This is a genomic window from Nocardia sp. NBC_01329 (genome assembly GCF_035956715.1).
Taxonomy (GTDB): domain Bacteria; phylum Actinomycetota; class Actinomycetes; order Mycobacteriales; family Mycobacteriaceae; genus Nocardia.
This window is the reverse complement of the sequence record NZ_CP108381.1, coordinates 1,952,762-2,067,147: the sequence shown is the minus strand read 5'-3', so window position 1 is coordinate 2,067,147 and position 114,386 is coordinate 1,952,762. Positions and strand designations below refer to the sequence as shown.

111 protein-coding genes, 1 tRNA gene and 8 pseudogenes (1 of these 120 cut by a window edge) are annotated in these 114,386 nt (G+C 66.4%); 56 read left to right on the top strand and 64 right to left on the bottom strand.

Going from position 1 to position 114,386, the window contains the following annotated elements:
* Nucleotides 1-97 precede the first annotated feature (97 nt).
* Nucleotides 98-796 carry a class I SAM-dependent methyltransferase gene (locus tag OG405_RS09695; protein WP_327151280.1) on the bottom strand — a complete coding sequence of 233 codons (699 nt, stop codon included), beginning with the start codon at nt 794-796 and terminating at the stop codon, nt 98-100.
* A gap of 385 nt (nt 797-1,181) precedes the next feature.
* Between OG405_RS09695 and OG405_RS09690 the strand changes: the two genes are divergently transcribed.
* Nucleotides 1,182-2,432: an oxygenase MpaB family protein gene (locus tag OG405_RS09690; protein ID WP_327151279.1), complete on the top strand. Its 1,251-nt coding sequence runs from the start codon at nt 1,182-1,184 to the stop codon at nt 2,430-2,432.
* A gap of 55 nt (nt 2,433-2,487) precedes the next feature.
* Here OG405_RS09690 and OG405_RS09685 read toward each other — a convergent pair whose 3' ends face one another.
* Complete coding sequence (locus OG405_RS09685; RefSeq protein ID WP_327151278.1) at nt 2,488-3,060, bottom strand: peptide deformylase; 573 nt, start codon at nt 3,058-3,060, stop codon at nt 2,488-2,490.
* Between the two features lie 45 nt (nt 3,061-3,105).
* Between OG405_RS09685 and OG405_RS09680 the strand changes: the two genes are divergently transcribed.
* The gene (locus OG405_RS09680) at nt 3,106-3,648 is read left to right on the top strand and encodes a PadR family transcriptional regulator (RefSeq protein ID WP_327151277.1); all 543 of its coding nucleotides are present in this window, start codon (nt 3,106-3,108) and stop codon (nt 3,646-3,648) included.
* Nucleotides 3,649-3,702: 54 nt separating this feature from the next.
* Here the strand turns inward: OG405_RS09680 and OG405_RS09675 are convergent, their stop codons facing one another.
* From OG405_RS09675 to OG405_RS09665, 3 genes and pseudogenes are all read right to left on the bottom strand, one after another.
* Entirely contained in the window at nt 3,703-4,791 is a 1,089-nt protein-coding gene (locus tag OG405_RS09675; protein ID WP_327150874.1) for an IS630 family transposase, read from the bottom strand.
* 75 nt (nt 4,792-4,866) lie between these two features.
* Nucleotides 4,867-5,196 (bottom strand): annotated as a pseudogene (locus OG405_RS09670) (transposase); the annotation flags it as partial.
* 102 nt (nt 5,197-5,298) lie between these two features.
* Nucleotides 5,299-5,475, bottom strand: coding sequence for a hypothetical protein (locus OG405_RS09665; RefSeq protein WP_327151276.1), 177 nt, complete (start codon nt 5,473-5,475; stop codon nt 5,299-5,301).
* 103 nt (nt 5,476-5,578) lie between these two features.
* Here OG405_RS09665 and OG405_RS09660 point away from each other — a divergent pair, with 103 nt between their 5' ends.
* From OG405_RS09660 to OG405_RS09635, 5 genes and pseudogenes are all read left to right on the top strand, one after another.
* Nucleotides 5,579-5,986 carry a nuclear transport factor 2 family protein gene (locus tag OG405_RS09660; protein WP_327151275.1) on the top strand — a complete coding sequence of 136 codons (408 nt, stop codon included), beginning with the start codon at nt 5,579-5,581 and terminating at the stop codon, nt 5,984-5,986.
* A gap of 150 nt (nt 5,987-6,136) precedes the next feature.
* Nucleotides 6,137-7,308, top strand: a protein-coding gene (locus tag OG405_RS09655; RefSeq protein WP_327151274.1) for an IS3 family transposase whose coding sequence is annotated in 2 segments (ribosomal slippage) — nt 6,137-6,392 and nt 6,392-7,308 — 1,173 coding nt in all. Because the reading frame shifts where the segments join, the coding sequence is not laid out codon by codon here.
* A 361-nt stretch (nt 7,309-7,669) separates the two neighbouring features.
* Entirely contained in the window at nt 7,670-8,911 is a 1,242-nt protein-coding gene (locus tag OG405_RS09650; protein WP_327151273.1) for a cytochrome P450, read from the top strand.
* Nucleotides 8,912-9,357: 446 nt separating this feature from the next.
* Nucleotides 9,358-9,811, top strand: a pseudogene (locus OG405_RS09645) (IS1380 family transposase); the annotation flags it as partial.
* A gap of 95 nt (nt 9,812-9,906) precedes the next feature.
* Nucleotides 9,907-10,227: a hypothetical protein gene (locus tag OG405_RS09635; protein ID WP_327151271.1), complete on the top strand. Its 321-nt coding sequence runs from the start codon at nt 9,907-9,909 to the stop codon at nt 10,225-10,227.
* Nucleotides 10,228-10,403: 176 nt separating this feature from the next.
* Here OG405_RS09635 and OG405_RS09630 read toward each other — a convergent pair whose 3' ends face one another.
* From OG405_RS09630 to OG405_RS09590, 9 genes are all read right to left on the bottom strand, one after another.
* Complete coding sequence (locus OG405_RS09630; protein ID WP_327151270.1) at nt 10,404-11,921, bottom strand: ISL3 family transposase; 1,518 nt, start codon at nt 11,919-11,921, stop codon at nt 10,404-10,406.
* 233 nt (nt 11,922-12,154) lie between these two features.
* Nucleotides 12,155-12,820, bottom strand: coding sequence for an MspA family porin (locus tag OG405_RS09625; RefSeq protein ID WP_327149627.1), 666 nt, complete (start codon nt 12,818-12,820; stop codon nt 12,155-12,157).
* Between the two features lie 81 nt (nt 12,821-12,901).
* Nucleotides 12,902-13,576, bottom strand: a complete 675-nt coding sequence (locus OG405_RS09620; RefSeq protein ID WP_327149626.1) for an MspA family porin — start codon at nt 13,574-13,576, stop codon at nt 12,902-12,904.
* A 1,592-nt stretch (nt 13,577-15,168) separates the two neighbouring features.
* Nucleotides 15,169-15,834, bottom strand: a complete 666-nt coding sequence (locus OG405_RS09615; protein ID WP_327151269.1) for a flavodoxin family protein — start codon at nt 15,832-15,834, stop codon at nt 15,169-15,171.
* 74 nt (nt 15,835-15,908) lie between these two features.
* The gene (locus OG405_RS09610) at nt 15,909-16,922 is read right to left on the bottom strand and encodes a LacI family DNA-binding transcriptional regulator (protein ID WP_327151268.1); all 1,014 of its coding nucleotides are present in this window, start codon (nt 16,920-16,922) and stop codon (nt 15,909-15,911) included.
* A gap of 51 nt (nt 16,923-16,973) precedes the next feature.
* A complete protein-coding gene (locus OG405_RS09605; protein ID WP_327151267.1) occupies nt 16,974-18,503 on the bottom strand; it encodes a purine-cytosine permease family protein in 1,530 nt (509 codons plus the stop codon).
* 22 nt (nt 18,504-18,525) lie between these two features.
* Entirely contained in the window at nt 18,526-19,200 is a 675-nt protein-coding gene (locus OG405_RS09600; protein WP_327151266.1) for a gamma-glutamyl-gamma-aminobutyrate hydrolase family protein, read from the bottom strand.
* Nucleotides 19,197-20,558: a glutamine synthetase family protein gene (locus OG405_RS09595; RefSeq protein WP_327151265.1), complete on the bottom strand. Its 1,362-nt coding sequence runs from the start codon at nt 20,556-20,558 to the stop codon at nt 19,197-19,199. The genes OG405_RS09600 and OG405_RS09595 overlap by 4 nt, the downstream gene beginning before the upstream one ends.
* Nucleotides 20,559-20,590: 32 nt before the next feature.
* Complete coding sequence (locus OG405_RS09590) at nt 20,591-21,829, bottom strand: DUF1116 domain-containing protein (RefSeq protein WP_327151264.1); 1,239 nt, start codon at nt 21,827-21,829, stop codon at nt 20,591-20,593.
* A gap of 271 nt (nt 21,830-22,100) precedes the next feature.
* On the opposite strand from OG405_RS09590, the gene OG405_RS09585 reads away from it, so the two are divergent.
* A complete protein-coding gene (locus OG405_RS09585; protein ID WP_327151263.1) occupies nt 22,101-22,547 on the top strand; it encodes a hypothetical protein in 447 nt (148 codons plus the stop codon).
* A gap of 71 nt (nt 22,548-22,618) precedes the next feature.
* The gene (locus OG405_RS29150) at nt 22,619-23,185 is read left to right on the top strand and encodes a CGNR zinc finger domain-containing protein (RefSeq protein WP_442790741.1); all 567 of its coding nucleotides are present in this window, start codon (nt 22,619-22,621) and stop codon (nt 23,183-23,185) included.
* 87 nt (nt 23,186-23,272) lie between these two features.
* On the opposite strand, the pseudogene OG405_RS09580 reads toward OG405_RS29150, so the two are convergent.
* Together OG405_RS09580 and OG405_RS09575 are read right to left on the bottom strand one after the other, a co-directional pair.
* A pseudogene (locus OG405_RS09580) lies at nt 23,273-23,577 on the bottom strand (MFS transporter); the annotation flags it as partial.
* A 90-nt stretch (nt 23,578-23,667) separates the two neighbouring features.
* Entirely contained in the window at nt 23,668-24,063 is a 396-nt protein-coding gene (locus OG405_RS09575; RefSeq protein ID WP_327151262.1) for a VOC family protein, read from the bottom strand.
* Nucleotides 24,064-24,289: 226 nt separating this feature from the next.
* On the opposite strand from OG405_RS09575, the gene OG405_RS09570 reads away from it, so the two are divergent.
* Together OG405_RS09570 and OG405_RS09565 are read left to right on the top strand one after the other, a co-directional pair.
* Nucleotides 24,290-24,778: an arginase family protein gene (locus OG405_RS09570; RefSeq protein WP_327151261.1), complete on the top strand. Its 489-nt coding sequence runs from the start codon at nt 24,290-24,292 to the stop codon at nt 24,776-24,778.
* A gap of 71 nt (nt 24,779-24,849) precedes the next feature.
* Nucleotides 24,850-25,185, top strand: a complete 336-nt coding sequence (locus tag OG405_RS09565; RefSeq protein ID WP_327151260.1) for a GntR family transcriptional regulator — start codon at nt 24,850-24,852, stop codon at nt 25,183-25,185.
* A 65-nt stretch (nt 25,186-25,250) separates the two neighbouring features.
* Here OG405_RS09565 and OG405_RS09560 read toward each other — a convergent pair whose 3' ends face one another.
* From OG405_RS09560 to OG405_RS09530, 7 genes are all read right to left on the bottom strand, one after another.
* On the bottom strand, nt 25,251-25,496 hold the full coding sequence (locus OG405_RS09560; RefSeq protein WP_327151259.1) for a hypothetical protein: 246 nt from the start codon (nt 25,494-25,496) through the stop codon (nt 25,251-25,253).
* A gap of 121 nt (nt 25,497-25,617) precedes the next feature.
* Entirely contained in the window at nt 25,618-26,532 is a 915-nt protein-coding gene (locus tag OG405_RS09555) for an IS982 family transposase (RefSeq protein WP_327151258.1), read from the bottom strand.
* A gap of 95 nt (nt 26,533-26,627) precedes the next feature.
* On the bottom strand, nt 26,628-27,047 hold the full coding sequence (locus OG405_RS09550; protein ID WP_327151257.1) for a barstar family protein: 420 nt from the start codon (nt 27,045-27,047) through the stop codon (nt 26,628-26,630).
* A 79-nt stretch (nt 27,048-27,126) separates the two neighbouring features.
* A complete protein-coding gene (locus OG405_RS09545) occupies nt 27,127-28,458 on the bottom strand; it encodes a hypothetical protein (RefSeq protein ID WP_327151256.1) in 1,332 nt (443 codons plus the stop codon).
* Nucleotides 28,455-28,835 carry a hypothetical protein gene (locus tag OG405_RS09540; protein ID WP_327151255.1) on the bottom strand — a complete coding sequence of 127 codons (381 nt, stop codon included), beginning with the start codon at nt 28,833-28,835 and terminating at the stop codon, nt 28,455-28,457. Before OG405_RS09540 ends, OG405_RS09545 begins: the two co-directional genes overlap by 4 nt.
* A complete protein-coding gene (locus tag OG405_RS09535; protein WP_327151254.1) occupies nt 28,835-29,032 on the bottom strand; it encodes a hypothetical protein in 198 nt (65 codons plus the stop codon). The genes OG405_RS09540 and OG405_RS09535 overlap by 1 nt, the downstream gene beginning before the upstream one ends.
* Nucleotides 29,029-30,801: a hypothetical protein gene (locus OG405_RS09530; protein ID WP_327152288.1), complete on the bottom strand. Its 1,773-nt coding sequence runs from the start codon at nt 30,799-30,801 to the stop codon at nt 29,029-29,031. Before OG405_RS09530 ends, OG405_RS09535 begins: the two co-directional genes overlap by 4 nt.
* Before the next feature lie 643 nt (nt 30,802-31,444).
* Between OG405_RS09530 and OG405_RS09525 the strand changes: the two genes are divergently transcribed.
* The 3 genes and pseudogenes from OG405_RS09525 to OG405_RS09515 all read left to right on the top strand — a co-directional run bounded on the left by OG405_RS09525 (nt 31,445) and on the right by OG405_RS09515 (nt 33,302).
* A complete protein-coding gene (locus OG405_RS09525) occupies nt 31,445-31,870 on the top strand; it encodes a DoxX family protein (protein WP_327151253.1) in 426 nt (141 codons plus the stop codon).
* A 6-nt stretch (nt 31,871-31,876) separates the two neighbouring features.
* A pseudogene (locus OG405_RS09520) lies at nt 31,877-31,969 on the top strand (HAD family hydrolase); the annotation flags it as partial.
* 157 nt (nt 31,970-32,126) lie between these two features.
* Nucleotides 32,127-33,302 (top strand): pyridoxal phosphate-dependent aminotransferase, encoded by a 1,176-nt coding sequence (locus tag OG405_RS09515; RefSeq protein WP_327151252.1) that lies wholly within the window; start codon nt 32,127-32,129, stop codon nt 33,300-33,302.
* Between the two features lie 120 nt (nt 33,303-33,422).
* Here OG405_RS09515 and OG405_RS09510 read toward each other — a convergent pair whose 3' ends face one another.
* The 4 genes from OG405_RS09510 to OG405_RS09495 form a co-directional block, all read right to left on the bottom strand.
* Complete coding sequence (locus OG405_RS09510; protein WP_442790686.1) at nt 33,423-35,174, bottom strand: penicillin-binding transpeptidase domain-containing protein; 1,752 nt, start codon at nt 35,172-35,174, stop codon at nt 33,423-33,425.
* A gap of 285 nt (nt 35,175-35,459) precedes the next feature.
* Nucleotides 35,460-35,963, bottom strand: a complete 504-nt coding sequence (locus tag OG405_RS09505) for a CinA family protein (RefSeq protein ID WP_327151251.1) — start codon at nt 35,961-35,963, stop codon at nt 35,460-35,462.
* A gap of 16 nt (nt 35,964-35,979) precedes the next feature.
* Nucleotides 35,980-37,722: a DUF3556 domain-containing protein gene (locus OG405_RS09500; protein WP_327151250.1), complete on the bottom strand. Its 1,743-nt coding sequence runs from the start codon at nt 37,720-37,722 to the stop codon at nt 35,980-35,982.
* A gap of 188 nt (nt 37,723-37,910) precedes the next feature.
* Entirely contained in the window at nt 37,911-38,909 is a 999-nt protein-coding gene (locus OG405_RS09495) for a helix-turn-helix transcriptional regulator (protein ID WP_327151249.1), read from the bottom strand.
* A gap of 62 nt (nt 38,910-38,971) precedes the next feature.
* On the opposite strand from OG405_RS09495, the gene OG405_RS09490 reads away from it, so the two are divergent.
* Nucleotides 38,972-41,209 carry an ATP-binding cassette domain-containing protein gene (locus tag OG405_RS09490; RefSeq protein WP_327151248.1) on the top strand — a complete coding sequence of 746 codons (2,238 nt, stop codon included), beginning with the start codon at nt 38,972-38,974 and terminating at the stop codon, nt 41,207-41,209.
* A gap of 41 nt (nt 41,210-41,250) precedes the next feature.
* On the opposite strand, the gene OG405_RS09485 is transcribed toward OG405_RS09490, so the two are convergent.
* Together OG405_RS09485 and OG405_RS09480 are read right to left on the bottom strand one after the other, a co-directional pair.
* Nucleotides 41,251-42,039: an oxidoreductase gene (locus OG405_RS09485; RefSeq protein WP_327151247.1), complete on the bottom strand. Its 789-nt coding sequence runs from the start codon at nt 42,037-42,039 to the stop codon at nt 41,251-41,253.
* Between the two features lie 316 nt (nt 42,040-42,355).
* Nucleotides 42,356-42,928: a YceI family protein gene (locus OG405_RS09480; RefSeq protein WP_327151246.1), complete on the bottom strand. Its 573-nt coding sequence runs from the start codon at nt 42,926-42,928 to the stop codon at nt 42,356-42,358.
* An 89-nt stretch (nt 42,929-43,017) separates the two neighbouring features.
* On the opposite strand from OG405_RS09480, the gene OG405_RS09475 reads away from it, so the two are divergent.
* Entirely contained in the window at nt 43,018-43,479 is a 462-nt protein-coding gene (locus OG405_RS09475) for a MarR family winged helix-turn-helix transcriptional regulator (protein WP_327151245.1), read from the top strand.
* A gap of 119 nt (nt 43,480-43,598) precedes the next feature.
* Here OG405_RS09475 and OG405_RS09470 read toward each other — a convergent pair whose 3' ends face one another.
* The 7 genes from OG405_RS09470 to OG405_RS09440 form a co-directional block, all read right to left on the bottom strand.
* Nucleotides 43,599-44,177, bottom strand: coding sequence for a pyridoxamine 5'-phosphate oxidase family protein (locus OG405_RS09470; RefSeq protein ID WP_327151244.1), 579 nt, complete (start codon nt 44,175-44,177; stop codon nt 43,599-43,601).
* A gap of 8 nt (nt 44,178-44,185) precedes the next feature.
* Complete coding sequence (locus OG405_RS09465; RefSeq protein ID WP_327151243.1) at nt 44,186-45,229, bottom strand: FAD-dependent oxidoreductase; 1,044 nt, start codon at nt 45,227-45,229, stop codon at nt 44,186-44,188.
* Between the two features lie 28 nt (nt 45,230-45,257).
* Nucleotides 45,258-46,244 carry a glycine betaine ABC transporter substrate-binding protein gene (locus OG405_RS09460; protein WP_327151242.1) on the bottom strand — a complete coding sequence of 329 codons (987 nt, stop codon included), beginning with the start codon at nt 46,242-46,244 and terminating at the stop codon, nt 45,258-45,260.
* A complete protein-coding gene (locus tag OG405_RS09455; RefSeq protein ID WP_327151241.1) occupies nt 46,241-46,978 on the bottom strand; it encodes an ABC transporter permease in 738 nt (245 codons plus the stop codon). The genes OG405_RS09460 and OG405_RS09455 overlap by 4 nt, the downstream gene beginning before the upstream one ends.
* Nucleotides 46,975-48,261 (bottom strand): ATP-binding cassette domain-containing protein, encoded by a 1,287-nt coding sequence (locus OG405_RS09450; RefSeq protein WP_327151240.1) that lies wholly within the window; start codon nt 48,259-48,261, stop codon nt 46,975-46,977. The genes OG405_RS09455 and OG405_RS09450 overlap by 4 nt, the downstream gene beginning before the upstream one ends.
* Nucleotides 48,262-48,589: 328 nt before the next feature.
* Nucleotides 48,590-49,288: an ABC transporter permease gene (locus tag OG405_RS09445; protein WP_327151239.1), complete on the bottom strand. Its 699-nt coding sequence runs from the start codon at nt 49,286-49,288 to the stop codon at nt 48,590-48,592.
* Between the two features lie 348 nt (nt 49,289-49,636).
* On the bottom strand, nt 49,637-50,572 hold the full coding sequence (locus tag OG405_RS09440; protein ID WP_327151238.1) for a TauD/TfdA dioxygenase family protein: 936 nt from the start codon (nt 50,570-50,572) through the stop codon (nt 49,637-49,639).
* A 290-nt stretch (nt 50,573-50,862) separates the two neighbouring features.
* Between OG405_RS09440 and OG405_RS29145 the strand changes: the two genes are divergently transcribed.
* Nucleotides 50,863-51,153: an aldehyde dehydrogenase family protein gene (locus OG405_RS29145; protein ID WP_442790685.1), complete on the top strand. Its 291-nt coding sequence runs from the start codon at nt 50,863-50,865 to the stop codon at nt 51,151-51,153.
* Nucleotides 51,150-52,037, top strand: a complete 888-nt coding sequence (locus OG405_RS09430) for an SAM-dependent methyltransferase (protein ID WP_327151237.1) — start codon at nt 51,150-51,152, stop codon at nt 52,035-52,037. The genes OG405_RS29145 and OG405_RS09430 overlap by 4 nt, the downstream gene beginning before the upstream one ends.
* Before the next feature lie 113 nt (nt 52,038-52,150).
* Here the strand turns inward: OG405_RS09430 and OG405_RS09425 are convergent, their stop codons facing one another.
* The gene (locus OG405_RS09425; RefSeq protein WP_327151236.1) at nt 52,151-52,840 is read right to left on the bottom strand and encodes a lysophospholipid acyltransferase family protein; all 690 of its coding nucleotides are present in this window, start codon (nt 52,838-52,840) and stop codon (nt 52,151-52,153) included.
* Between the two features lie 37 nt (nt 52,841-52,877).
* Here OG405_RS09425 and OG405_RS09420 point away from each other — a divergent pair, with 37 nt between their 5' ends.
* A complete protein-coding gene (locus OG405_RS09420; RefSeq protein ID WP_327151235.1) occupies nt 52,878-53,423 on the top strand; it encodes a TetR/AcrR family transcriptional regulator in 546 nt (181 codons plus the stop codon).
* A 575-nt stretch (nt 53,424-53,998) separates the two neighbouring features.
* Nucleotides 53,999-55,069: pseudogene (locus OG405_RS09415) on the top strand (hypothetical protein); the annotation flags it as partial.
* A 45-nt stretch (nt 55,070-55,114) separates the two neighbouring features.
* Here the strand turns inward: OG405_RS09415 and OG405_RS09410 are convergent.
* The gene (locus tag OG405_RS09410; protein ID WP_327151233.1) at nt 55,115-55,732 is read right to left on the bottom strand and encodes a maleylpyruvate isomerase family mycothiol-dependent enzyme; all 618 of its coding nucleotides are present in this window, start codon (nt 55,730-55,732) and stop codon (nt 55,115-55,117) included.
* A 71-nt stretch (nt 55,733-55,803) separates the two neighbouring features.
* Between OG405_RS09410 and OG405_RS09405 the strand changes: the two genes are divergently transcribed.
* Entirely contained in the window at nt 55,804-56,730 is a 927-nt protein-coding gene (locus OG405_RS09405; RefSeq protein WP_327151232.1) for a helix-turn-helix domain-containing protein, read from the top strand.
* Nucleotides 56,731-56,951: 221 nt separating this feature from the next.
* Nucleotides 56,952-57,098, top strand: a complete 147-nt coding sequence (locus OG405_RS09400) for a hypothetical protein (RefSeq protein WP_327151231.1) — start codon at nt 56,952-56,954, stop codon at nt 57,096-57,098.
* A gap of 26 nt (nt 57,099-57,124) precedes the next feature.
* Here the strand turns inward: OG405_RS09400 and OG405_RS09395 are convergent, their stop codons facing one another.
* Nucleotides 57,125-58,615, bottom strand: coding sequence for a sugar transferase (locus OG405_RS09395; protein WP_327151230.1), 1,491 nt, complete (start codon nt 58,613-58,615; stop codon nt 57,125-57,127).
* A gap of 426 nt (nt 58,616-59,041) precedes the next feature.
* On the opposite strand from OG405_RS09395, the gene OG405_RS09390 reads away from it, so the two are divergent.
* Genes OG405_RS09390 through OG405_RS09375 form a run of 4 tightly spaced genes read left to right on the top strand, consistent with a single transcriptional unit; the run spans nt 59,042 to nt 62,746 of the window.
* Complete coding sequence (locus tag OG405_RS09390; protein WP_327151229.1) at nt 59,042-60,289, top strand: class I SAM-dependent methyltransferase; 1,248 nt, start codon at nt 59,042-59,044, stop codon at nt 60,287-60,289.
* Entirely contained in the window at nt 60,286-61,068 is a 783-nt protein-coding gene (locus tag OG405_RS09385) for a glucose-1-phosphate cytidylyltransferase (protein ID WP_327151228.1), read from the top strand. The genes OG405_RS09390 and OG405_RS09385 overlap by 4 nt, the downstream gene beginning before the upstream one ends.
* Nucleotides 61,065-61,715, top strand: coding sequence for a PIG-L deacetylase family protein (locus OG405_RS09380; RefSeq protein WP_327151227.1), 651 nt, complete (start codon nt 61,065-61,067; stop codon nt 61,713-61,715). The genes OG405_RS09385 and OG405_RS09380 overlap by 4 nt, the downstream gene beginning before the upstream one ends.
* A gap of 2 nt (nt 61,716-61,717) precedes the next feature.
* A complete protein-coding gene (locus tag OG405_RS09375) occupies nt 61,718-62,746 on the top strand; it encodes an NAD-dependent epimerase/dehydratase family protein (RefSeq protein ID WP_327151226.1) in 1,029 nt (342 codons plus the stop codon).
* Here the strand turns inward: OG405_RS09375 and rfbC are convergent.
* Nucleotides 62,730-63,293, bottom strand: a complete 564-nt coding sequence (gene rfbC / locus OG405_RS09370) for a dTDP-4-dehydrorhamnose 3,5-epimerase (protein ID WP_327151225.1) — start codon at nt 63,291-63,293, stop codon at nt 62,730-62,732. The genes OG405_RS09375 and rfbC overlap by 17 nt on opposite strands.
* Before the next feature lie 137 nt (nt 63,294-63,430).
* Between rfbC and OG405_RS09365 the strand changes: the two genes are divergently transcribed.
* The 13 genes from OG405_RS09365 (at nt 63,431) to OG405_RS09305 (ending at nt 78,098) form a co-directional block, all read left to right on the top strand.
* On the top strand, nt 63,431-64,459 hold the full coding sequence (locus OG405_RS09365; RefSeq protein WP_327152286.1) for a transferase: 1,029 nt from the start codon (nt 63,431-63,433) through the stop codon (nt 64,457-64,459).
* 179 nt (nt 64,460-64,638) lie between these two features.
* Nucleotides 64,639-65,475, top strand: coding sequence for a glycosyltransferase family 2 protein (locus OG405_RS09360; RefSeq protein ID WP_327151224.1), 837 nt, complete (start codon nt 64,639-64,641; stop codon nt 65,473-65,475).
* A gap of 29 nt (nt 65,476-65,504) precedes the next feature.
* Nucleotides 65,505-66,566, top strand: a complete 1,062-nt coding sequence (locus tag OG405_RS09355; RefSeq protein ID WP_327152285.1) for a glycosyltransferase family 4 protein — start codon at nt 65,505-65,507, stop codon at nt 66,564-66,566.
* Nucleotides 66,563-67,717, top strand: coding sequence for a glycosyltransferase family 4 protein (locus OG405_RS09350; RefSeq protein WP_327151223.1), 1,155 nt, complete (start codon nt 66,563-66,565; stop codon nt 67,715-67,717). Before OG405_RS09355 ends, OG405_RS09350 begins: the two co-directional genes overlap by 4 nt.
* Nucleotides 67,714-69,186, top strand: coding sequence for a lipopolysaccharide biosynthesis protein (locus OG405_RS09345; RefSeq protein WP_327151222.1), 1,473 nt, complete (start codon nt 67,714-67,716; stop codon nt 69,184-69,186). The genes OG405_RS09350 and OG405_RS09345 overlap by 4 nt, the downstream gene beginning before the upstream one ends.
* Nucleotides 69,183-70,187: a CgeB family protein gene (locus OG405_RS09340; protein ID WP_327151221.1), complete on the top strand. Its 1,005-nt coding sequence runs from the start codon at nt 69,183-69,185 to the stop codon at nt 70,185-70,187. Before OG405_RS09345 ends, OG405_RS09340 begins: the two co-directional genes overlap by 4 nt.
* A 24-nt stretch (nt 70,188-70,211) precedes the next feature.
* Nucleotides 70,212-71,633 carry a hypothetical protein gene (locus OG405_RS09335; protein WP_327151220.1) on the top strand — a complete coding sequence of 474 codons (1,422 nt, stop codon included), beginning with the start codon at nt 70,212-70,214 and terminating at the stop codon, nt 71,631-71,633.
* Complete coding sequence (locus OG405_RS09330; RefSeq protein ID WP_327151219.1) at nt 71,630-73,099, top strand: protein tyrosine kinase; 1,470 nt, start codon at nt 71,630-71,632, stop codon at nt 73,097-73,099. Before OG405_RS09335 ends, OG405_RS09330 begins: the two co-directional genes overlap by 4 nt.
* The gene (locus OG405_RS09325; protein WP_327151218.1) at nt 73,096-74,478 is read left to right on the top strand and encodes a glycosyl hydrolase family 28-related protein; all 1,383 of its coding nucleotides are present in this window, start codon (nt 73,096-73,098) and stop codon (nt 74,476-74,478) included. Before OG405_RS09330 ends, OG405_RS09325 begins: the two co-directional genes overlap by 4 nt.
* Before the next feature lies 1 nt (nt 74,479).
* The gene (locus OG405_RS09320) at nt 74,480-75,040 is read left to right on the top strand and encodes a YdcF family protein (RefSeq protein WP_442790684.1); all 561 of its coding nucleotides are present in this window, start codon (nt 74,480-74,482) and stop codon (nt 75,038-75,040) included.
* Nucleotides 75,041-75,060: 20 nt separating this feature from the next.
* A complete protein-coding gene (locus OG405_RS09315) occupies nt 75,061-76,389 on the top strand; it encodes a glutamate-1-semialdehyde 2,1-aminomutase (protein WP_327152283.1) in 1,329 nt (442 codons plus the stop codon).
* A gap of 92 nt (nt 76,390-76,481) precedes the next feature.
* Nucleotides 76,482-77,621, top strand: coding sequence for a glycosyltransferase (locus tag OG405_RS09310; RefSeq protein ID WP_327152282.1), 1,140 nt, complete (start codon nt 76,482-76,484; stop codon nt 77,619-77,621).
* A gap of 102 nt (nt 77,622-77,723) precedes the next feature.
* Nucleotides 77,724-78,098, top strand: a complete 375-nt coding sequence (locus OG405_RS09305; RefSeq protein ID WP_327151217.1) for a Tn3 family transposase — start codon at nt 77,724-77,726, stop codon at nt 78,096-78,098.
* Between the two features lie 183 nt (nt 78,099-78,281).
* Here OG405_RS09305 and OG405_RS09300 read toward each other — a convergent pair whose 3' ends face one another.
* On the bottom strand, nt 78,282-79,778 hold the full coding sequence (locus tag OG405_RS09300; RefSeq protein ID WP_327151216.1) for a S1 RNA-binding domain-containing protein: 1,497 nt from the start codon (nt 79,776-79,778) through the stop codon (nt 78,282-78,284).
* A gap of 1 nt (nt 79,779) precedes the next feature.
* Nucleotides 79,780-80,384, bottom strand: a pseudogene (locus OG405_RS09295) (recombinase family protein).
* Between the two features lie 750 nt (nt 80,385-81,134).
* Here OG405_RS09295 and OG405_RS09290 point away from each other — a divergent pair.
* From OG405_RS09290 to OG405_RS09270, 6 genes and pseudogenes are all read left to right on the top strand, one after another.
* Nucleotides 81,135-82,112, top strand: a complete 978-nt coding sequence (locus OG405_RS09290; protein ID WP_327151215.1) for an ornithine cyclodeaminase — start codon at nt 81,135-81,137, stop codon at nt 82,110-82,112.
* Complete coding sequence (locus OG405_RS09285) at nt 82,103-83,449, top strand: alanine racemase (protein WP_327151213.1); 1,347 nt, start codon at nt 82,103-82,105, stop codon at nt 83,447-83,449. Before OG405_RS09290 ends, OG405_RS09285 begins: the two co-directional genes overlap by 10 nt.
* Complete coding sequence (locus OG405_RS09280) at nt 83,425-84,516, top strand: PLP-dependent cysteine synthase family protein (RefSeq protein WP_327151212.1); 1,092 nt, start codon at nt 83,425-83,427, stop codon at nt 84,514-84,516. The genes OG405_RS09285 and OG405_RS09280 overlap by 25 nt, the downstream gene beginning before the upstream one ends.
* 3 nt (nt 84,517-84,519) lie before the next feature.
* A complete protein-coding gene (locus OG405_RS09275; protein ID WP_327151211.1) occupies nt 84,520-85,926 on the top strand; it encodes an MATE family efflux transporter in 1,407 nt (468 codons plus the stop codon).
* Nucleotides 85,927-86,068, top strand: a pseudogene (locus tag OG405_RS29140) (acyl-CoA dehydrogenase family protein); the annotation flags it as partial.
* 112 nt (nt 86,069-86,180) lie between these two features.
* Entirely contained in the window at nt 86,181-87,080 is a 900-nt protein-coding gene (locus tag OG405_RS09270) for an alpha/beta fold hydrolase (protein ID WP_327151210.1), read from the top strand.
* A gap of 94 nt (nt 87,081-87,174) precedes the next feature.
* Here OG405_RS09270 and OG405_RS09265 read toward each other — a convergent pair whose 3' ends face one another.
* Nucleotides 87,175-88,719, bottom strand: coding sequence for an amidase (locus tag OG405_RS09265; RefSeq protein ID WP_327151209.1), 1,545 nt, complete (start codon nt 88,717-88,719; stop codon nt 87,175-87,177).
* Nucleotides 88,720-88,829: 110 nt separating this feature from the next.
* A complete protein-coding gene (locus OG405_RS09260) occupies nt 88,830-88,952 on the bottom strand; it encodes a hypothetical protein (RefSeq protein ID WP_327151208.1) in 123 nt (40 codons plus the stop codon).
* Between the two features lie 212 nt (nt 88,953-89,164).
* Between OG405_RS09260 and OG405_RS09255 the strand changes: the two genes are divergently transcribed.
* The 3 genes and pseudogenes from OG405_RS09255 to OG405_RS29135 form a co-directional block, all read left to right on the top strand.
* Nucleotides 89,165-89,587, top strand: coding sequence for a hypothetical protein (locus OG405_RS09255; protein ID WP_327151207.1), 423 nt, complete (start codon nt 89,165-89,167; stop codon nt 89,585-89,587).
* Nucleotides 89,588-89,593: 6 nt separating this feature from the next.
* Nucleotides 89,594-91,888 carry a DUF4132 domain-containing protein gene (locus OG405_RS09250; RefSeq protein ID WP_327151206.1) on the top strand — a complete coding sequence of 765 codons (2,295 nt, stop codon included), beginning with the start codon at nt 89,594-89,596 and terminating at the stop codon, nt 91,886-91,888.
* Between the two features lie 447 nt (nt 91,889-92,335).
* Nucleotides 92,336-92,643: pseudogene (locus tag OG405_RS29135) on the top strand (IS30 family transposase); the annotation flags it as partial.
* Here OG405_RS29135 and OG405_RS09240 read toward each other — a convergent pair.
* The 3 genes from OG405_RS09240 to OG405_RS09230 form a co-directional block, all read right to left on the bottom strand.
* Entirely contained in the window at nt 92,615-92,941 is a 327-nt protein-coding gene (locus OG405_RS09240) for a DUF3024 domain-containing protein (protein ID WP_442790683.1), read from the bottom strand. The pseudogene OG405_RS29135 and the gene OG405_RS09240 sit on opposite strands and share 29 nt — an antisense overlap.
* Before the next feature lie 122 nt (nt 92,942-93,063).
* On the bottom strand, nt 93,064-93,231 hold the full coding sequence (locus OG405_RS09235) for a hypothetical protein (RefSeq protein WP_327151204.1): 168 nt from the start codon (nt 93,229-93,231) through the stop codon (nt 93,064-93,066).
* A 72-nt stretch (nt 93,232-93,303) separates the two neighbouring features.
* A complete protein-coding gene (locus tag OG405_RS09230; protein WP_327151203.1) occupies nt 93,304-94,371 on the bottom strand; it encodes an erythromycin esterase family protein in 1,068 nt (355 codons plus the stop codon).
* Between the two features lie 51 nt (nt 94,372-94,422).
* Between OG405_RS09230 and OG405_RS09225 the strand changes: the two genes are divergently transcribed.
* Nucleotides 94,423-94,623, top strand: coding sequence for a hypothetical protein (locus OG405_RS09225; RefSeq protein WP_327152634.1), 201 nt, complete (start codon nt 94,423-94,425; stop codon nt 94,621-94,623).
* 158 nt (nt 94,624-94,781) lie between these two features.
* Here OG405_RS09225 and OG405_RS09220 read toward each other — a convergent pair whose 3' ends face one another.
* Entirely contained in the window at nt 94,782-95,141 is a 360-nt protein-coding gene (locus tag OG405_RS09220) for an Rv2640c family ArsR-like transcriptional regulator (protein WP_327151202.1), read from the bottom strand.
* A gap of 95 nt (nt 95,142-95,236) precedes the next feature.
* On the opposite strand from OG405_RS09220, the gene OG405_RS09215 reads away from it, so the two are divergent.
* A complete protein-coding gene (locus OG405_RS09215; RefSeq protein WP_327151201.1) occupies nt 95,237-95,761 on the top strand; it encodes an ArsI/CadI family heavy metal resistance metalloenzyme in 525 nt (174 codons plus the stop codon).
* A 177-nt stretch (nt 95,762-95,938) separates the two neighbouring features.
* Here the strand turns inward: OG405_RS09215 and OG405_RS09210 are convergent, their stop codons facing one another.
* Genes OG405_RS09210 through OG405_RS09195 form a run of 4 tightly spaced genes read right to left on the bottom strand, consistent with a single transcriptional unit; the run spans nt 95,939 to nt 98,291 of the window.
* Nucleotides 95,939-96,367 (bottom strand): arsenate reductase ArsC, encoded by a 429-nt coding sequence (locus OG405_RS09210; RefSeq protein WP_327151200.1) that lies wholly within the window; start codon nt 96,365-96,367, stop codon nt 95,939-95,941.
* 30 nt (nt 96,368-96,397) lie between these two features.
* Nucleotides 96,398-96,763: an arsenate-mycothiol transferase ArsC gene (locus OG405_RS09205; RefSeq protein WP_327152280.1), complete on the bottom strand. Its 366-nt coding sequence runs from the start codon at nt 96,761-96,763 to the stop codon at nt 96,398-96,400.
* A gap of 53 nt (nt 96,764-96,816) precedes the next feature.
* A complete protein-coding gene (gene arsB / locus OG405_RS09200) occupies nt 96,817-97,917 on the bottom strand; it encodes an ACR3 family arsenite efflux transporter (protein WP_327151199.1) in 1,101 nt (366 codons plus the stop codon).
* Nucleotides 97,914-98,291, bottom strand: coding sequence for an ArsR/SmtB family transcription factor (locus OG405_RS09195; protein WP_327151198.1), 378 nt, complete (start codon nt 98,289-98,291; stop codon nt 97,914-97,916). The genes arsB and OG405_RS09195 overlap by 4 nt, the downstream gene beginning before the upstream one ends.
* 201 nt (nt 98,292-98,492) lie before the next feature.
* On the opposite strand from OG405_RS09195, the gene OG405_RS29130 reads away from it, so the two are divergent.
* A complete protein-coding gene (locus tag OG405_RS29130; RefSeq protein ID WP_442790682.1) occupies nt 98,493-98,705 on the top strand; it encodes a hypothetical protein in 213 nt (70 codons plus the stop codon).
* Here the strand turns inward: OG405_RS29130 and OG405_RS09185 are convergent.
* From OG405_RS09185 to OG405_RS09165, 5 genes are all read right to left on the bottom strand, one after another.
* The gene (locus OG405_RS09185; protein ID WP_327151196.1) at nt 98,657-99,112 is read right to left on the bottom strand and encodes a nuclear transport factor 2 family protein; all 456 of its coding nucleotides are present in this window, start codon (nt 99,110-99,112) and stop codon (nt 98,657-98,659) included. The two genes, OG405_RS29130 and OG405_RS09185, sit on opposite strands and share 49 nt — an antisense overlap.
* Nucleotides 99,113-99,289: 177 nt before the next feature.
* Complete coding sequence (locus OG405_RS09180) at nt 99,290-99,892, bottom strand: TetR/AcrR family transcriptional regulator (RefSeq protein WP_327151195.1); 603 nt, start codon at nt 99,890-99,892, stop codon at nt 99,290-99,292.
* A 68-nt stretch (nt 99,893-99,960) separates the two neighbouring features.
* Entirely contained in the window at nt 99,961-100,929 is a 969-nt protein-coding gene (locus OG405_RS09175) for a hypothetical protein (protein WP_327151194.1), read from the bottom strand.
* Nucleotides 100,926-102,143 (bottom strand): hypothetical protein, encoded by a 1,218-nt coding sequence (locus tag OG405_RS09170; protein WP_327151193.1) that lies wholly within the window; start codon nt 102,141-102,143, stop codon nt 100,926-100,928. Before OG405_RS09170 ends, OG405_RS09175 begins: the two co-directional genes overlap by 4 nt.
* Nucleotides 102,143-102,466 carry a hypothetical protein gene (locus OG405_RS09165; protein ID WP_327151192.1) on the bottom strand — a complete coding sequence of 108 codons (324 nt, stop codon included), beginning with the start codon at nt 102,464-102,466 and terminating at the stop codon, nt 102,143-102,145. Before OG405_RS09165 ends, OG405_RS09170 begins: the two co-directional genes overlap by 1 nt.
* Nucleotides 102,467-102,713: 247 nt before the next feature.
* Between OG405_RS09165 and OG405_RS09160 the strand changes: the two genes are divergently transcribed.
* Complete coding sequence (locus tag OG405_RS09160; protein WP_327151191.1) at nt 102,714-103,856, top strand: N(5)-(carboxyethyl)ornithine synthase; 1,143 nt, start codon at nt 102,714-102,716, stop codon at nt 103,854-103,856.
* A gap of 202 nt (nt 103,857-104,058) precedes the next feature.
* Here OG405_RS09160 and OG405_RS09155 read toward each other — a convergent pair whose 3' ends face one another.
* Nucleotides 104,059-105,210, bottom strand: a complete 1,152-nt coding sequence (locus OG405_RS09155) for a transcription termination factor Rho, short form (protein ID WP_442790681.1) — start codon at nt 105,208-105,210, stop codon at nt 104,059-104,061.
* Nucleotides 105,211-105,537: 327 nt separating this feature from the next.
* Between OG405_RS09155 and OG405_RS09150 the strand changes: the two genes are divergently transcribed.
* On the top strand, nt 105,538-106,281 hold the full coding sequence (locus tag OG405_RS09150) for a histidine phosphatase family protein (RefSeq protein ID WP_327151190.1): 744 nt from the start codon (nt 105,538-105,540) through the stop codon (nt 106,279-106,281).
* Between the two features lie 52 nt (nt 106,282-106,333).
* Here the strand turns inward: OG405_RS09150 and OG405_RS09145 are convergent, their stop codons facing one another.
* Entirely contained in the window at nt 106,334-108,262 is a 1,929-nt protein-coding gene (locus tag OG405_RS09145) for a S9 family peptidase (protein WP_327151189.1), read from the bottom strand.
* A 298-nt stretch (nt 108,263-108,560) separates the two neighbouring features.
* Here OG405_RS09145 and OG405_RS09140 point away from each other — a divergent pair, with 298 nt between their 5' ends.
* Together OG405_RS09140 and OG405_RS09135 are read left to right on the top strand one after the other, a co-directional pair.
* A complete protein-coding gene (locus OG405_RS09140; protein ID WP_327151188.1) occupies nt 108,561-109,295 on the top strand; it encodes a DUF7873 family protein in 735 nt (244 codons plus the stop codon).
* A 278-nt stretch (nt 109,296-109,573) separates the two neighbouring features.
* Nucleotides 109,574-109,645, top strand: a tRNA-Arg gene (locus tag OG405_RS09135).
* A 69-nt stretch (nt 109,646-109,714) separates the two neighbouring features.
* Here OG405_RS09135 and OG405_RS09130 read toward each other — a convergent pair.
* From OG405_RS09130 to OG405_RS09115, 4 genes are all read right to left on the bottom strand, one after another.
* Nucleotides 109,715-111,391: an acyl-CoA dehydrogenase family protein gene (locus OG405_RS09130; protein WP_327151187.1), complete on the bottom strand. Its 1,677-nt coding sequence runs from the start codon at nt 111,389-111,391 to the stop codon at nt 109,715-109,717.
* A 43-nt stretch (nt 111,392-111,434) separates the two neighbouring features.
* Nucleotides 111,435-112,073 carry a TetR/AcrR family transcriptional regulator gene (locus OG405_RS09125; RefSeq protein WP_327151186.1) on the bottom strand — a complete coding sequence of 213 codons (639 nt, stop codon included), beginning with the start codon at nt 112,071-112,073 and terminating at the stop codon, nt 111,435-111,437.
* 262 nt (nt 112,074-112,335) lie between these two features.
* The gene (locus tag OG405_RS09120; protein WP_327152279.1) at nt 112,336-112,653 is read right to left on the bottom strand and encodes a DMT family transporter; all 318 of its coding nucleotides are present in this window, start codon (nt 112,651-112,653) and stop codon (nt 112,336-112,338) included.
* 40 nt (nt 112,654-112,693) lie between these two features.
* Nucleotides 112,694-113,434: an SDR family NAD(P)-dependent oxidoreductase gene (locus tag OG405_RS09115; RefSeq protein ID WP_327151185.1), complete on the bottom strand. Its 741-nt coding sequence runs from the start codon at nt 113,432-113,434 to the stop codon at nt 112,694-112,696.
* Between the two features lie 52 nt (nt 113,435-113,486).
* On the opposite strand from OG405_RS09115, the gene OG405_RS09110 reads away from it, so the two are divergent.
* Nucleotides 113,487-114,149, top strand: a complete 663-nt coding sequence (locus OG405_RS09110; protein ID WP_327151184.1) for a TetR/AcrR family transcriptional regulator — start codon at nt 113,487-113,489, stop codon at nt 114,147-114,149.
* A gap of 150 nt (nt 114,150-114,299) precedes the next feature.
* On the opposite strand, the gene OG405_RS09105 is transcribed toward OG405_RS09110, so the two are convergent.
* On the bottom strand, nt 114,300-114,386 hold the end of the coding sequence (locus OG405_RS09105) for a hypothetical protein (RefSeq protein WP_327151183.1). The gene runs 255 nt beyond the window's last position; 87 of the gene's 342 nt are visible here — the last part of the coding sequence; the start codon falls outside the window, past its right edge; its stop codon occupies nt 114,300-114,302.

Sequence of the window (114,386 nt, the reverse complement as noted above, 5' to 3'; positions counted from 1 at the left end):
TCGCCGACACCGCGCGGGTCGGCCGAGGTAGACGTGCGGCCACGGGATTCGAGTCCGGTGGTGCCGAATGCGGCACCACCGGAAACGCATTCGACGATCAGCCCAGATGCGCCGACAACAGCCAGGCCGGAACCGATTTGCGACCGCTGGGTTCGTCGCGCAGGTCCTCGAACCGCAGCAACGACTCACCGGCCGGCGAATCGGCGCTGTCCGGCAGGTTCGCGTGGATCCGGGCCGGGGCGATCTCGTCGATCACCCAGTATTTCGATACCGCCTCGCGCAGTTCGTCCGCGGTGACCGGAGCCGGCCCCGATACGGGCATCGCCGGGAATCCCGCCCGGTCGAACACCAACGCGAAATACGCCGCGCCCGGAGCGGCCGCGCGAGCGATCGATGCGAGATATCCCTCGCGCGACGCCACCGGAATCGAATGGAACAGCGTGCTGTCCACCACGGTGCCGAACCGGCCGTCGTAGCCGGTGAACGCGGTGATATCGGCGACCTCGAAGGTGGCGTTGTCCAGGCCGCGCCGGTCGGCCTCGGCCCGCGCCGATTCGATCGCGGTCGGCGCGAGGTCGAGGCCCACCGTAGTGAAACCGTGTTCTGCCAGATACAGCGAAATCGCGCCTTCACCACATCCGGCGTCGAGCACCTCCCCGTGGAACCGGCCCTGGTCGATCAATGCGGCGAGTTCCGGCTGTGGTTCCCCGATACTCCACGGCGGCGCTACATCCGGCCCGAACGGGCCGTCGCCGCGATAGACGGATTCGAATTCGAAATCACCCGGTGTGGTCATACACCACGACTAGCAGCCGGTCCGGCGCATGTACATGTAACCGGACAGGAGAAGGCACCGGGGCCGTTCCGGATCCCGCCCGGGTCAGCGACCTTCTGTTATCGGATATTCTGCCAACCTGCACCAGCAGTCACCTTGGCGGGCCCGGCCGAAGTTCCTCAACGAGGAGACATGATCTGCCGCAGGCTCACGCATATACGCAGGCAGGTCGGCGGAAGTCGATGACATCGGGCGGCAATGCCGGTAGACGGCCCGTGCCGGCGAATTCGCCGAATCGACAACCAGGACACCCGAACAGCTGTTAAGTTACTGAGTATTCTCAGCCATATCGACGCGGCTGGCGCACCGGCCACCGCGATGTTCCAACTCGACGAGGAGTGGCGACATGGACCGACTCAGCAGGCGCGATGCGTTGAAAGCCGGCGGGGCGGCGGGAGCCGCCGGCGCGCTGGTGATGGCAGGGGCGACCTCGGTGGCGCGGGCGCAACCCTGGTCCTGGTCGCCACAGGGTTCGGTGGCGGGTAGCGGAGCCGGCGTCGATCCGCTGGGCGTATGGGATCCGGAGGCCGACGAACTGGTCGCCGCACTGCTCGACCGCGGCGAAGTGCCCGCGATCAACGGGCTGCTGCGGACCTGGACCCGCAACGGTCAGCCGTTGCCGGCCGGACTCCCCTCCGATCTGCGGGATTTCATGGAATATGCCCGGCAGCTGCCCCAGTGGACCGATCAGGGCAAACTGGCCACCGCCGTCGATTTCAACAAGAAACGCGGTCTCTATCTCGGTGTGCTGTACGGCCTCGCCAGCGGCATGATGAGCACGGTCATCCCCAAAGAGGCTCGGGCGGTGTACTACTCCAAGGGCGGCCATGATCTGAAGGATCGCATCTCCAAAACTGCGAAACTCGGCTACGACATCGGCAGCGGCAATGCCTACGGCCCGGACGGGCAGATGGTCGTAACCTGCGTCAAGACGCGCCTGGTACATGCTGCGGTGCGGCATCTGCTGCCCCAGTCGCCGCACTGGGTCCACTCGGCCGACGAGGACATCCCGATCAGCCAGAACGACATCATGGTCACCTGGCACAGTCTGCCCACCACCGTGATGCGCCATCTCACAGCATGGAAGGTGCCGATCCCGGCCCACGAATCGGATGCTTTCCTGCACTCCTGGCAGGTCGCCGCCCATATGCTCGGCGTGCGCGACGAGTACATTCCGAATTCGTGGGATCAGGCCGAGTCCCAGGCCGCCCAGGTACTGGATCCGATCATCGCGCCGACACCCGAGGGTGCGAAACTGGCCGACCGGCTGCTGCGGCTGGGAACCAACCTCGACCTGGCGATCCTGAGCAAGGGAGTCCTCGGTGCCTTCACACGATTCCTGCTCGGCGACGAGATCGCCGACGGATTGGCCATCGCCCGCGAGCCGATCTGGGATCCGCTGCTGCGCTTCAGCTGGGGCCCGTTCATCGCGGTCCGGGAAGGCGTGCTGACCATCGCGCCGCCGACCCAGGAGGCGTACTGGCTCTTCGACGAGTTCCTGCGCCAGTTCGCACTCTGGTATCTGGCCGAACTCCGGATGCCCATCAGTATCGAGCTTCCGACGATGAACCGGGATATGAGCCTGCCACCGCGCTGACCCGACACACGATCGAGCCCGCACGGACCGGTGGGCGCCTGATCGAGGCGACCGGTCACCGGCCGGTGACGGTGGGACCCTGATCTGCTGGGAGCCAACTGTTGCCGGGAACGGTCCAGCACCGGTCCCTGATCATCTTCCGGGCCGCCCGCCGGTTCCGGCCGATCAACCGGTCGAGATAGAGCAACCCGGCGAGATGGTCGGTCTCGTGCTGCAGACAGCGGGCCAGATATCCGGTGGCCTCGACCGTGACGGGCCGCCCCGTCATATCCAGGCCCGTCACCTCGGCCCGGTGCGCACGGCCCGCCGGAAACCATTCCCCGGGAACGGAGAGGCACCCTTCGAGGTCGTCGTCGGGGTCCGGCATCGTCTCCGGAAGTTCGGAGGTGCGCAGCACCGGATTGACGATATGGCCGCGATATCGGATTCCGGTATCGATGAGGTCGTAGACGAAAACCGCGCGCGGATCGCCGATCTGGTTCGCCGCGAGCCCCGCACCGGGGGCGGCGGTATTGGTATCGAAGAGATCGTCGACCAGGGCGGCGAGGTCATCGTCGAAAACTGTCACCGGTGTCGCGGCGGTCGTGAGCCGCGGATCACCGGCAATGAGGATCTGTCGCACAGTCATGCGGGCAGACTACTCAAATACGAGTAGTCGTGTAAGACTGGATCGGTGAACGAAACCCGGTTGTTCGTACTGGCCGCACTGGCCCGGCGCGGCCCGATGCACGGCCACCAACTGCGCCGCGACGCCCGGCTCGACCGCGCCGACCTGTGGTCGCGGGTCAAACCCGGATCTCTGTACGGCGCACTGCACCGCATGGAGAGCGAGGGGTTGGTCCGGCCGGTGCGCACCGAACAGCAGGGCGCGCTGCCGGCGCGCACCATCTACCAGATCACCGACGAGGGCCTGCGGGAACTACGAGCTCTGCGCGACGAAGCCTTCACCGAGGTCGACGTCCGACCCGACCCGGTCGATCTCGCGCTGGCCGTCGGTGACGACCTCGATACCGAACTGCTGCGGGGCTACCTCGAGGACCGGATCGCCGCGCTCCGCGCGCTCGGTTCGCGGATCGAACATCAGCTCGACCGCCGCTGGCCCGACCAGCGCACCGCCGACGACCTCATCGCCGAGCACGCCCGGATGCGGATCCGGACCGAGATCGACTGGCACGAAAAGGTACTGGCCGATATCGACAAGCTGTCCGAACAATGAGCGGAACGGCCACACGGTCGGTGGCCGGTCGCGCTGTTCGCGGCTAGTGCCTCGTCAAGCAACGTTGGATAGGTAATCGGGGCGCCGGATTGTGGAGTTGACGGCGAAGTCTCGTTTGGGTCGGGCGTGCTGGTTGTGCCAGCGGATGTAGGCGCCGATCGCGGCGTCTTGTTCGTTGTGGCTGCGGTGGTCGGTGCCGTTGAGGGCGAAGTACCGCAACGCGGCGAATTCCGATTCGATCCAGTTCAGCCAGGACGAATAGGTCGGCAGGAACACCAACTCCACGTTGTTGGCCGCGGCCCAGTCCCGAACTTCGGCCCGTTTGTGCGGGGAGAAGTTGTCGGCGATGACGTACAGCTTCTCGCCGGGCCAGCGGGCCCGCAGTGTTTTCAGGAAGGCCAGAAACTCGATCCATCGTTTGCGGTCCCGGATCCGGTAGTGAATACGGCCGGTGGCCAGGTCCAACGCCCCGAGTAGATGCCGCACTCCGTGGTCGCGGTGGTAGGTCGCCCGCAGCCGGCGCGGCTTGCGGGCCGGGAACCAGCCGCGCCCGGGGCGGGGTTGCAGGTTCAACGGCCCGAACTCGTCGACACAGATCACTCGCCCGTCGGCGGGTGGGTGGTCGTAGAGGTCCAGGATGCGGTTCATCTTGGTGGTGAAGTCGGGGTCGGTGCCTGCTTTCCAGGTCTTGGTGGCCTGCCAGGACACGCCCTGCTCGCGCAGGATCGTGCGTAAGGTTTCGCGGCTGATATCAGCGATTTTGCTGGTGGCCAGCATGTCTCGGAGTTTCGACAGGCTCCACGTCGAGAACGGATAGCCGAGGTCGCGGGGGCAGCACCGGGCGATGCAGGCGATACGTTCACGCGTCGCCCGATCGGTCTTCGGCGGTCTGCCCCCGCTCCATTTTGGGTCCAATGCTTCGAACCCCCGTTCGTTGAAGTCGTGGATCACTTGCCGCACATAGGCTTCCGAGACCTGCATCAGCCTCGCTATCGCCGGAACGGGTTGATGTTGCGCTGAGGCCATCACCACGATCGCGCGTCGGGTCCTGATCGGCTGTTTGCTGGTTTTGGTGATCTTCTGCAGTCGGCGTCCCTCTTCCGGAGACACCTCCCGCACGAATACTTCTGGTTTCCGGGCCATCGACACCACCTCCACGGGCAGCATCGCCGTCGGCAAGCACACGATCAAACCGACACCCCGGAATACCGGCGCAACCTATCTGGACGAGGCACTAGCGACGTTTTTGTGGACACCGCGGCGGGTGAGTTGGTCGGTGAGGTATCCGAACCAGCGTTCGACCTGGTTGAGCCATGACGACCCGGTCGGGGTGAAGTGCACGTGGAAGTGAGGGTGCCGGGCGAGCCATTCGTTGACGATTGGGGTCTTGTGGGTGGCGAGGTTGTCGCAGACCAGATGAATGTCCAGTTCGGCGGGCACGGTCTTATCGATCGTGACCAGGAATTTCTTGAACTCGGTCGCGCGGTGCCGGCGGTGTAGCTCGCCGATGACGGTGCTGTCGGCGATATTGAACGCGGCGAACAGGTTCCACCAACTCCCGCCGCTGCGCCTCGGTCACCACCAACTCCGGCCCCGATCTCGGTCGCCCCGTCCTCGCCACGGCCGAATCCTACAATTAACCAAGGGATTTCAGGCGCGGAACACTAGGTCTATCGGGCGAAGGCCCTGTTCGACGCCCACCGCGACGACTCGGAGTTCGGTTTCCAGTTCCTGGCCGGCGAAGCCGTCGAGGCCGGTGCGGTGATGGCCGGGCGCACCGCCTGGCGCATTCTGCTCGGGTGCGGGATCCGCCTGTTCGACGGACATGACGTCCACCGATCGGACGGGAAAGTTCATTCCATCGAGCCGCTGGAGGCTCGGTTCCATTCGTCCAAGCCGGGCACCGAATGACGTGGTTAGCGTTGCGGCCATGACTACGACACAGATCAAGACCCCATACGATTCGCCCGAGCAAGAGATCAGAACGCTGGCAGAGAACTGGATCGCGGCAATCGTGTCCAACGATGCCACCCGCATCCGAGAATTCATGTCCGAGGACTGGGTGCACGTGTCCGACTACGGCTTCGTCTCGGCCGCGCACTTCTTGAAGGCTGTGGGTTCCGGTGTATTGCGACACTCTGCGATGTCCCGAATCGGGGACCCGCGGATTCAGGTGTACGGTGACCTCGCCGTGTACACAGCCCGTGTCACCAACACGGAGTTCTACCACGACGAGCGCACCGATCGCGACGAGTGGGCCACCGACGTGTACAGCAGGCGAGGTGATTCGTGGATCTGCGTTCTTACGCAAGTCACCAATTCAGGACTGAATCCTTGATTGTCCTGCAGCGAATCTGTTACCCAATTCAGCGCGAAGTCTCACACCACTGTCTGGCTGTCTACCAGTTTTCGCGAACTGAGGTGCCCGGCCCTCTCCAGACAGTGACCCCTGATAGGGCAGTGACGGAAATATGAGGGAAAATAGGTCGTGGCTCAGCAGCGGAAAAAGTACTCACCAGAGTACAAGGACGAGGCCGTGAAAATAGTCCTGGAAAGTGACGGTCGTTCGATCGCGGCGGTCGCACGGGATCTGGGAATCAATTCCGGGACGCTCACCAATTGGGTGGCGGCCTACCGGAAGAAGCACCCGGACGAGGAAGAACCGCTCGCGATTTCGGAGCGAGCGCGGCTGCGTGAGTTGGAGCGGGAGAACCGTGAGCTCCGGATGAAGGCCGAGTTCCTGGAAAAAGCGGCGGCCTTCTTCGCGAGCCGGCAGCAGTGAAATACGAATTCATCGCAGAACTGGACGCGGAGAAGGCCTACTCTGTTGCCTTCATGTGCAGGAACCTGAGTGTGTCCAGATCGGGCTATTACGAATGGTGTACCCGACCGGCCTCGGAGAACGAGAAATGGCGTGAAGAACTGAAACTGATGATCACCGCGATCTTCGACGACTCCCACGGCACCTACGGGCATCGGCGAGTCCACGCGGTGCTGATCTCCTCGGGCCACCAGGTCGACGATGACACCGTCCGCAAGCTGATGCGGGAGCTGGATCTGGTGCCGTGCCAGCCGAAACCATGGCGGCCGGTCACCACCGACGCTGATATCGACCACCGGATCCCCGACCTCGTGGCCCGTGATTTCACCGCCACGGCGCCGGGTGAGAAGTTCGTCTCCGATATCACCTATATCCGGACGAAACAGGGATGGCTGTATTTGGCGGCCGTGCTCGACTGCTACACGAAAATGGTGGCCGGCTGGTCGATGTCCGACCATTACCGCACTCCGTTGATCGCCGACGCACTCGATATGACCGCTACCCGAATCGATATTCGACCGCGGGCGATATTCCACAGCGACCGCGGCTCGAATTACACCAGCTACGATTTCGGAAAGAAACTGCGACAGATGAACATGCGGCAATATGTCGGCCGCACGGGAGTATGCTGGGACAACAGCATGGCCGAATCGTTCTTCGGCACCCTGAAGAACGAATGGCTACATCGAATTACATTCGAAACACGGGATCAGGCACGGCGCGCAGTTGTGGAATACATCGAGACCTTCTACAATCGCAAACGTCTTCACTCGGGACTCGGCTACAAGGCGCCACTGCAGGTGCACGCCGATTACCTGAATCGGCAGACGGCAGCATGAAATAGCCCTTCAGGCCGCTGTCCGGAATCTGCCGGGCCCCTCAAACCATGTCGAAACGAAATCCACAGAACCCCGCCGCCGGGTTACGGCCATGATAACCGTGTGCATCCGAGTCGAATCCGATTGATGACAAGCCGGGCGGCCTCGCCGGGCCGCCCGGCTACCGGCTGGGCACCGTATTCCCCCGAGCCCGTATCACAAAGCGTCACGATCGACGTCTTTGTTCGCCGCTCTCGTCCATGAATGCCGAAAGGGGCCCGCATCGGGCCCACCCGCAGTGATATCGTGCCACCTGTCGACAGGCGGCCGCCGATTTATTCATCCGCAGGACCGTGAACCTGCGGAAATATGAGGATTACCCATGGAACTCTCGCCCCATCGGCCGACGCTCTGTCCCGCGCTCGATGCCTATCAACCCTTCGATCCCGCGCACTTGGCCGACCCCTACCCCCTGTGGGAATCGGCCCAGCGCGAAGCGCCGGTGTTCTATGTCGAGAGCGCCGGATTCTGGGCGGTCACCGGCTACCGCGAGGTACTCCAAGTCACCCACGACACCGACACCTTCACCTCGCGGGACTCGCTGAATTTCAAACCCGTACCGGCACAATTGCGTTCGCGGCTCCCGCTCGGCTTCCCCCAGGGTTACCCGAGCCTGATCAACACCGACCCGCCCGATCACTCGCGACTGCGGCGCGCGGCGAACCAGGCATTCACGCCCGGCAAGGTCAACCTGCGGGTACCCGAAATCACCCAGATCGCCGATGACCTCATCGATACGTTCATAGCGCGGGGCCGGGTCGATATCGTGGCGCATTTCGCCGTTCCTCTTCCGGTACGGGTGATCTCGCGCATCATCGGCGTCGAACCGCACGCCTACGCCGATTTCCAGCGATGGTCCGACGACGCATTTCTGATGTCGAATCCCGTGCTGCCGGATGCGGATCTCCTCCGATGCGCCACCAGTATGGCCGAGCTGGCGGAATACCTCCAGGCGCGCGTTGCCGAGCGCCGTGAAGAACCTGGTGACGACCTTCTCAGCGACCTGTTGTCGAAGGAGGGCGAGACGCTCGCGGTCGAGCAGATCATCAGCATTGCCGCGCAGACCTTGATCGGCGGCAACGTCACCACGACCGATCTCATCGGCAACGCCCTGCTTGTGCTGCTCAGCGATCCGGCACGCTGGGACTCTGTCGTGGCCGCGCCCGACACCATTCCGCAGGTCATCGAGGAGGTTCTGCGAGTGAAGTCGGCGGTGCGCGGGCTGTTCCGCACCACGACCCGCGCAACGGAACTCGGCGGAGTCCAGATCCCGGCACGTGCCACCGTTTGGGTCGTGTTCGCGGCGGCCAATCACGATCTGTCCGTCTTTCCGCGGCCAGGAGTCTTCGATCCGGATCGCGCAAACCTCAACTCGCACCTTTCATTCGGCCGCGGCGCACACTTCTGCATCGGTGCGCCATTGGCTCGGGCCGAAGCGAAGATCGCGCTCGAGCGACTCGCCGCACGGCTCCCGGGCCTCGCGTTGGTCGAACAACAGCAGCTGACCTACCCGGCCTCCCCTATCAGTCAAGGTGTGGACCGCCTCGAACTGACCTGGAACTGAGAGCGCAACTGCGACAGCCGATCGTTCGACCTCGGTTCGAGTCGGATCAGACACCTCGCGCAGGCGTGACTACGACGCCGAACGCAAACCCCAGATCAGGGCCGAGGCCGGGGGCGAGCCTGCCGAGGTGTCCATCCGCCGGCCCCATCACTTCGGGGAGGAAGCGAAGCTGGATTTCGGTGATGTGACGTTCCGGATGCTTGGGGAACTGCTGGTGGTCATGCGGGCCATATCACTCTTCTTCAGTTCGATTCTGGACAGGAAGTAGGAGATGTCGCATACCGAGACCGCGCCTTCGGTGGCGTGCGGCCGCCTAAGCCTCGATCCACCGATCGGTTACTGCCGGGTTTGTGTGGCGTGAATGGAGAAGTGCCCTTTGAGCTGGGAAGATCGCTGTTGTTGAGGCAGTGATCGTTCCGGTTCAGAAGGGCACTTCGGGTGCAAGTTTGCATAGGTGCGCCGCGGAGTCAGCGGTGTTCGATGATCAGAGTCTGGTGTCGCTGGCCGGGCTGGTTCCGGTGATGCGGTTGGCCGAGCGGACCGGGCTGAGTGAACTCCTGACGCAGAAGGTAGCGATCAGCGAGCCGCGGATCCGCTCCGGAGCTCAAACGCCGGGCCGAAGCTGACGACGCTGATCGCAGGGACGTGCGCTGGTGCCGACAGCACCGATGATGTCGGTGTGCTGCGCAGCGGCGGAATGCCCAGGGTGTTCCACCAGGTGTATGGCCGTCCACGATCGGCACTTTGTTGCGGGAATTCAGTTTCGGGCACGCCCGCTAGCTCGAATCGGTGCTGGGTGTGCACCTGTCACGGCTGTGTCAGCGGGTCGATCCCCATAGGACGAGGGAGACCCTGATGGCGATCGACACGGCGAAGTTCAACGAGATCGAGGCGATGCTCGGCGACGACATCCTCACCGACGAAGCCCTGGCCACCCGGTTGCACGAGGCCGGTCTGCCCGAACTCGCCCGCGTCGTCGGGCAGCTTGCGCGGCGATGACCGCAGCGGGCAAGGCCGCCGCCGGGTGGGCGGGGCTGAATCCGCGCCAGCGGCTGTACCTGTCGACGACCCTGGACTTCGACCAGGCGGCCGAGGCCGACATCCGGCATCGGTCGGCGAATGGGGAGAAGACCCCGCCGGCATCGGAGTGGCGGCAGATCCTCTACGACATCAAGCTCCCCAAGGCGATCACCGGCTCAACACGGGACAGCACCCCGAACCGGCCATACCCACCAGCCGAACTCTCATCACGCACAGCTATGAAACCACCAGCGCCGCAGCACCGCTCGTCGAGCGACGAAACCGTTCAGGCTTAGCGCCGGATCCCGGCCATATGCACCACTACCCCCTTTGAAAGCCGATGACGCAAAGAAACTCAGAGAACTCGAACGCGAGAACACCGTGCTCAACGGTTACGTGGATCGGGCGATCCCCACCAAGCGGGACTATCTCGCTATAGGCTCTGGCCCACTTTCGGGGGTGGCTGGTGGGTTCAGGCCAGGAGGATGCGGTGGCGGAGTAGCCGGAACCCGGCGCGGCCATACATTTGTCGTTTGATCAGTGCGGTTTTCGTGTTCACGCCTTCGATCGGGCCGTTGCTGTAGGGCATGCAGAGTCCGGCCAGGACCGCGTGGTAGTCGCGGTCGATGCCGCGCAGGAACGGGTCGAGTTCGGGTAGCGCCGCAGCGCGGGCGCTGGTCATCCAGTCGTCGAGGTCACGGCCGCGGTGTTCGGTGACGATGCGGGCGAACCTGCTCACCAACTCCGCGAGCACCGTCAGGTCCGGGCAGGCCGCCAGCAACTCGCTGAGATGAGCGTGCCGCTGCTCGCCCAGTTCACTGGGGCGGGTAGTGATCCAGGAGGTGAGCCGCCGGGGCGAGGGCATGACCCGATCGGTCTCGGCGCGGCCCTGATTCAGGTACTTGTGCAGGAGGTTCAGACTGCCGGTGTAGCCGAGATCAGTGATCTCGGCCAGCAGGGTAGTGACGGCGACGCCGGGTTCTGTGGCGCGGCGGGTGCGCAGGTGATCGCGGTAGGGGTCGACGAGACTGGCCCGGTATTGCGTTGGGCGGCGCAGCTTTTCGGGTTCGTTGACGCGGGAATACCGTTTGACGGTATTGAGGCCGAGGCCGAGTCGGCGGGCGCAGTCCATGAGTCCGACCCCGTGGTCGAGGAGGTCGTGGATGGCGTGCCAGCGGGCGAGGGTGGTGGTTTCGCGGGTCAACTGCCGGCGTTTCGGGCCGGCTGCAGCCCAGCAGCGGGCGTGGGCGGCGACCACCTTCTCCGCTGCTCGGACCAGGTTGTGCCACAGGTGCCAGCGGTCGGCGATCTGGATCGCGGTCGGGGCCCCACGGCGGATCGCTTCGGCATAGGTCGCCGACCCGTCTCGCACGACGAACTCGACGCCGGGATGGGCCCGCAACCACGTTTCCAGGGTGGCGGAGCGGCGGTCGGGCAGGACATCGACACGCTGGTGGGTCGCACCGTCGATCAGCACGGTCCCGTATCGGTGGCGGCGCAGCAAAGCGAAATCATCCACACTGAGCACCCTCGGCACCTTCTGGCCTTGCAGCGGGATGCCGAGCAGCACCCGCACCGCGGTTTGCCGCGACAATCGCACCGACCACCGCCGCAGCGTTCGGACCGCGGCCCGTCCGGCCAGCTCCCGCACCGTCGCACGCACGTGTCCGGTCAGCCGAGCAGTGCGCCGCTGATAGCGTTCCAGCACGCCGGGGACCTGTTCCCGGAACGTTCGCTGACATCCCTGTGTCGGGCAGTAGAGGCGCCGGACACGCACCCGCACCATCACGCTGCGGCCATCGACCGGCAGATCGGCCAGCCGCCGCTCGTGAACACCATGAACGCGGGCCGATCCCGCACCACAACCCGGGCATTCCGCCACACCACTGGGAGTCCGGGCCTGGACCACCAGCCGCGAACCCGCCACACCCACATCCTCGACAACCAGAGGCGCCAAACCCGAAAACACCACGCCGACAACAACACTCACCTAATCCACCCGGATATCGTGCCGCCCTCACCTCACAGGCACCACCGAAAGTGGGCCAGAGCCCTTAAAAAATACACAGTCCCCACCAAGCTCCTGGCGCGTGCGGAGCTGGAACGAGGACTGCAGCAGTCTGCGACCTGCCTCGGTGTCCTGCTTGTTCATCAACCAAGGTACGGGCCTGCCGCAGCTGCGGCAGGCCCGTATTCGTGCCGATATGTCGGTTCAGCGCTCGGTCAGCCGAGGCTGAACGGCTGACCCCACAGTGTCACGAAGGTGATCACGTTCTCGGTCTCCACCTCGACCTTGACGAAGGACCGGGCCTGCGCGTAACCGCCGCAGCCGCTCAGCCCGATGGTCTGATCGGACCAGGTCACCGAACCGCTGTTGCCCTCGAACTGGTTGTTGGTCGCGTGGTCCTCACTGCCGTAGTCGTCCGGGCTCTCGATATCGAGGACATAGAAGGACTTCGCCTGGCCGGGCCCGACGGTGAGGTTGCCGCCGGTTTCGGCGCTCGGGCTCACGGCGCCCTCGGTATCGACCTCCGCGCCGGCGCCACCCTGGGCACCGCCGCCGTCGATGTTCACCTGGCAACCCACGACATAGCCGGGGAAGATCCTGCCGCCCACGTCCTCGCCGCCGGCGATCTCGACCTGCGCGCTACCGGAGGCCCACGCGTTGCGGTGCACCGGAGTGGCACCCATGGACGGGCTGATGGTGGCCGATTCGCCGACCATGCGCACGGTCACCACCGTGCCGTCGGACAGTGTCTTGACCAGTTCGCCGCCGGGCAGCGGCACAAAGGTGTCGGCGCTGGCGGCCCCGGTCGAGAACAGGCCCAGCGCGATGGTGGTGGCGGCGCCGACGCCGGCCAGGCGCGCCAGATTCTTGCGGTTGATCATGGGGTCATACCCTTCGAAGGGAGAGCTCGCGGGCTGCGCGAGGAAGTTCGGTTCGATGCGACGTGGACGGGGCGCGACAGCTCAGCCGATGCTGAACGGCTGCCCGTACAGCGTGGTCTTCGAGTAGTGGTCGCCGATGATCTCGACGACCGTGTACGACCGCGCCTGCGCGTAACCCGCGCAACCCTGGATCTCGATCTCGGCATCCTGGTACTCCACGGAGTACCGGCCGGGCTTCGTGATGTCCTTGTAGTCGATCTGCACGAACTCGACGTCGCCCGGGCCCAGTTCGAGCCCGACCGAGCCGCCGACTCCACCGCCGTCGAGAGACAGATTCGCGGAAGCTCCGAGACCGATCGCATCCTCGCCGAGGCTCACCTGGCAACCGACGATATAGCCGGTGTTGAGCTGCGAGGCGCCGTGCGTGGACGAGTTGTTGGTGCCGTCCGCCCCGGTCGGACCGTTGTTCGGGCCCGGCTCACCTTTGGGCGTCACAGCCACGTCGGCGACAGCGTTTCCGGAGACCCAGACCACGCGGCCCGCGCCGTTGGCCGCCATGGAAGGCGAAACGACGGCATGCTCACCCGTACGGGTGATGGTCACTCCGGGGCCGGCTTTCTGGCCGTCGGGCAGAGCCACGAAGGCATCGGCATTCGCGGCGCCCGTCGACAGCAGGCCCACGGCCACAGCGGCCGCGGCACCGACACCCGCGATCCTGCCGCCATTACGTACACCGGCGGTGCGGTTCTCGCTCATATTTCCCCTCATCACTTCGGACAAACAACATGGCCTACGAGACTCGGACATCGACTCGCAGGCTCCGACCAGCGGCTTCTGATTCGATATTTACAGGTAGTGACCTGCAGCGACTTTCACCGACAACCGCCCGAGCATTCGGACCGGGGCCCGGCCAGCTCCCACACCGCCGCATGCATCTGCCCAATCAACCGAGCAGTGCGCCGCGGGGTCGGCAGGCCGTGGCCGATGCAGATCCCATGCGCGGGAGCGCCGCTGCGGCTGTGGCGATCCGGGGAACGCTCTCTCCGTGGCCGGATCGTAAGGCTGAACCTCTTACCGCTGTGCTGCTCTGTTGCGCGGTGCACTGGAACTCGCTGTCGTGAGCCAGTTCTCCGGCATAACCACAGGGCTCTCGCGTGCCGGTTTCCTATCCCGCTGCCTCGCTGAGCTTCACTCCGGCCCCAGCTGTCCTCTGCGGAACCCGCTCTCGGGATTGAGCCAGCCGGCAACAGCCTTCCAGTCTTCCGGCGTCATCCGAGGTGTCACCTTCTCCTCGGGTTCCAGGCAGTTCACATGATGTTTCACATACCGGTCATGCTGCGTAATGAAGGCACGACCACACCGCGGACACGGTACTTTCATCTCCTCGTCCAATCGAATCCACGCATCGATGTCAATCGAGCTTCGATAGAAATCTATGGTTCGGCGCTCGCTTCTCCCGAGCCCGAAAGCATTGCCTGGCCAGCTTCGATGCCGACCGAGACGCCCGTCGACGTCAGGTAGAAGACTTGCCTTACGCCGAACGTGTGACCTTGGAACAGTTCCGTATTCGTCAGGGCGAACCGCGCGGGCTACTTCTTGCAGCTGACCCTGCGGACGAACATCGTGCTTAATAGCCCCGTAAGCCCCGGGTAAGCCGGTCAGACTATTGCTTGTCCGATCCTGCTTCCTCCTTCGGGTAGCCGAAGCCGCTTTGCGCGGATCTCGGCGAGCAGTTCGCTATACCCTTCGAGAGCCTGCGCGAGTTGCGACCAGACACGGTGCCTGGTGCACTCGTCTCGCGAATGCAGCACAGTCCACCATGCATCGGCCGATGACATCGCGATACGACTGATGACCTCTCCGAGCGAGTGCGTGTGCATTCGTGCGCACTTCGTGCGCGGCACATTCTTCATCGCCCAGGTGTCTACTTCTCCTATTATGCGATCTATCTCGGCTCGCACCCCATCGTCATCGGCCTCTGACCGCTTTGACGTCGGCCGAAGCCGGTGTCTAATCAGTTCGGCGTGGAGATCGGCGAGGTCGCGGGCCCATACTGGCAGCATCGCGTCCCTCTCGGGCTGACCGGAAACAGCGCGAAGCAGACGATGGGGGTCGGGCAGGGGCACCATCCATGCCGATATCTCGTCGCCTGGTCGAGTGCCATCGCATGCAAAGTCCGCCGGACCCATGGATACTCGGTCGCGACCCTTCGCTGCGGCCATCGAGGGAAGGTCGCCTTGCGGTTCCGTAGGTAGGGATAGAGACATGTTCCATTCCTCTCGTTGATAAAACGTTTTGTCAATGGATTGAGTTCGTGGCCGAGCAGGAGAAGGGGGGAGCGTGCAGGCTTAAAGAGTGCCTATGTGCCTCGACGCCAGGACTGTGTCCCACACTTTATTCGACCGCACGGTATCGAGACGGTAGTCCGTTACTCTGGTTTCGAACAGCCGAGCGCCGAGACGCTTTGCTGCCCCAACTGGGGCGCTGGGGTCATGGATGATCTCACCACGGCTGTTCCCATTACCGACCACGACTCCGCATAATTCTTGATTGAGATATCGTGTGAGTTCCTGGAACTGTGCGATGACCCCGGACGTGGCACCGACGTAGGATTCTTCACAGGAAATCAGCAGGCCTACCTTCTTGTGCATCACGCCCTCGACCACTCGCTCCTGCAATGGTGAACTGTTGGCGGTATAGCAGAAAAGGCGGTCGAAGACCGTCTTCAGGCGTCCAGGCATGCCGTAGAAGTACAGTGGCATTGCGAAGATGAGCCCGTCGGCCGGAATGATCTGCTCGAGAAGGAGTGTCTCGTAGTTGTCGTCGAGTGAGCACATGCGATCAGACGGCCGCCTGCACTGCCGGCAGTTCCCAAGCATGCGATCCACATGCTCACTCAGGAACACGTGACGCACGTCGTGACCCGCCTCCCGCGCGCCGGCGATCGCAGCGTCGGCAAGCACGTGAGAATTGCCGTCCTCTCGCGGGCTGGCGCTGATGATCAATACTCTCATCGAACGATCTCCGATCTGCTAAAACGATTTTTCAATTATCGCGCATTAGGTGCTGGTAATTCAAGAGGGAATCTTTAAACGTACATGGTACGTTGAGTTGACCGGCGGATCTTCAGCTCCGTAGGGATTATTATTCGTGTTTCTTCCGGAGATTCACCTGCTAGCAACTTCACCAACAGGGAGACCGCGCTGCTCCCGATCCCCCGCGGATTGCACATCAGCCCCGAAAGCTCGGGCGTGGTCAGACCGAAGGTGCTGCTGTCGACGCAACTGCACAGGCCGAGGTCCTCGGGTATCCGCAGGCCACGCCGGCTACATTCGTGCAGTAGATCGAGGGCGATGTCCTCGGAGCCGGCGTAGATCGCATCCGGAGGTGTGTCGGCGTTCAGAAGATCGTTCAGCGCTTGGGCCGAGGATGTCTGTGAGCCGGTCTCCACCACCTGGGGCACGATGCCGTGATCCTCTGCCCAATGTTGATATCCGTCTACGACATCGCGAGTGTAGGATCGCGCCCTGTCGGTGATCATGGCGGCAGGGTTCCGGTAGCCCTGTGACCAGAAATGATCGAGGACCTCGATAGCTGCCGCGCGGTGATCATTGTCCACTACATACGCGTCCTCTCGCTCACCGGTGGTCCGGCCCGCGGTTACCACCGGGTGGTCTTTGGTCCAGCTTGGCTCCAGCATTCCCTCATCGCCGTGTGGATCGACGATGATGGCCCCATCGACAGCGAAGGCACTGATGGAATGTGGTCCGACACCAGGTGGGGTGAGAATCAGCGCGTAACCCTGCCGCTCCGCCTCTTCGGAAGCGCCGTTCAGAACCTCCAGAAAGTATTCTGAATTGGGTATGAGGATGCTTGATCGGCTGACCGCGTCGAACGGCGCGACTTGTATAGCAATCGTTCTACTTCTGTTGGTTACCAACTGTTGTGCATGCACGTTTGCCTTGTAGCCCAGCTCTGCCGTGACGGCCAGTACGCGCCGACGAGTGCGCTCGCCGATGCGGCCTTGATTGCTGAGTACGTGCGACACTGTGGTCAACGAAACGCCTGCGGCGGCGGCGACATCATGGATGGTAACAGCCATTTCACTCCCTTTCCGGCACTCACATGATGCCACCTCGGCCGGGGCGGTGGTTCAGTCCGAACGCTCTGCGGCGACCGAGGTGCGCGGACCGCGGACGTCGGCCGGTTCCGGGAATGTCCGCAGGGCGAGCGGGTAGAGGACGGCGGCGACGCCACCTGCTACGAGGAACCCGATGTCCATCCCGCCCAGGAGGTGTGATCCCGGGGCGGAGAACCATTGGTTGTTCGAGAAGAACAAGCCGGCTGCCACGGAAACCAGCCATACGGTGGTCGTCACGTAGTTCAGGCCGCCGGTGAACCAGTAGACGCCGCCTTTCTGCCGACGGTTGAAGACCTGGAGATCATCCGTGTTGTAGTAACCGCGGCGGCGGAAGTGGCCGATCGTCAGGATGATGATCCAGGGCGTAGACGTGCACGCCAGCAACGCGAGAAACACCACTACACCGTCGGCGAGTGCGGCATAGAAATGGCCGACATAGACAAGCGCGGTTGCGATGGAGCACGCTAGCAGCGTTGCTTGCACACGATTGAGCCGCGGGATGATAGCCGAAGTGTCCAAGCCTGTGCCGTACGTGTTGATCACAGCCTGGGCGGTACCCGAGGCCAAGCCGATGTAGATCAAAGCCGGCACGAACCAGATCGGTGTCGCGTTGGTCAAGGCTGTAACATACGAAGTGTCTGCACCGGGCGCCTCGGCAGAGAACAGTGCGACGGAACTGAAGACTCCCCACATGAATGGACCACCGAGGCCGAATAAGCCGCCGATAAATATTGCCCGCAGCAGCGATCTGTCACCGTGCTCCCTGGGGGAAATATGACGCGTCCAGTCGCCGGTGTACGGTCCGTACGATGCTACGGTCGAGGCGCATAACAAGGCCGACAGCAACCATGCTGCCGGGGCTGATCCCAGTTCATAGTTTCCCGTACCCGGATAGCCGAGGTCGAAATCTCCGCCATAGACGAAAAGCCCGACGATCAAGCAGGTGCCTGCGGTCGGAATCATGATCTTCTGGCATATGACCATGCTGAAGTGCCCAAAAACCGAGATGGTGGTGACAACGATAGCCAATACACCGTATGCCATCAACCGTATCGGTACGGTATTCTCGAGCCCGAGGAACCGGGTCAGCGCTCCCGCAAGCGCGTCTCCGCCCGTCCAGATGCTCAGTGCAGCAAAGGTTACAGATGCCGTTGCTTCGAGCACTGAGCCGATGAGCCTGCCACCGACCCCGAAGAACGCGCCGCTGGAGACGGGGTTGTTGGTGCCGGTCCTGGGGCCCAGCAGCCCGGTGGGCGCCAATAACGCAGCTCCGAAAGCAGAGCCGACGACGACTGCACTCGCCGCTTGCCACCAGCTCAACCCGAAGCTGATCGGAAACCAGCCGATGATGATCAGACCGAAGGTCAGTGATCCACCGAACAGGATGGTGCTGAGGTTACTCGGTGATGAGTGGCGCTCTTCCTGGGGAATGTATTCCGTGCCGTACTTCTCTACTTCACCGAATCGTGCCCGCCGCCCGGCGGGCACCGGTAATGGAACTACTACTTCTGGCTGCTGCCCCGATGCGGATTGACGCTTCATCGCGGGGTCCTTTCGTCATGAGCTATCGGGTGAGCCATCGGAACGGTTCCAGATGACGTTCGTCCAGATCCACGGATGCCTCCGGATGCCATTGCAACCCGAGAAGGCCGGGAGCCTCGACGGCCTCGATGACGCCGTCCTCGGCCCACGCAGTGGGTGATAGCGTGGTCCCCGGGTCTCGGATGGCCTGGTGGTGGTGGGAATTGACCAGCTCCAGTCCGGACAGGATGCGTTCCGCCTGCGTGCCCGGTTCGGCTTTGACGGGGTGCTGTCGTGTGGCATAACCGCGATCGTGGTTTTCATCGAAGTGGTTCATGAATCCTTCCGATGGTAAGTCCTGCACCAACGTTCCGCCCGTCGCCACTGCGAGCATTTGCGCGCCCCGGCAGATTCCCAGGATTCGGCGTTCGCTGCGGGTCATTATTTCGACAGCGATCATTTCCATGCTGTCCCGGAGCCGGTCTATGGAGTCGAGGGTGGTACGGGTTTTCTCTCCATAAAGGGACGGATGGATATCGCCACCACCGGAGAGCACCAGTGAGTCGACTCCACCCAGCGCGTTTTCGATGTGATAGACATCCGAGAGGCTGGTCGGAATGAGGACGGGTGTCCCTCCGGCTCGCTGCACTGCGTTCACATAGTTGGCCACGATCTCGGGACGTTCGGTCGGGCCGATAGTGATACCGATGACGCTCACAGGTTCAGCAGGTAGGTCGTGCGCTCGAAGTCCGTGACCTCGGCGTGGCTTGCTTCCCACTCGTCGCGCTTCATTTCGCTGTAGTCTCGAATGAATGCTTCGTGAAATACCTCGTGGGTCAGAGGGTCCCGTTCGAATGCCTCCACTGCGTCGAGAAGAGTGCGGGGAAGTACATCGATTTCACTGTTGGTGTACGACAGGCTGTCTTTCGCCTCGCCCGGATCGATTCCCTCACGGATTCCCTCCAGGCCAGCGGCGAGCATATAAGCGGCCGTCAGGTGAGTATTGGCCGCGGAGTCGACGGATCGGTTTTCGATAGCGGGCCGATTTGCCGGGAGGCGCAGCATGCACGACCGGTTATTGTGACCGTAACTGATCTTCGTGGGCGCCCATGAGTAATTTCCATCCGCCAGTTTGGGCACGAGACGTCGATATGAGTTGGTGGTCGGGTTGGAAAGGGCAGCCAGAGCTCTGGCGTGTTTCAGGATTCCTCCGGCGAAATGCAATGCTTCTTTGCGCCAGCCATCGTTACCAGTTCCGGTCTTGAAGACATTCTCGCCGGTGTCGTACTGTTCCAGGCTCATGTTGAAGTGCGCTCCGGATCCCCAGACGTCAGCGAATGGTTTGGGCATGAAGGTGGCCACCAGACCACTCTCCTTCGCAGCCTGCCTCACCAGAAGCCGAAAAAGCGTCATCCGGTCAGAGGATGCGAGGACCTCGGCGTGGTCGAAGTCGAACTCGTACTGCCCCTCCCCACCTTCGGCGTCGAAACTGAACAGCCCGAAATCGAGTTCCGTCATGTATTTGGTTACGCGGTGAAGGAAGGGCATTGCATCCAGTGATGCCTCGACATCGTAGGCGGGCGATGGCTTGATCTCTCCACTCAGAGCGATGGGGGCCAGCCTCGTGCTTCCGGATTCGAGCGACTCGGGCCGGAACACATAGAATTCGGGCTCGATTCCGAGCTGACAACGAAACCCCATGTCCGCGGCGTTCCCGATCTGCCGTTTGAGGATCGATCGTGGACACAAAGCGAAGGGTTCCCGCCCTCCGAGCGACATGTCAGCGAGCATGAAAGCAAACCGGCGATCCCACGGCAGGATCTTGAGGGTGGACAGGTCTGCAATTCCGACCACCTCATCTTCGATGGGATTCATCCGGCCGATTCCACCCATGCCGCGAGGGGTGTATCGCTCCGATCCCGCGACCAAGTTCGGCAGGTGACCGATGGGTACGACTTTCGACTTGGGGCGCCCGAGTACGTCGATCCATGAACCGACCGCATACTGAACCCCTTTCCGACTCAACTCTGCGGCGAGTTCACTGTGATCGGATGAGATCCCCTGGATTGTGTCCATTTTTTACTTTCCTATCTTCCCGCTGATTTCAGCTATTTACGGAGAACCGTGCTTGCTGCGATAAAAGGCTGCAGAGGGGCGCGGGCGAGGCCTGCGCCGATCTGTCCCCCATGTCGTCCCGCGATCCCGATATCCATGACCGGCGCGATGCTCGTGTCGGTCACCGCGTGCACATCGATACCCGTCGGACTTCCACGGAACCCCAGAAATGGCAGCTTGAACAGGGCACTTTCGCCATGAGTGATCCGATACATCTGCTGGTTGTTCTGGATCATCCCCTCGACGCCACCTTGATAGTCCTGGAGCGAGAACGCTGACACTTGTGCGAACGCCCCCAGTCCGCAGACCTCGGTAATTATGCTTTCCCCGCCCATGAACTCGGCGTCCTCGATCTGATGACCGAATTGAATCTTGTATTCCTGCAACCACGGAAGGGGTCCCGTGAACCAGTGATCACCTAGCCCGGAAACTTGAATACCGAATTGTCTGCACGAGAATCCCATGGCCGTCACTATGGATGATCCACTGTAACCGGCGAGGCGAGTCGACATAACCTTCGCAGCCGCCATAGCCGGACGCAAGAAAAAGTAGTCACCTGCCGTCAAATAAGCTAAGAGTTCGTTCACCGACGCGCCAGCGTAATGTAGCGAGGAAGCGATTTCCCGGAGAAAAAGCAGAGAAGCTGCTGCGTTCCTACTGTGCAGTTCATCTCCTTGCCTGAGTGCGCGCTGCATGATCGGCAGCAGTCGGATGCCGTTCGAGGCGCGGACAATCCGTCCAAGAGACGGCCCGATGACCTCGGCCAGGAAGCGCAGATTGGTGTCCACCTCATCCGACCAGACCCCGTAATTCAACCGAGCCGACGCTTCGCCTTCGAACAATGTGCAGAATGCACGCTTACCAGGGGTGGCACGGTCCTCGACCACCACCATCGGCATCGAGGCGCTGGTCACCCCGGCAAGGGACCCGACACAACCGTAATCTTGACAGCCGGCCACCTCGACCGATCCAGAGGCGAGAAGGTCTGCGGCGGCGGCAAGGTCGGCAGCGAGACCTTCATAGACAACCGCTCCTAGAATCGCGGTGCGTTGTCCACCGCAGTACTCGGACCATGGCATGGAAGGTCCTGAGGCCAGTACTAGATTGCGATGCATACCGGGTACTACCTCGATTGCCGGGGCCACATCGACTAGAACCGGGTCGGCACCGGCTAGGTTCGCGAGCGCCGCCCGATTGGCTTCGACTGACGGTACATCGATGAGTTGAGACATCGAGACTCTCCTTTGAGTGAACAAAGCGCCTCTCAGAAAGCCCTCAGAAAGCCCAGTGGGTGCGACGAGGTCACCTGTTTGGTCGGCCATATTCCGGGGATCCAAACTGATTGCTAAAACGCTTTTGCATAGGGTGCCCGTCACACTCCGCCTTGTCAATAGGCGATTGTTCGGTCCAGGGGGTCGAGAAGCAGATCCGCCCGATCCAGCGCTAAGCGCGGAACGGTGAGCGGTCTTGACCTACGGGTGATTGGCCAGACCACAGTCGTCGGTGACTGCGGGTCGGCATGTCGGCTCCAGAGCGACCCGCCGATTCGGATACGGGCGATCCCTCACCGCCGCCCTGCTCGTAGGAAACACCGCCCCGCTCGCCCTGACCTTCACCGCAGCGGCCCCGTCGGTCGCCACCCTCGCGGTGGCCGGTGTCACGCTCACCCTGAGCGGATTCGGCATCGGTCTCGCGGGAGCCCAGGCGGTCACCGTGCGCCAGCTCGCGACTCCCGCAGAGCTCCGTGGGAGGGTGAACGCCGCTTACCGGTTCCTCAGCTGGGGCATGATCGCCATCGGCGCCATCGCCGCGGGATTCGTCGCAACCACATGGGGACCAGCAATTGCCATCGTCGTCGGAGGATTCGGAACCACCCTCGCCACCGGGTGGATTCTCTCCTCTCCGGTACGAAGGCTCGGCGGACTCGATGACGCAGCAACGGCAACGTGACCTCTTCGTCCTCGCGTTCCTCCGTTGTAACGCGTTACACTCTAAGTACCTGTGACAGGAGGCAGATTTCGATGGGAGCGCGGAAGACCGCGGAGGTTCACCCTCTGCCCATCCCGCTCCTTGTGCATATAGTCAACGAGTGGGGCGACGCTCCCCGGATCGAAGCGCACGAAGGCACAAAACCCTACCCGACGGCCGAAAGCCTCCGTGCGGAAAGCCCCGAGTTCTGGGCGCATTTTCCGCCCTTCGACGAGCGCACCCTTGTCGAGACAGCCAACCTCATCCATCCGATCTTCGCCGCAACCACAGGTAGGCAGTGCGCCGAGCATCTCAACCAGCTCATACTCGAAGCCGAGATGTCGCCCGCGCTGTCCTCCGAAGCGTGGGCTGTGCACGAGGTATGGCACACCGCACGTCCTGACCGCGCGCTGCTGGCCGGTGCCGTGTTGTCTCTCGTGGACCATCTTCGCCACGAACCGGATGCCAGCCGGCTCGGCACCTGCGAGGGCGACGCGTGTGTGGACGTGTACGTTGACCAATCGCCAGCCGGACGCCGCCAGTATTGCTCGCTTACATGCCAGAACCGCAGCCGCACTCGCGCATACCGGGCGAATCGGCGCACCGTTGCACAAAGCTGAGTCGTCGAGGGGGCGCGTCCAGGTCAGCTTCATGATGGTCTGGCGCCAGCCGGCTAATGCGACGGCAACTCCGACCACGCTAAGCCCGGAGAAGATCGCGAAGACTACAAGGCCGATCAGAAAGACTCGACGACGGCCGAAGGAGTCCGCGGCTCTCCCGCCGAGCAGCATGAAGCCGCCGTATCCGACAACGTAACCGCTGATCACCCACTCCAACTGCGTAGTGGAGAGCCCGAGGTCAGCCCGGATAGCCAGCAGAGCGACATTGAACATGACATCGCGATATCCACACCTTCGAGAAAGGCCGCTCCGCAGAGAACCACGAGCAGTCCGAGCGCTTTCCCTCGAAGACGCTGATACCTCAGCGGAGCGGGCTCGTTCTCGGCCGTCATGGATCTGCCTTCTGTGCAGACGACCGGCTCATCAGATGAGAGACTGTTCTCTCGTGCTGAGGACGGGGCCGATCGAATGTGCGGTTGCCGTCACGAGCCATTCGCCTGGTCTTCTGCTCGAAAGCGGGGCACATCGAACAGTGCTTCCACGATCGACATGTCGTTTCCGTCGGGATCACTGAAGTCCGCGAATCGAATCACCCCCGAATACTCCCCCCGGGAGGTCGGTGTGAACCCCCTCTGAGCAAGTAGGACGACGGCATCGTTGACGTTCTCTACTTCTAATCGCGTGATTCCCGACCCGGCCGTGGAGGCGCGCTCCACGAGCTGCAGCGTCGCTCCCGCGTTGAGCGTCCACTCAGCCACATCCTCGAGAGGACGGATGTCGGGAACCCGGTCGAAGAAACCTTGGTACCACGCGATCGACGTACCAATGTCGCTCACCGGAATCCCGCTCAGCACAGTGACGAACCGCAAATCGGACACAGCAGCTTCCCTCCTCGGGACTGAGAAATGATCGCCCTCAATAACCTCCGGTCGTAACGCAATAATAGCTTGTAGCGCGTGACGGCCCAGAACTATATCCCCGACCCGGAAACGACCAAGCCTGTTGACGGCACAAGGGGCGCCGTCGAGGCGAGCATGGAGCTCCATCTCGGACTCTGCTCGTCGTGCAATCGAGACCGGCCTGGGCCCGAGCGAGGTCAGATCATTGCTGCTGGACGTCGCAGACACACGTGCTGACCGCACTCGAGCTGCCGACGTGCTCCAGCAGTGGAGAGCCGACCGGTTCGTTCGTCCATCCCTGGTCGACCCGCGAGCGGTGCCTGAGCTGGAAGCGAGGATCTGGCGCCAAGTTCGCGTCCCAGCAATCCGTATCCCCGCGCCGGAGGTGACCGCCGATCCTGAACGAACGGCGGCTGATGCGATCGAGAGTCTCGGCGGGCGGCGGTTCATCGTCCACATCGACGTGGACGTTCTCGAATTCCTCCGCCTCCCGGCAGCGGACGTTCCGCTGTATGGGCGTGGCCTCAGCCTTGACTCACTTGCGCTCGCCCTGCGCGTGTTCGCGTCCGACCCGCGCGGCGCGGCGCTGGTGGTTGTGGAGTACAACCCTGACCACGACACCACGGCAGAGGCCCCTGCCGTCTTGACGGACGTTCTCCTGGAAACACTGAGCGACCCTCAGTCACGACCGTGAATCTTTCGCCTCGCCCACACCACACGGTGCTCGAACGTCAAAGAGGAAGATTCTCTGGCGATGCGGCGCCGATGCGCTCCTCCATCGTCGAACACATGGGCGATGCGCTTCTGGCCGAAAGATGGGCAGAGGGGGACAGGTTGCCATCGATCGCGGTGCTCTCATGCGAGCACTCCGTTAGCAAGACGACCATGAGTCACGCTCTACGGCTCATGCGCGAGGACGGTCTTCTCTTGAGTCTTCGCGGGATCGGCTACTGCGTGGCGCCCGGGGCCGCCGCTCGAGTTCGCAACACTCGCCGCCGATTGCTCGTTCCCAAGTACGTCACGCCACTCCTGAACGAGAAGCGCTGGATCGGCATCTCGGACGGCGAACTGGAACTGATGCTGGGAGTGCGAACATACTGAGCCAGAGCCGAGTTTTATGCAGCTGATTCGATGGCAGGATGCGCGTTTCTGTTGGTCTCAGACAACTATGGGCTCAAAACCGATGGCGCGGCTTGCGGTCGGTTCGGCCCGGTCCGCATCCTCTGGAGCCTTTCGGGCCCGCGCTGTTCGAGTTGCCTGATGGCGACCTGTCCAAGCCCCCAGGCCAGCATCCACCCCGTCAGCAAGCCGACGGGCACCGCGACCCAGACGAGTCCGATCTGGCCGGAGGCCAGCGCCCAGGCGAGCACGCCGGCGGGCGGCGCGATCGTCAGAGTCGATGCGATGGTCATGATCCAGTAAAGACCGAACGTCTCGGCGCCAGAGCCCGTCTCGGCGGGGTTGGCGGTTCTCTTGTGCGCGTCGGTTTCCGCGACGAGGAGACTGATTCCGACTAGATGAGTAATTCCAGGGTCAGTGATCGTAGGCGGTCAGGGATCGGTGGATGGGTGTGCCGGTTTTGTCGTTGTGCCAGATCGCGGCGGTGAGGGCGAGGAGTCGTTGCAGGATCCGGACGGTGACCCCGGCTGGGGTCCGGCCGCCGTGTCGTTCGAGGTCGAGCTGTCCTTTCAAGGTTTGGTTGATCGATTCGACAGTTTGTCGCAGCGGCTTGAACAGCCGGGCGCCGGATCTGGTGGCCTCGCCTTTGCGGGTCGGCCGCAACAGTGGTAGGCCCGCCTCCGCGAGGCGGGCCTCGAACCCGGCGCCGAAGTAGTTCTTGTCCGCGATCAGAGTCTGTCCTGGCCGGTCGGCGACGAGGCGCGGGTCGGCGGTGAAGATGGCGATTAGGGTGTCGCGCTCGTCGGCCTTCGCGCCGGTCAACGCGAACCCGACTGGTAGTCCACCCAGGGTGGCGACCAGGTGCAGGCGTAGGCCCCAGAAATAGCGGGAATGTGATGCGCAGTAACCGTATTCGGCCCATCCAGCCAGATCCGAACGGCGAACCGTCTCCTTCGACCTGCCGCACTCGACCGGGGTGGAATCGATGACCCACACGTCGTCGGTCCACAACGTCGTGTCTATCGACAACGCCCTGAGTACATGGGTGATGAGGGAGGCCGCCGCGCGGAGCCGCTTGTTATAGCCGGGCTGTTTGGGTAGGTAGCGGAACAGATGGGTGAGATGGGTGCGGGCATGCCGTAACCAGCGGGCCTCGGAGGTGAACCCGAGCAGGGCCTGCATCACCGACAACGTCACCAGTTCCGCGTCGCTGAGCCGGGGTGTGAAACCGATTTCCGGACGCCACGGCGCCAGGTCGGGAGCAGCCTTCAACAAGTCATCGATCTTGACATAGAGTGCAGTCGCGAGGGTGTTGATTTCGTTCGTCACAAAACGATCTTGAACACCCTCGCTCCCACTATGGCCTTGCCGCCCAAGCTATGTCGGCCTGACGCATCCAGTGACCTCGTGATCGAGGCCCGAACTCAGGTCAGTTCGAGTTCGATTCCGTTTTCCGATCCGCCCCCTCCGACAGCATGGCTTTGGATGATCTCTACTACGCGGTCAAAGAGTGTCTGCCCTTCCTGACGGCGAGCAGCCTCGATTTCGGCCCTGCAATGTTCGCGGTTCGTCGGGTGGCAGCGTGCCAGAATATGTTCCAGGTACTTGATCGTCTCGGCCCACCCCAACGCTTCACGTGACCTGCCCGAATGCAGCCAGCGAAGAACGAAGCCGTCCTCCGGAGTTCCGAATCCGCCCCAGAGGATGTCGTTGAACGCATCGAGGTTCTTGTTCCACGTCCAGTCGTCGAGCAGCGCCGAGAACTCCCGAGCGAACCCGTCGTAATCATCGAAGCGCGAGCCATCGATGATGAGAACTGGCTTTCCGCCGTCGAAGGGGGACACCCGACCAGTATTCCAAGGATCACGGAGAACCTGCTGGGGACCCAGATCACGCACCACCCCTCCCCTTGGAATCAATCATCTAGGCGTCGAAGAGTAGATAGAGTCCAGTGAAGGTGAACCCGACCATGAGGAGCATGAGCGACAGCTGGCCGGTGAGCCGATGCGCGGGGGGAAGCAGCCGCAGGCACCGATCGTGTGCGGCGGCGACAGCCAGGATATGGCCGGTGACCACCGCGAGCACCTTGATCGTGCCGAGCAGTGCCGGGTGCGCGGAGAGAACATAGGCGACGTCGCGATCGGCCAGGCCCAGCAGATTCCGGCCGGCCCCGAAGGGATCCGCGAACAGGATCACCGTCGCCTGCCCCTTCTCGACCAGAAAGGTCAGATAGTGGGCGATCACGTATCCGGCGACGATGGGAGTCAAGGTATAGGACAGCCGCGCGGGCATCTTCCTGCGTTCGGCAGGTGCGAGACCACCCGTGGCGGCCGCCGCGAACCGGAAACTCACCGCCACGAAGCCGATGAACACCAGCAGCCCGAGGGTCGACACCAGCGTCGGCGAAAGTCCTGCGGCGTCCGCGTCCGATACCAGGCCCCGCCACCACGGGAACAACGAGAAACTGTCGAACGCCGTGGAACCCAGCAGCGCAGCCGCTACCGCCACCGAACCGGCCCCGACGGCGGTTCCGGCGAGATTCGCCAGTGGCGACCGCAGTACGAACGCGCCCTCGGCGCCCCGGCCGAGCGGGCTCAACCTGCCGAGCAGACTGCTGTACACCTCCAGGGGATCCGCCAGTTCGGCCCAGGTGGTACCGAAGACGACCAGCCCGGCCACCGTGACGACCAGATACCCGATGAGCCAGAAGGTCACCGCTGTTACCGAACCGGGGTCCGGCGCGGCCAGTTCCAGCCAGACGAAGGTGAACAGGCCGAATGCCGCCGGCCATCTCCCCCACGATTCGGGATACCGCAGCAGGCCGACCCCAGGAGGACGCCGCGCGGCCGCGCAGAGCGCACGGTGTACCGCCCGTGCCGGGGACAGCACTTTCCACACCGGCCCGGCGACCAGTGACGCGACCGGCACCCCGACCCACAGGAAGACATAGACGACACCCGGCACCGGATTGCGGGCCGGATCGGGGACGCCGGCCACTCCGATCGCCAGTAACGTGCCGAATGCCACCGTGCTCACGGCCGCGATCACCGCACGTGATACGGGTGCGTCGGCGATCGACCGGAGTCCTGCGGGCAGCGCCACACCGGGTGCGTCCGGATCCAGTCGTGGTTGCCGCCAGGCGAGGGCGATCACCGCGAACGAGAAGGTCAGCGCCCAGGCTGCGCCGATCAGGGCGTAGGTCGACGGAATCGGTAGGTCCGCCGCGCCGCCGAGGCCGTGTGCGAGCGGTATCATTCGCGAACCAGCAGGGTGGCGACGGTATGCCCGGCATGGTGCAGTTCGATCTCGACGCGGCCCGGTACCTCGACGGTGAACCTGAATCGCTCGCCGGTTCCGGGGGTGACGGCGAAGGTGTGGTCGGGTTCGGCGTGTACATGCAGTTCGTCGTCGGTGTCGCTGTCGACGACGATCTCGATCGGTTGGCCCACCCGCGCCTCGAACCGGGCGTCGGCGGGTGTCACCGCACCATCGGCGATACGCACGGGAACGATCACGGATTCGGCGGTCCACGACGCACTGGCGCCGGATCGTTCCGGTTCACTGCTCGCGCAACCGGCCACCAGTACCGCCAGGGCGAGCACGGAAATGCACAAGCGGGAGACGGACGGCATCAGTCCTCCTTGTCGGATGCGGAATCGGGGCCGGTATCCGGATCGTGCGGTGGGTCCTGCTCGTCCCCGCCCTTCCGGTCGCGCACGGCGATGACCACGACCACACCGGCGATGAGGAACGCCGGGAGAAAAGCGGGAACCGCCAGCAAGATCGAATGGTCGGCGAGCAGGTCCGCGCCGTCGTATCGATCGGTCATGGCACGGGCGCCTGTTCCTCCTGCCCGGTGCGGGATTCGTCCAGGTAACGATCGTTGATCCGCGCGGCGCCCCACGACAGCGCGGCGATCAGGACGAGACTGCACGCCAGCACGAACAGCGAGGCTGCGGCGAACAACCATGCCGGATGATCGAAGGACCGCTCCCGCTGCAGCACCGTGATCTCGGCGACGAAGGGCCGGGTGAACGAGTCGAGGGCGGGGACCTCGGCGGCGCCGATACCGGGATCGGCGGCCATGAAAATCGGTAACGCGGTCAGCGTCCGCCCGTCCTGGATCCGCAGCAGAGTTTTCCAGCTTCCGTGCACCGGAACAGGTTTCGTCGAGACGTAGTGCCCTTCGCCCGCGCGCCGGAGTCGGTCGACCACGAGTCCCCGTCCCGGGCTCTCGCTGCCGACTCCGCCCTGCCAGGCCAGGATCTGGATCCACTCGGGATCGGTGCCGACCAGATCCGCCGGGGTGAGCCGGATATCCGCGTACACCATCCGTCCGCCCTGTTCGGGAGCGTCGCGCAGTTCTACTGCGGCTCGCGCGCCCGCCGGGACATCGATCATCAGGCCGTTCGCGGTTGCCGCGGCCACCACCGCTACCGAGACGGCAACCAGTGTCCGGCGTATCGCGGGCCGCGGCAGCGGCTCTCCGCGCAGGACGACGGCCAGCATCGCTCCGACGACACCGCCGGCGATACCGGTCGGAATGGACATGGCCAGCAGTTCCGGCCACATCGACGACGGCCACGGATCCACGAACATCACGGCGATCCACAGCGATTCGAGCCAGAGTCCGATCGTGGCCGCCGCCAGACCGCATATCGCGCCCCACAAGATCCGGCGCCGGACCAGCGGCAACAGGGCCAGCAGCTCCACCACGACGGCCACGCCGAGATACAGCGGGAACACATTGCGCGGCGCGTCGATGATCGGACCGCCGACCAGCACAGCGACGACGGCGCGTACCGCCGCCGCGAACCCGACCACGACCAGGGTGCTGCCCGCACCGAGGGTCAACCGTGCGGCGACGAGGGCGATCGTGGCCGCGGTGACGATCAACATCGGCTGCAGCACCAGCCGGAACTGCTCGACTCCGAAGTCGTATTCGACCTGGAACACCGACAGCCCGATGAGCAGTCCGCCGAACGCGCAGGCGCGCAGCAGCCACATTCGCCGAGTCTCCGGGCGTTCCGGGCTCGGCCGGTTGCGCAGCCCCTCGAATTCGAGCAGAAGCACACCGATCAGCGAGAACCCGGCCCCGCCGATCAGCATCAGATGGGTCGGCCCCCAGAGCGTGACGTCCTGGCCGAAGATCCGGTGCCAGACATCGTCGAGCGGAAAGCCGATCAGGGCGTAGAGCCCGGCACCGGCCACCAGGATCCCCCCGACCGGCGCGTACCAGGTACGGGTGATCCGCACCGCCGCACGACCGGGTTTCTCGTCCAACGGCAGCACTATCGCGGCCATACCGGCGGTGAACAGGAAAAACAGGCCGGCGAGGATGAAGTAGTGGGCCGGATTGGCCAGTGGACCCTCGTCGCGGCCGTTGCCGATGTGCAGGCTGACGTCCCAGATGAATCCGAGTAGAGCGGTCAGGATCGTGGCGAGGAACATCGCCAGCGGCAGCGCCACCCAGCCGGGCCGGTTGAACACCCGGCCGAGCCGGTCGGCGATCCGTTGCAGCCAGGTGATCCGGCGGGTCCGGTGCAGGTAACCGACCCACAGCAGTATCAGCGCGATCACCCCGGCAGACCCGGTCATGATCGCGACCTGATCCAGCGCGGCGCCGCCACCTTCGCCGGCCGGCGCCGCCGACCGGCCGAGCACCTTGTACGCCCCGTCCCGCACAGAACCTCCACACCCCGACCGAATTATATGTGACGGAAAGTAGCATGAATATCTGCCGGGCACGGAAGGATCCCGGACGTGTCACGATCTCACCGCGACACGCCGATTCCGAATGTGACCGACCACAGCGGGCGCGCAGCCGAACCGGGTGTGCGCCGGATCGGCCGACGGAAACCCGCTGGTCGAGAACGGCCCGGTGCTCAAAGCGTACGCCGCGAGGGCCGGTGATGTCCGCGTCCGAGCCCACCGACCATCGTCAGGCCCGCCCGGCCGAACCCGGTCAGGCAGCGCGCCGAGCTGTGCGACACCGATCAGCAGGACGACGCCGTTGCGGGTCAGGAAGAACCCGGCGCAGATCGGGGCAGCGAACAAGGCGCGCAACGGATGCACGAGTGTTCGCGATGTCATCACGAACCCGGAGACGATCCGCCCTCCGGCAGGTACGGCGCCTCCCCGGAACGGCCCGTTCGCAGCATCTTTCGCGATCTTCGCGTTCGGGCCGGGACACGGTCGTCGGCGACACCGCCCGCCCGGGCCCCACAGGTAGGCTCCGGGGATGGCCAGTCGCGGATCGCAGAGTGTGCCCACCACACCGGCTCGCCGGACCGCCCGCTATCTGTTGTCGGCGGCGCTGGTCTTCGCCGGTCTCAGCCACCTTTTCTGGGCCCGGGAGGAGTTCCAGGCCCAAGTGCCCGATTGGGTACCGATGGACAAGGACGGTGTGGTGATGGCCTCCGGCGGGGTCGAGATCATGCTCGGCGCGGGCCTGGCCGTGTTCACCCGCGACCGCGTCCGAATGGGCCGGATCGCCGCGCTGTTCTTCGCCGCGGTGTTCCCCGGCAATATCGCCCAGTGGCAGGGGCACCGCACAGCCTTCCGGCTCGATACCGACCGGAAACGCTTCGTACGGCTGCTGTTCCAGCCGGTGCTGATCCTGTGGGCCCTGTGGTCCACCGGGATTCCGCGCGGCGCGAAGGGATAGCCCGTCGTGCCGGAACGTGATCCCGCCGGCGCGGTGCTGTTCGATATCGACGGCACCCTGGTCGATTCGAACTATCTGCACACCTACGCTTGGGCCCGGTACTCCGGGAGATCAGCCCGATCGCCGAACTGATCGCGACGTAGAGAGACGCGACGTAGAGAGAACGGAGTTCCGGCGGGTCCGAGCGTCCGGCACCACCGCACGCAGCCGCAACGGGAACCGCGGGGCGAGTGCGTGGGCCGTCTAGGCTCGACTCATGTCTTCCCGATCCCCCACCGTCGACCGGCTGCGTCCCTTCGCCGCCACGATCTTCGCCGAGATGACCGAACTCGCGGTCCGGCACGAGGCCGTCAACCTGGGGCAGGGCTTTCCGGACAGCGACGGACCCGCGGGCATGCTGGAGGTGGCCCGCGCCGCGATCGCCGACGGCCTCAACCAGTACCCGCCGGGCCGCGGTATGCCGGTGCTGCGCGCCGCGATCGCCGCGGACCGCGCCCGCCGCTACGGCACCGGCTACGACCCGGATACCGAGGTGCTGGTGACGGTCGGGGCTACCGAGGCGGTCAGCGCGGCGGTGCTCGGGTTGGTGGAACCGGGCGCGGAAGTGGTACTGATCGAGCCCTACTACGATTCCTATCCCGCGGCTGTCGCGCTGGCCGGGGCGCGACGGCGCACCGCGCGGTTGGTCGCCGACGGCGATCGCTTCGTTCTCGACCACGACAGTCTGCGCGCCGCGATCACTCCGGCCACCCGCATGCTGATCCTGAATTCACCGCACAACCCCACCGGGACAGTTCTCGATCGCGCCGATCTGGCGGCGATTGCCGAGATCGCGTGCGAACACGATCTGCTGGTGCTGACCGACGAGGTGTACGAACATCTCGTCTACGACGGCGCCGAACACCTGAGTATGGCCACGTTCCCCGGGATGGCCGAACGGACCCTGGTGGTGTCCAGTGCCGCGAAGACGTTCAGTGTCACCGGCTGGAAGATCGGCTGGATCTGCGGCGCGGCTCCCCTGATCGACGCCGTGCTCGCCGCGAAACAGTTCCTCACCTTCGTCGGTGGCGGACCGTTCCAACCCGCGGTGGCGCATGCGCTGACCCATGAACTCGATTGGGTGGCCGGGCTCCGCAACACCCTGTCCGAACAACGGTTGCGCTTGTCCGCCGCGCTCACCGATACCGGCTTCCGCGTACATCCGAGTGCGGGGAGCTATTTCGTATGCGCCGATATCCGGCCGCTGGGCGAGCAGGACGGGATGCGGTTCTGCCGGGAACTGCCCGGGCGCCTCGGTGTCGCGGCGGTCCCGGTGAGCGTTTTCACCGATGACCCGGACTCCTGGCGGCAACTCGTCCGGTTCACCTTCTGTAAACGGCGCCAGACGCTGGACGAGGGCGTGCGCCGGCTGCGCTCGGCGAACACCGGATAGCGGGCCGCCGATACCGGCCGACGGTTCGCGGAATACCGATCGCTGCCCACCGGGCACGTTCGGGTCAGCGCTTTCGAGTCAGGGCTTTCGAGTCAGGGCTTTCGAGTCAGGGCTTTCGAGTCAGCGCGGCGCCCGCAACATTCGTCCGGCCGCGTCGACGGCGGGCCCGGAACTGCCCGCGTCGGCGACGAACACCGCGAACGCGAGATCATCCTGGATCCCGATGAACCAGCCGTGCGCATTACTGTTGTCGCCGTATTCGGCGGTACCGGTCTTACCCAGCAGACCCGGAACGTCGGCGAGCTGAGTGGCGGTTCCCGCCGTGATGGTTTCCCGCATCATGGTCTTCAGGTCCGCGGTGACCGCGGCGGGTAACGGCGGCGGCGTCCGATCGGGCTTGCCCGGGGAACCGGCCACCATCACGGGAGCCGGCGTGGATCCGTGCGCGACGGACGCGGCGACCAGCGCCATCCCGAACGGCGAGGCCGTCACCCGTCCCTGACCGATACTGGCCTCCACCCGCTCCGCCGGGGTCTGCGCCACCGGAACGCTCCCCGTCACGGTGGTCAGGCCGGGGGTCAGGTAGTCCACACCCAGACCGAGCCGTTCCGCGGTGTTCTTCAATGCTTCCGGCGGCAACTCCACGGCGAGCCCGGCCATGGTGGTGTTGCAGGAGCGGGCGAAGGCGGTGTGCAGCGGCACCTGCCCCAGATCGAAACTGTCGTCGTTGGGAATGCGCCGGCCCTCGATATCGGCGACGCCCGGGCAGGGCAGCACCGTGCCCGGCGTGGCGCGCCCCGCGTCCAGCACGGCCGCGGTGGTGACCGTCTTGAATGTCGAACCCGGTGGATACAGACCGGTCAGCGCGATCGGCCCGGCGGAATCCGCCGCGGCGTTCTGCCCGACCGCGAGGATCTCACCGGTGGACGGCCGTATGGCGACGATCGCCGCGGGCGTGCCGATCGGATCCAGAGCGGTTTCCGCGGCGCGCTGCAAGCCGACATCGACAGTGGACCGGATATCGGCGGTGAGCTGCGGATCCTCGCCTGCTACCCGTAGCGTGCCGTCGCCTGTCTGCGCGCGCACCGCCCAGCCCGCGGCCTCGTCGGCCTGCTGCTGCCACAGCTCACTCAATCCGGACAGGGTGGGCGCGGACATCGCTTTGTCGGTGGTCAGCAGTCGTGTCTGCGGGGCCAGGGTCACCCCGCGTGTCGCGGTCAGCGCGGCACGGATCGGCGCGACGTCGGCCTCGCGCAAACTGATCGCCGTCACCGGATTGCCCGGTGTGGCGGCCAGTTCGGCATCCAACGAGGCAGCGGTGATCCCGGGCGCGAACGGGGCGAGCAGACTCGCCGCGGCGACGGTGTCGGCGCCCGGCGCCAATTGCACCAGCGTCACGACCTGCTCGGTCATGAGTTCTCCGCCCGCCGTATCGAGCACCCGGGCGGGTTTCGGATAGACCGGTGCGTAACTCAGTGGCCCGGTGTCGAGGCCCGGCGCGACAGTGGCCGGATCCCAGTGCACCCTCCAGCCGCCGTCGGTCTCCCCGGCGGTGCCGGTGGTGGTGTACTTCCACTCCTTGTTTCCCTCGGCGCCGAACTTCCAGGTCACCTCGAGGGTGAAGGTATCGTCGCGCACACCGGCGACCTCGAAGGTCGCTTCTTTGCCCAATCCGTCGTAGAGCGTGCCGAGGGTGTCGCCGGCGCGCCCCGGATCGTCGGTGAGCGCGGCGGCGGCGGCGACATCATCGCTGTTCAGGGCTTCGGCGAAGTGGTCGGCGACGGTATCCGGCTCGGGCGGCCCGGAGGAGCAACCGGCCAGCGTCAGACCGAGGGCGGTCAGGAGGACGACGGGTTTCCGATCGGTGCGCACCGGTTCGACTGTATCGACCGCGACCGCGGCAGGGGTGGAAGACCGCGGTTCTCGTGTTGCACCGCCACCGCTCACATCCCGGCAGTTCGGTTGCCCGCCAGTCCGGTGCCGAGATGATCTCGAGGCGAGCACGCCGGCCGAGACCGGGCAGGGTCTGGTGTTCGTGACGAGCCGCTGAACTGCTCTTGCCACGTGCGCTTCCGCAGCGCCACCCGGCATTGCGATCTCGATCGTCGTCACGATAGTGCCCCTACCCAGCTTCTTCGGGCCGAGTGGGGACAGCGCTCATGCGGGCGGGCCCGGCCGACCCTCCAATTCCCGCGCCGTATCGAGCAACAGTCGCACCGCGTGCTCGACCGCCTGGTCCAGGATTTCGGCCGGGTCACCCTCGAACATCCGGAATTCCGTGGTGACTCCGCCGCCGGCGGCGACCGCGAACCACACCGACCCCGGCTCCCGCCCGTCCTGCGGATCCGGACCACCCGCACCGGTCACCCCGACAGCCAAGGTGGCCTCGAACAGAGTGCGGACCCCCTCGGCCATCGCGCCCGCCGACGCCTCCGAGACCACCGGGCCTTCGGGAACACCGAGCACATGATGTTTCACCGCGCGGCTGTAGGCCACCACCGCACCACGGAACCACTCACCCGAGTTGTTCGCCGCGCCCAACGCCGCCGCGAGCTGCCCGGACGTCAGCGACTCCGCGACCGCTACCCGGATTCCGGTGCGGTCCGCGACAGCGGCGAGCTCCTCGGCGTGATCACGAGCTCGCCCGAGCACAGGCGGCATGAGGACTCCTTCCGACTCACCTCTCCGGGAACACCGGCACATCGTCGTCCCAGGGCTGCCGGACGACCATATCGGCGACCCGCACCGATCCGCTCTCGAACTCACCCGTCGCGGCATCCACGAGCCGATAGCGCTGGGTCTGCCGATGGATCGGCTGCGCGTCCAGTAGCACCACCCGGACCTCACCCGGCTCGAAGCCGCAGCGCTGATGCAGGGCGGCGATCAGTTGTTCGCCGTGCAGGTGACCGTCGCCGAAGTTCCAGCCCAGGGCCGTGGAGCAGATCCGCTCACCGTCGGTGAGGACGTAGTCCGCTTCGTCCTGATCGGCCATGGCTCGATGCGCCAGTGTGAACAGCGCTTTGCCGTGGGTGTTGAAGGCGCGGAAGGCGTAGCCGAGGAACAGCGGAATCTGCGCGGCCTCCGGGCTTCCGTAGAACCGCTGCAACTGCGCGGCCGGCATGGTGGCGACGGCGACGATGCCCTCGCGGATCTTCGCGTCGGCCGACGGCCGGATACACCACAGCGTGGTGTCCCAGTTACCGGCGTAGTACCGCATCCCCGGCAGGAACGACACTGTGCGCGGGAACAGGTTTCCGAGTGCGACCACTCCCGCGAGAACGAGCAGGAGCAGCACCACGGGCACCGGGTTGTCCACCGCGGAGATACCGATATCGGCGTGGGCGACGAACAGTGTCAGTACCCCGAAAATCATGAAAACGTTCCACTCGAGCGGCACCCCCATCGGGATCGCCGTGAGGATCACCAGATGAAAGCAGATCAGCGCGGCGGCGGCGAGCGCTGTCGGCCAGCCGCCGTGGGAGAAGAACAGGACCAGCGGCGCGCACATCTCCACCGCGGTACCCCCGTGCGCGAACCACCGCGACAGTCGTCCCGGCCGCAGATCGTCGGGGAAACGTTCGAAGAACAGCCGTTTGAGTGCCCGCGGCCGCACCACCGGGCTGTTCGACATCATGGTCGACACCACGAACGGGAAATGTTTGTTCAGTTTCGATACCGCCGCACCGACCCAGATGACGACGAAAACGATCTTGGCACCGACGATCGACTCCGCACCGCCGAAGAGGAAGGTGACCGCGAGTGCCGCGTACACCTCGCCGCGCGCCGCCAGGAAAATCGTCTTGTCACGGAGCCCCAGCACCGCCAGCACGCCGAGTATCGCCGCGATCTGCCAGACGGGCAGGACACCGACGGAGGTATCGAGCACGGTATCCGGCCCGGTTCCGTTCGAGACGAGCGCCACCAGCAGCAGGAGCAGCAGCGCCGCGTACAACACCACCTCGAACAGGGTGCGGCGATCGCCCCGGGTCCCGGGCACCCGGCCCGGCCACGGCGGCAGGCGAATCGTGCCGGGCCGCAACCAGTACAGGATCGATCCCATGGGCGGGAAGAACCGGTTGTTCAGCGGCCCGAATCCGCAGCCGAGTCCGACCACCTCGAACAGCATGGTGAAGAGGACGACCTTCTGGAACACGATCGGCTCCGACCACCACGTACCGACCGAGGTGAATCCGTCGATACCCGCGGTGGTCAGAGCGAACAACCACCCACCGAGGATGTAGAGCCCGATCTTGCCGACGTAGCAGAGATGCAAGAGGGCCGGGGTGCCGAACCCTACCTCGGCCCAGTGCCGCGCCATCGGACGGATCTTCTCCGCCCGGGTGCCCCTGCTCCATTCGTCGAAATCGACCACCGGCAGGTTCGGCCGGAGAATGCCGAACAACCGATCTGTTCCGCCCACTGCGTTCTCGTTCCCGTATGCCGTGACGACCGGCGGCCGTCATCGTGACGAACCGGCCGCTCGAGATCATCGCACTCCCACGACGGCCGCCGAACGAAAACGGCGTACTCGGGACTGATTCCGACTCGGCTACCGGCCCGGAACCACCAGCCATCCCGCGCCGGTGCACCCCAGGAATAACACCACGGTCAAGGCGAATGCGAGTGCGTAGGCGGGCAGGACGCCGACCGGGCTGCCACCGCGGCGAGCACACGTTTCGCGAAGGTTTCGTATCCCGCCAGGAAGTCAGCGGGTGCCGAGATGGTGAAATCGGTGTCGAGGAACGCCAGTGCGCCGACCAGCCACTGCCAGGTGTCCAACCGAACGGTGACAGCAGTGTGTTCGGCGTCGTAGGCGGTCAGCTCGGCGTGTTGATAGGCCAGGGCGTCCACGACCCGCTCCAGCGGCGCCGCCACGAGTACATCGACGCGCTGTTTGCCGATGTCGAGACCGCGCTGTAGAAATCCGACCGCCGAATCGGCGGGTAGAGGCCGCGGTTCGTAGTGCGCGCCGGTACGCAGCAACTCGGTGACACGGTCCGCGCGGAAGACGCGCCAGTCGGCGCGGCCGGTATCCCAAGCGAGCAGGTACCAGCGCAGATGCTGATGGATCTGCCGATAGGGGTGAACCCGTCGCGTGCTCGCCCGGCCGCGGGCATCGGTGTAGGCGAAGACCACGGTCTCCCGGTCCGCGATGGCGGCGGCGAGGGTGGCGAGGTGTTCGGGTGCCACTGCGGGCGCGGCGCTGCGGCGTGTGTCCAGGCTGGCGCGAATTGCCGCCGCCCGCGGCCGGAGCCGGGCAGGCAGGAACTGGTCGATTTTGCCGTAGGCGCGGGTCGCGGCATCGTCCAGCCCGCCCGCGGCGGCGGGACCGGTGGCGCCGAGGGCGGCCAGGCCGAGCAGGGTCGCGATCGCTTCGTCATCGTCCAGATGCAATGGCGGGAGTGTGCGCCCGGCCCGCAGGCGGTAGTAGCCGCCGGGACCGGGGCGGGTTTCCACCGGATAGCCATATCCGCGTAGACGTTCGACGTCCCGGCGCAGAGTACGTGGACTGCTGCCGAGCCGGCGCGCCAGCTCGTCGCCGGAGTAGGCCCGACCGGTCTGCAGGGTCGACAGCAGCGCCAGCATTCGTTCGGTCACATCCGCCACAGGACTATTCTTCCCTCGATCGCGGTCAGAAAACGGCCACATCTACCCCTAGCGTCGGGTTCATGGACACGAGCAGCATCACGATCCGCGGCGCGCGGACGCACAACCTGGATGGTCTGGACCTCGACATCCCCCGCCACCGGCTGGTCGTTTTCGCCGGGCGGTCCGGATCCGGCAAGTCATCGCTGGTATTCGATACCGTGGCGGCGGAGGCGGGCTTCCAGCTCAACGAGACCTATCCGCCGTTCGTGCGCAACCGATTGCCGAAGTGGGCGCGACCGGAGGTCGACCATATCGACGGGATCTCCCCGGTGGTGGTGATCGACCAGCGCCGCATCGGCGGCAATGCCCGCTCGACGGTCGGCACCATCACCGACACCTGGACCTATCTGCGCCTGCTGTACTCCCGGATCGGTGAGCCGCAGGTCGGGGAATCCAACCATTTCTCCTTCAACGAACCGGCGGGGATGTGCCCGGCTTGCTCAGGGCTGGGTGACGTCGTGGTGAGCGCCACCGAATTGTTCCTCGACCTGGACAAGAGTTTGGCCGGCGGCGCGGTGCTGCTGCCGGGGTTCGGCCATGGTGGGTACTGGTACGAGCAGTACGCGGGTATCGGCGTCTTCGATGCCGATACGCCAGTACGGGAATGGAGTGGGCTCGAACGGGAGGCACTACTGCACGGCGGCGCCGCGGCAGCACAACTCGGCCGCCGTCCGCCCGAGGACTACGAGGGCATCGTAGAGCGATTCGAGCGGATTCACCTGCACACATCCGATAACCTGTCCGAACGTAAACAGGAGACGATCCGCCGGTTCACCCGCTCCGAACGCTGCGCCGAATGCGACGGTGACCGGCTGAACAAGCAATCGCGCGCCGTCACCGTACTGGGCCACACGATCGGCGAGATGTCCCGGATGGAGGTCACCGAACTCGCCGCCCTCGTCGCGACCGTCGACGTGCCCCGAATTGCCCCGGTGGTCGAAGCCTTGCGCGCCCGGCTGGAGGCGATGACCACCATCGGACTCGGCTACCTCACGCTCGGCCGGGCCACGACGACACTGTCCGGGGGCGAATCCCAGCGGATCAAAACGGTGAGACACCTGGGTTCCAGCCTCGTCGAAATGACCTACGTGGTCGACGAGCCGACCGTCGGCCTGCATCCCACCGATGTCGAGTCGATGATCCGGCTGCTCGCCCGATTACGCGACAGTGGGAACAGCGTGCTGGTCGTCGAACACGATCCGGCCGTGATGGCCTGCGCCGATCAGATCGTGGAGCTCGGCCCCGGTGCGGGCGCGGCGGGTGGGCGCCTGGTGTTCCAGGGAACGTTCACCGAGCTTCGCGCGGCGGATACGCCGACAGCTCGCGCGTTGGCGCGGCAGCGCCCGGCCGAGCCGGACACGCGCCCCGCCACCGGAAAACTCGCCGTGGCCGATGCGCGCCGCAATAATCTGCGCGGAGTCTGCGTGGATATCCCCGCCGGGGTCCTGACTGTGCTCACCGGCGTGGCCGGATCCGGAAAGTCCAGCTTGGCAGCCGAATTCGCCGCCGAGCACAAGGCGATAGTGGTCGATCAGAAACCGGTGAGCGCCAATCGCCGTTCCACCCCGATCACCTATACCGGTATCGCTCCCGCGATCCGCAAGCTCTTCGCCCGGCACACCCGGGCGCCCGTGGCGCTGTTCAGCGCCAACTCCGAAGGAGGCTGTGCGGATTGCGGCGGGCTGGGCGTCCTCTACACCGACCTCGCGTTCATGGACGGCCGGGAAATGGTCTGCGACAGTTGCCGCGGTCGGCGGTTCACCCCCGAAGCGCTCGCCCACACAGTGGACGGTCTGTCCATCGCCGATGTCGACGAGCTCACCGTAAGCCAGGCCCTGCAGCGACTGGCCGAACCGGCGATCACCCGAGCGCTGGGCCGGCTCGACGAAGTCGGGCTCGGGTATCTGCGACTGGGTGAATCGCTGAGCGGGCTGTCCGGCGGTGAATGCCAGCGCCTCAAGATCGCCAAAGAACTACGGGAATCGCCCGAACCCGCCGTGTATCTACTGGACGAGCCGACCACCGGACTGCATCCGGCCGATATCGATACGCTGCTGCGGGTGCTCGACGCACTGGTGGACGACGGTCACACGGTCCTCGTCATCGAGCACAACCTGGAGGTGATCCGGCACGCGGACTGGCTGATCGACCTCGGCCCGGGTCCGGGCAGGCACGGCGGCACAGTGCTTTTCGAGGGACCGGTGGCCGACTACACCGGCCGCGAAACGCCCACGTCGCGGGCGCTCGCGGCCCCATGACCAACTCGCCGTGTTCCGATCGCGCCCGGCTCGTCGAGACGTCAGACGGTCTTGATAGTGCCGCCGTCGATGACGAGATCCGCGCCCACGATATTGGCGGATTTATCGGAAACGAGGAAGGTGATCAGTGCCGCCACCTCTTCCGGCTCGGAGATCCGACCGGAGGCGACATTGAAAATATCGCCGAGGCCGGCGACCAGTTCCTCATGCGAAATACCTTGTGCTGCGGCAACGTTGGTCCCGAAGCTATCCGGCCCGAGCCACAGCGGGCTACCCACGACCCCTGGCGATACGGTGTTGACCCGCACCCCGCGCGGGCCGAACTCGTCGCTGAGCCGTTTGCCGAGTGCGGACAGAGCGGCCTTGGCCTCGCTGTAGCCTATCGGGCCGGGGGTCGGGGTGCGGGCGAAGATCGAGGAGATGTTCACGATCGATCCACGCCGTTGCAGCAGACTCGGCAGGGCCGCCCGGGTCGCCCAGACAGCGCTGAAGAGATTGAGGTCGAACAGCTTCCGCCACTGATCATCGGTGACGTCGAGAAAACCACCCAACCCCAGTAGATCCGCATCACCGGCACCCACATTGTTGACCAGAATATCGATACCGCCGAGCTCGGCGAGTGCACCGTCGATCAGCCGCGTCGCTCCCTCCGGGGTGCTCAGATCGGCCGAGATCGCGGCGACGCTGGCCTTTTCGAGTTCGGGGGTAATGGTCCGTGCGCCCCCGACGACCTGCACACCTTCGGCGGTCAGCGCCTCGGCGATGGCCAATCCGATCCCGCGGCTCGCTCCGGTGACAACCGCTGTTCTGCCGGTCAGTTCCAGATCCATGGCAATCTTCCTTCCTGAACTGCCGTGAAGGTGGAGGGCGCCGGGAGTGGCTCCACCATCGCTTCGGGTCGGTCGGAGACAGACCGGGCAGCACGGGGGATGTTATCCGAACACCTGCGGCCAGTTCGGTGTATCGCGCACGAGATACACTGAAACCGAACGTGTTTCGAGGTGGTGCGGCTGGCGGCGAGCCGATCCTCATCGCTTCGGTCAACGGCCCAGCATGTGTCAGAACGGGTAGGGCTGGATCTCCGATTGCACAATTATCCACTGGGTTTCGGTGAAGGTGTCGACCGGCTGGGCCCTCGGCGTCGAGTCAGCTCCGCGCCGCGGGGTCCTGTTTGATCGCGGAGACCTCGAATTCCAGGACGACCTTGTCGGCGACCAGCACACCACCGGTTTCCAGGGCCGCGTTCCAGGTGATGCCGAAGTCTTTGCGGTTGATACCGGCCGAACCCTCGAAACCGACCCGGACATTGCCGAACGGGTCGGTGACCTGTCCTTCGAAAGTGAACGGGATCGTCACGGGCCGGGTGACGCCTTTGATGGTGAGGTCGCCGGTGACATCGAACGCGTCCGGGCCGGTCGGAGTGATCGCTGTCGAGCGGAAGGTGATCTCGGGGTATTCGTCCAGGCCCAGGAAATCGAGGCCGCGCAGATGGTTGTCGCGATCGGCATTGCGGGTGTCGATGCTGGCCACCTGGATCGTCACCTCGCCCGAGGAGTTGGTGGGGTTCTCACCGTCGAAATACGCGCTACCGGTGAATTCGTTGAACGCCCCGCGCACCTTGGTCACCATCGCATGCCTGGTCACGAAACCGACCCGGGTATGGGTCGGGTCCAGTGCATAGGTTCCGCTCAGCTCGTTCACATTCGTCGCGGTTGTCATTCGAGCCTCCGAGTCCTTGTTGTTGATGTGTCACCTAAAGCTTGCGCCCGCGGTTGGTGATATGTCAACTACTTCGCTATGCTGGCCATATGCCCGAGACGCGATGGCTCGATGACCGTGAGCGCCATGCCTGGCGGGGTTATCTCGCGATGCACGCACAGCTGGTCGCTCACCTGCACCGGCAGCTTCAGCACGAGTCCGGTCTGTCGCTGGCCGATTTCGACGTACTGGTCCAGCTCACCGACCGGCCCGAGCCGCGAATTCGCATAGGGGAACTCCGACAGGCCCTGCAATGGGAAAAGAGCCGGCTGTCACATCACCTCGGCCGGATGCAGCGTCGTGGGCTGGTGCTGCGCGAGGACTGCCCGGACGACGCCCGCGGGGCCTATATCGTGCTCACCGACCAGGGGCGCGCCGCGATCGAGCAGGCGGCACCGAGCCATGTCGACACTGTTCGGGAGTTGGTCTTCGACGCACTCACCGACGACCAGGTGAACGCCCTGGCCACGATCGCCGACCGCATCCTCGAAAAGCTGAACGAAACGGCATGAACGGATAACGGTACCGCTGAGGAGCAGACACCGTCCGCTCCGAGTCCGGCCGCCAAGGCGACGTCAGCGATATCAGCTCTACCCGGCCGGGCACCGAGGCCCTTGCCCACCGTGCTCGGTCAGCGCGGGACCCGGGACGGCAGTGGATGGTCGGGCTCCAGCGCCGGCAGGCCGTCGATGCTGTGCCCGTTGTCGCCCGCGATCCGGCGCGCGAACTTCTCGTCGGGCTGCCCGGCATGGTGTTTGTCCAGTACGGGGCGTTCGCCGACGAATTCGTAGTAGGGGACGGCATATCCGCACGCGTCGGCGATACGTTCGACCTCGATCACGACCACCGCGCGAACGCCGGGATGTTCGATACCGAAATTGACTCTCAACGAGGTGAATTCGGCATCGTCGGGACGTACGACCCGGCCCGACCCGAACAGCCGCAGGATGCGCGAGTTGCGGGTGAACGAACAGAACATCAGCGTGATCCGGCCGTTCTCACGCAGGTGCGAGATCGTTTCCACGCCGCTGCCGAACAGATCCAGATACGCGACGGTGTGCTCGTCGAGGATCGCGAACGTGTCCTGATACCCCTTCGGCGATACGTTGACCCGGCCGCCGTCCGACGGTGCGGTGGCGACGAAGAACATCGCCTGCGCCTCGATGAACTGCCGCAAAGGTCCGTCCAGCTGCGCGAATTCCTTGGCCATGGATCCCCTCACGCCCGCATCCGCCGGGCCACGCGCTCCCGTTCCTCGGATATCACGCGGCGGCGGGCGATCATGGCCTCGGCCGGGGAGCCGCCGGTGACGATCGCGTGGTAGACCGCTTCGATGTCCTCGATACCTTCCCGCGCCCCCACCCCGGCCGCGGGCGTGATGGCGTGGTCTGCGTCGCCGACCAGGATCACCGGGGTCACCGGGGCCGCGGCGGCCGTCAGCGCGACATTGCGAGCATTGGAAACGTGGACCTGCGCTGTCGCCGCGACCAGCAGCTCGGTCAGCTCTCGCACAGAGGTAGGTGCCGCCTCGGCGACCTCCGCTGCCCAGCGGCCGGCCGGGACGACCCCGGTCTCGGCGAGCGGGAGCGGTTCCCGCTCGATACGCAAAAACCACAGCGCCGCATCGGCACCGGGCCGCCAGATATGCCCGAAGGTGGTGGCCGGACGGGTGCCGGCGGCGGATTCGGCGTGGAAGTGCAGAACAAAGGGGTCGGTGGGGCACTCCACCGGTTTCGCGGTCATCCCGTAGATCACGACATCGCCCGCGTACTCCGGAGTCCGGCCGGGTTCGGTACCTGCCCGCGCGACCGAGTCGATACCGTCGGCACCGATGACCAGGTCCCGCGCGGTGACCGTGCGGCTACCGATTCGCAAGGTGGTGTGCCCGCTCGACGCGTCGACCGCCACTTCGGCGATCGGGCTGCCGTAGCTGATCGCGGCGCCCGCGTCCAGTGCGAACCGTTTCAGCACCGCGATCAGATCGCTGCGCAGCCAGAACCGATGCCCCTCGCTCGGCCGCCGCCGCGTCACCCCGTCGTCGGGGGTGTACCGCAGTTCGCTCAGTGGATACGAGGCGGCGTGCAGATCCTGCTCCGGCACACCGAGGGAGACGAGGCTGCGATGGCCGCGGCCGTCCAGGATCAGGAAAGCCCCGCCGCCCCCGCCGTCGCGCTGCTCATAGACCGTGACCGGCCGCCCGGACCTCGACAGGGCGCCGGCCAGAGCGGTACCGGCGATACCGCTTCCCAGGATGGTGATCATCGGATCTCCTTCAGGCGAGGTGGATGTCCTAGTCGACCAGATTCTCGCTCTTCAGCCAGTCGTAGGCGACATCGGAGGGGTCCTCACCGTCGATATCGACGCGTCCGTTGAGTTCCTGCATCAGATCGTCGGTCAGCAGTTCGGAGATCGTCCCGAGCAACGGAGCCAGTTCCGGGTAGCGGTCGGCGATCTCACCGCGCACGACCGCCGTACCGCTGTAGGGCAGAAAGAATTTCCGATCGTCGTCGAGCACGACGAGGTTCAGATTCTTCACCCGGCCGTCGGTGGTGTAGACCATGCCGAAATTGCAGGGCTGGCTCTTGGCGGTCGCCGTGTAGACGACCCCGGCATCCATCCGGGTCACGTTGGCCGCCGGGACGCCGTTGGGGTCGTTGTAGGGGATACCGTACTTCTGCAGCATCGGGATGAAACCGTCCGAGCGGCTGAAGAATTCGTCGTCCACGCAGAAGGTGCGGTCGCCTACGGGCAGCGCCGCGACATCCGACAGCGATTTCACGCCGAGCCGTTCGGCGGCCGGGGTGGACGCGCCGAACGCGTAGGTGTCGTTGAAGTTGGCCGGGGGCATCCATTCCAGGTCGTAATCGCGTTTTTCGATGTCGTGGACGCGCTGCCAGAGTTCCTGGGGATCAGAGATCGTCTCGGTCTGGTTGTGGTAGTTCACCCAGCCCGTGCCGGTGTACTCCCAGAGGATATCGGCGTCGCCGTTCAGCTGGGCCTGTCGTGAGGAGGCCGAACCCGGTGCCCCGGTGAGGTCGGTGACCTCGGCGCCGGCCGCCGCCAGGTAGGTCGCGGTGATCTTGCCCAGCAGGACGCCCTCGGTGAAGCTCTTCGAGGTCACGACGAGCTCCGCACCGTCCAGGGGACGCTGCCCGTCCGGTAGCCGCGCCTCGTGGAAGGTGCCCGATGAGCTCACCAGCCCGCAGCCGGCGAGCAGCGAGACCGCCGCGAGGAGAACCGAGACCGTAGTGACCAGTCGCGCCGGTGCCGAACTCATGACACACCTCGAGGGGTTGCGGCCAGTTCGACGAGTCGGCCCAGCCAGTCGATCGTCAACGCCAGCAGCCCGACCAGAATCGCACCGGAGATGAGCAGTTTGGGCAGGAACAGGGTGACGCCGGTGGTGATCAGCGTGCCGAGGCTGGTGGCGCCGATGAACGTACTCAGCGTCGCGGTGCCGACCAGAATGACCAGGGCGGTCCGTACACCGTTGAGGATCACCGGCACTGCCAGCGGCAATTCCACCTGGAACAGCGTGCGAGTGCCCGAATAGCCGATTCCACGCGAGGCCTCGATGGTGCGCTGATCCACCTGCCGCAGGCCGACGATCGTGTTCTGCAGGATCGGCAGGATCGCGTAGACGACGAGACCGACTATCGCGGTCCGGAATCCGGTGCCCAGCCAGAACGTGAAAAGGACCAGCAGGCCGACCGCGGGCGCGGCCTGGCCGATATTGGCGATATTGACCGCGACGGGTTCGAACCGTTTCAGTGCGGGCCGGGTCAACGCGATGCCCAGTGGAATCGCGATCACGACCACGATCACCGTGGCGACCACGGTCAGTTCGATGTGTTCGAGGATGGTGTTCTGCAAGTTCGCCCAGCCCAGCGAAGCGCTTTCGGTCTCGGTGAACGTCGAAGACCGGTACCACAGCAGGTATCCGATACCGATGACGGCGATGATGAGCGGCTCGAACCATACGTCGATGGGCAGGCGGCGCAGCCGGTTCATGCCTGCCCGGCCGATCCGGGTTCGTCGTCGGCGGCGACCACCGGAGTGGGTGCCGGGTCCGTGCCGTCGACGTAGGTCACATAGGACGGGTCTTCTTCGTCGGAGCGCGCGTCGGCGAGTTTGTCGCGGATCACCTCGGTGACCGAATCGATGCTCAGTGAGCCGACCACCGCACCGCGTCCGTCGGTGACCAACGCGGCGCCCTGACTGGTCGCGAGCATGGCGTCGAGCGCGTCGTTGAGGGTCGAGGACCGGGCGACGACGGGCAGCCGCCGATCGAGGAAATCGGAGACCTCGGGTTTGGTCGCGAGCTCGGTCAGCGTCGGCCACGACCGCGGCCGCCCGGCACTGTCGACGACGACGACCCAGCTGTGCCCGGCGGACTTCGCGCGTTCGATCACTGCCGGCGCGGATTCACCGATCCGGGCCGTGACCACCTTGTCAGAGGTGACATCCCGGACTCGCGAGACAGTCAGATACGCGAGTTTCGCACCGGATCCGACGAATTCCTCCACGAACGGAGTGGCCGGATCGGTGAGGATGTCCTCCGGGGCGGCGTACTGCTCCATATGCCCGCCCTCGGAGAGGATCAGCACCTTGTCACCGAGTTTGGTGGCCTCCTCGAAATCGTGGGTGACGATCACGATCGTCTTACCGAGTTCGTGCTGGATCGCGATCAGGCTGTCCTGCAGACGGGCCCGGGTGATGGGGTCGACCGCGCCGAATGGCTCGTCCATGAGCAGGACCGGCGGGTCGGCGGCGAGGGCGCGGGCCACGCCGACCCGCTGCTGCTGCCCACCCGACATATCCTTGGGCAACCGGTCGGCGAAGATCGTGGGGTCGAGGCCGACCAGATCGAGCAGGTATTCGGTCCGCTCGGCGATCCGTTTCTTGTCCCAGCCGAGCACCCGCGGGATGGCGCCGACATTCTTGGCGACCGACCAGTGCGGGAACAGCCCACCGGACTGAATGACATAACCGATCGACTGCCGTAGTTTGTCGGGGTCCTCTCTGGTGACATCACGGCCGTCGATGAAGATGCGGCCCTCGGTGGGTTCGATCAACCGGTTGATCATCTTGAGCGTGGTGGTCTTCCCGCAGCCGGACGGGCCCACGAACGCGACGATCTCGCCGGCGGGGATCTCCAGGTCGAGACGTTCCACGGCCGGTTTCTGCTGGCCCTTGAACCGTTTGACGACCGAGTCCAGCGTGATCGACGCGCCGGTGACCGTGCGCTCGGATACTGTTGTCGCCGTGTCGCGACTGGTCACAGCGTCGGTCACGAAGCCTCCTTCGAAGCGAGTTCGTGCGGTCCGCGGAGGCCGTACGAAGCGGGTTCATGCGGTCCGCGGAGGCCGTACGAAGCGGGTTCATGCGGTCCGCGGAGGCCGTACAAAGCGGGTTCATGCGGTCCGCGGAGGCCGTACAAAGCGGGTTCATGCGGTCCGCGGAGGCCGTACAAAGCGGGCTCATGCGGTCCGCGGAGGCCGTACAAAGCGGGTTCATGCGGTCCGCGGAGGCCGTACAAAGCGGGCTCATGCGGTCCGCGGAGGCCGTACAAAGCGGGCTCATGCGGTCCGCGGAGGCCGCAGCGAAGGCGGAGGTATCGCATCATGACAGTCCCTTTGCGATGGTGAGACGTCCGAGCAGGACGAGTAGCGCGTCGAAGACCAACGCGATGACGACGATGAGAACGGTTCCGGTGAGCGCCATCTCGAGGGCGTTCGCGCCGCCGAGCCGGGACAGTCCGTTGAAGATCAGTGAGCCGAGACCCGGGCCGAGGACATAGGCGACGATGGCTGCGACACCGACGATCATCTGGGTGGACACTCTGATTCCGGTGAGGATCACCGGCCAGGCGATGGGCAGTTCCACGGTCAGCAGAATGCGCATCCGGGAAAAGCCGATCCCCCGGGCGGATTCGACGACCGAAGCCGGCACCGAACGTAATCCGACGATGGCATTGCCGATCACCGGCATGGCCGCGAAGAACGCCAGCATGATGAACGACGGCACGACACCGAGTCCGAACGGCACCAGCAGCAGTGCCAGCAGCGCCAATGAGGGAATGGTGAGCGCGACCCGGCTGGAGGTCAGCGACAGGGCGGACAGCAACGGCATCCGATAGACAGCGACAGCGATGAGCACAGCGGCGACCGTGCCGACCAGAACCGTCTGGAATGCCAGGGAAGCATGCTGATAGGTGAGGAACGTGAGCAGCTCCCCCCGCCCTCGGATATAGCTCCACAGATTCACGGGATTCCCCTCGTCGGCCGGAGATCGTTCGGCGCCCGTCCAACGCGCGATCATCGGACGCTCGAGCTGTCAAAGACTAATCGAAACCGGGCGGTCGAATGAGGACGGCGCGCGGCGACCGGTAGGACCCGGGTCGCCGCGTCCACTCACCCGATCGGCCGCTACCGGGGGGAATGCGATACCGCGCTACTCTGTCCAGAGTTTCACTCATCTCGAGCACGAAACCGGTTCCCTCGCGGTGAACCGGGGGTGAGACCGACCGGTTCGGATATTCCGCGAATGCCTTTCGAACGGACCGGCCACCGGTTCGGGCCGCGAATAGCCCCACACCGAAGGTCTTCTCCGAATCCGCTGTGGAACAGATGTTTTCGCGAAGACCGGGCAACCCGTCACTCGCGAAGGCTATGCCGCGCGGGCCGACCGGTCAACGGCCGAATAGTATTCGGCATCACCGGAGATCACGGTGCTCTGTTCACCGTCGACCCCCACCGGGATATCACCGGCCAGGGTGATACGGGTCAGTCGGCGATGCTCACTACCGTCGTAGTCGTCGATCGCGTAGTGCTGGGTGGCGCGGTTGTCCCAGATCGCGACATCGCCCAGCTCCCAGTTCCAGCGCGTGGTGTTCTCCAGCCGGGTGACACGGTCCTGGAAAAGCCGGAACAGCGCCTGCGATTCGCTACTGGACAGCCCCACGAACTGCTTCACGAAGCCGCCGAGCAGCAGTGCCCGTTCCCCGGTCTCCGGGTGAACCTCCACCACCGGGTGTTCGGTTTCGAAATAGGTCGATTCGAATTCGCGCCGGTAGGCGGTCGCGCCCTCGTCGGGGTTGTCCTCGGCGCCGGCGGCGTAGTCGTAGAGGTTGGTATGGCGCGCCCGCAGGCTCTCGGCCAGCCGCTCGAGCGGTTCGGGGAGCGAGTTGTACGCGGCGACCGTCGAGGCCCACGTGGTCGAACCGCCGTAGCTGGGCAGGACGACCGCGCGCAGGATGGATGCCTTCGGAACCCGATCCACGAAGGTGACATCGGTGTGCCAGCTGTTGGACCGGCCGAGCCGCGAATCGATCGCCAGACTCTTCCGTCCCGCCGATCGGACGGTGGGATGAGGGTTGGTCGGGCTGCCGAGCAGTTCCGCGAACTCGTATTGTCCGTCCTCGGTGAGGTGGTGCTGACCGCGGAAGAAGATCACCTTGTGTTCGGCGAGCGCCGCGCGGATCGCGGCGACGGCCGCCGGGCCGAGATCCCCGCCCAGCCGGACCCCGTCGATCCGCGCACCGATATGGGTACCGAGCTTGGTCACCTGCACGGTGGTGGCGGTGTCAAGGGTGTCGACAGACATCTCCGGGGCCTTTCGCTCGAACCTGAATCTCTGTCGGATGAAACCACCGTCCGGCCGGCCCGCCCAGGGTTTCGGTCACCGGGATCGTAACCGGCAACCACCCAGCGAACCGGCCGGTCCACCCGCTCGGGGTGGCATCGCGCCCGCCCCGGGCAGCGCATCCGGTACCGACCCGCGCGGTAGAGCCCGGCCGACGGACCATAGACGCGCACCTGATCGGCACCCCGCCGACCGGATCGTCGATACCGGCGATCCGGCGGTGATCAGCCCCGTATCGTGCGGGAATTGGTGTGGGTGCGCGCTTATCGCGCCGTGAAACTATTCGCTGTTGCAAGATCCTTCACCGGTGGTCGACCACCGGTGCTGTGATCGCCGGCCGGGCTGCCGCCCATATCACCCGGGTGGCCCTCGAACTGGGCGGTAAGAACCCCCATATCATCTTCACCTCCCACCACGTCGCCCCCGGGGTCGGCGACGACCACGGTATCGCCGGGTCGGGCCTGTGCTCCGGGGGCCCGGCACCACGAGGTATCCGGCGGTCCCCGCTCTGTTCGAGGAATCGTTCTAGGGTGAAGCGGTGACCACCCCCGGTTCTCCTTCTGGCCGTCCGGGCGCCCCCGTCCCGACCGGCGTCGGCCGTACCGCACTCATGGTCGCCGCCGCACGCGCCGCCGAATCGGCTCGGGAGGAGCCGCTGTTCGCCGACCCCTACGCAGCCGATTTCCTGGCCGCCGGTGATATCGGGGAAGAAACCACCGACGCGGACGGTGCGTCGAAGATATGGGACTCGTTCAGCAGCTACCTGCCCATCCGCACCCGCTTCTTCGACGACTACCTCCTCGACGCCACCCGCACCATCCGGCAGGTCGTGATCATCGCGGCCGGGCTGGACACTCGCGCGTTCCGGCTTCCGCTGGCACCGGAAGTCACCGTCTACGAACTGGACACCCCGGAAATGCTGGCTTTCAAACAGCAGGTTCTCGACGCACGGGGTGCGCGACCCGCCGGGCACCGGATAGCGGTTCCGGTCGATCTCCGGGAGGACTGGGGCAGTCCGCTGGCCGCGGCCGGATTCGATCCGTCGGCCTCCTCGGCGTGGCTCGTCGAGGGGCTGCTCAGCTATCTGACTCCCGAGCACAACGACCGACTGCTGGCGGGAATCAGCGACCGATCCGCCGCCGGGAGCCGACTGTCGATCGAATATCTGCACGTGGATGCGGTCGCGCTGATGGCCGCGGCGGTGACCGGCGAGTCCGGCACCGAGATCTCCGCGATGTGGCAGGGCGGTGGGGTGGCCGAGCCGGCGCAGACCTGGCTGGACCGGCACGGCTGGGACGCCGAGGTGTTCGACACCCACGAACGCGCGGCCGCCTACCACCGGGAACTTCCGCCGCTCGGGGACTCCCCGATGGATCGTTTCGGCGACACGGCCCGCAGCGGTCTGGTCATCGCGCGGCGGCACTGAGCGGTGCGCCACCGGAAAACACCGGTCGGCACATCACCCCTGCCGGTCGTATCGCTCGCGTTGCCCGGATAGGGGTTCGGCGGACGCGGGCCGCAGCGGACTTCGCGACAAACTCACGCAGCGAGGCCCTGGTCGGGCCGCCGCCGATTGGCGTACTCGTCGACATATCGCTGGCCGGTCCGGGCGGCGATTGTCCGCATCAGCGCGTCGGTTGCCCGCCGCGTCCCGTGCGCACCGGCGGCCCGGTACACCGTCAGATCGAGGGGCGGCAGGATCTCCAATACCACTCGGCGCCGCCACCACGGACGTGCCGGGTCGGGACCGGTGCCGGTGATGGCCACCGGTAGCAAGGGGACGCCGGTGGCCATAGCGACCCGGACCACTCCGGTGTGCCCGCGGTAGAGCCGCCCGTCCGGCGACCGTGTCCCTTCCGGATGGATTCCCCAGACGCCGCCGCGCTCGATGATGCCGGTTGCCGCGGTGAGCGCGGGTGTGGCGCCGGGCCCGCCACGACGGTCGACCCTGATCTGCCCCACACCGCGGAAGAACCATCGTTGGGCCAGCCCGATCGGGCCCGGCCGGTCGAAGTAATCGGATTTGGCCAGGAAGAACACCTGCGTGCGCAGCGCCCGGCTCAGGTAGAAGGAGTCCAGTACCGCCAGGTGATTGGCGGCGACGATATAGGGGCCGCGCTGCGGCAGATGTTCGCGGCCCTTCACTTCCGGCCGGCCGATCAGCCAGAGCACGGGACCGATGAGTACATATCGGCACAGGCGATAGCAGAACGCGCTCCACAGTGACATAGACAGTGTCTACCGCACTGGGGTAGACACTGTCTATATGAGTGTCAGTAGGACCAGGGAGGCTCTGGTACAGGCCGGTGTCGACCTGCTGGAGGAAACGGGCTCGACCGAGGTCGGCCTCCGGGAGATCGCCCGGCGGGCCGGCGTTTCCCACGGTGCGCCCCGCCGCTGGTTCCCGACGCACAAGGCACTGCTCGGGGCCATCGCCGATGTGGGATTGCGCGATCTGGCACGGACATTGGCCGAAGCCGACGGCGATACTCCGGATATCACCGGATGGGCCAGAGCCTATATCGAGTTCGCGTGGGCCCGGCCGGCGATGTTCGCCTTGATCTTCCGGCACGATCTGCTCGAAGGCTCCGGTGCCGGTCTGCGTTCGGTGTCCAAACCGCTGTTCGACCGTCTGGTCGGCCGGGTGCGTATCGCCCGCGCGGATCCCGATCCGCTCATCACCGCGACGGCCCTGTGGGTCGGCGTGCACGGTATCGCGGTCCTGTCCACAACCGGCGCCCTCGCGCTCGCCGCGCCCGGAGTAAATATCGACGAACTGATCCGGCGGGTAGTACGGGACACGCTCGGCTGAACCGCCGCTGCGACGGAATCCGGGGTTTCCGCCGCGGCGGCGACGATCAGCAGCCGCTGCCCGACACCGGTTCGCGCAGCGTCGAGATCGTCCGCTGTCCAGGCACACAGCACCAGACGCCGGGTGCGGATCTCGAATGGGTCGGTGGTGAAAGAAGTGGACACGACAACTCCAGATCGTCGAGGAGTGATCCGGACGCGCGATTCAGATGTACGCGAACCGGATGAGGGCAGGCGAGAACAGGCCGGGGCGGGCCGTATTCATCGACCTCCTCATCGACTGGGTTCGAATCGGGTGCCGGCGCCGGTCCCGCACCCGCGGCACAGCAAGTCATTTGCGCAGTGGGACACGATCGGGCTCCGGCGGCACAATCCGCCCACCGTGGACTCGAGGCCGGTAGCTTGCCGACAGCGGGCCTTCCCGAGCCCGCCGCGTACTCCCCCGTCGATGCGTGAGGTGGTATCAGTGGCCGGAAACCGCGGAGCCGAACCATCCGGATCACCGGCTCCGGCCACGGCCGGTACCGGAGGCCCGCTCGCGCACGCCCGGCACCCCCGGCGCCGAGGAATCGCGCGATGACCCTGACCACGCCCCGGACCGCCCGGCATCGCACCGGATTCGTCCGCGACGCCTACGGCAACGCGGCCGCCGAAACCTTCCTGATCATCGCGATCGCGACCATTCTGGTGACGCGGACCTATCTGGCGATCACCGACTATCCACAGGTGGGGGGTGGTTCACTGCATATCGCGCACGCCCTCTACGGCGGTGCCGCAATGATGATCGCGCTCCTGATCGGCTGGCTGGTGCTCGGTTCGGCCGCCCGCACCTGCGCGGTGGTCGTCGGCGGGATCGGATTCGGCCTGTTCCTCGACGAGATCGGCAAATTCGTCACGGCCGACAACGACTACTTCTACGGTCCCTCCGCCGAGATAATGTACGCACTCGTGCTGGTGATCCTGGTCGCCAACCGGCTGATCCGGGTGGTGCGGGCCCCCACCGTGGGCGAGTACCTCGCCAACGCCGCCGCGATCGCGGCGAACGGGACCGCCGGTGGCCTACCCGAACACCGTCGAGCCGCGGCACGTGCCATGCTCACCAGGGCCGAAGCCGGGGGTGCCGACCCGGCGGCGGTACACGGGATCCGGCTGCTGCTCGACGCCGCCGGGCACCGGGCGGACCGGCTGTACTCGGTCCGGCAGTTCCTGCCCCGTCTGGTGCCCGGATTCTTCCGCAGTCCACGGTGGATACCGGTGATCGGCTCGCTACTGGTGATCGCGGCGGCGGCCGGAGTCGTCACGGGTGTGGTCCAGTTGATCGCGGGTGGGCTGCACCTGGACCGAGCCGATACCGACTTCGATATCGATCGGATGGGAATCGCCGGAGCGATATTGTTCGTCAGCGCGTGCCTCACCCTTCTCCTCGCCGCACCGGCCATGATCGGTTACCGACGGACGACGGCCTTGTGGCCCCTGCAGACCCTGCGTATCGCGGCCCTCGTCTTCACCGTCCTCAACGCGTTCGCCGATTTCGCGACAGAAGGATTCGGTGCCCTGGTTGCCGTCGCGGCCGGGCTGTTCGCGATGGCGTTGCTCTCCTATCAGATCGGCGTGCGCCTCGGTGCCGTCACCGAGACCACGCCGGCGCATTCTCCACCTCGGCGCAGTAGATGTGCTCCCCACCGGAGATGATCATGTCCTTCTTGCCGCCTCGACCGGTACCCGGCCGGTGACCATGAGCAGCAGTTCGGCGATCGGCGCCGCCACCGGGGCACCGGACCCGGCCGACCACTCCGTATCGGTCGCGACCAGCCGGTGGCCGGTCAACGCCCGCTGGGCATGGAAGGGAGCACCCATCCGCCAGACCCGCTCGACGGACCATCGCGCGGCAGCTACCGGCATTTCCCGGCGCAGGCCCAGCGGGACCGCGATGTCCTGGCCGTGCACCAGTAGATCCATCAAACGGTCGAGAGCGGTGGTACCTACCGGCGCGTGCCGCAGATCGACGATGGCCCGTAGTTCGGCGAGGAGAGTCGCGGACGTCGCGCGGTCCGCGTATCGAACGGCGGTCGCGAAACTCATCCGATCGAGATTCCCGCGGGCTCGCAGCAATTCCCACAACACTTGTCCGAGCTTTGCCCGCGACGTGAGCAGAATATGGCCCACCACATCGCGAATCCGCCAGCCGGCACACCACGACTGCTCGTCCCACTGCTGTTCGGTCAGCCCTTCCAGCATTTCGGCCAGACTCGCGCGTTCGGCGGCGACAGCCGCCCAGACGAGTTCCTCGGCGACGATATCGGTTCCCATTCTTCCTACCTCCTGCACTCGGTCCTTTCCGGTACCGTAGGAACTCCACCCAGGTGGAGGTTCCAGTAGGAGTGACCTACATCACATATTTTCGTGACGCGATAAGCATCGGTGAGGCAGCGCGGCGCAGCGGTGTGCCGGTACGAACGATCCGGTTCTACTGCGACGAGGGGATTCTGACGGCGCATCGGACCACCGGCGGCCACCGCATGTTCACCCCCGACGCTCTCACCCGGTTGACACTGATCCGACGGCTCCGTGCGGTCGGCCTCGGCCTGGCCGCGATCACCGCCGTACTCGCCGACGAGAACACCACCCGCGACGCAGTCACCGCCGAACGGATAGCAGTGGAAGCGGAACTGAGCGAACTGGCGTGGCGGCATGCGGTCCTGCGTGCCATCGAAGAGGCCGGTGCAGGGGAACGCGCAGCGGTGCTGTCGAGACTCGCCGGCGCCGCCGAACGCGGGGCGGCCCGCGATGTACTCGTCGAATTCTGGCGCCGGATCCTGGCGGCCATGCCCGCCGGACTCTTCGACGATTTCGTGGAGATGGACGTTCCGGCGGCCACCGGTGTGCCGACACCCGCTCACGTACTGGCGATCGCCGAACTGGCCGAGCTGGCGCGTGAACCGGAGCTGGGGCGGCAGATGTCACGCTGGTTGTGGTTGTCCGACAGCAGGCCGGTCCGTTACCCGCGCGCTTCGATCACCGATCTGGCGGCCGCGCACGCGGGGGCGGCACAACGCATGCACGCCGGAGACGATCCGGAACCCGGCCCGGAACTGGACCTTCTCGTGGCGGCACACGCGGCGGCGCGCGGCCGCCCCGACTCCGCCGCGTTCCGCCGCCGGCTGGCGACCGACGCGGCCGCCCACCCGATGATCACCCGATACTGGAGCCTGACCGCCGAGGCAATGGGCACCCGCCACACCACCGGCGCGACCCAAGAGTGGTTCCGTACCGCCCTCGGCCGCTCGCTCCATCAGGTCACCGGCTGACGAATCCGGGTCCGGCTCGCGGGATCGTCGCCGGTCCCCCGGCCCAGCGGGCGCTCCCTGGCGGGCGTGACACGAAGGCCGCCTGAGCAAGCTGTACCGCACGAACCGCTGCGGGTCGTGCGGCAACAGCAGGGCACGGAGATCGAACCGGAGGATTGATCGAGCGAAATCGGGGAAGCCGGTATCCGACAGGTACACACACTCTTTCGAGGAGGTGGACCGTGAGCACCGTCGCCACGACACACAAGGACCATCGATCCGCCGGTGTGATGGCACCGGGATTCGAACGTCCGGGGTCCGCGCGCTCACTATTGATCGCCTGGGTGGTCGCCATGGCCGTCATCAGTCTGGCGTTGGCTCTGCTCTGACCGGCCGCCCGCACCCGCGGCCGGGGTCAGTAGGCTCCGTCCCCCCTGGCGACCGCCCGTAGGGTGCGGGCGATTATCCGCAGGTCGAGCAGCATCGACCAGTTCTCCACATAACTGATATCGAGTTCGACCGATTCCTCCGGGGAGAGGTCGGACCGGCCGCTGACCTGCCACAGCCCGGTGATCCCGGGCCGCACCAGCAATCGCCGGCGCATCACGCCGTCATAGGAGTGGACCTCACGACGCACCTGTGGGCGTGGTCCGACAACACTCATATCGCGGAACAGCACATTGAAGAACTGCGGGAGTTCGTCGAGGCTGTACTTGCGCAGGAACCGGCCCACCGGCGTCACCCGCGGATCGTCCTTCAGTTTGAAGAACAGCGGATTGCCGCCGTTGGCGCTGATCAACGAGGCGGTTTCCCGGTCGGCTCGCACATACATACTGCGGAACTTGATCATCCGGAACGGTTTGCCGTCCATCCCGATCCGCTCCGAGAGATAGAAAACCGGCCCGGCGCTGGTGAATTTCACCGCGGCCGCCAAAGCCAGCAGGACCGGAGCGATGGCGGTGAGCACCAGGACCGAGAAGCAGAGATCGAATACGGCCTTACCGAACGACAGCGCCCGATCGTACTGGGGTCGTTCGATATGCAGCATCGGAATTCCGGCCAGTACCTGGCTCGACATCCGCGTACCGGAGATGTCCATGATCCCGGGCGCGACGATGAGTTCGGTGCCGAAGGCGTCCAGGTCCCAGGCGAGGCGACGGATATCGCGTGGACCGAGCCGGTCGGTGGCCATCACCACGACGGTGTCGGCGCCGGTGCGCCGCACCGCGCTGCGGACCGAGCGGTCGTTGCCGACGATCGGGACATCTCGGAGCCCCACCCGCAACGTGGTGGGTTCGGCGAGGGCGTCACCGGTGGGCGTGCAAGCGCCCACGACGTGATAGCCGTGCATATCCTGGTCGGAGAGGGCCGCCGCGATGGCTCGGGCGGCGTCCGGGCTACCGACGACGAGGACCGAGCGGCGGTAACGCCCGAGCGCCCGGTGCCGGGCCGCGTGCCCGCGCCACAGCGCCCGAGTCGTCACCAGGCCCAGTAGCCCCAGTGGCAGCGCGACCACCAGATGGGCGTGTGCGATATCGGCGCGCAGGATCAGCGAGACGATCGCGACCGTGCCGAACAACTGAAGGGTCGCCGAGATCAGCCGACGGTATTCGGCGTTTCCCGAGCCGACGGTATGCGGCGAGCGGGACCCGTTCCAGCTCAGCAGGATCGACCATCCGAGCACGATGCCGAGGGTGAGCGCGGTGGTTCGCGGCTCGAGTTCCCAGCCCAGGGGATGCTCGGCGACGATGCTGAACAGTTGCGCGCACAGGGCGGCCCCGGTGACCACGGCGACATCGGTCCGGGCGATCCGACGCATATATCCGGCCCGCCAGGAGTCCCGGTCACCGGGATTCGGCAGGTGCAGATCGACAACGCCTTCGACCGCACGGAGATCCAGAACCATGAAACGTACCCGCTTGAACTTCGAACGTCCGTGCCCTCGACTGCCGTTCGCGACAGCAGATCACACGCTTTTTCCAGGAAGACCTGCCTCGTAAATACGAATACCGACCGATCTTGTTGCAGAAGTATTGCCCCCAATGCCGCCGCGCACAAGTGCAGGAATGGGAGCATCGGCCCGGGACTGTGGCAAACGGGCGTCGAATACGGCGGAATCACCCTTTTCGGTTGGCCGACATCGTCATACGGGGGTCGTTCGTTACGGGGTTTGCTGAACATATGCCATAGGTCACTTCTGTGCAATAGTCTTCCCGGACCGTGTCGCAGATGCGCCGGATAGGTGCTATTTTTCGGTCGATCGGCACAGAGAAGTTACTTCTCGGGGCTGCGGGGCGCCGCCGATGTACGTGACCGTTCGAGTGGAGCCCGAGTGCATTGTCGTTTGTGTGAGTCGTCCCGGCTGACCAGTGTGGTCGACCTGGGGTCGACACCTCCTTGTGAGAGTTTCCTCTCCGAGAAACAGCTAAACCTGCCGGAATCCACCTATCCGCTGCACCTCCGGGTGTGCGCGGACTGTCTACTCCTGCAGATACCGGCGCTCATCACCCCGGAGGAGACGTTCACCGAATACGCCTACTTCTCCTCGTACTCCGACAGCTGGGTCGAGCACGCACGAGAGTTCACCGGCACGGCCGTCGCCCGGCTGGGGCTGGGCCCGGAATCGTTCGTCGTGGAGGTCGCCAGCAACGACGGCTATCTGCTGCGCAATGTGGTGGCAGCCGGAATCCCCTGCCTCGGTATCGAACCCTCGGCGAACGTCGGGGCGGCCGCCCGGGCGGCCGGGGTGCCGACGCTGACCGAATTCCTCACCGAGGAATCGGCACGACAGGTGCGCGCCGAACACGGTGCCGCGGATCTGGTGGTGGCGAACAATGTCTACGCCCACATCCCCGACCTGCGCGGTTTCACCCGCGCCCTGCGAACCCTGGTCGCCGAGGACGGATGGATCTCGATCGAGGTGCACTATGCGCGCGACCTCGTGCGGCACGGTCAGTTCGACACGATCTATCACGAGCATTTCCAGTACTACACACTCGCCTCCGCACAGCGGGCACTGGCCACGGCCGGCCTGGCGGTCGCGGATGTGGAAACGCTGCCGACCCACGGCGGATCGCTGCGTATCTGGGCACGCCCCGAGGCTGTCGCCGAGCCCACCGCGCGGGTAGCGGAGCTGCTGGTGGCCGAAGCGGACGCGGGCCTGCACTCGGTGACCGGCTACCGCTCGCTGCGCGACCGGGCCGAGCGGGTACGTCAGGATCTGCTGCGCTTCCTGCTCGACCAGAAGGCGGCCGGGCGGCGGGTGGTCGGATACGGGGCACCGGGTAAGGGCAATACGCTCCTGAACTATTGCGGTATCCGCCCCGACCTACTCGAGTACACGGTCGACCGCAACCCCTACAAGCACGGCCGTTACACCCCGGGTACTCGGATACCGATCCATCCGCCGGAGCGGATCGACGCGGACCGGCCGGATTTCGTCGTGGTGCTGCCGTGGAATCTGGAGACCGAACTCACCGCGCAACTGGGCCATATCCAGGAATGGGGTGGCCGGCTGGTGTTCCCGCTGCCCACCGTCCGGGTGGTCGCGCCTCGTCCGGTGGAGGTAGCCGCGCGATGAAGGTCGTGTTGTTCTGCGGTGGCTACGGAATGCGGATGCGCAGTGGGGACAGCGACAGTCCGCCCAAGCCGATGCAGATGGTGGGCCCGCGTCCGCTGATCTGGCATGTGATGCGCTACTACGCGCATTTCGGGCATACCGAATTCATTCTCTGCCTCGGCTACGGTGCCCACCACATCAAGAATTTCTTCCTGAACTACCAGGAGACGATGTCCAACGATTTCGTCATCCGCAACGGCCGGGTCGAATTACTGCACTCCGATATCGCCGACTGGACGATCACCTTCGTCGATACCGGCCTGGAATCGGCCATCGGGGAAAGGCTGCGGCGAGTGCGCCCTCACCTCCAGGGCGACGATATGTTTCTGGCCAACTATTCCGATGTGCTCACCGATGCCCCGCTCGACCGGATGATCGACCGGTTCACCGCCTCGGGCGCCGCGGCGTCCATGATGATCGTGCCGCCGCAGTCGTCGTTCCACTGTGTGGACGTGCTGCCCAGTGGTGAGGTCAAGCAGATCACCGCGGTCGGCAAACTCCCGATCTGGGAGAACGGCGGCTATTTCGTACTCACCCAGGAGATCTTCGACCACCTGCCGGAAGGCGGCGACCTGGTCGAGGACAGCTGCGGGGCGTTGGCCGCGCTCGGCCGGCTCTACGGATATCAGCACGACGGGTTCTGGAAACCCGCCGACACATTCAAGGAACGTGCCGAGCTCGACGCCGGATATCACCGGGGCGACCGCCCGTGGATGGTCTGGGAGCGGGCCGCTTCGTGATCACTCTCGCTCCCGCGCGGCTCACCGAAGTCGCGTTGCTCGGCGCGCACTGCGACGATATCGCCATCGGGATGGGCGCCACCCTGCTCACCCTGACCCGCGGCAATCCGGGACTTCGGGTGCGCGCGCTGGTGCTCTCCGGCGGCGGCACCGCGCGTGCCGCAGAGGAGAGCGCCGCGCTCGAACAGTTCTGCGCGGGCGCCGAACTGGAACTGACCGTGCTGGACGTACCGGACGGGCGCGCTCCGGCACACTGGGATCGGGTCAAGAACGCCCTCGCCGGATTCCGGCGCGGCACCGAGCCCGATATCGTCTTCGCCCCGCAGCGCGGCGATGCCCACCAGGACCACCGGCTGCTGGCCGAACTCACGACCACCGAGTTCCGTGATCATCTGGTGCTCGGCTACGAGATCCTCAAATGGGAGACCGATACGCCCCGCCCGGCGGTGCTGCATCCGGTGACACCGGAAATCGCGGCGGAGAAGGCCCGGCTGCTTGCCGAATGCTATCCCTCGCAATCCCCGCGCGACTGGTTCGACGACGAGGCGTTCCTGGGCTTGGCCCGTATCCGGGGCGTGCAGTGCCATACCGGATACGCCGAGGGATTCGAACTGACCAAAGCCGTGCTCGATCTGGGAGGTGTGTAGCGGTGCGGGTTCTCGTCACCGGTCATCAGGGATATCTCGGCACCGTCATGGTTCCGGTGCTGCGGGCCCGGGGCCATGAGGTCGTCGGCCTGGACACCGGATGGTTCGCCGACTGTGTCCTGGGCGCCACACCACAGGACCCGGCCGGCCTGGCCGTGGACCTGCGGGACGTGACGATCGACCAGCTCGCCGGATTCGATGCCGTAGTACACCTCGCGGCGCTGTCCAACGATCCGCTGGGGGCTTTGATCCCCGAGGTCACCCACGACATCAACCATCACGCTTCGGTACGACTGGCCCGGCTCGCCAAGGAATCCGGGACGCGCCGCTTTCTGTACGCCTCCACCTGCTCGGTCTACGGTGCGGCCGGTGACGGCCTGGTCGACGAGAACGCACCGCTGCGGCCGCTCACCCCGTACGCCGAGAGCAAGGTGCGGGTCGAGGACGACCTCGAGGCGATGGCGGACGCCGATTTCGCTCCGGTGTTCCTGCGCAACGCGACCGCGTTCGGATTCTCGCCGCGGCTGCGCGCCGATATCGTGCTCAACAATCTGGTCGGCCACGCCGTTCTCGACGGAGTGGTGAAGGTGCTGTCGGACGGCACGCCGTGGCGGCCGCTGGTGCACGCGGCCGATATCGCCGAAGCGTTCGCGGTATGCCTGGAAGCTCCGATCGACGCGATCCACTCCCGCGCTTACAACATCGGCACCGAGACCAACAACCGCACGGTCGCCGAGATCGCTCAGGCGGTAGCGGAGGCGGTACCCGGATCCGAAGTGCTGATCACCGGGGAATCCGGCGCCGATCCGCGGTCCTACCGGGTCGATTTCGGCGCGGCGCGACGTGAACTGGGTTTCGAGGCACGCTGGACCATCCCCGAGGGAGCCGCGCAGCTGTACGCCGAGTACACCGCCGGCGGACTGACCGCCGCGGACTTCACCGGACGCTTCGTACGGCTGGCGCGGCTTCGGCAGCTGGGTGATTCGGGCGCAGTCGACGCCACGCTGCGGCGGGTCAGGGCCGGTGCGTGAGATGTGTTTCCAGCAGAGCCCGCCAGCTGCCCGCGGCCCGATCGCGCGCGGAGACCAGCGTGGCCTCCTGCGGCCAGTTCAGGGCCAGGTCGGGATCGTCGTAGGCGACGGCGAGATCCTCGGCCGGATCGTGCGGCCGGTCGATGCGGTAGCAGACGTCGGCGGTGTCGGTGAGCGCCTGGAAACCGTGCAGGAAGCCCGCGGGAACGTAGAGGTGGCGGAACTCGGCGTCGTCGAGCAGGAATGCCTGAGCACGCCCGAATGTGGGCGACCCGGGGCGGATATCGACGAGTATGTCGTGCACCGCGCCGTGCGCGCAGCGCACCAGTTTGGCCTCGCCGCGGCCACCGCGCCCGTGCATTCCCCGGACCACTCCGCGGGCCGACCGCGACTGCGAATCCTGCACGAACGTGGCGGCCGCACCCGGACCGAGACGGGCGTCGAAGATCTCGGCATCGAAGGTACGGGTGAACAGCCCGCGGTCGTCGCGGAAGGGTTCGGGCACCAGGATCAACACATCGGCGAGTTCCGCCTGTTCGATTCGCACCGGGTGATGGTGCCATGAGCGGGCCCGGGGCAGCGCACGGTGGACGCGCGACAGTGCTCGACGCGCCTACCGCCGACCCGCCGGGCTGCCGGACCTGCCGTTCCGATCGCCTGGTGACAGTGCTCGATCTGGGTGCGATGCCCGCTGCGGATCACTTCCCACCGGCCGATAGCGATCCGCGACCGGATGAGGCCGCGCATCCGCTGGCGATGGTGGTGTGCAGCGCCTGCGGGTTGGCGCAGCTCGCGCACGACGATACGGTGACCGCCGAACCGCGCGGGGTAGAGCCGCGCGCACTGCGCGAACAGGCCGCCGACGCGGTGCGCCGGGTATCGGATGCGGGACTGCTGCGCGGCCGTACCGTGCGCGAATTCGCCAGTCCGCACGGCGGCAGCTGGCTGGAACTGCTGGCCGGCCGCGGTTTCGCGGTCACCGAACGACCTGCGGACCTGGTGCTGGATTCGTTCGGTCTCATGCACGAACGCGATCAGGCGGCGGCCGTCGCCGGCCGGGTGGCGGCCACCGCACCCGGCGGTGTCCTCCTGCTGCAGTACCACCCGTTGCACACGATCGTCACACAGGGCCAGTGGAACGCGCTGCGGCACGGTCACTTCGCGTACTACTCGCTGCGCGTACTGCGCGACATGCTCGCGACCGCCGGAATGTCGGTGCTGACCGTATGGGACTTCGAACTGTACGGCGGCACGGTGCTGCTCGCGGCGGTGCACGGCGACGCCGCATCCGACGACGCGGTGCGGCGGGTTCTGGACCGGGAAGACGGGGCGGACGCGCTCGACGGGTTGCAGCGCGCGGCCGACCGCCACACCGCGAGCCTGCGAGCGACGCTGGAATCCGCGGCCGCGCGGGGCGAGCGCGTATACGCCTACGGGGCGGCCTCGCGGGCGGTGGCATTGTTCTGCCGCGCCGGCATCCGGCGCGAACTCCTGGCCGGTGTCGCCGACGCCGCACCGGCCAAACAGGGCCGGCGGATGCCCGGAACGGACGTACCGATCATCAGCCCGGCGCAGCTGCTGGCCGCCCGGCCGGATCGGGTGCTGCTGACGGTACCGGACCTGCTCGCCGAAGTGTCCGAACGCTTCCCGGAGCTGGCCGGACGCTGGTTCGTGGACGAATCCGACCAGACGCGGGGGCGGCCCATCCGGTAGCGCTCGCGAACCAACGCCGGGTGTGCGGACCACTGCTCCTTCGCACGCCGGCCGTTCCTCGAATTCCACTAGTTCCCGGCCCCTGCACACCTGCGGTCACCGGACAGCGAAATCGGTTCCCCTCGGATACGCCGAAATCCCCTCGGCGTATCTCTCCATATTCATCGAAAGGATCACCAGTGGTCAGCGTGTCGGTCTGTGTCCCGGCCTTCGAGGCAGAACGGACTCTCGAACAGACGCTGCGTTCGATTCTGAGCCAGGACATCGACTTCGAACTGGTGGTGCTCGACAATGCGAGCACCGACGCCACCGGTGAGATCGCCGCGTCCTTCGCCGACCCGCGGATACGGATCGAACGCAACGCCACCACGCTGGCCATCGGGGACAACTGGAACCGCGCGATCGCGCTGTCCACCGGAGATCTGGTGAAAGTAGTGTGCGCCGACGATATCCTGTTGCCCGGTTCGCTCGCGGCGCAGCTCGAGGTGATGCAGGATCCAGCGTTCGCGATCAGCTCCAGCCGATTCCAGGTAATCGACGAACAGGGTGAACTGGTGGAGACCGGACTCGGTCTGCCCGGTCTCGACGGAGTCCACACCTCCCGGGCGCTGGCCCGCACCATCGTGCGGCGGGGCCCGGCCGATTTCGGGCCCACCGCCGCCGCGATGTTCCGGCGCGAACACTTCGACCGAGTCGGTGGGTTACGCGGAGATCTGGTGTTCCCCATGGATGTCGATCTGTTCGCGCGGGTAGGACAGTTCGGGCTGTTCTTCGGGCTGACCGAGGTGGCGGCGGCATGGCGTGCCTCGTCGTTCAATCTGTGCGCGCGCACCTCGACAGTGAGCAAATTGAGCGAGACGCTCCGTTTCCACCACCGGCTGGCCAGGGACTGCCCGCTGCTGCTCTCACCGCTGGATGTGACCATCGGCGATCTGCGGCTGGCCCGCACGGCGCTGGAGCGACTGCGGATACGAACGGGGCAGTTCCTCGGCGACCGGATCGGATCGCGCCGATGACCGTGACAGCTCCGCCGCCGCGCGTACATATGACCGGCGCCGAGTGGTTCGGCGCCGCACCGGGTGGGCTGAACCGGTATTTCACCGATCTCTTCGGGGCACTGACCGCCCGTTCCGAGATCGAGGTGTCGGCCGCCGCGTTCGGCACGGCACCGGCCGGTGGGCTGTCGTGGGGGCCGGTCGGCGGCTCCACCTGGCGTCGGGCGCGCACCGCGTACCGCGACCGGTGGGCCGCGGCACCGGGCCGGGCGGCCGTACTGGACCGGCATTTCACGCTGTACGGACCGCCCGTGCGCGACAGCCGCGCCGGGCATCTGGTGGTGCATTTCCACGGGCCCTGGGCAGCGGAGAGCCGGGCGGCGGGCAGCAGTGCGCCGGCCGCCGGCGCGAAATACGCGCTGGAACGTCTACGGGCCCGGCCCGCCGACAAATTCGTGGTGCTGTCCACGCATTTCCGGGATCTGCTGGTGCACGACTACAAGGTGCGACCGGATGCGGTGACGGTGATCGCGCCGGGTGTCGATCTGGACCGTTTCCGCCCGGCTCCCGCACCCGAACCCACCGCGCCGGTGGTCCTGTGCGTGCGGCGCCTCGAACACCGGATGGGTATCGATGTCCTGTTGCGCGCGTGGCCCGCGGTGCGCGCCGCCCACCCCACGGCCCGGCTGATACTGGTCGGCACCGGAACAGCGGAATCCGGGCTGCGGGAACAGGCTCGCGATCTGGGTCCGAGTGTCACATTCACCGGCCGGGTCACCGATGCCGAACTCACCGGCTGGTACGCGCGAGCGGCGGTCACCGTGGTGCCGTCGGTCGCGCTCGAGGGTTTCGGACTGATCGCACTGGAATCGCTGGCGGCCGGCCGCGCCCCGGTCGTCACCGGTTGCGGTGGCCTGCCCGATTCGGTTCGCGACCTGGACCCGACGCTGATCGTGACTCCGGGCGACGCCGACGCACTAGCCACCCGGCTGGGCGACGCCCTCCACGGCGCGATACCCGGCCCGGACCGCTGCCGGGCCCATGCGGAGACCTTCTCCTGGGCCGCGGCCGCCGACCGGCATATCGCCCTGTACCGGGAGCTGACCGGATGATCCGCGCCGTATTCCTCACCCATACCGCCGCGCCCTCCGGTGCCGAACTCGCGACGCTGCGGCTACTGACCGAATTGCGCCGAGGTGGCGTAGTGGACCCCTCGGTACTGCTCACCGCGGCGGGACCGCTGGTGGATCGCCTGCGCGCCCGCCGGATTCCGGTCACCGTGTGCGGTAACGCTTTCGACAGCACCGCGCTGACCGTCGCCGGATCCGGGCCGCTGCGGTTGCTCACCGGAGCGACCGGCTTGATCCGGCTGGGTGCCCGGCTCGGCGCGATCGTGCGGTCGGACGGCGCCGATGTGGTGGTCGCGCAGAGCACGAAGGCACTGCTGATGGGTGCGGTGGCCGCACGCCGGGCCGGGGTGCCGCTGATCTGGCAGGTCCACGACCGGGTGAGCGGTGAATATTTCGGCCGGATTCTGGCCGTCGCGCTGCGGGTGCTCGGGTGGGTGACGGCGCACGGCGTCGTCGCCAACAGCCGGTCCACCCTGCGCACCCTCTACACCCGGGGCCGGGTCGCGGTGATCGCCTATCCGGGCGTCGAGCCCGTCGCGAACCCGTCCCGGGTGCCGCAGCGCGAACCCGGCGCGGTCCGGATCGCCATGGTCGGACGCCTCACCCCCTGGAAGGGTCAGGAAGTCCTGCTGCGCGCACTGTCCCTGCTGCGCCACCGGCCGGCCGCCGTCCACTTGGTGGGCGGCACTTTCTTCGGCGAGCAGGACTACCGTGCCGAGTTGGACCGCACCGTCGCCGAACTGGGGTTGCCGGTCGAATTCGTCGGGCATGTAGACGATCCCGGATGCTACTTCGCGCAGGCCGATATCGCGGTGCACTGCTCGGTGATCGCCGAACCCTTCGGTCAGGTCGTGGTGGAGGCCATGGCCGCCGGCTGCGCGGTCGTGGCGGCGGATGCCGGTGGGCCCACCGAGATCGTCCATCACGACATCGACGGCATTCTCGTCCCACCCGGTGACCCGGTCGCGCTCGCGGCCGCGCTGGACCGGCTCATCGCGGATCCGGCCCTGCGCACCCGGCTGAGCGCGGCCGCACGCGAGCGCAGCGCCGACTTCGGGATCGCGGCCACCGCGCAGGCGGTCACCGGGCTGCTCGAGCAGGTCACCGGACGGCGGGCGGTCCGCGCACGATGAATCCGCCCGACCAGCACACCATCCCGATCCGCATCGTCCACCGGCACTACCCGGTGTCGATGGACGGCCTGCGCGTCCCCGACTACGATCTGCCGACCGAGATCATCCCGGCTTTCGCCGACTGGCCGACCGAGAAACTCCCGGTCATCACGATTGTCCCGCCGGAGGATCCGGGCCCGCGGACCAAATCGGCACGGGTACGCGAACTCGCGACGGTACTGCGCGATATCGCCTACGTCAGCTTCGGGAAGTACGGCCAGTACCTGGTCACCGTGGCGACGCTGCCGCTGATCGCGCGCATGCTCGGCGCCGCGGGGATGGGTCTGCTGGCCATCGGGATGTCGGCGTACTTCCTCGGCTCGCTGATCGTGGACCTGGGAATCACCTCGTATCTGGCCGCGCGCGTCCAGGAATCGGGTACCGACCGGGACATGGTGAACCACACCCGGGGTACCTACCTGGCCATCCGGGGCGGCATTCTCGGAGTGCTCGCGGCAGCACTGGTGACGGCGGTGCCCGCGGGTGCGCCGGACTACCTGGGCATGGTCCTGCTGGGGTTGTTCGTCGGCGGCTTCTGGTCGATGTCGGAGGACTGGGTGCTGATCGGCCAGGGCCGGTTCGGCGCTTCCACCCTGTACCAGTCGATTGCCCGGGTCGGCTACCTCGTCCTGCTGCTCACGCTGCTGCCCCGGTTCCCGACCGCCGCGATGGCGATGCTGTGCCTGCTCGGTTCCTCGGTGATCAGCCTCGCGCTCACCTGGTGGGATACCTGGCGCGAGTTCGGCGCGCCCGGGCGGCCACGCGGAGCCTGGAAACTGATCCGCGCGGCGCTGCCGGTGGTGACGGGGCGTCTGCTGGTCACAAGTTACGGGCAGGGTGCGGCGGCCGTCTATGGCGCGGTACTCAACGCTGCCTCGCTCGGCCTGTACTCCGCCTCGGACCGATTGGTGCGCGCGGTGCAATCGCTGCTGGACCCGATCGGTTTCGCCCTGCTACCCCGGATGGCCAAACGCGGCGGCGACGAACGCTTCTGGCCCGATGCCCTGCGCGCGCTCGGTGTCTGCGTGGCGGCGGCGTGTGTCGCGACCGCGGCGCTGTGGGTGGCGGCGCCACTGGTGATCGGACTGGTGTTCGGCGACGAGTTCAGCGGCGCGGCCGGGGTCCTGCGCCTGGAAGCGCTGATCCTGCCGGCCACCACCGTGACCTCGTTCGTCACCACCGCGATCCTGCCGGTGCGTCAGGACACCGTCGGGGTACTGATCGGGTCGGCCACCGGCACGGTCGTGGCCGGATGCGCACTGCTGCTCACCCTGCGTACCCACTCGGTGTGGACGCTGGCGGCCGGGATCGTAGCCGCGGAATTCGCGGTGGCGATCTGGTATCTCGCGCGGATGCGCGCACTGATCGTGCGGGAACGCGCCGCGGGCAGCACCCTGCCCGCCGACGCGGAGAGAAGAGGGACGCGATGAAGATTCTGTTCGTCGGCGACGACTGGCTCGGCAGCAACGCCCGCTCGCTCGCCGAAGGGTTCCGCCGGCTCGGCCATGAGGTGATCGTGGTCGACTCCACACCGGTGACCCTGCCGCCGCGGCTGTCACCGTCGTGGTCGTATGCGAAAACCGGGGAGCGGCGGGCGCCGTGGACGGTGGACCGGGTGCACACCCGGCTGGAGCGGGCCGCCGCCGAACTACATCCGGACCTGGTGTTCGGCTTCAAATCGGTGTTCCTGGACCAGACCCGGCTGCTGGAGATCCCGGCCGCGATGCATGTGCACTACAGCCCCGACGACGTCTCGAATCCGGAGAACACCACCGCGGACTATCTGGCCCACGAATCCGAATGGGACATGGTGGTCACCACCAAACGACACAATCTGCCAGAATTCGCCGCTCGCGGAGTCTCCCGGACCCTGTTCGTGCGCAGCGCCTACGACCCGGCCTGGCATCATCCGGCTGCCCGGCGCGGAACCCGGCAGTTCCTGGTCGGTTTCATCGGCGCGTGCCGCCCCGACCGCCGGCCCGGCATCGTATCGCTGGCACGCACCTACGGATCACAACTGCTGGTGCGCGGACCCGGGTGGCGCCGGGTGCGGCAGCTGCAGACGACCCGCGCTGCCGTCGCGGGACCGGTGTACGGCGAGGACTTCGCGATCGCGGTCGCGTCGGTGACGGCGAATCTGGTGCTGCTCAACTCCGAGAACCGCGATACCCACACCTGTCGCACCTTCGAGGTACCGGCCTCGGGGGGGTTGTTCGTCGGTGAACGCACCGACGAACACGCCGAACTGCTCGACGACGGGACCGAGGCGTTCCTGTTCTCCAGCCGGGACGAACTCGACGAGATCCTGGAACGTTGCGCGTTGTATCCGGAACAGTCGGCGAAAACCGCCGAGGCCGGGTACCGGCGGATCATCGAGGGCGGGCACACCTACACCGACCGGGCGAAGGAGATCCTGCGTGCGCTGGATTGATTCGGGGCCCGCGGGACGGTGCCGATGCTGATCCCGGATCTGCTCACCTCGAACGGGCCGCTGCTGATCGTCGTCGCGGCGCTGACGACGATGGTGATCGCCGCGCTGCTCACCCACGGTGTCCTGCGGGTGCTGCTGATCGCGCAGGCGCTGTATTGGGCGATGTCCTATGTCGCGCGCCCGGTGGTCCTGCTGATCGTGCGCCCCGAACCGCGTTTCGGCGACAATGTCGCCGACCCGCGGCTGGCCGAAATCGGTTACGACGTGGGCATCGAGGCGGCCCTGCGCCCGGTGGCGTTCGGTCTCACCGTCTACGCGCTGATCGTCCTCGGCTTCGCACTGTGGACGCGGCGCCGGCCGCGGCCCGGGCGGGCTCCACTGGCCGGCGATCCGGATCTGATCGCCACCCTGTGGGTGCTGTACGCACTGGGTACTTTCGCGCGGCTGTTCAGCGTCGCCTCCGGCGCGGCCGGACAGGCCGGTGATGTGCAGAGTTCGTCGCCGGTCCTGAGTCTGCTCACCATGCCCGCGATTCTCGGCGCGGTCGGACTGATCGTCTTCGCGCGGCCGCCACGGCAATCCGCGACGATCGCCGTCCTGGGTGTGCTGATGATGGGTGAACTGTGGTGGACCACGGCCACCGAGTCGAAGACACCGATCCTCGGGGCCGCGCTGGCGGTGGCGGTACGGTTCGCGCTCACCGGCTGGACCCGTGCCAAAGTTCTCGGCATCGGGGCGGTATCGGTGACCGGTATCGCCGGCTTCGACACACTGCAATCCTTGAAGACCTCGCCGTATCTGCGCGCGGAGGCCGCCGCTGTCGACGGCGCCTACCCCGACGGAGTGCGTCCGTTCCTCAGTCTGCTCCGCCGGTTCGATCTGCTCGAGGCCGCGACCGACGCCTACTATGTGGGCCCGGAATCATGGCTGAGCCCCGGCGAGGTGGTGGGACATCTGACCCGCAGCATGGTGCCGACCCAATTGCTGGCGGAGGAGAAACTGCACGCCGGGACCGCCTGGGCGAGCGAGGTGCGCGGCGCCTCGGTCGATATGAGCCAGGTATCGGTATCGCTGGCGGAGGGCAATATCAGTGAGGGCTACGTGATCGGCGGCCTGCCGGGGGTCGTCGTCGGGGTAGCGTTCACCGCGGTCGTCCTGGTCGCATGGGCGCGGTCGCTGTATGCGCGCCATCTGGTACCGGTGCTGTTCGGTATCGCGTTGATCGAGGTCCCGGTGGTGTTCGAGCGCGGCATGCTCGGCAGCGCCGAAACACTCGGCAAATATCTGCAGGTCGTGGTCCTGGCGTGGCTGGTGCGGCTGGCAGTGGGGCACTGGCGGCGCGCACACGGACCGCCCGGACCGCCCGGCGAACCTGATGGAGAACTACCGACCGGCCCCGCCGCGGAACCGGTCGGCGCGAGCGTGGGAAGCGAAGGAAGACAATGATGGAACTGCCCGACTACCTGCGCCTGCTGCGCCGCTACTGGGCGGTGCTGCTGGCGGGTGTGGCGCTCGGTGTGGGTCTGGCGGCGTACCAGGTCGAATCGACGCCGACGACGTATACGGCCAACAGCACTCTGTACATATCGATGGCGACCGGTACCTCGGTCGCCGACTCCTACCAGGGAGGCCTGGCCGCCCAGCAGCGGGTGCGGTCCTATCTCGAGCTGATCACCAGCGATCATGTGGTGGACCGCGTCATCGGCCAACTCGGCCTGAATCTGGACCGCGAGGAACTCCGCGCCGCGATCACCGCCGACACCCCACCGGCGACCTCGCTGATCCGGGTATCGGTGACCGACGAGGACGCGGAGACCAGTCGGGTGCTCACCGACCAGGTGGTCGCCCAGTTCCGCGCGCTCGTCGACGAACTGGAGACCATCGAGGTCACCGCCGCCCCGGCCGCGCGGGTCGCGGTGGTCGACGCGGCGCAGGCCCCCGCCGAGGCCGGCGGGCCGGGCGGGTCCCGGTTGTACGCCGTCGGCGCGCTCGCGGGGCTGCTGCTCGGCGCGGTCGTCGCATATCTACTGGACCGGCTGAACAGGCGGGTGCGCGACGGTGCGGAACTCGCCGCGCTCGGACAGCCGGTACTGGGCACGGTCGCACTCGGCACCGACCGGGAACCGGCCGATCTGCGAGCGCTGCGGGCACGGCTGCCCGAGGCCGGGCGGCTGGTCGTCACCGTCTTGGACGGGCGATCCGAACCTGCCCTGGTACTCGGCGCCGCATCGATGCTGGGGGCCACCGGCGCCGAGGTTCTGGTGATCGATGCGAACACCTCCGGCCACGGTGTCTCCACGCTGCTGCCCGAATCACTGCTCCAACTGCCGGCGCCGAACGGTGAATGGCCGGTCCGCGACCCGAATCCGTCTCAGGAGCTGGTGACCGCCGCGTCCGGACGCACGTCGGCGGTGGTACGCGGAGAGATCTTCGATCCGCCGACGGTCAAGCTGGATCTGCGGACCGCACCGGCCGCTCCCCTCGACGATCTGCCCGCGGCCGCCCCTGCTGTCCCCGCCAAGACCGGTGCGCGCGCCGCGGACGGTTTGGCCGCCGTCCTGCGGGAGGATATCCACATCGACGAGGCCTTCGTACTGTGGCCGGAGCGATCTGTGGTCGTCCTGGCACTCGGCAAAGCCGATGACCGCACCCAGGATCTGCTGGCCTCCACTCGATTCGAGACGCTCCTGAGCGACGTCGCGAAACGATTCGATCGCGTGGTCGTCGATATCGCGCCCGCGGACGCCGCCGCCGTGGCTCCCGGGGCGACCGGCACCGCCGGAGTGGTCCGGCTGGGTAGCGCGCGCCGCGACCGAATCGAGTCGGCACTCACCGGTTTGACCGCGGCCGGCGCGAAAGTATCGGGCGTGGTGGCGGTAACGCCCCGGCGGACCTGGTGGCGGCGGTCGTGAGCGAAGCACATCGGGCGAAGCCGGCCGACCGGCGCCGGATCCAACGGCGTGATCTGCTCGCGGCCGGACTCGGCGCGGCCGGGATCGGCGCCGTCACCGTGCCGTTGGCCGCATCGGGTCCACCACCCGCGCCGATCGTGATGGCGACCGGGACCGCGTCGCCGACCGTCCGCGATATCCGCGCCTTCGGCGCCGTCGGCGACGGAAAGGCCGACGATACGGAGGCGTTGGCCGCCGCGTGCCGCACCGACGGCACGCCACCGGTCGTCTACCTGCCGGCGGGCGAGTACCGGATCACCGCCTGGCCCGATCTCCCGGACCATTCCGTCGTGTACGGCGACGGCGCGGATGTCACCACGGTGTTCTGCGATCGCGACACCACCCTGGTCGATCTGGAGGGCAAACAGCGGATCCGCTTCGCGCGGTTGGGTTTCTACCTGTCGGGGCCGAACGCCACAGCGGTACGGCTCGCGGAATGCTTCCGCTGCAGTTTCGACACCGTCCTGATCCGAGGTAACCACCTCGCCGACAACTGGCCCCGCTACGCCGGCCAGAAAGGCGTGGTGCTGGAGGCGAATACCGGCGGAACCTCGTTCATCGACTGCGATATCAACAACTTCGGCGTCGGACTGGCCACCTCGTGCATCCAGAACTACGTCACGTCGTCGAAGTTCTCCGGTAATCGGATCGGCGTCCTGGGCACCGGAAATGATCACAACGCCGGGTTGGCCCTCACCAACAGCGAATTCGTCTCCGACAACGATCCGGCGACCACCGACCGTCATCTCTTCATCGACGGCGCGGCCAACAACTGGTGGCTCACCAACATCTGGTTCGAGGGCGCCGATATCGCCGTACAGGTGGGGGCTGCCGGTCAGGGCGGACCCTCCCAGTTCGGCATGGTGAACTGCAAGGTCGCGGCCCGTTCCTGCGATATCGACCTGATCTACTGCCGCCAGCCGTATCTGGCGAATATCGCCTTCGACGCCGACCCCGGCGGCAGCCCCGCCGAACTGCGGATCGACGAGGCGGGCTGCCCGGAGGGGATCGCCGTCAATCTGATCTCCGGCGCGGGCAGCGAGATCGGCCCCCGGGTGTTTCCCAGCAATTGGCAGGTCCTCGGCCGCGGTCAGACCCACCGGCCGACGTTCACCGGGCCGGTCACCGCCCGCGCCGACGGCGGGGAGGAGATCCTACGGGCCGTCGCACCCGACGGTGCCGGACTGGCTTCGGTGCTGGCCAGCGGGGCGTGGGTGTCCGACCACGCCGATGCCGGTGTCGTACTGCGGGATCCGGAGGGCGGGTACTGGCGACTCGTCGTCTCCCCCGACGGCGCGCTGCGCACCGCGCCGCTGGGCCGGGACCGCCCGGATCGGTGAGATGACCGCGAATCCTCCCGGCGCGCGCCGGCGGCCGTGGCGTGTGGCGGCCGCCGCGCTCGTCCTGATCGTTCTCGCGGCCATGGCCGGGTGGCCGGTGTTCGTCCGGCCACAACTGGACCCGTTGCGGCCGGCGGACGCCGTCGTGGTGCTCGGCGGAACCCCGTACGAGCGGTTCGATATCGGGCTCGAACTGACCCGGCGGCACTGGGCGCCGGAGCTGTTGATCTCCGCGTCGACCGGTCTGGACGACCCGCGGATGGACCGCTACTGCCACACCCCGTACCCGTTCCGGGTGACGTGTTTCGAACCCCGCCCGTGGACCACCCGCGGTGAGGCCCAGGAGATACGCCGGTTGGCCGCCGCCAAGGGCTGGCGGCACATCATCGTCGTCACCTTCACCCCGCATGTCTCCCGAGCCCGCTACATCGTCGACCGTTGCTTCGATGGCGAAATCACCATGGTGGCCAGTCCGAGCCGAACAGATCCGGGGTTCCAGGCATGGATGTATGTGCGGCAGTCCGCTGGATATCTGAAGGCCTTCACCGAGTCCGGCTGCTGAGCCACGAAGGAGCGAGTGTGATCACCGATTTCGGCCGCAGCGACCGCGCCCAGGCGCGGTTGCACGAACTGGTGCCCGGCGGCGCGCACACCTACGCCCGTGGATCCGACCAGTACCCCGAGCATATGGCCCCGGTCCTGGTGCGCGGCCACGGCTGTCGCGTGACCGATTGCGACGGTAACGAATTCGTCGAATACGGCATGGGTCTGCGATCGGTCACTCTCGGGCACGGCTACCGACCGGTCGTCGACGCGGTCGCCGCGACCATCGCCGACGGGGTGAGCTTCTCCAGGCCCACCGTGACCGAACTCGCCGCCGCCGAGGACTTCCTGGACCTGGTGCCGGGCGCGGAGATGGTGAAATTCGCGAAGAACGGCTCCGACGCCACCACCGCCGCCGTGCGCCTGGCCCGCGCGGTGACCGGCCGGATCACCGTGGCCGTCTGCGCGCAGCCCTTCTTCTCCGTCGACGACTGGTTCATCGGGACGACCGCGATGTCTGCCGGTATCCCCCAGCAGCCGACCGTGTCCTTCCCCTACGGCGACCTTCCGGCTCTGGAACAACTGCTGGCAGGCCGGGAGATCGCCTGCGTGGTCATGGAGGCGGCGACCGCGCTGCACGAACCGCCGCCCGGCTATCTGATCGGAGTGCGCGAACTGTGTGACCGCCACGGGACCCTGCTGGTCTTCGACGAGATGATCACCGGATTCCGATGGGCGGCCGGGGGCGCACAGCAGGTGTACGGCGTGGTGCCCGATCTCTCGTGCTGGGGTAAGGCGATGGGCAACGGTTTCCCTATCGCCGCGCTGGCCGGGCGCCGCGAATACCTCGAACTGGGTGGGTTGCGGACCGACGATGCCCGGGTGTTCCTGCTGTCCACCACCCACGGCCCGGAAACCGGCGCGCTGGCCGCCTTCCGGGCCGTGGTGCACGCCTACGCGACTACCGATCCGGTGGCGTGGATGGAACACGCCGGTCGCCGGTTGCGGGCCGGGATCGAGGAGATCACCGCCGAGCTCGGTATCGCAGGCCACCTCCGCATCGCCGGCCGTCCCTCGTGCTTGCTGTTCCTGACACTGGACCAGCACGGCCGACCGTCCCAGGAGTTCCGCACCTTGTTCCTCCAAGAACTATTGCGCCGCGGGGTTCTCGGACAATCGTTCGTCACCTCGGCAGCCCATACCGACCGCGATATCGACCACACCGTCGAGGCCTGCCGTGGTGCCGCGGCGGTCTACCGGCGGGCCCTCGAGCAGGGCACCGTCGCGGGCCTGCTCGACGGGCGACCCGTCGCTCCCGCCCTGCGCACCCACGCGGCCCCCCGCCGCCTCGAGGAGGTTCTACCGTGAGCACGCACCCCGGTGATCCCGAATACCGGACCGACGATGCACCGTGGGAGACCGGCACACCGGCCGATCCACGCAGCGCGTCGAACGAAGCGGTGCGACCGCGTGTGGCAATCGTGCACGAACGGTTCACCGAATACGGCGGATCGGAAGCGGTTGTGGGAGAACTCGCCCGCACCTGGCCGCAAGCGCGGGTGTTCGCACCGATCGTCGATCCGGCTGCCGCACCGGCGATCGCTCATCCACCCTGGGACACCGTCTCCGGCACCTGGCTCTCCCGCGCCTACGCGGCGACCGGCCGGCGTTCGCACGCACCGCTGCTGCCGCTGGTCCCCCGCGCTCTGCGCCGCCTGCCGCTGCGCGGCGGTTTCGACGCGGTGGTGGTCAGCCATCACGCCTTCGCGACCCAGGCTGTCTTCGCCACCGACGCACCGGTGATCGCGTATGTGCACAGTCCCGCCCGCTGGGCCTGGGATCCCGCTTTCCGCGCCCAGGAGGCGAACAGCATCGCCGGACGTGCGGCCCTGACCGCCCTCGGCGGTCTGGCTCGCCGCACCGAGACCGCGGCGGCACCGCGCCTCACGGCGGTGGTCGCGAATTCGCGCGCGGTGGCCGACCGGGTCCGGGACTGGTGGGGGCTGCCCGCCACGGTCGTCAATCCTCCGGTGCGCCTGGATCGCTTCGCCACGGACCCGACGGTGCCGCGCGAGGATTTCCTCCTGTTCGCCGGCCGCCTGGTCCCCTACAAGCGCCCCGATCTGGCCATCCGCGCCGCACAGCGAGCCGGGCTGCGCCTGGTGGTGGTCGGCGACGGCCGGTACCGGCGCCGGCTCGAAGCTCTCGCGGGTCCGGAGACCACGTTCCTGGGCGCCGCGCCCGACGAGGTGCTGGTCGATATGTACCGCCGCTGCCGCGCCCTGCTCATGCCCGGGGTAGAGGATTTCGGGATCGTGCCGGTGGAGGCGATGGCCTGCGGAACGCCCGTCCTGGCTGTAGGTGCGGGCGGCTCCTTGGACACCGTGGTGCCCGGTCTCAGCGGCGCCCATATCGCGGCCGATACCGATGAGTCGGTGGTCGACGGTTTCGCGGCCGCCCTCCGTGACCCCTCCACCACCGATCTCGATCCTCTCCGAATCCGCGCGCACGCGGAATCATTCGGTCCCGAGATGTTCCGAGCCCGCATGGCCGAGACGGTGGCACGAGTGCTCGCGAAGGCCCCCCTCTCCCCTCTGTAGATCATTCGACCCTACTTCGTGCGCTGTTCACACCGGATCGAGCAAATAGTTGTCTGATGCGCATATCTATGTATCGACACTGATAGGAACCTCGGCCGCGCGGTGCGCACCATCTTCGCCTGCGAATACCTCAGCTCCGAGGAGCTGTGTCACGAGATCCACAGCGGGTTGCAGGTGGTGGAGAATTGGAACTCCGGCAACAGCGTCATCTACTACGGCAAAGACGGCGCATTCACCGGCCCGGACCGCGAGCACACCGAAGTCTCCATGCTCGCACTGCACCTGCTGCAATCATCGCCGGTCCACATCAACACCCTGCTGCTGCAACGGGTGCTGCAAGACCCGCAGTTCCGTAACCCCATGGGAGACAACGAGCGCCGCGCCCTCTCGGCGCTGTTCTGGTCCAACATCAACCCCTACGGGCGATTCCTGCTGGACATGAACCGTCGCCTCGACCTAGCCGGGCAGGCCGCATAGCAGCGGGTTTCAGCGTTGCGGGTAGTCCTGGACGCGGCCGGTCTGCCTGTACTGCTCGACGGGGATCGTTTCGATGCCGGATCGCATCCGAGCCCGGCGCTTGGCCTGCGTTCGTGTATTCGCGGGTAGAGGCTCTTCCGCCGTGTTGGTGGCCTGGCAGTAGAAGTCGAGGTTGCTTTCTCGTCAGCTGGCTGCAAAGGCCTGTTTGCGTGACAGGGTGATTCGGCGGCGTTTCAGGTCGACGTCGATGACCTTCACGTGGAGATCGTCGCCGACCTCGACGACGTCTTCGGGCTTGTCCACGTGTCCTGCGGCCAGTTCGGAGTTGTGCACCAGCCCTTCGAAGCCGTCTGGGCGGTCCTCGATACGGACGAACGCGCCGAACGACACGAGCTTGGTGACGCGGCCGCGGACGATCTGGCCGACCTGCGCCACGATCTGCGGCATCGAATCTTCGTGAAGTGCCTTGAGCGACAGAGCCACACGTTCGCGCACCATGTCGACGTCGAGGACCTGTGCGGTGATCTCCTGGCCGACGGTGAGGATCGCGGAGGGGTGGTCGACGGGTCGCCAGGACAGTTCCGGAATGTTGATCATCGCGGTGAAGCCGCCGATGTCGACGAACACCCCGAAGTTGGCGATCTCGCTGACGGTGCCGGTGCAGATCTGGCCTCGGTGCAGGGTCTTCAACAACGCCCAGTCGTGGTCGCTCGGGGCCGGATCGGTCCTCCACCGGGCCCGCAGGACGCCGTCGCTGTCGGGCAGGACGGCGGTGAACAGGGGGTGGCGTTCCTCGACATTTAGGGACAGCACGGTTGCGGCCCGTGCGCCGGTGACCTGCGCTGCCAGTTCGGTGAGCTGGGTCTCGTCGGCAGTGATGCTGGTGATCTGTCCGTGTTCGTCCTCCCAGACGAGTTCGATCGAGTCGTCTTCGTCCGGGAGAGCAGCAAGGATCTCGACGATATCGGTGGACAGGTCCGGCCAGACGGTGAGTTGAGCACGAGGGGTGAGTCCGGCGCGTACCGCGTCGACAGTGTCGCTGGTGAGGCGGTGCCAGCGAGACACGTTGTAGATGTATTGCTCTTCCAGGATGACAGCTTGGTGGGTGGCGATGCACCAACGCAGCCGAGCCCAGAAAATGTCGTCGGCGGGTCGCTGTTCGCCGGGCTCCTCGCCGAAAAACGGATCGTAGGGGGATGCCTCGAGCCGTTCGGGAAACAGTCCCAGTGCGCGGGTACGGGACAACGCCCTGTCACAGGGCTGGTTGGTGCCGACGTAGACGTACAGGTCCCACCCGACGTCCACGTCGAACACGTCCTCTACCTCCAGGCGGCACGAGGCGCCGTCGCCGCGAAGCATTGCTCGAACCAGCTCCAAACCGACGGCCACCGGCACCTGCGCGCCGTCGTGGAAACCGGTGAGGTCGGGCGGGAAGAGCCCGGTCAGACCATGGCCTTCGACGAACGGCTCCAGGCCGAAGTGGGCGAAACCGGGGAGCAGCGGTTCTCGTATGGTCAGCTGGTCGACGCCGGTGTCTTCGGCGAAGGCGGCCACCGCCTGCAGGTAGGCGGCTTCGACCGGCCCGTGGTCGCTGTCCGTTTCCTCGTCGCCGACATAGCAGCCGTGCTCGTCGCGGTCGGCGGGGTCGTACTTGGTGACCCGGTAGGTGTAGGCCAGCACGTCACTGCCCTGTCCGGGTCGATGAGGACACCGTGGTCTTCTGGCGGTCCGGGACCCGATAGACCGTCGCTCGGCTGACGGAGAACAGTTCGGCGAGGTCGGCGATGGTGTGCTCGCCGGACCGGTGCTGCTGCAGCAACTGGGACTGCTGGCGGACCGATAGCTTGGGCTGCTTGCCTTTCAGCTTGCCCTTGGCTTTTGCGACGGCCATACCTTCGCGTGTTCTCATCCGCAGCAGATCGACTTCGAACTCGGCGAAGGTGGCCAGGATGTTGAAGAACATCTCCCCCATCGGGTCGGCCGGATCGTAGATGGCGCCCCCAACGACAACTTCACCCCGCGTGCGACCAGGGAGTCACCGATCTCGCGGGCATCGGGCACCGAATGGGCGAGCCGGTCGAGTTTGGGCACGGCCAGGGTGTCGCCGGCCCGGACGGCCGCGAGAGCTTGGTCGAGACCTGGCCGGGCGCGGCGAGTGCCGGTGAGGCCGTGGTCGAGGTAGATCCGGTCTTCGGCGACGCCGAGGCCACACAGCCTATGTCGCTGGGCAGTAAGGTCCTGCTCGTCGGTGGAGCAGCGAGCATAGCCGATGAGGGTTGCGGTCACACGGGAAGCGTACGGTAGACCTCCCCTCAGCGGACAGGTCAGCGGACACCCTGAAAGAGACGGCATCTCGCCTGGTCGGCACATCCAGACAAAGGTCCTCCTGTGTGTCCGTTGGAGGTTCGGCTTACGGACGCTGAGATCACGGTCTGCCGGGGCATTGCCGCTTCGTCCAGGGCCCCGATGTCCACCGGTGACACCGCATCGGTCTTCATGTACCTGGTGACACGATCCTTGACGGCACCCCTACTTTGCGGCTTGTGACAGCTTCAGGAGTTCTGGGCCGACTCGTTGACGATCGGTCACGTCGCACCGAGACCGCCGCACCTGCCCCGGTCCGATCACTCGCCCACCCTCCGTTCACGAGACGTGGCTCCCATCACAGCAGCAAACGATAACGGGAATCATTACCGTTATCGTAGGATGCTGACATGGTGATTCCGCGGCCCCGAACCCAGCTGGTCGCAACATCTCTCGCGCTCCCGGGCGGGCCCCGCCCGGGTCCACGGCTCGGGAAACATACCGACGCACAGTCGGCCGCAACGGCCCGTAACGGCGGTCACGCGAACAGAGCACCGGGGCGACCCACACAGCGGGGACCGCCGGAAACCGGACCGGCGTCACCGCTTCGGACACGCTTCCGTGGTCCCGGCAACCGACTCAGCACCTGAGCACGGACCGGGCTCCATTCGAACCACCGCCCGCCGCCGGCGCCGGCTCCCAGCCGGTCGAGCCGCACGACATCGGAGTTCTATGAGCCACGCCCTGCACATCCTCACCCGCACCGATCTGGCCGATATCGAGATCACCCCGGAGGAGGTCATCGAACTCGTCGAAGACGGGTATCTGGCCTTCGCCCGCGGCGAATCCCGCTGTCCGGTGAAACTCATGCTGCCGCTGCCGGATACCGAACGCGACGCAGTCTCGTATTCGATGCTCGGTTACGACGGATCGCTCGAGCACCTCGGTTTCAAGACCTCCTACCGCCAGGGCAGTACCAGCGCGGAGAAGTACTACACCACCATCAGCCTCTACGACGACACCACCGGATCACCGTTCGCGCTCATGGATTGCCAGCGGGTCGGTGCCGCGCGGACTCCGGCCACCACCGCGATCACCGCGAAATACGCCGCGCCCGAGGGAGCCTCGACCGCCCTGATGATCGGTACCGGTATCCAGGGCCGCAATACACTCCCCTACCTGCTGACCGCATTGCCGGGCCTGCAACGGCTACGGCTCTACGGCACCCATCCCGACGGAATCGCCGAGAGCCGGGCAGCACTGCGACGATGGTTCCCCGACCGGGAGCTCGAACTCGTCGACGATGTCCCCGCGGCGGTCGCCGAATCCGATATCGTCGTCGTGGCCTCGGGGCGCGCGGCGCATCCGAAGGTGCGCACCGAATGGCTGCGCCCGGGTGGATTGCTCATCTCGGTGGCGAGCAAAGGGGTCGAGAGCGGCGCGCTGCGGGCCGCTGACTACACGATCGCCACCAGCACCGGACAACTCGGCGTCACCGGAACACGCCTGGCCGGCCACGACGGCGAACTCGTCATCGATGCCGAACTCCCCGATATCCTGGCGGGCCGCGCCCCGGGCCGCCGGAATCCGGCCGACCGCGTATTCGCCTTCTCCAGCGGGATGGTCATCACCGATATTCCGGTGGCCCACGCCCTGGCGACCCGCGCCGTGGCGGCCGGTCGCGGACAGCAGGTGCGGCTGTGGACCTGACCGCACCCGGCCGACTCCCCACCCTGCCCGCGCTCGAACCCGGCTGGCAACGCGCACTGCGCGCCGACCCGCAGTCGCTCTTCGAGATCCACCACGCGGTCGGCGGACCCTTCCATGTGGTCAATCCCCCGCAGTTCGCCACCAATCTGACCGCGTTCCAGGACGTACTGGCGCGGTCCGGGGTGCGCGGCCGGGTCTACTACGGGAAGAAGGCGAACAAAGCCGGCTGCTGGCTGACGGTAGCGGCCGACCTCGACGCCGGGGTGGACGTCGCCTCCGAGCAGGAGCTCGTGCACGCACTCGCCCACGGTGTCCGCGGCCGCGATATCGGTGTGACGGGTGCGGCGAAAACCGACGCGCTACTGCGCTTGGCGGCCCGCCACGATTGCCTCGTCGCCATCGACGCACTCGACGAACTGGAACGGGCAGCCGAGATCGCCCGGTCGGCGGGCCGGTTACGAATCCTGTTGCGCCGACTGCCGCCGAACGCGCCGCACAGCCGCTTCGGATCGACGGATACCGATCTGAAACACGCCATCGACCGCTGCGCCGAACTGCGCGAACATCTCGAATTGACCGGGTTCTCGTTCCATCTCGACGGCTACCAGGTCGCGCCGCGGGCCGAAGCGGCGCACGAGCTGATCGAATTGTGCGCACGAATCCGGGAGCAGGGCCTGCCGGTATCCGCGATCTCGATCGGTGGCGGTTTCGCCTGCCGGTATGTCCGGGACGAGGACTGGGCCACCTTCACTCGCGACCACGACGACCGATGGTTCCACGCGGGCAAGCGGTTCGAGAAGTTCTACCCCTACGCCCAGCAGCCCACCGGCGCGGCCATGCTCGAAGCCGTCCTGAACGTGGAATACCAGGGGCGTACGCTGGCCGATCGGTTGCGCGCCGACGATATCGACCTGTTCCTGGAACCGGGGCGCGCGCTGCTCATCGATGCCGGATTCACGGTCTTCCCGGTGCTCGGGTTCAAACAGAACGCGGACTATGGCATCACCACCGCACACGGGCTGAGTATGAGCGTGTCCGAGCAATGGAAAGGCAGTGAGTTCCTGCCCGATCCGATCCTGATCCCGCGCACCGCCGACGCGAACCCGCGACCGGTCGCCTCCTGTGTGGGCGGTGCCAGCTGTATGGAATACGACGTCCTCACCTGGCGCAAAGTGGTCATGCCGCAGCGCCCGCGCCCCGGCGATCTGCTGCTGTACCCGAATACCGCCGGCTATCAGATGGACAAGAACGAGAGCGAATTCCATCAACTCCCATTGCCGCCGAAGATCGTGGTGACCGGCACGGAGGACCGATGGCAGTGGAGGCTCGACCGGTGACCGCGACGCTACCGCTCGGCGGCGAGAACGTCGTGCGTCATGCCTCCGAATTGATCGGCGCCACTCCATTGCTCGAACTCGTGCGCACCGGGTCCGGCAGCAGACTGCTGCTCAAGCTCGAACAGTTCAATCCGACGGGCTCGGCCAAGGTGCGGATGGCCCGGGAGATGGTGCTCCAGGCCGAACGCAGCGGCAACCTCGCCCCCGGCGGACATATCGTGGAGCCCACCTCTGGCAATACCGGTACCGGCCTGGCGCTCATCGCCCTGGAGCGCGGGTACACCTTCACCGCGGTCGTCGACGACCACGCCGCGCCGGACAAGCTGCGCGCCATGAAGGCCATGGGCGCGCGACTGGTCACGGTGGAAGGCGACGGGAGCGGCGGCCCGAGCAGTGTGCGGCGCCGGAGTATCGCCGCCGAGATCGCCGCGACTACCGGCGCCTATCGCCCCGATCAGCACAACAATCCGCACAACAGCGCCGGATATCGAGAACTCGCCGGCGAACTGCACAAGGATCTGGCGACCGATATCGACTACCTCGTCGGCGCGGTGGGCACCGGCGGATCGCTGTGCGGCACAGTCGAGGAACTGCGCCGGCTCGGGTCCGACGTTCGTGCCATCGGGGTGGAACCGATGGGTTCCATCATCTTCGGTGGCGACCCGGGCCCCTACCGGCAGACCGGCGCGGGCAGCCCAGCAGGCTTCCCGGTCGGCGGCAACGTGAAGTACGAGATGATCGACGAGAACTGCCGGGTCGGCGATATCGACGCCTTCGCCACGGCACGGATGGTCGCGCGCCGCACCGGCATCCTGATCGGCGGCACCGCGGGCGCGGCCGTCCATGTGGCGCTGCGCAGACTGGTGCGGCTCCCGGCGAACAGCACGGTAGTGGTACTGGTGTGCGATGCGGGCGAGAAGTATCTCGACTCGGTGTACGACGAAGATTGGCTGATCGCTCGGGGCCTCTACGACCGGGCCGCCCAGCAGCGGATCGTGCGGCTCTTCCGGGCCTACGACGAATCGATGCGGCTCGCGGCCCGCGATCTGGAAAGGAGAGGAGCGTGACACGTGACATTCCAGTGGCGTAACTACCAGGCGATTCTGGCGCTCGCCGCACCGATCGCCGGAATCCAGCTCGCCCAGGTGGCGCTGACCACCGTCGATCTGGCCATGATGGGATTTCTCGGCGTAGCGGCCGTCGCGGCAGGCGGGCTGGCCCTGCTGCTGTACAACCAGCTGCGCACCATGTGCGTCGGTATGGTCACCGGCGCCGGGAATCTGATCGCTGCGGCGGCCGGGCGAGGCGAGAAGCGCACCGGGAGCGTGGAACTCGACGACGCGGCCCGCGCCGAGATCCGCGGTTACCTGCGCGCCGCGCTGGCGGTCGCCACGCTGACCTCCGGGGCCGGTGCCGTCGCACTGCTGACACTCGGCTACGCCTTGCGCTGGATGGGCCAGGACGCCGCCGTAATCGACCTGGCCCGCCCGATCATCTGGACGCTCGCGCCCGGGCTGGTGCCGATGCTGTGGCTGAACGTGCTGCGTCAATTCGCGGTCGGGATGCGCCGGGCGGGATCACTGCTGCGGGTCACCCTGTGGTCGATCGGGGTCAACGCGCTGCTCGACGCACTGTTCGTATTCGGCTGGTTCGGGGCCCCGAAGCTGGGGCTCGCGGGGATAGGGCTGGCCACCACCCTGGTCCAGTGCTGGACCTTCGCCGTCTACTTGCGCAGTGTCCGGCGTGATCCGGTTCTCGCTGACCTGCTGTCGCTACGCGCCTGGCAGGCCGATCGGCCCACAGTCGTGCGTATCGTGCGAATGGGGACACCGATCTCGCTGACCTACGGGGCCGAAGCCGCGATCACCTCCATCGCCACCGTGCTGATGGGCGGGTTCGGTCCCGTCGCGCTGGCCGCGAGCAATATCGTCAATCAACTCGCCTATATCGTGTACCAGGTCAATATCGGTCTGTCCCAGGGATCGTCGATCCTGGTCAGCCGGACCGTCGGCCAGGATGATCGGGCTGCCGTCGCGGCCATCGCACGCCGCACCTTCACGATCGGTTTCACCTTCATGACCGCGATCGGACTGCTGTACGTACTGGCACCACAACTCGTGCTCGCCCCCTTCCTCGGCTCGCACCGCGAGGACACCGCGGTGATCGCGGCAGCCTCGACGCTGTTGTGGTTCGCCATCGTTCAGCAGTACTGCAAGGGTTCGCAGAACCTGTGCATCGGCCTGCTGCGCGGTATCGGGAATACCAAGGCCGGGATGCAGAGCACCCTCATCGGGTACTTCACGATCGGCGTCCCCGCGATGCTGCTGTTCGGTCTCGGAGTCGGCTGGCACGGGCCCGGCATCTGGTTCGGTCTCTGTCTCGGGTTCGGGGCGACGGCGCTGCTCGTTCAGCGCAGGTTCCTGCGCGGACTCCGGGATGATCCCGCAGGGGATCGACTGGCGGCCGCCCGGGCCTGATCCGGGTATCAGTTCCTCGACGGCGACGGCTACATGATGGAGTACCCGGTCGCACGGGCCTACCCGGATCACCGCATCCAGCGGATCTACGGCGGCACCAACGACATCATGAAAGATCCACCGCGATCTCATGAGGGCCTGAATTTCGCACGGGACACCCCCGCCCCTGGGCAGTCCGGACCGGCGTCGCATTCCGGCCGCATCATTGCCGCTCGGCCCGAGCGGCGTGCGGCGATTTGTCATAGCGTTGCACCATGCAGGCCGATACACCGTCCGAGCGTCCTACCGGCACGCGGTTGACGTCGTTCGTCAACGACGGACTCACCTTCGATGTGATCGACGAGGGTCCACTCGACGGCATCCCGATCGTGCTGTTGCACGGATTTCCGCAGACGGCCGCGCAGTGGTCGCGGCTCACCCCGTTCCTGCACGAGCGCGGCTACCGCACCATCGCCCCCGATCAGCGCGGCTACTCACCCGGTGCCCGGCCCCGCGGACGCTTCGCCTACCGGATCAGCGCACTGGTCGGTGACACGGTCGCGCTGATCACGGCGCTGGGCGGTGAACCCGTGCATCTCGCCGGGCACGATTGGGGATCGACCGTCGCCTGGGCCACCGCGGCACAGCACCCGGATCTGGTCCGGACGCTCACCTCGGTATCGGTACCGCATCCGATGGCTTTCGCGCGCTCGCTGCTGAGCAGCAGCCAGGCCCTGCGCACCTGCTATATGGCGCTGTTCCAGGTGCCGTGGATCCCCGAAGTGGCGCTTTCCGCCGCTTTCCGCGCGGCTGGTTCGGCCGGCGATACGAGCCTGCGGCGCCGTGCCGCCGCCCTATCGGGCCTCGACGACGAGCAGTTGGATCGGTTGCGCAGCGATATCGTCGACGGCGGCGCCTTGCACTACGCCCTGAACTGGTACCGGGCGATGCCGTTCGTCGACCGGCGGCGAGCCGGGCAGAAGGTCAGTGCGCCGACCACACACGTATCGAGCACCCGGGACGTTTTCATAGCGCGTCGCGGCGCCGAGCTGACCGCCGAATACGTGACCGGCCCGTTCGACCACGAAATCCTCGACGCGACCCACTGGGTTCCGGAGGAACGCCCGGCCGACTTGGCCGCGATCATCGTCGCCCGCACCCGCGCAGCCGGATGAGGCACCCGACCCGGCCGCCGGCCCATCCATGAGCACGGAGAACGACCGGTCCGCCGATCCGTGGGCGTGCTCGACTGACACTCGGTAGTACGCCCTACTTCGGTGCCCGGAAGCCGCCGATCTTCTGCTCGAGCAGTTCGGCCAGCCGCAGCGGGGTGCGGTCCTCGAACATCGGACCGATGAGCTGCACTCCCACCGGCAGCCCCTCGGGGGACCGGCCCGCGGGTATGGCGGTGGCGGGCAGGCCGGGCATGGTGGCCACACCGGCCAAGACCAGCTGGTCGAAGTACGGGTACTCGACGCCGTCGATGTCGATGTGCCGGTCCTCCAGACCTCCGTTGTGGTCGTGTGGGAAGGCGGGGGTGGGCGTGATGGGGCACACCACGGCATCGAACTCGGCGAAGAGCTGCCGCCAGCCGGCGCGGTGGAGTTCGCGACGGTTGTTCGCCTCGACCCAGTCGCGGTGGCTGAGCACCATGCCGCGCAACCGCGCCGCATCGAGACTCCGGTCGTCCGCGCCCAGGGCGGCCGCGTGGGTCCGGAGTTGTTCGTACACGTCGACGGGCATACCTGCGGCGGCGTTCGACAGCATCAGCAGCATGTAGAGCGTCGCCGCTTCGGTCGGATCGGGCAGCAGCGGACTGCGCCGCTCGACGCGAGCACCCTCGTCGATGAGCGCCTCGGCGACCCGGTTCACGCCCGCCCGCACCGCCGATCCGGTCGGAATGAGCGGATGGTCCTCGATGATCAGGACACGGAAGTCGGCCAGCCGCTCGTGGCGCGCGGGCGGCAGTGTGACGCCGTGGGCGACGCCGTGGGTCAGCGGGTCCGGTCCGGCCATCACGTCGAGCAGGAGCGTGAGGTCGCGGGCGGTGCGCGCCATCGGACCGACAACAGCAAGGTCGAGATCGACCGGCAATGCCGGCGCGGGCGGCGCGACCATCCCGCGGGCCGCCACCAGGCCGAGTGTCGGCTTGTGCGCGTAGACACCGCAGAAATGCGCGGGGGTGCGCAGCGAACCGGCGAGGTCGGAGCCGATGGACAGCGCGCCGAATCCGGACGCCAGGGCCGCCGCCGAACCACCGGAGGACCCACCCGAGGTCCGGCCGTGATCCCACGGATTATTGGTGGTGCCGTAGATCTCGTTGAAGCTCTGGATATCTCGCAGCATCAACGGCACATTGGTCTTACCGAGCAGCACCGCGCCGGCGGCCTTCAGCCGCGACACCTGTACCGCGTCCTCCGCGGGCACATGATCCCGGTGCGCCGGCATGCCCCAGGTGGTGGGCAGCCCGGCGATGTTGTAGGACTCCTTGACCGTCACCGGAATGCCGAGCAGCGGCCGGTCCTCGCCGCGGGCGCGCGCCCGGTCGGCAGCGCGTGCGGCGTCCCGCGCGCGGTCGAAGTCCGGTACACAGATCGCGTTGATCGCCTTGTCGTCGCGCTCGATACGGGCGATCGCCTCGTCGGTCAGTTCCACCGAGGTCACTTCACCAGCATGTAGGGCGGCCGCGAGTTCTTCCGCCGAATGAAAATTCCGATCCATGGAATCCGACGCTATTGGGCCGCCGGAGAGGACATAAAACGCCGCTCCGCACAACGGGAAAGTCGAACGGACCACCTGCATCGGTGAAGTCACGCACTCGTTGTGCCATCGAGGACATCCCACCCCAGGTCACAGCGTCGACAGTGCGCCGACTTCATGAGCGCGGGGCATGAAATGCCGATTCGCACAACGGGATGGATGTCTCAATGCTCATCGTGCTCTTCTCCGCCACGGACTGTTCGCCCGACCGTCTGCCACGCGATGAGGTGATTCGCCAGGATGGCTTTCGGTTCCGAGCCGAACAGCATGCCGTCCACTGTCGGCATACACCAACGCCACCGGGCCGTCCGGTGTTTCGACTGTTATCGGCTGTGCGCCGCCTTCGATATCGACGACCGCCGATCGGCGGTGCCAGAGCGCCGCATGACCGCTGATCCACTACCCCGGTGATCAGCGCGGCGCCGCGATATAGGTAGAAGGCTGATCGATCCACCGTGATCGAGGCAGGCTGTCAGGCCCCTCCTTTATGGTGGCGGTCATGGTCGCTATCGAGGTGCGCAGCCGGGTGTCGGGCCCGTCCGCCGATGATCTGCCGGCGGTGCTGGTACAGCTGGCCGAGGGTTGTAGTACCGCGCGGGAGCTGATCCGGTGTGCGGTCGAGGAGCAGATCCGGGAGCCGCGTGCCGATGCGGCGCGTTGCCGGCGGATCCTCGACCGCCGGTATCTGTCCGACGGCGATCTCCGGGCGCAGGCGGCCACCGGGTTGATCAGGATGCCGCGGCAAGCGCGGGCGGAAACGGACGTGGCCGAGGAGGTGGCCCGGGCGCATCGGACATTCGTCCAGGGCATATTCGCGGTCTTCGCCGGTGGGCGGCAGATCGTCGACCTGGACGAGGAGCTCGCGTTTCGGCTCGGCGAGCCGGTCGTGTTCCTGCGGCTGGTCGCGCTGGTGGGAGGCTGATTGCCGGTGGAGCGAACCATACCGGAGGACTACATCGACATCGTCCGTGAGCAGCGTGAGGCGCTGTGGCGGCTGGTGGACCAGGCACGGATCGTGGCGAAGGCCGGCGACCGGGCGGGCCTGTGGGACACCGCCGGGCAGATCCGGCGCCGGATCAAGCAGGGCGACCGTCGGGCCATCGGTAATCTGGCACCGCACGTGGGTGACATCGTCGCGGAGATCGATGCGCTCTACGACGCCGGCTTCCCGGTCGACCAGCCGGACGACATCACCGGCCTGTTGGATACGCCGTGGCCGACGGCTCAGCGGAAAGCCCTGCTCGCCGCCTTCCTCGGGCGCGACGTGCGGCACCGGCTGGGGCTGGATGAGGTGGCGGAGCAGGCCATCGCCGCCACCGACACCCACCTGCTCCGGGTGCTCGTTTTCACCCCGTTCAATTCGTTCACCCCGTTCGCTCTCGGCACCTTGCGCCGAGAGACCGTGGGGCGCATTCTCGACACGTTGCACCGGGCCGACGCCATCGACGCCACGGTGGTCGAACGGGCTTTCACCGACGACCCCTACCTCGGCTACGCCGTCATCGGCCACTCGCCCTCCGGCGACGTGACCGGTCCGCCGTTGGCCTGCGCGGACACCGTACGGGTCTATGTGGATGCGTTGACCTGGCGGCTCGTCTCCGCATCTACCCCGGCAGGCTGGGATGAGTTGCCCAAGGTGCTGGTACCGCGTGGCTTGCGATACGTTCAGGCGGCACTGACATGGGGCGGCGACCAGAACGTGGCCGATCACCTCGGGGCGGCGGAATTGACCGATGAGGAACGCGCTGCCCTGCTCGACTCCCTGCGAGGTCGGTCGGAATCCGAGCAGCGCCGCGTGTTCGGGTGGCGGCTGCGCGCGGGTGACGCCGATGCGCTGCTACCACTTTTCGGCCTGGCACGAGCTGCGCCGTTGCTGCGCCTGATCCGGGCGATACCGGTCGGCGAAGTCACCCGCCTGGACCGGGCGGTCCTGCTCGCCGCGATCGAAGACGCCGGCGAGGACGCCGCGCGGCGCTTGCTGGAACTCGAACCGAATGAGCTGGTTTCCGCGGTGATGGGTTGGAACCGGGCCCACGTGGTGAAGCGCTTCGCGCGTAACGCACTGCAGGGCATCGCCGCGTTCGGGATGCTGCCCCTGGCTCCGGATGAGACGGTCCTCGACCGCTATCTGGCGTTGCGTGAGTCCGCGAAGAAGGGTGCCGAGCTCGGCCCCAACCGCCGACACAGCCACGCCGCCGCGATCGAGGTCGCCCTCGATCACTTGGCGCAGGTGGCCGGGATCGCGGAGGCGAGCCGCCTCGAATGGGACTGTGAGGCGCGCATCGCCACCGATACCCCCGCCGAAGCGGAGGTCGGCGAATACCGGATCGCGTTGCGGTTCGACGGCGCCGACCCGGTGCTGACGGTCAGCCGGGCGGGCAAGGCGCTCGGGTCGGTGCCGGCTGCGGTCCGCGCCGATCCCGGCTACCGGGGGCTGCGCGAGCACCAGCAGCGACTCCGGGACCAGGCTCGCCGGATGCGGACGGGGCTGGTGGAGCGGTTGGTCGCCACCACCGGGACGTTGGCGCCGGACGAGCTGGCCCGACTGCTGTCGTTGCCAGCCGGTGCGGCGATGCTGCCTGCGCTGCTGTGGCGGGACCGAGCGGGCGTGATCGACCTGCTCGACCGAGTCGACACCACCGGCCCGGTCACCGCCGTCCACCCCGTCGAACTGCATGAGCGGCGGGTGCTCGCCGACTGGCAGGCCGAGATCGTGCGGTCCCGCCTCCAGCAGCCGGTCAAGCAGGCGTTCCGGGAGCTGTACGTGCTCACTCCGGCAGAACGCGAGGCGGGAGAGGTGTCGCGGCGGTTCGCCGGTCAGACGGTCGACGGCAGGGTGGCGGGTCAGTTGCTGTCCGGTCGGGGCTGGTTCACCCACGGTGAGTACGACGACCATCAAGCGACCCGCGCCGTCGGCGGCGGCCTGATCGCGGCGCTGCGCTGTGACTTCCACGGCTACTTCGGAATGGGCGACGTCGTTGTCGGCGACGTCCGCTTCCTGACCATCGGCCACCGTGATGCGGGCCGCTACGGACCCCCGACCGGGTCGGGCAGCGTCGGTGGCACGCCGGTGCCGCTGGTCGATGTACCGCCGGTGGTTTTCTCCGAGGTCATGCGAGACCTGGACCTGGTGGTATCGGTCGCCGGCACCGAGCCGCAGGCATACCCGTCCCCGGGAGCAGGCGACGAGTCGGGCTCAGGTGCTCGCGGCGCTCATCGGTGACCTGGGGGCCGGCCCGGGTCACCGGTGAGGGACACTGGGCTCGACTCCCTCACGGGCAAGACCGCTTTCTGACCCGACTCAGCAGCGAAACCCGCCGAATCTCGATGTCATAGTCCAGGAACGAGGTTCGATGCCGAACCGCCCCGTCCGACCCCATCCGGTCGCTGACCGCACGACGGCCGGCGCACCTGCCGCCGGACGCCCGGCCACGTCCCTCGGTCGACCACGACGACCAACTGCTCCGTATCCCACGGACCCTCATCGGCGACTCCGGCACCGACTTCTACCACCCGCACCGAACAGAATTGATACCGCGACACCACCGGACCGGCAGCAGTGCGCCGATTGCTTTCCACGAGACCGGCACTTCACCGGAAAGCGTCGACGTTCTCCTCAGCCCATTGCGCGAAGGTCCTGGCCACTGATCCCGTCACCCGCGGGACCGTGCTGCCTATGCGGCCGCGGCGGACGCTGACCTGGGATCAGGGTAAGGAACTCGCGCTGCACCAGCAGATCACCGAACGCACCGGCACACGAGTGTTCTTCTGCGCCCCGCACTCTCCGTGCAGCGCGGCAGCAACGAAAACATGAACGGACTGCTGCGGGACTACTTCTCCAAAGGTACTGACCTGCATGATATTACGGCTGCTGAGCTGCCGCGGATCGCCGATGAGGTCAACAACCCGCCTCGCAAGGGCCTCGGGTGGGCCAGGCCAGCCGACTTGGTCACTGGGGAGGAAGCCGCAGCGGTGTAACCCATTCCGCCACAACCAGTGGCGGCTCAGCCCGGAAAATGGCCGTCGGATCGCGGTCTAGCGCCGCCAGAAGCTCATCCACATCGGGTGTGGGCCGAGCGCGCCCGTATTCGTGGAACCGCGGGTTGCGATCGGGCCAGTACAGCGACCACAGCCTTGTCGTGCTCGTGTACCTCAGCCGGGCAATCGGAAACCTGGTCCACTCAGCACCCAAGCCTTCCCGCCACGGCGGGCGGCTTTCCGGAACCGTCACATGGCGCGGGGCAATACCTGCTTCTACGCGAATTTCATTGCGCACATGCGTTGACACCCGGTCGCGGCACCACCGCCGCACCCGGGCAACATCCAACTCCGGTAACCCCACACCGCTGTGTCGGCGTCATCTCTCAGGCCAGGGACCGGTGTCGTGGCCCGTGCCGCTCAACCGGGAAGGGGAGACAACGTGCGGGCGGGTGTCACCTGCTGGCAGTGCACGATGAGGTCGAACCATTCCCTGGCGGACCCGCCGGTCATGTAGTGACCGTCATCGGTGTCGTAGTCGCGGCCGATCATCCTGAATTCGGCTGTGCCGGACAGCCAGTCGGTCACCGCCGGAGGTTGGGCGGCAGACAGGTCCAGCAGATAACAGTCGAGGCCTGCCGCGCCCAGTATCGACTCGAACTACCGCGGTGTGGACCCGGGTACGTGCACGCGATCCCGTCCGTCGAAGGTGGCCAGATCACCGCTGTGGAAGGTGATCCCGATCGACTTGTAGCTCGTGCCGAGGCGTTCGCGCAGGTAGCTACCCGCGTTACGGGATACATCGGCCGGGTTGGGCGGAAAACCCCGGTAGCGGGCGTTGGCGGTGTGGGAGCTGGACGACCAGAACAGCACCTTGCGCCCGGTATGGCGGTGCCACCATTCGACGTTCTCGGCGAACGCTGCCTCGTAGTAGGCCATGTTGAAAGGGTCCTCGGGCCGGTTGTCGTGGTCGTGCAGCTCATGGAACTGCACGACCACCCGCGCGGCCTGCACCACCCACCCGGGCTCATCGTGGGCAGCAGCTACATCCGCGACCAGCCGGTACGCCGCGCGGACGCGCTCGACCAGGCCCGCACGATGCGGCAGACCGCGGAAACGGTCGACATGGGCGTCGATATCCTCGCCGGGGCGCGCATCGAGGTACAGGTCCTCCAACTCGGCGATCCGGTCGGCAGCGACCTCCCGTACGTACTCCACGACCGTGTCGTAGGCACGGTGGTCGACCGCGTGCGGGCTCACTCCCACCACCCGCACCGGGTCCGCGGGATGGTCCCGATTGAAAACCCTTGCCCACCGAACCAGCGCAAGTACCTCCTCGGTCGCGGCGAAAGCCTCGGCAGCGGCAAGTATTTCGCGGGGATCTCCGACCCCGGTGCGCACGAACGCGTCCAACCGCAGACCCAACGTCCAATCCTGGTCCAAGGCGATGACCCGGAACCCCGCCTCGCCGACGAGCAGACGGGCGATACGGTCCTGCAGCGCGAACACCTCGTGCGCCCCGCGAGTGCCGGCCCCATAACCCACCACCGACGCATCTCCCACCATCGTCACCAGCGGCCGTAGATCATCGCGGGGCGCCGACGGCTGCACCGTCACCAACGGGCGAGCCGCCCGCACAACCCACTGCCCGACGGTCATATCCTCCGGCGGAACCGCTGAATCGTCGCCGCTTGCGCCGCCTTGCCCTTCGACACCCGAGAACTCCATGACAACACTCTGAAACCCCAACCTCGCTTCAGGTCAATAGGCGACACACCCATGCCCAACCAGCACCGCGACATCGACCGGACCGAGCCCACATCGAAAGACACCCACCCCGGCACGGCCCCGTATCTGGTGACTCGTTCGCTCGACCCGACCGGTGCCGGTCGGGCACGATGGACGATACGCTGGAAGCCCGCGGTCAACGCGTTCGCGATCACCTTCGCTGACCGCTGGCCCGACGCCCGAACCTACTGAGAGAAACCGCCGGAAACACCGATAGCGAGATAGTCCCCCCTTCCCCACATAGCGTGCAAGGCCATTGATGTCGAGCAGAATCCTGGCGACGTCGGAATTCACTGGGAACCGACTCGAGTTGCGTGTGGCCGAGACGATTCACGACCAAAGCCACTCGGTTACCGGCAGCAGTTGGGATCCAGGACCAAGCACAGAGCCGATAGGGCATCGCGATGTGCGCGGTGGATGACGCTCATGCCTTGGCGCTCCGATTGGACGAGCCCGGCTTTGCGGAGTTGGCCGAGGTGGTGGCTGACGGTGGATTCGGTGAGGCCGACCGCGGTGGCGAGGTCGCCGCCGTTCGCGCCGGTGACAGGGCTGGCCAGCAGTAGCGACATGAGTTTCACGCGAACGGGGTCGGCGAGGGCTTTGAGCCGCAGCGCGACGTGCAGGGCTGCTTCGTCGTCGACCGGGCCGGCGGCCACGGGGGCGCAGCAGACGGGGGCGGTGGTGTCGATGACGGGCAGTGCTTTGGGCATGCTCCGATCCTACCGTGACAATTGACATATGTCGAAAAGGTGGCACACTCGTCCGTGTCAGCTCTTCGATATATGTAACATAACTGGAGGTCGTCATGTCTCGTGTGCAGCTCGCTCTGAATGTCGATGATCTGGACGCCGCGGTCGGGTTCTACTCGACCCTGTTCGGTGCGCAACCGGCGAAGCGGAAGCCTGGATATGCGAATTTCGCGATCGACGAGCCGCCGTTGAAATTGGTGCTGATCGAGAACCCGGGCCAGGGTGGCAGCGTCAACCACCTCGGGGTGGAGGTCGATTCCCCGGAGAAGGTACATGCCGAGATCGCGCGCCTGTCCGAGGCGGGGTTGTTCACCGAGGAGCAGATCGCGACCACATGTTGCTTCGCGACTCAGGACAAGGTGTGGGTGACGGGCCCGAACGAGGAGCGTTGGGAGGTCTACACCGTCCTGGCCGATACTGAACACTTCGGCGCCGCACCGGTATTCGCCGAGATGAGCGACGGTCAAGCAGTGCAGGCATGCTGCGGCAGCGACGGTCGCGGCGACAGCACCGGTCAGGAGAACGAAGCCGGCCGGGGGTCCGAGATAGCATGCTGCACGCCGACCGCCGCCGCCCAGTAGATCCCGGGTTCATGGATTGACCGAGATCGATACCGCGCCCGCGGCGGTGGGGTTGCCGCGGGCGGGGCGCCGCCGGGTGTTGGCGGTGCTGTCGTGGTCCTGGCCGCGCTCGCTGTCTCGACGGCGTTGCTGGGGCCGGTGTCGGCCGGGCCCAGCATCACACAGGTGGGTTGCCCGTCAGGTGCCGGCGGGCACCAGTTCGGCGATCAAGGCTTCGACGCGGGCGCGGATCTCGTCGCGAATCGGGCGCACCGCCTCTACACCCTTACCAGCCGGGTCCGGGAGATCCCAGTCGCGGTAACTGATACCGGGGAACACCGGGCAGGTGTCACCACAGCCCATCGTGATCACCACCGTGGAGGACTTCACCGCATCAGCGGCCAGGATCTTCGGTGCCTGCGCAGTGATATCGACCCCCACCTCGGCCATCGCTTGCACTGCCGCCGGATTCAGGCTCTCGGCCGGGGCACTCCCAGCGGAACGGACCTCGATCGCACCGGCGGCGAGGTGGGCCAGGAACCCGGCGGCCATCTGAGAACGCCCGGCGTTGTGGACGCAGACGAACAACACACTCGGCATCGGCGCAGGGCCCAGGGATTCGCTCATATCGTGCTCCGATGTTTCGAGAAAGGCAGGTCAGGGCCGGACCAGCGAACAGGGTTCGGCCGCCAACAGCTGGACGCGGGCGGCGATATCGTCGCGAACCAACCGCATCCGCTCGATCCCCTCGATCCCGCGCTCCGAGGGCTCGTCGGTCTCCCAGCGCCGCACCCGCACACCCGGGGGGACGTCGAGATTCGCTTCGCGGCCCAGGATCACCACCAGGTCCACCGCCGCGAGCAGTGCCTGGTCGACAGGTTTCGGGGTTTCACCGCCGATATCGACCCCGAGCTCACGCAGCGCGGCCACCGACAACGCGTTCAACTGATCACCGGGGTCGGTGCCGGCCGAATGCACCTCGACGCGATCCCCGGCCGCAGCGTGCAGCAGCCCGGCCGCCATCTGCGATTTGCCGCTGTTGCGGACACACACGAACAGCACCTTCGCGAGTGTGGTCACCGGGAGCCCGCCTCGACCGGCGTCGCGGTATCGCGGAACCGGTTGCGCAGGGCCAGGGACACATACACCAGCCCGACCAGCACCGGCACCTCGATCAGCGGGCCGACCACACCGGCCAGCGCCTGCCCGGATGTGGCGCCGTAAGTGGCGATCGCGACGGCGATGGCGAGCTCGAAGTTGTTGCCGGCCGCGGTGAACGCCAGCGTGGTCGTGCGCTCGTACCCCAGCCCCATGACCGCGCCCAGCAGGTAGCCTCCACCCCACATGATCGCGAAGTAGGCGAGCAGCGGAACGGCGATCCGGACGACGTCGAGGGGTTGGGAGGTGATGCGGTCACCTTGCAGGGCGAACAGCACGACGATGGTGAACAGCAACCCATAGAGCGCCCACGGTTCGATCTTCGGGATCAGCGTGGATTCGTACCAGTCCCGGCCCTTCGCGCGCTCACCGAACCGGCGAGTCAGATAGCCAGCCAGCAACGGGATCCCGAGGAAGATCAGCACCGACTTCGCGATCTCCCACGGCGAGATATCGATCGTGGTCTGTTCCAAGCTCAGCCAGCCGGGCAACACCGACAGATAGAACCAGCCCAACACGGCGAACATGATCACCTGGAAGATCGAGTTCAACGCCACCAGCACCGCGGCGGCCTCCCGGTCACCGCACGCCAGGTCGTTCCAGATGATCACCATGGCAATGCAGCGCGCCAACCCCACGATGATCAACCCGGTGCGGTACTCCGGCAGATCCGGTAACAGCAGCCACGCCAGGGCGAACATCAACGCCGGGCCCAGCAGCCAGTTCAGTCCCAGCGACCCGATCAGGAGACGGCGGTCGCCGGTGACGGTGTCGAGGCGGTCATAACGCACCTTCGCCAGCACCGGGTACATCATGATCAACAGCCCGATCGCGATCGGCAGCGAGATCCCGTCGATCTCCACCGCCGCCAACCCCTCGCCGAGCCCAGGGATCACGCGGCCCAGCAGCAGGCCGGCGGCCATCGCCACACCGATCCACACCGGCAGGAACCGATCCAACGTCGACAACTTCGCGACGACACCCCGCTGCCCGCCGGTCGTGGTGATCTCGGTGCTCACGCGCTCACCTCGGCAGCCGCGCCGCTCTCGAACAGCAGCACCTCCGAGAGCCGCTGCAGCGCTTCCGGGACGACCCGGTAATACACCCATGACGCGCGGCGCTCGCTGGTCAACAGGCCGGCACCCCGCAACACCTTCAGGTGATGGGAGATCGTCGGCTGGGTCAGATCGATACCCTCGGACAAGTCACACACGCATGCTTCCAGCCCGGCCCGCGAGGCGATCGAACTCAACAGCCGCAGCCGAATCGGATCCGACAACGCCTTGAACACCACCGCCAACTCACCCGCGGTATCCGCCGACAACGGTTCCCGCACCCGAGGAGACGGGCTGCACGCCTCGACCGGCACCACCGGCAACTGCGACTTAGACATACATCGATATTGACAAGTATCTATCCCATAAGCAAACGAACACCTGGTGAACACCCCACCCCGAGAGGCTAGGCGGTCTCCTCGGCCGTCCACGAAAGGGGTGATCATGAACAGTCCGGGCCGAGGTGACGAGCCGCGGCTGCTCGGCTTGCGCATCGGCCGATCACCGCAGTCGTGCACCTACACCGGGCTCAACCACGCATGCACCGACTGCTGTTCGAACAGGCACCCCGCATCCCAGAAGGCATCGCACACCTGCGAAAACTCGAACAACTCCTCGCCGGCGAGGTGGCTCATCACCTGCGCCGCCTCGACCTCGCCATCCGGGTAGTGGGGCCTTTCGGCGGCCCCGGGCTCGGGCCTGATCATTTCGTGCCGTCACCGCGGTGTAGTTGGATGACTTTCTGCTCGTGACTGCTTGTGAAGTCCGGATCGACGTAGATGTGGACCGCACTGATGAGCGTGCCGCGGAATGTGAAGACATTGCAGAAACGGCCGGTCGAGACGCGCTGGTCCGGCCATCGGCGCCCGTCGGCAGTGACACCCCATTCACGACCTTCGACGATGATCCGGTCCCCGGCCACCATGATGTCCAGGCCGTCGATATCGTGTTCGAGGGCCGACAGGTCCGCCCAGAGTCGCTGTGCGAACTCGGCCATGTCCTGCTTGCCGTGTCCGACACCGAATTTCGGAAAGTACAGTTCCACATCATCGGCGTAGAGATCGAGCAACGCGGGATCACTCGCATCGATGAGCTCGAAAGCGCGGCGGACGATCGCTATGCGCTGGTCGGTGAGGTCGGTGGAAGCGGTCGAGGTCATGAAAGAACTCCTGTGTGCGTGCGAGACCGGATATCGCCGGTCATTCGGTTCGTGGGATTGCGCGTGTTGAGCGTGATGCGTTGACGAAAGGTCAGTTCGACAAAAAACGCCTTTCTGTATCCAGTAGTCCAAAACGATGGCGTGCGTGACCCGCGACCCGCGGTCGAGGACCGCGGGTCAGGTGACGAGGGGTTGCAGCCCCAGGGCGAAGACTCGCTGTAGCCGGTCGGGGACGACCCCGGCCTGGGCGCTGACCCGAAGCCCGGAGATCACAGTCACCACGAGGAGAGCGCCGTCGGCGGCGTCGATATCACGTCGCAAACTGCCATCGACCTGGCCGGCCCGGATCGCGTGCGCCAGCAGCGACAGGCGCTGCTCCAGTGAGGCTTCCAGAGCTCGTGCGATCCGTTCATCGCGTTCGCGGAGTCCAGGGGTCATGTAGGTGCCGACGACCATGCAGCCGGCCGCATGCCCTTGCCCGGCGGCCGCACGTTCCTCGGCCAGAACCAGCTCGGCCAGCATCTCCAGCCGTTCTCGCCCGTCACGGCTCTCGTCGGAGAGGATCGCTTCTTGCATCTGAGCCACGACCGACAGGTATCGCCGCAGGGCCTGGACGAACAACTCCTCTTTCGAGGTGAACGTGTTGTACAAGCTGCTGCGTCGGACGCCGGCGACCTCGCACAGCCGTTCGGTCGAGCTATCGCTGAACCCGAACACCCGAAACTGGCTCGCCGCCGCATCGAGGACTGCGGCCTCGTCGAATGCTCGCGGTCTGCCCATGGGCATGACCATACATCATTATGTATTTCAGAGTACAGAATGGTGCTGCGCGCACAGTCCGTGTCCGGTCAGCGCCTGGCTATACCCGTGATCAGCGCTTTTCCGTCCTTGGTGGTAGTGGTGATCCGCTGCCCGTATCGCATCGCTTCCGAATCGCCCGGCCACTGCTCGTGCAACTCGACGTCCCACACCTCACCGCCGGCGTCGCCGGCGGTGATGTACACGCAGTACCGCACTCCGTCGGGTTGCGAGTCGATACCGGCTTGCAGCGTCCCGACCCTAGAGATCCTGGCGTCCGGGGTGGCGAATGTGCGGGCGAGGGCGGCGTCACGTTCGACGTAATAGGCCCATTCGAAACCGAGTATCGCCAGCTGGGGTGTGCTGTGGTCGCCGGGATCGGCGCCGATGGTGATCGACCCCGTTCGGGTGCGGGTACATCCACCGGTGGCGTGATCCCAGCTCGCCGGCAGCGCCGAAGTACTGGCGGCCACGATGGTGGACGCGGCAGCCTGGTTCGCTTCGGGTGACACCCGCTCACGGCGTGCGGCCTCGACATTGACTGCCACTACCGCACCGATCACGGCAATGGTGGCGACCACGGCCAGCGACCAGGCCACGGTCGGCCACACCCGGCCACCGCCGCGGGCGGCCGCGGTCACCGACTGCGGCAGCACCGCCCGCACCACGCGCCCACCGGTTCCGGTCCGCGACGCCGCTGCAGCGTCGCTGTCGTCGAGGTCGAACACCGGGTCGTCGTCGCCTTCCTCGCCTGTGCGGCGAGGATCGTCGAGCCACCGCGACCATTCGCCGGCATACGCGTCCCCCTCCTCCTCGACACGATCCCGGCGGTCACGATTACCCGGTTTCGCCGGTGCGGCCAGGCCCGCGTAGGCGGGTAACCCGTTCAGCACGAACGGATTACCTGCCACGCCCGAGGGATCGGCTACCACCGAGCTGCCCTCGTCGTCGTACAGCTCGCTGCCGGCGACCGCATCTTCCGCGGCACCGGGGATCCGGGCACCGTCTCGTTCGGTCATGACGTTTCCAGGACCACACCCGCCTGCCCCGGCCGCCTGGGCCTCGGCGTCTCCTGATCCTGTCCGGCACCGGGCCGCGTCACCGGCGGTAGCACCGCACCGGTGGTACCCGGTTGGTCGCCGGGTCGTGGTAGCACAGGCGTGGGATCCGGCACCGGGAAAACAGGCTCGGAATCCGTGCCCGGCGCAGGGATCACCGGCGGCGAAGCGTCGCCGCTGGTGGTGTCTTCATCCTTCGGCCCGGAGGGGGTAGACGGGGACCGAGTGCCCCCGAGCCCGCCGAACAAGGCGGCTCCCGGCTGGTCACCGGAACCGGCCGGCGCGGTGGGAGCACCCCCGCCGGGGTGGAGCCCCGGCTCGGTACCGGGCCCGGCAGCGCCGGCAGCGCCGGCAGCGAGGGTCGATATGCCTTGCTCGGCCAACGCCGCGCCGGTATCGATGCCGTGCGTGGCGACCTGCACCACGCCGTCGATGAGTTTCGAACCGATCTCCACCCCGGCGTCCAGGGCTACCGTGCCCAACTGCACACCGGCAGCCAACGCGGCCTGCTGCAACGCCAGTTGCATGGCCTGCTGCGGATCGAGACCGACAGGTACACCACCGCCGGGAACACCGCCGGGAACACCGGCCCCCGCCGTGACACCCGGGGCCGTGGCGAAACCGTCGGGCACCGTGACCGTGGGCGCATCCGGGCCCCGGCCCAATGCCCGGGTGCGGCGGGTGTGGTCGTCCATCTCGTCACGGGCGTAGTTCACTTCGGTCACGCCGTCGCGGATGGTTTGCGCGGCGAGACCGATCACCGCATCCACATCACTTTGTGACTGCGCGGTCGCCAACATCGGACCGGCCTTCGTCCGAAAGTCCTCGATGACCGAATCGAGCCGGGACGCGGCGGTATCGCGCGTGGCATACGCATCGGTCAGCACCGTCGACAGCGACGTGTGATGGTCGGCCAACGCGACCGCCTCGGTTTCGGTGCGCGCAGCCACCGGCACCGCCGCCGGCGCGGTATCGGTGGATTCCAGCAGATACCGACCGGCCCGACCCGGCGCCTCAGCAGCCGCAGTGCGATCCGCGGCAGCAGCCAACGCAGCCAACACATCGGTCGGCCGAGCACCGTCACCCAACGAAGCCCGCAAATCCAGCAGCGGCTGCATCAACACATTCAACAGCGGATGCTCCCCGCCGGCAACGGTTTTCGTGGTAGCTCGCATCACGCCCCCTCGACGTCGGCGACCCCCGCCAACGCAGCCGCAGTACCGGCATCGATGGCGGCCAAGGCAGCACCCTGTTCGGTTACGGTCTGCCCATAGGCACCGAACAGAGCAGCGGCGGTTCGGATAGTCGCCGCCTGCGTCTGCACCGCCGCCGCGAAAGCATCCGCGAAATCTGCGCCGAACACACCGAGCCCTCCCAGCGGGGCGCCGGCAGCGGTGTCGACATGCCCGGCAGCCGCGCCCAGCAGCTCGGCCACCAACGCGGCCGCGTCAGCGAACCCGGCAGCAGCCTCCGAATCGTGAACGATAGATCCAGGCATCTGCGGAACCCCTTTGTCTCGATGTGGACCCACCACATTACGGCCGATCATCCATCGAACTCGCGGATCTTCGCCGCGAGAGCGATATTCGCCCAGGCGACTGTTCCTCGACTCTTGGAACACTCCCCTACCGCTGAGCCGCGCGACGGCTATCCGGCGGCGTTTCGCGGATGCGGGCCGGATCGATCGCCGGAGGAGGTATCTGTTCGTGAGTCTGCTGATGGCCGCCCGCGCGTAGGCTCAACAGGTGAAGCAACTGACGATCGGTGTCGTGGCGACCTCCCACAAGGAGGACGAGCATCGGCTCGCGATCCATCCGGCGCACTTCGACCGGATCGACCCCGGAATCCGGGCGAGTATCTTCCTCGAACACGGATACGGTGACCGGTTCGGCTACTCGGACGAGCGGCTGGCGCCGCTGGTCGCCGGGCACCGGACGCGCGCGGAACTGTTCGCCGGATGCGATGTACTGCTGCTGCCCAAACCGCTGGCAGAGGACCTCGAGACCCTGCGTCCCGGGCAGGTCGTGTGGGGGTGGCCGCATTGTGTGCAGGATCGGCGGATCACCCAGCTGGCCGTCGACCGGGGCTTGACCCTGATCGCTTGGGAAGCGATGAATTACTGGACCGCCGACGGAAATTTCAGTCTGCATGTCTTCCACAAGAACAACGAGCTGGCCGGTTACTGCTCGGTCATGCACGCACTGCGGCTGCGGGGTGTCACCGGCGACTACGGCAAGAGGTTGCGGGCCGCCGTCATCAGCTTCGGTGCCACGGCCCGGGGCGCGGTGCGTGCGCTGTCGGCACTCGGGATCAGCGATGTGACGGTGCTGACCCAGCGCAGCGTTTCTGCTGTCGCCTCACCGTTCGCGTCGGTGCGGATGCAGAATTTTCAGCGCGACCCCCGCAACCCCCGTCACACTCTGGCATTGAAAGATCCGGAGCCGGGGCCGCTGGCCGAGATGTTGGCCCACTACGACGTGATCGTCAACTGCATGTTCCAGGACACCGAGCACCCGCTGCTCTTCGTCCGGGACGACGACCTCGGCCTGTTTCCGCGCTCGACCCTGTTCGTCGATGTCTCCTGCGATGCGGGCATGGGGTTCGAATGGGCTCGCCCGACCTCGTTCGCCGACCCCATGTTCACCGTCGGTGACGATCTGCACTATTACGGCGTCGACCACAGCCCTTCGTATCTGTGGAACTCGGCCACCTGGGAGAATTCCGAGGCGCTGCTGGAGTATCTGCCGATCGTGGCGGGCGGGCCGAATGCTTGGGACGGCAATGAGACCGTTCGGCGGGCGATCGAGATCCGCGAGGGCCGCATCCAGAATCCGCGGATCCTCTCGTTCCAGGGGCGCGCCGAGACCCACCCCTACCCAGTGATCTAGACAGGGCGGCGAAGCGCTCGGTGCACGCCCGGTCGAGCGCTCGGTGTTCAGGCGCAGCACGACGGCGCGGTACGGGCGGACCTCGATATCCGCCTGCTCTGCGAGTGGATCTCCGAGGTCGAGATGCCCTACATCGGGCGTACGGACGAAGGTGCCGAGGGCCTCGACTTACTCGCACGCTTTTCGCTCGCATGCCCGGTTTCTATCCTGCGCTACGGATCTGGGTCAGGAATTCGGTATTGGTACGGGTCTGGCGCAGACCGGTCAGCAGCAGTTCGAGGGCCTGCTGCGGGTCGCGGCCCGCGAGGGTGTTCCGGAGGGATCGGGTGGCGGTGAGTTCGTCTCCGGAAAGCAGCAGTTCTTCTTTGCGAGTACTGGACCGGTCGATATCGATCGCGGGGTACAGGCGGCGGTCGGCGAGATGACGGTCGAGTTTCAGCTCGGCGTTTCCGGTGCCCTTGTATTCCTCGAAGATGACGGTGTCGGCGAGCGAGCCGGTCTCGACCAGGGCTGTGGCGATAATGGTGAGCGAGCCACCGTGTTCGATATTGCGGGCGGCGCCGAGGAATTTCTTGGGTGGTGCGAGCGCGGTGGCATCGACGCCGCCGGAGAGGACACGGCCGGATCCGGCGGCGGCCAGATTGTAGGCACGGGCCAGCCTGGTCAGCGAGTCGAGGAGTACGACCACGTCACGGCCCGATTCGACCAGCCGTTTGGCACGTTCGATGGCCAGTTCCGCGAGCGCGATATGTTCGCGGGCAGGTTGGTCGAAGGTCGCGGCGGCGATCTCGGCGGGAACCGTGCGCGACAGGTCGGTCACTTCTTCCGGGCGTTCACCGACCAGTACGAGCATCAGTTGACATTCGGGATGGTTCTTCGCGATACCGTGGGCGATGGACCCCAGCACCGAGGTCTTGCCCGCTTTCGGTGGTGCGACCACCAGGGCGCGTTGGCCCTTGCCGATCGGCATGACGAGGTCGGTGACCCGCGTGGTCAGCTCGTGCGGTTCGGTTTCCAGGACCAGCCGGTCCTGGGGGTAGAGCGGGACCAGATCGGCGAAATGCGGACGCGCGGCGGCGTGACCGGCCGGGACGCCGTTGACGGTATCGACGCCGGTCAGGGCCGGAAGCTCGGAGTCGCGAGCGGAACCCGCTGTGCCGGTGAGGATATCGCCGCGGCGGAGCCCGTACCGGTGGACCAGCCGTGCCGGTACCCGGGCATCGTGTGGTCCCGGCAGGTAACCGTCTACGCGCAAAGAGGCGCGATTACCTTCGATTTCGAGGATCCCGGCGATCGACGTCGCGGGGGCGACTGCGGTTGCGGTGTCCTGCTTGTGGACAGTGTTGTTCTGCATGGGTCCTCCTCGGAGGGAGTGGTGGATTCGGCGGACCGATTGAGGCCGCCGACGGGATGGGGCTCGCCGTGCGCCGAAGCGCCGTACGGCCGGATCGAACCGGTCCGGGGCGAGCACGAGTCCACAGCAGTGGGAACTGCCGGGGGAAACGATGATCCTTGTGGGAGGGAGCTGACACCTACATCCACAAGTTGAAGACGTACCAAACGGTAGCGCCACTATCGAGAACACGCAACAGCGCCGGATTGTTCCACCGGCCACGAGCGGGCGCGCACGACTGCCGCTGCACCCCGGGAACCCGGACGACGCGCGAGACGTCCTGAAGATATGAGCACACTTCCGCCCGGCCACCCGGTCGTGCCCGCGCAGCCCTGTCCACATCACGACGGCGCGACCCCGCGCCTGCTCTACGCTGCCCGGCACGGTCAGAGCACCGTCAATGCCGGGATCCGGCCCGCCACCCCCGCCGAAGCCGACGATATGGCCATCGAACTCACCGAGCTCGGGGCGCGTCAGGCGGTCGCCCTCGGACGCTGGTTCGCCGCGCTCCCACCGGAACAGCTTCCGGATAGCGTGCTGTGCTCACCGTATCGGCGGGCGGCAGCCACCTGGCAGCTCGCCGAAGCCGAGTTGCGCGCCGCGGGTGTCACGGTGCCCTGCCGGGTGACCGAGCCGAATCTGTACGACCGATTCCGGGGCGCCCTGTCCCATATCCCTGCCGACGAGGTACGACAGCGTTACCCCGAGCAGTACGCGGCCGAACGAGCCGATCCGCTCGGCTACCGGCCGCCCGGCGGCGAATCCTTCCTCGATGTCGCCGATCGCTTGGCCGGGGTCGTCGACCGTATCGTCGCCGATACCCGGCACCGCCGGGTGCTGATCGTCGCCCACGATGCGGTGATCCTGCTGCTGCGCCGCCTACTCGAACATCTCGACGACACCGCGACTCTCGCTGTTGCCGCAGCCGGCCTCGCCGGAAACGCCTCGGTCACTGCGTGGGCACAGGATGCGGACGACTACGACTACCGGCTGCTCTACTACGACCGCCGCGACCACCTACCCGACCGGTGAGCGCCCTTGCGCGCAATCGCGTTGAACCCCATGACATCACGCCGCTGTCTGCCTACTGAGCGAGTTCTCCTGTGTCACGGCGGCCGCCCAGGTGTTCGGCGAAATGCCGCTCGATCGCCCGAAAGAGCCGGACCTGGTTCTCCGGGTTCTCGAAACCGTGGCCTTCGTCGTCGGCGACGAGGTACTCGACGGGAATACCGCGTGCCCGCAGGGGTGCGACGATATTCTCGGATTCCTGCTGCACGACACGAACATCGTTGGCGCCTTGAGCGACCAGCAGCGGCGTACGGATCCGATCGACCATGGTGATGGGCGAGCGGGCCAGGATATCGGCCTCCTGCACGGGATCGCCGGGATCACCGACGTAGCGGTACCAGTTGTTGGCCATGGCGGCCCGCACGAACGGGGGCAGCGTCCGCATGAAGTTCGCCAGATCGGAGATGCCCACATAATCGACCGCGGCCGCGAAATAGTCCGGAGTGACCGTGACACCGACGAGAGCCGCGTATCCCCCATAGGAACCACCCGCGATCCCGATACGGTCCGGGTCCGCGTAGCCCTGCGCCACCGCCCACTCGGCGGCGTCGATCAGATCGTCGTGCATCTTGCCGGCGAATTCTCCGACGGCGGCGGTGATATGGCGCTTCCCGTAACCCGACGAGCCGCGGAAGTTGACCTGCAACACCGCGTAGCCGCGATTGGCCAGAAACTGCACCGCCGGCCCGTAACCCCAGGTGTCGTGCAACCAGGGTCCCCCGTGCACCAGCAGCACCAGCGGCAGTTTCTCGGGGGCGACCCCGACCGGCAGAGTCAGGAACGCGTGCAACGGAAGCCCGTCACGCGCCGGGAACTCGACCGGGGTCATCGGGGCGAGAGCGTCCGGAACGAGCTGGGGGTACGGGCGGAACAGCAACCGGCTCGCTCCGGTGCTGTGGTCGTAGAACCAGGTCGCGCCCGGGTCTCGATCGTGGATGAACGATACGACCCAGCGCTGCTCGGTTTCGTCGGAGGACACCGTGTGCAATACGCCGTCCGACAGCGCGGAGAGCGCGGCGTGAACTTCGGCGAAATACGGTTCCAGCACTTCGATCCGGGGCCGGTCGCCGACGAACCGGGCCGCGATCACCTCGCCGGTTCGTTCGCTGAGGAACAGCGAAGGCGGCAGGCCCGGTGTCATACCCATCGTGCACAGGCTGTGCCCGGCCACGGCGGCGACCACGGTCTCCGCGCCGGTCTCCCGATCGATGCGGACCAGGCGCAGATCGTCGGAGTCCTGATAGGAACCGATCAGCAGTCCCGTTCCGTCCGGTGTCACCAGGGTCGGAAGTACCCCCATGGGATGTTCGGGACCGCCCAGGCGATGCAGTAACCGCTTGTCGCCGGTTTCGGGATCGACCGCGTAGAACTCGTGGGTGCCGTCATCGGCCTGCGAGATGTAGAACGCGGCGGCGCCGTCGCGATCGATCAGATAGGTGTCCGTCGGCTCCGGCCGCTCCAGGTGCGGGGTCGTTTCACCGGTGGCCACGTCGATCCGGAACAGATCGACGAACAACGGCCTGCGATTCATCCAGGCGAACACGCTACCGGGATACGATTTCGCCGGTTCGGCCGCGAAAACGCGCGACCCCGGCGGCATCGGCGTCAGATCCACCGCCGGTTCGCCCGGCGCGTCCAGGTCGACCCGGTACAGGTGCCAGTCCTCGTTGCCGTCGGTGTCCTGCAGGTACAGCAGCCAACGCGGGTCGTCGGTCCAGTAGTAGGTCTTGATCCCGCGGCGGTCGTCGTGGGTGACGCACACCGCCTCCTCGTGCTCCTCGGTGATCCCACGCACCCAGACGTTCGTCCGCCCGTGTCGCGGTGCCAGATACGCGATCCGGGTGCCGTCCGGTGAGATCGATGCGCCCGCGAACACCGGATCCGCGAAGAATTGCTCCACGTCGAACAGCGCGGGCAGGGTCTCTCGGTTCGCTTCCACGGTCATCGAACTCCGCTCGGGGTCGGCAGCACTGCGTACGGGCGGTGCGCCCGGCATCGAGCGCACGGAGGCGGGTCCGATCGAGGACCCTTATCACTGGAAACCGAGGTAACACTATGCCGTAGCGGCACGGTCAAATGCGTGACCTCGAGCGTTGACCCCGTCACCGCCGTCCGAGGCCGCGAGTCCGGGCCGGCCGGGAAAGGCGGTGCCGGCCGGTGGTGGATATTTCGGTGGCGTGTTCCGGTGGCGCGCGGTTACGGTGATCCCGGTCGCGACGAGGTGGCCGAAGGAGGGAAACACCGTGTCCACCAAGCTGAATCAGCTCATCGCCCTCGAGAAGGGCGCGAAAGCGCAGGCGACCGCCGATGTGACCGCCGCCTACCAGCGCGTGGGCAAGGTCGATCTGCTGGCGGGTATTTCGCGCACGTACCGGCCGCTGGACGATATGGGTGAAGAGCTGCCCTCGGAGTCCAAGCGGGTCCAGGTGCGGGCGGGCGAGGTGATAGCCGATGTGAAACGCACGCTGACCCGGTTGTTCGATGTGACAGCGACCAAGGACACCGCCAACTGCTCGGCGAAGGCCGATATCACGGTCGACGGCGTCACCATCGCCCGCGATCTGCCGGTCACCTACCTGCTGTTCCTGGAAAAGCAGCTGAGCGAGCTGAAGAAGTTCGTCGCCAAGCTGCCGACCCTGGATCCGGCCGAATCGTGGTCGTTCGACGACGTCACCGACTGCTACGCCACCCAGCCGTCGCAGACCGTGCGGACCAAGAAAGTGCCCCGCAACCACGTCCTGGCCGCGGCCACCGACAAGCACCCGGCGCAGGTGGAGGTGTACCACGAGGATGTGGTGGTGGGCCGCTGGACCACCACGAAGTTCTCCGGCGCACTGCCCGCGAAGGAAGTCGGTGACCTCGCCGACCGACTCGGCACACTGCTCGACGCGGTCCGTATCGCCCGGGAGACGGCGAACGCCACACCGGTGACCGATGTCGAGCCCGGTCACGCCATCCTCGGCTACCTGTTCGGATAGCCGGGCCACAGACTCCCCCTCCGGGGGGATGGAGCACAAACTGAAACTGAACCTGAGACTCATACGTGCGGGCGCTGCCAGGGCCGGCCGATAAATTCAGCTTCTCGCTCCAAGCTTTACAACTCCATCGATCGCTCGACGTGCGGATATGCTGCGACGCACCCCCGAGATCCGGGTTCGATTCCCGGTGGCGGCTCTCCCTGCCGCTGTAGCGTAAAGGCAACGCGCGGGGTTACTCATGATGACTCGTATCCGCGGATCGGCGATCACAGGTGGGGCAGACGGTAGCTCATCCGGTAGAGCATCGGATTTCGGATCCGACGGTAGTGGGTTCGAATCCCACTCGTTGATCAGGAGGGGCCGGGAAGGGTATTCCCGGCCCCTCCGCCTGTCCGTGGCTCCCGAGCAGAGCCGACGGCTCAGTGCCGGTCGAGAATTGCGGCGAAGTCGGTACCGGCGGGCAGCGATCCGTACTGGAGGTCACGATCCTCGCCCAGACGCGCCGCGAGGAACGCCTCCGCGACCGCCGTCGGCGAGGAGCGCAACAGCAGCGACGCCTGCAAACCCAGCGCCATCGACGACGCGACCGCCCGGGCGCGCGATTGCGCTCGGTCGGACGGCAGCACCGAGAGTTCGGTAAGTGCGGCGCGCATGCGGTCGTGGTGCCGGTCGAAGAGCGCCGAGGCACCGCGGGCCCTGGCGAGTTCGGCGTCGAAGGCTTCGACCGATTCCGGTTCGCGGGTCATCGCGCGCAGGATGTCCAGGGCTATCACATTGCCCGAGCCTTCCCACACCGCCATGACCGGCTGCTCCCGGTACCGGCGTGCCAGTGGGAACGCCTCGGTGTAGCCGTTACCGCCCAGGCATTCGAGGGCCTCGTAGGCGTGGTGCGGACCGCGTTTGCAGATCCAGTATTTCGAGACCGCGGTGGCAAGGCGGCGGAACGTCTTCTCGCTGTCGTCGGCGTCCGCGTCGTGGGCGCGGGCGAGCCGTAGCGCGGTGACGGTGGCGGCCTCGGATTCGAGGGCGAGGTCGGCGGCGACCGCGGTCATGGCGGGCTGGTCGATCAGCGTCGCACCGAAAGCGGAGCGGTGCCGGACATGCCACAGCGCTTCGGCGACGGATTGCCGCATACCGGCGGTCGAACCGTAGACGCAATCGAGGCGCGTGCGGGAGACCATTTCGATGATGGTGCGGACACCGCGTCCCGGTTCACCGACGAGATATCCGATGGTGCCGTCGAGTTCGATCTCCGACGACGCGTTGGACTTGTTGCCGAGCTTGTCTTTGAGCCGCTGGATCCGGAACACATTTCGGGTGCCGTCCTCGAGTACCCGCGGCACCAGGAAGCACGACAGGGCGGAGGAATCTCCGGCAAGGGTCGCGTCCTGCGTCTGGGCGAGGATCAGGAAAGCATCGGACATGGGTGCCGAGCAGAACCACTTGTGCCCGGTCAGCGACCAGCTACCGTCCGAGTTCGCGGCCGCGCGGGTGGTGTTGGACCGAACATCGGAGCCACCCTGTTTCTCGGTCATCGCCATACCGAAGAGCACCCCGGGTTTGTCAGCGGGAGCGCGCAGCCGGCCGTCGTAGCCACGGCTGTAGACCCGGGGCAACCACGAGTGCGCCATCTCGGGCGAGAACTCCAGCGCCGGGACGACCGAATGGGTCATCGAGATCGGACAGGCGTGACCTGCCTCGACCTGCGCGAACAACATGAAGGTCGCGGCGCGCGCGACATCGGCTCCGGGGCGGGGTCGCGCCCACGCCGCAGTGTGGGCACCGTGCGCTACCGCGGCGCCGATGACGCGGTGATACGCCGGATGGAATTCGACCTCGTCGATCCGGTTGCCGTACCTGTCATGGGAGTGCAATACCGGGGTGACGGTGTTCGCCAGCTCGGCGTCGTGCTGGAAGGATTCGGTACCCACCAGATCGCCGACCTCGGTCAGCGTCCCGGTCGCCCACCCGGCGTCGTACCGGGACACCCCCTCGACCAGCGGGATGTTCGAGGTGTACTCGTTCACATCGGCACGTGGCGGGGCCTGGTTGAAGACCTCATGGGTGCGGAATCCCGCGGGGGCGATAGCTGTCATGAGGGTGTCCTCCGATATCTCGGATCGGTTGCCGGGGGTCGGGTCAACGGCAGGTGTCGTCGCCGGTGTAGTCGATGCCGTGGAAGCAGAAGCGCATGATCGACTCGACGATGCGGCGGTCGTCGGTGTCCTCGTCACCGGGCACGGCGTGACTCGGGGAGAGTCGGCCGGTGAGTGATTCGCTGATCGCACCGATCAGTGCCGCCGCGGTGACACCGAGGTGCTGCTCCGGGAACACACCGGCCTCGACGCCCTCCCGCAGGATCTCGGTGGTCAGCTCGTGGTACGCGGCCCGGTAGGTCAGGCGCTCGGCTTCGATACGGGGATCGACCGGCTCGAACAGCAGCGACCAGGCCAGCTGCCTGCCCCGGATCGCGCGCAGTGCGAATGTCTCGACCAGGGCGCGCAGCCGGGCGGGCGCACCGTGGGCGCCCGCGACCGCCGCACGCACGACGGCCAGCTCATGATCCGCGCCGGCCCGGAAAACCGCGGCGAGCAGGTCGGTATTGCCGTCGAAGTAGGAGTACACCGTGCCCACGCTGAGCTCGCTGCGCTCGGCGATCGCCTTGACAGTGGCGGCGGCGAACCCACCGGTCGCGACCAGTTCGGTGGCCTCGTCCAGGAGCGCGGCCCGCCGTTGCGCCCGGGCGGCGCGGGTCTTCTCCGTCGGCCGGTACACCATCCTGCCCGATCCCCCCTTTCCCCATAAGGTTTGAATCGTGATTCAATTCTTTGCACATGAATCTAGACCGAAACCCGGCCCACGGCAAGGACGCGATCGCCTACGGCCACGAGGGGATCCCCTACGCCGAACTACTCGCCGCGCCCGAACGTGCCGCGTGGGTACTGCGCGATCGCGGAGTCCGGCCGAGCGACCGGGTCGCGGTGATGACCTACAACAGCCCCGATTCAGCCAACAGCGCGAGGCACACGCACAACCGCCCTCAGTTCTCGATCAGGCGAAGGCCGATCACGCCGGCGATGATCGTGCCTATGCAGAGGAAACGCAATGGTGTGACGTGATCGCCGAACCAGATCATTCCGGCGATGGCGACCCCCACCGCGCCGACGCCGACCCAGACCGCATAGCCGGTGCCGACGGGAAGGTAGCGGAGCGCGATGGACAGCAGCGCGAAGCTGATCATGGCGGCGGTGATGGCGGCCAGGCTCGGCCAGAACCGGGTGAATCCCTCCGATTGCTTCATCGCAGTCACCCAGACCACCTCGACCAACCCGGCGACCAGTAGAAGTCCCCAGGCAATCGCGATCACGCTACCCCTCGAACTTCGCCGGGCGCGTTGATCATGCGGCATAGCCGCCGTCGACGGAGATCGCCGTGCCGGTGACGTAGCGGCCGCCTTCGCCCGCCAGGTGGGCAACGGTGCGAGCGATATCGTCGGGTGCGGCGTAGTGCCCGACCGCGATGTAGGGCAGTTCGCCGGCAGCGTCCGGGCTGTCGGCCGGGTTCATATCGGTATCGGTGCAGCCGGGGTGGACGACCGTCGCAGTGATGCCGCGCGGGCCGAGATCACGAGCCAGACCCTTGGTGAGCCCGACCAGCGCGGCCTTGGTCATCGCGTACACGGTGAGGCCTTCGTACGGCACTCGCTCGGCGAAGCAGCTACCGATACTGATGATCCGTCCACCGGAGCGCATCGTTCGGGCGGCGTGCTGACTGGCCACGAACGCCGCCCGAACATGGATGGCGAGCGTCTCCTCCAGCTCTTCTTCGGTCACTTCCTCCAGCGGCCCGGTGTGGAACACGCCGGCATTGTTGACCAAGATGTCGATCCCACCCAATTCGTCGACAGTCCGGTCCACCGCACTGATCACGGCCTGCCGGTCGGCGCCATCGCCGCCGATCGCCACCGCCCGCCGACCGGCGGACTCGATCCGCTGGACGACCTTCTCGACGCGGTCGCTCGCGTTCCGGTAGGTGAAGGCGACGTCCGCGCCGTGATCGGCCAGTCGTACGGCGATCGCCGCCCCGATGCCCCGGCTGCCGCCGGTGACCAGCGCCACCTTGCCGTCGAGTTCACCCATTGAAGACTCCTCCGAATTATGTAGTGATCGATACATTTATAGTATGGAGAGCATGTCGCACAGAAGTCAACCCCAGCCGACAGAAGCCCGGTCGAATACCGCGCGCAGCCGCGGCCGGCCTCGAGCCTTCGACCGGACCGGTGCACTGGCCCGCGCGATGGATGCGTTCTGGGAACACGGCTATGAGGGCACGTCGCTGACCGACCTGACTACCGCGATGGGGATCGGGCCGACCAGCCTGTATGCCGCGTTCGGGTCCAAGGAGAGCCTTTTCCGCGAGGCGGTCGCCCACTACAACGATCCGCAGCGATCACCGACCGAGCGCGCATTGACCGAGCAACCCACAGCCCGGAAGGTGGTCGAGGCGATCCTGCGCGAGAACGTACGCCTCTATACTCGGTCCGACACGCCCCGCGGGTGCCTCATCGTGCTGGCGGGAATCACCTATTCCGAACAGAACACCGCCGTCCGCGATCTACTCGCCGATCTGCGCCGCTCCGACCGCGAGAACCTCACACAGCGGTTCGAGCGGGCCATCGCCGACGACGAACTACCACCGGAGTCCGACACCCAGGCACTCGCGAACTTCGTGCTCACCGTCTTGCACGGCATGTCGATCCATGCTCGTGACGGCGCGGACCGAGATCAACTGACCCGCACGGTAGACCTCGCCATGACGGCATGGGATCACTTCACCTCTCCCGCGGCCGGCTGACGACCTACGGCACCGTCGACAGCGCGACGGTGTGCGCCCACGACCTCGAATCACCACCGAACTGTGGGACCGATGGAAAGAAATACCGCCCCGGCCTTCGTAGTGCCGGCCCGGGACACGTCGCCATGAAGGCGCCGGGCCGACGGGGCGTCAGCGGCGCTGCTGCTCTGTCGGGTCGGAGGCGAGACACGCGATCAGAGTGTCCACCACACACCGACCGAACACACCCTCCTCCGG

Excerpts from the sequence above, each read along its gene's own strand:
- OG405_RS09695 (WP_327151280.1), bottom strand. The coding sequence starts at position 796 with ATGACCACACCGGGTGATTTCGAATTCGAATCCGTCTATCGCGGCGAC.
- OG405_RS09690 (WP_327151279.1), top strand. The coding sequence starts at position 1,182 with ATGGACCGACTCAGCAGGCGCGATGCGTTGAAAGCCGGCGGGGCGGCG.
- OG405_RS09685 (WP_327151278.1), bottom strand. The coding sequence starts at position 3,060 with ATGACTGTGCGACAGATCCTCATTGCCGGTGATCCGCGGCTCACGACC.
- OG405_RS09675 (WP_327150874.1), bottom strand. The coding sequence starts at position 4,791 with ATGGCCCGGAAACCAGAAGTATTCGTGCGGGAGGTGTCTCCGGAAGAG.
- OG405_RS09665 (WP_327151276.1), bottom strand. The coding sequence starts at position 5,475 with ATGTCCGTCGAACAGGCGGATCCCGCACCCGAGCAGAATGCGCCAGGC.
- OG405_RS09660 (WP_327151275.1), top strand. The coding sequence starts at position 5,579 with ATGACTACGACACAGATCAAGACCCCATACGATTCGCCCGAGCAAGAG.
- OG405_RS09650 (WP_327151273.1), top strand. The coding sequence starts at position 7,670 with ATGGAACTCTCGCCCCATCGGCCGACGCTCTGTCCCGCGCTCGATGCC.
- OG405_RS09635 (WP_327151271.1), top strand. The coding sequence starts at position 9,907 with ATGACCGCAGCGGGCAAGGCCGCCGCCGGGTGGGCGGGGCTGAATCCG.
- OG405_RS09625 (WP_327149627.1), bottom strand. The coding sequence starts at position 12,820 with ATGATCAACCGCAAGAATCTGGCGCGCCTGGCCGGCGTCGGCGCCGCC.
- OG405_RS09620 (WP_327149626.1), bottom strand. The coding sequence starts at position 13,576 with ATGAGCGAGAACCGCACCGCCGGTGTACGTAATGGCGGCAGGATCGCG.
- OG405_RS09615 (WP_327151269.1), bottom strand. The coding sequence starts at position 15,834 with ATGAGAGTATTGATCATCAGCGCCAGCCCGCGAGAGGACGGCAATTCT.
- OG405_RS09610 (WP_327151268.1), bottom strand. The coding sequence starts at position 16,922 with ATGGCTGTTACCATCCATGATGTCGCCGCCGCCGCAGGCGTTTCGTTG.
- OG405_RS09605 (WP_327151267.1), bottom strand. The coding sequence starts at position 18,503 with ATGAAGCGTCAATCCGCATCGGGGCAGCAGCCAGAAGTAGTAGTTCCA.
- OG405_RS09595 (WP_327151265.1), bottom strand. The coding sequence starts at position 20,558 with ATGGACACAATCCAGGGGATCTCATCCGATCACAGTGAACTCGCCGCA.
- OG405_RS09590 (WP_327151264.1), bottom strand. The coding sequence starts at position 21,829 with ATGTCTCAACTCATCGATGTACCGTCAGTCGAAGCCAATCGGGCGGCG.
- OG405_RS29150 (WP_442790741.1), top strand. The coding sequence starts at position 22,619 with ATGGGAGCGCGGAAGACCGCGGAGGTTCACCCTCTGCCCATCCCGCTC.
- OG405_RS09565 (WP_327151260.1), top strand. The coding sequence starts at position 24,850 with ATGCGCTCCTCCATCGTCGAACACATGGGCGATGCGCTTCTGGCCGAA.
- OG405_RS09560 (WP_327151259.1), bottom strand. The coding sequence starts at position 25,496 with ATGACCATCGCATCGACTCTGACGATCGCGCCGCCCGCCGGCGTGCTC.
- OG405_RS09545 (WP_327151256.1), bottom strand. The coding sequence starts at position 28,458 with ATGATACCGCTCGCACACGGCCTCGGCGGCGCGGCGGACCTACCGATT.
- OG405_RS09540 (WP_327151255.1), bottom strand. The coding sequence starts at position 28,835 with ATGCCGTCCGTCTCCCGCTTGTGCATTTCCGTGCTCGCCCTGGCGGTA.
- OG405_RS09535 (WP_327151254.1), bottom strand. The coding sequence starts at position 29,032 with ATGACCGATCGATACGACGGCGCGGACCTGCTCGCCGACCATTCGATC.
- OG405_RS09530 (WP_327152288.1), bottom strand. The coding sequence starts at position 30,801 with ATGACCGGGTCTGCCGGGGTGATCGCGCTGATACTGCTGTGGGTCGGT.
- OG405_RS09525 (WP_327151253.1), top strand. The coding sequence starts at position 31,445 with ATGGCCAGTCGCGGATCGCAGAGTGTGCCCACCACACCGGCTCGCCGG.
- OG405_RS09515 (WP_327151252.1), top strand. The coding sequence starts at position 32,127 with ATGTCTTCCCGATCCCCCACCGTCGACCGGCTGCGTCCCTTCGCCGCC.
- OG405_RS09505 (WP_327151251.1), bottom strand. The coding sequence starts at position 35,963 with ATGCCGCCTGTGCTCGGGCGAGCTCGTGATCACGCCGAGGAGCTCGCC.
- OG405_RS09490 (WP_327151248.1), top strand. The coding sequence starts at position 38,972 with ATGGACACGAGCAGCATCACGATCCGCGGCGCGCGGACGCACAACCTG.
- OG405_RS09485 (WP_327151247.1), bottom strand. The coding sequence starts at position 42,039 with ATGGATCTGGAACTGACCGGCAGAACAGCGGTTGTCACCGGAGCGAGC.
- OG405_RS09480 (WP_327151246.1), bottom strand. The coding sequence starts at position 42,928 with ATGACAACCGCGACGAATGTGAACGAGCTGAGCGGAACCTATGCACTG.
- OG405_RS09475 (WP_327151245.1), top strand. The coding sequence starts at position 43,018 with ATGCCCGAGACGCGATGGCTCGATGACCGTGAGCGCCATGCCTGGCGG.
- OG405_RS09470 (WP_327151244.1), bottom strand. The coding sequence starts at position 44,177 with ATGGCCAAGGAATTCGCGCAGCTGGACGGACCTTTGCGGCAGTTCATC.
- OG405_RS09465 (WP_327151243.1), bottom strand. The coding sequence starts at position 45,229 with ATGATCACCATCCTGGGAAGCGGTATCGCCGGTACCGCTCTGGCCGGC.
- OG405_RS09460 (WP_327151242.1), bottom strand. The coding sequence starts at position 46,244 with ATGAGTTCGGCACCGGCGCGACTGGTCACTACGGTCTCGGTTCTCCTC.
- OG405_RS09455 (WP_327151241.1), bottom strand. The coding sequence starts at position 46,978 with ATGAACCGGCTGCGCCGCCTGCCCATCGACGTATGGTTCGAGCCGCTC.
- OG405_RS09445 (WP_327151239.1), bottom strand. The coding sequence starts at position 49,288 with ATGATCGCGCGTTGGACGGGCGCCGAACGATCTCCGGCCGACGAGGGG.
- OG405_RS09440 (WP_327151238.1), bottom strand. The coding sequence starts at position 50,572 with ATGTCTGTCGACACCCTTGACACCGCCACCACCGTGCAGGTGACCAAG.
- OG405_RS09425 (WP_327151236.1), bottom strand. The coding sequence starts at position 52,840 with ATGTCACTGTGGAGCGCGTTCTGCTATCGCCTGTGCCGATATGTACTC.
- OG405_RS09420 (WP_327151235.1), top strand. The coding sequence starts at position 52,878 with ATGAGTGTCAGTAGGACCAGGGAGGCTCTGGTACAGGCCGGTGTCGAC.
- OG405_RS09410 (WP_327151233.1), bottom strand. The coding sequence starts at position 55,732 with ATGGGAACCGATATCGTCGCCGAGGAACTCGTCTGGGCGGCTGTCGCC.
- OG405_RS09395 (WP_327151230.1), bottom strand. The coding sequence starts at position 58,615 with ATGGTTCTGGATCTCCGTGCGGTCGAAGGCGTTGTCGATCTGCACCTG.
- OG405_RS09385 (WP_327151228.1), top strand. The coding sequence starts at position 60,286 with ATGAAGGTCGTGTTGTTCTGCGGTGGCTACGGAATGCGGATGCGCAGT.
- OG405_RS09365 (WP_327152286.1), top strand. The coding sequence starts at position 63,431 with ATGCCCGCTGCGGATCACTTCCCACCGGCCGATAGCGATCCGCGACCG.
- OG405_RS09355 (WP_327152285.1), top strand. The coding sequence starts at position 65,505 with ATGACCGGCGCCGAGTGGTTCGGCGCCGCACCGGGTGGGCTGAACCGG.
- OG405_RS09350 (WP_327151223.1), top strand. The coding sequence starts at position 66,563 with ATGATCCGCGCCGTATTCCTCACCCATACCGCCGCGCCCTCCGGTGCC.
- OG405_RS09345 (WP_327151222.1), top strand. The coding sequence starts at position 67,714 with ATGAATCCGCCCGACCAGCACACCATCCCGATCCGCATCGTCCACCGG.
- OG405_RS09340 (WP_327151221.1), top strand. The coding sequence starts at position 69,183 with ATGAAGATTCTGTTCGTCGGCGACGACTGGCTCGGCAGCAACGCCCGC.
- OG405_RS09335 (WP_327151220.1), top strand. The coding sequence starts at position 70,212 with ATGCTGATCCCGGATCTGCTCACCTCGAACGGGCCGCTGCTGATCGTC.
- OG405_RS09330 (WP_327151219.1), top strand. The coding sequence starts at position 71,630 with ATGATGGAACTGCCCGACTACCTGCGCCTGCTGCGCCGCTACTGGGCG.
- OG405_RS09320 (WP_442790684.1), top strand. The coding sequence starts at position 74,480 with ATGACCGCGAATCCTCCCGGCGCGCGCCGGCGGCCGTGGCGTGTGGCG.
- OG405_RS09290 (WP_327151215.1), top strand. The coding sequence starts at position 81,135 with ATGAGCCACGCCCTGCACATCCTCACCCGCACCGATCTGGCCGATATC.
- OG405_RS09280 (WP_327151212.1), top strand. The coding sequence starts at position 83,425 with ATGGCAGTGGAGGCTCGACCGGTGACCGCGACGCTACCGCTCGGCGGC.
- OG405_RS09270 (WP_327151210.1), top strand. The coding sequence starts at position 86,181 with ATGCAGGCCGATACACCGTCCGAGCGTCCTACCGGCACGCGGTTGACG.
- OG405_RS09260 (WP_327151208.1), bottom strand. The coding sequence starts at position 88,952 with ATGCCGACAGTGGACGGCATGCTGTTCGGCTCGGAACCGAAAGCCATC.
- OG405_RS09255 (WP_327151207.1), top strand. The coding sequence starts at position 89,165 with ATGGTCGCTATCGAGGTGCGCAGCCGGGTGTCGGGCCCGTCCGCCGAT.
- OG405_RS09230 (WP_327151203.1), bottom strand. The coding sequence starts at position 94,371 with ATGGAGTTCTCGGGTGTCGAAGGGCAAGGCGGCGCAAGCGGCGACGAT.
- OG405_RS09225 (WP_327152634.1), top strand. The coding sequence starts at position 94,423 with ATGCCCAACCAGCACCGCGACATCGACCGGACCGAGCCCACATCGAAA.
- OG405_RS09220 (WP_327151202.1), bottom strand. The coding sequence starts at position 95,141 with ATGCCCAAAGCACTGCCCGTCATCGACACCACCGCCCCCGTCTGCTGC.
- OG405_RS09215 (WP_327151201.1), top strand. The coding sequence starts at position 95,237 with ATGTCTCGTGTGCAGCTCGCTCTGAATGTCGATGATCTGGACGCCGCG.
- OG405_RS09210 (WP_327151200.1), bottom strand. The coding sequence starts at position 96,367 with ATGAGCGAATCCCTGGGCCCTGCGCCGATGCCGAGTGTGTTGTTCGTC.
- OG405_RS09205 (WP_327152280.1), bottom strand. The coding sequence starts at position 96,763 with ATGGCGGCCGGGCTGCTGCACGCTGCGGCCGGGGATCGCGTCGAGGTG.
- OG405_RS09195 (WP_327151198.1), bottom strand. The coding sequence starts at position 98,291 with ATGTCTAAGTCGCAGTTGCCGGTGGTGCCGGTCGAGGCGTGCAGCCCG.
- OG405_RS29130 (WP_442790682.1), top strand. The coding sequence starts at position 98,493 with ATGCACCGACTGCTGTTCGAACAGGCACCCCGCATCCCAGAAGGCATC.
- OG405_RS09185 (WP_327151196.1), bottom strand. The coding sequence starts at position 99,112 with ATGACCTCGACCGCTTCCACCGACCTCACCGACCAGCGCATAGCGATC.
- OG405_RS09180 (WP_327151195.1), bottom strand. The coding sequence starts at position 99,892 with ATGGGCAGACCGCGAGCATTCGACGAGGCCGCAGTCCTCGATGCGGCG.
- OG405_RS09175 (WP_327151194.1), bottom strand. The coding sequence starts at position 100,929 with ATGACCGAACGAGACGGTGCCCGGATCCCCGGTGCCGCGGAAGATGCG.
- OG405_RS09170 (WP_327151193.1), bottom strand. The coding sequence starts at position 102,143 with ATGCGAGCTACCACGAAAACCGTTGCCGGCGGGGAGCATCCGCTGTTG.
- OG405_RS09165 (WP_327151192.1), bottom strand. The coding sequence starts at position 102,466 with ATGCCTGGATCTATCGTTCACGATTCGGAGGCTGCTGCCGGGTTCGCT.
- OG405_RS09155 (WP_442790681.1), bottom strand. The coding sequence starts at position 105,210 with ATGCAGAACAACACTGTCCACAAGCAGGACACCGCAACCGCAGTCGCC.
- OG405_RS09150 (WP_327151190.1), top strand. The coding sequence starts at position 105,538 with ATGAGCACACTTCCGCCCGGCCACCCGGTCGTGCCCGCGCAGCCCTGT.
- OG405_RS09145 (WP_327151189.1), bottom strand. The coding sequence starts at position 108,262 with ATGACCGTGGAAGCGAACCGAGAGACCCTGCCCGCGCTGTTCGACGTG.
- OG405_RS09130 (WP_327151187.1), bottom strand. The coding sequence starts at position 111,391 with ATGACAGCTATCGCCCCCGCGGGATTCCGCACCCATGAGGTCTTCAAC.
- OG405_RS09125 (WP_327151186.1), bottom strand. The coding sequence starts at position 112,073 with ATGGTGTACCGGCCGACGGAGAAGACCCGCGCCGCCCGGGCGCAACGG.
- OG405_RS09115 (WP_327151185.1), bottom strand. The coding sequence starts at position 113,434 with ATGGGTGAACTCGACGGCAAGGTGGCGCTGGTCACCGGCGGCAGCCGG.
- OG405_RS09110 (WP_327151184.1), top strand. The coding sequence starts at position 113,487 with ATGTCGCACAGAAGTCAACCCCAGCCGACAGAAGCCCGGTCGAATACC.